General features: G+C 59.3%; 102 protein-coding genes and 4 tRNA genes (2 of these 106 running past the window's edge). 39 read left to right on the top strand and 67 right to left on the bottom strand.

Features of this window, described 5'->3' with window-relative positions; genetic code table 11:
- Nucleotides 1-389, bottom strand: partial view of a transcriptional regulator GcvA gene (locus ACUTQY_RS06340; protein WP_004931894.1) — the 5' portion only. 529 nt of this gene lie to the left of the window's left edge; the window shows 389 of its 918 coding nt (coding positions 1-389); it begins with the start codon at nt 387-389; the stop codon falls past the left edge of the window.
- 387 nt (nt 390-776) lie between these two features.
- The gene (locus ACUTQY_RS06335; protein ID WP_025304050.1) at nt 777-1,001 is read right to left on the bottom strand and encodes a YgdI/YgdR family lipoprotein; all 225 of its coding nucleotides are present in this window, start codon (nt 999-1,001) and stop codon (nt 777-779) included.
- A 196-nt stretch (nt 1,002-1,197) separates the two neighbouring features.
- Here ACUTQY_RS06335 and csdA point away from each other — a divergent pair, with 196 nt between their 5' ends.
- Nucleotides 1,198-2,403 carry a cysteine desulfurase CsdA gene (gene csdA / locus ACUTQY_RS06330; protein ID WP_042785270.1) on the top strand — a complete coding sequence of 402 codons (1,206 nt, stop codon included), beginning with the start codon at nt 1,198-1,200 and terminating at the stop codon, nt 2,401-2,403.
- 19 nt (nt 2,404-2,422) lie between these two features.
- A complete protein-coding gene (gene csdE, locus ACUTQY_RS06325; RefSeq protein WP_046687719.1) occupies nt 2,423-2,857 on the top strand; it encodes a cysteine desulfurase sulfur acceptor subunit CsdE in 435 nt (144 codons plus the stop codon).
- Here csdE and tcdA read toward each other — a convergent pair.
- Nucleotides 2,848-3,654 (bottom strand): tRNA cyclic N6-threonylcarbamoyladenosine(37) synthase TcdA, encoded by an 807-nt coding sequence (gene tcdA / locus ACUTQY_RS06320; protein WP_004931886.1) that lies wholly within the window; start codon nt 3,652-3,654, stop codon nt 2,848-2,850. The two genes, csdE and tcdA, sit on opposite strands and share 10 nt — an antisense overlap.
- Nucleotides 3,655-3,738: 84 nt before the next feature.
- Nucleotides 3,739-4,875 (bottom strand): murein transglycosylase A, encoded by a 1,137-nt coding sequence (gene mltA / locus ACUTQY_RS06315; protein ID WP_033644860.1) that lies wholly within the window; start codon nt 4,873-4,875, stop codon nt 3,739-3,741.
- 216 nt (nt 4,876-5,091) lie between these two features.
- Here mltA and ACUTQY_RS06310 point away from each other — a divergent pair.
- From ACUTQY_RS06310 to ACUTQY_RS06300, 3 genes are all read left to right on the top strand, one after another.
- Nucleotides 5,092-5,168 (top strand) — tRNA-Met (locus tag ACUTQY_RS06310).
- Nucleotides 5,169-5,226: 58 nt separating this feature from the next.
- Nucleotides 5,227-5,303 (top strand) — tRNA-Met (locus ACUTQY_RS06305).
- Nucleotides 5,304-5,368: 65 nt separating this feature from the next.
- Nucleotides 5,369-5,445: transfer RNA gene (locus ACUTQY_RS06300), tRNA-Met, on the top strand.
- 90 nt (nt 5,446-5,535) lie between these two features.
- Here the strand turns inward: ACUTQY_RS06300 and amiC are convergent.
- Nucleotides 5,536-6,789, bottom strand: coding sequence for an N-acetylmuramoyl-L-alanine amidase AmiC (amiC, locus tag ACUTQY_RS06295; RefSeq protein WP_033644859.1), 1,254 nt, complete (start codon nt 6,787-6,789; stop codon nt 5,536-5,538).
- Nucleotides 6,790-7,028: 239 nt separating this feature from the next.
- On the opposite strand from amiC, the gene argA reads away from it, so the two are divergent.
- Nucleotides 7,029-8,354, top strand: a complete 1,326-nt coding sequence (gene argA, locus ACUTQY_RS06290) for an amino-acid N-acetyltransferase (protein ID WP_015378910.1) — start codon at nt 7,029-7,031, stop codon at nt 8,352-8,354.
- 38 nt (nt 8,355-8,392) lie between these two features.
- Here the strand turns inward: argA and recD are convergent, their stop codons facing one another.
- The 12 genes from recD to rppH all read right to left on the bottom strand — a co-directional run bounded on the left by recD (nt 8,393) and on the right by rppH (nt 27,034).
- Nucleotides 8,393-10,243 (bottom strand): exodeoxyribonuclease V subunit alpha, encoded by a 1,851-nt coding sequence (gene recD, locus ACUTQY_RS06285; protein WP_046687720.1) that lies wholly within the window; start codon nt 10,241-10,243, stop codon nt 8,393-8,395.
- Nucleotides 10,240-13,791 (bottom strand): exodeoxyribonuclease V subunit beta, encoded by a 3,552-nt coding sequence (gene recB / locus ACUTQY_RS06280; RefSeq protein WP_046687721.1) that lies wholly within the window; start codon nt 13,789-13,791, stop codon nt 10,240-10,242. Before recB ends, recD begins: the two co-directional genes overlap by 4 nt.
- Nucleotides 13,788-16,676 carry a pitrilysin gene (ptrA, locus tag ACUTQY_RS06275; protein WP_033644854.1) on the bottom strand — a complete coding sequence of 963 codons (2,889 nt, stop codon included), beginning with the start codon at nt 16,674-16,676 and terminating at the stop codon, nt 13,788-13,790. Before ptrA ends, recB begins: the two co-directional genes overlap by 4 nt.
- A 232-nt stretch (nt 16,677-16,908) precedes the next feature.
- Nucleotides 16,909-20,280, bottom strand: coding sequence for an exodeoxyribonuclease V subunit gamma (gene recC, locus ACUTQY_RS06270; protein WP_046687722.1), 3,372 nt, complete (start codon nt 20,278-20,280; stop codon nt 16,909-16,911).
- 32 nt (nt 20,281-20,312) lie between these two features.
- Entirely contained in the window at nt 20,313-20,669 is a 357-nt protein-coding gene (locus ACUTQY_RS06265) for a prepilin-type N-terminal cleavage/methylation domain-containing protein (RefSeq protein WP_046687723.1), read from the bottom strand.
- Nucleotides 20,659-21,105 carry a YgdB family protein gene (locus ACUTQY_RS06260; protein ID WP_015378916.1) on the bottom strand — a complete coding sequence of 149 codons (447 nt, stop codon included), beginning with the start codon at nt 21,103-21,105 and terminating at the stop codon, nt 20,659-20,661. The genes ACUTQY_RS06265 and ACUTQY_RS06260 overlap by 11 nt, the downstream gene beginning before the upstream one ends.
- Nucleotides 21,102-21,680 carry a prepilin peptidase-dependent protein gene (locus ACUTQY_RS06255; protein WP_046687724.1) on the bottom strand — a complete coding sequence of 193 codons (579 nt, stop codon included), beginning with the start codon at nt 21,678-21,680 and terminating at the stop codon, nt 21,102-21,104. Before ACUTQY_RS06255 ends, ACUTQY_RS06260 begins: the two co-directional genes overlap by 4 nt.
- On the bottom strand, nt 21,674-22,177 hold the full coding sequence (locus ACUTQY_RS06250) for a prepilin peptidase-dependent protein (RefSeq protein ID WP_046687725.1): 504 nt from the start codon (nt 22,175-22,177) through the stop codon (nt 21,674-21,676). Before ACUTQY_RS06250 ends, ACUTQY_RS06255 begins: the two co-directional genes overlap by 7 nt.
- Before the next feature lie 173 nt (nt 22,178-22,350).
- Complete coding sequence (gene thyA, locus ACUTQY_RS06245; protein ID WP_015378919.1) at nt 22,351-23,145, bottom strand: thymidylate synthase; 795 nt, start codon at nt 23,143-23,145, stop codon at nt 22,351-22,353.
- Nucleotides 23,146-23,152: 7 nt separating this feature from the next.
- Complete coding sequence (gene lgt, locus ACUTQY_RS06240) at nt 23,153-24,025, bottom strand: prolipoprotein diacylglyceryl transferase (RefSeq protein WP_015378920.1); 873 nt, start codon at nt 24,023-24,025, stop codon at nt 23,153-23,155.
- Nucleotides 24,026-24,247: 222 nt separating this feature from the next.
- Nucleotides 24,248-26,494 (bottom strand): phosphoenolpyruvate--protein phosphotransferase, encoded by a 2,247-nt coding sequence (gene ptsP / locus ACUTQY_RS06235; protein ID WP_033644849.1) that lies wholly within the window; start codon nt 26,492-26,494, stop codon nt 24,248-24,250.
- Between the two features lie 12 nt (nt 26,495-26,506).
- The gene (gene rppH, locus ACUTQY_RS06230; protein WP_004931849.1) at nt 26,507-27,034 is read right to left on the bottom strand and encodes an RNA pyrophosphohydrolase; all 528 of its coding nucleotides are present in this window, start codon (nt 27,032-27,034) and stop codon (nt 26,507-26,509) included.
- A gap of 696 nt (nt 27,035-27,730) precedes the next feature.
- Here rppH and mutH point away from each other — a divergent pair.
- The 4 genes from mutH (at nt 27,731) to ACUTQY_RS06210 (ending at nt 30,854) form a co-directional block, all read left to right on the top strand.
- On the top strand, nt 27,731-28,417 hold the full coding sequence (gene mutH, locus ACUTQY_RS06225) for a DNA mismatch repair endonuclease MutH (protein ID WP_033644848.1): 687 nt from the start codon (nt 27,731-27,733) through the stop codon (nt 28,415-28,417).
- Nucleotides 28,418-28,517: 100 nt separating this feature from the next.
- Nucleotides 28,518-29,234 (top strand): TerC family protein, encoded by a 717-nt coding sequence (locus tag ACUTQY_RS06220; protein WP_042785275.1) that lies wholly within the window; start codon nt 28,518-28,520, stop codon nt 29,232-29,234.
- Nucleotides 29,235-29,389: 155 nt separating this feature from the next.
- Nucleotides 29,390-29,608, top strand: coding sequence for a YgdI/YgdR family lipoprotein (locus ACUTQY_RS06215; RefSeq protein ID WP_016929923.1), 219 nt, complete (start codon nt 29,390-29,392; stop codon nt 29,606-29,608).
- 205 nt (nt 29,609-29,813) lie between these two features.
- Complete coding sequence (locus ACUTQY_RS06210) at nt 29,814-30,854, top strand: NADP(H)-dependent aldo-keto reductase (protein ID WP_033644844.1); 1,041 nt, start codon at nt 29,814-29,816, stop codon at nt 30,852-30,854.
- A gap of 32 nt (nt 30,855-30,886) precedes the next feature.
- On the opposite strand, the gene lplT is transcribed toward ACUTQY_RS06210, so the two are convergent.
- Together lplT and aas are read right to left on the bottom strand one after the other, a co-directional pair.
- On the bottom strand, nt 30,887-32,071 hold the full coding sequence (gene lplT / locus ACUTQY_RS06205; RefSeq protein ID WP_033644843.1) for a lysophospholipid transporter LplT: 1,185 nt from the start codon (nt 32,069-32,071) through the stop codon (nt 30,887-30,889).
- Nucleotides 32,071-34,224, bottom strand: coding sequence for a bifunctional acyl-ACP--phospholipid O-acyltransferase/long-chain-fatty-acid--ACP ligase (gene aas / locus ACUTQY_RS06200; RefSeq protein ID WP_046687728.1), 2,154 nt, complete (start codon nt 34,222-34,224; stop codon nt 32,071-32,073). Before aas ends, lplT begins: the two co-directional genes overlap by 1 nt.
- A gap of 933 nt (nt 34,225-35,157) precedes the next feature.
- Here aas and ACUTQY_RS06195 point away from each other — a divergent pair.
- The 4 genes from ACUTQY_RS06195 to ACUTQY_RS06180 all read left to right on the top strand — a co-directional run bounded on the left by ACUTQY_RS06195 (nt 35,158) and on the right by ACUTQY_RS06180 (nt 39,670).
- Nucleotides 35,158-35,847, top strand: coding sequence for a hypothetical protein (locus tag ACUTQY_RS06195; RefSeq protein ID WP_342188223.1), 690 nt, complete (start codon nt 35,158-35,160; stop codon nt 35,845-35,847).
- 112 nt (nt 35,848-35,959) lie between these two features.
- Nucleotides 35,960-36,670, top strand: coding sequence for a fimbria/pilus periplasmic chaperone (locus tag ACUTQY_RS06190; protein WP_046687730.1), 711 nt, complete (start codon nt 35,960-35,962; stop codon nt 36,668-36,670).
- An 8-nt stretch (nt 36,671-36,678) separates the two neighbouring features.
- On the top strand, nt 36,679-39,090 hold the full coding sequence (locus ACUTQY_RS06185; protein ID WP_046687731.1) for a fimbria/pilus outer membrane usher protein: 2,412 nt from the start codon (nt 36,679-36,681) through the stop codon (nt 39,088-39,090).
- Nucleotides 39,091-39,115: 25 nt separating this feature from the next.
- Nucleotides 39,116-39,670 (top strand): hypothetical protein, encoded by a 555-nt coding sequence (locus ACUTQY_RS06180; protein ID WP_046687732.1) that lies wholly within the window; start codon nt 39,116-39,118, stop codon nt 39,668-39,670.
- Here the strand turns inward: ACUTQY_RS06180 and ACUTQY_RS06175 are convergent.
- Nucleotides 39,642-41,924, bottom strand: a complete 2,283-nt coding sequence (locus tag ACUTQY_RS06175; protein WP_046687733.1) for a molybdopterin guanine dinucleotide-containing S/N-oxide reductase — start codon at nt 41,922-41,924, stop codon at nt 39,642-39,644. The two genes, ACUTQY_RS06180 and ACUTQY_RS06175, sit on opposite strands and share 29 nt — an antisense overlap.
- Before the next feature lie 220 nt (nt 41,925-42,144).
- Between ACUTQY_RS06175 and galR the strand changes: the two genes are divergently transcribed.
- The 3 genes from galR to ACUTQY_RS06160 all read left to right on the top strand — a co-directional run bounded on the left by galR (nt 42,145) and on the right by ACUTQY_RS06160 (nt 43,975).
- Nucleotides 42,145-43,164, top strand: coding sequence for an HTH-type transcriptional regulator GalR (galR, locus tag ACUTQY_RS06170; protein ID WP_033644840.1), 1,020 nt, complete (start codon nt 42,145-42,147; stop codon nt 43,162-43,164).
- Between the two features lie 158 nt (nt 43,165-43,322).
- Complete coding sequence (locus ACUTQY_RS06165) at nt 43,323-43,667, top strand: type II toxin-antitoxin system RelE/ParE family toxin (protein WP_033644839.1); 345 nt, start codon at nt 43,323-43,325, stop codon at nt 43,665-43,667.
- Nucleotides 43,668-43,672: 5 nt separating this feature from the next.
- Nucleotides 43,673-43,975, top strand: a complete 303-nt coding sequence (locus tag ACUTQY_RS06160; RefSeq protein WP_025304078.1) for a helix-turn-helix domain-containing protein — start codon at nt 43,673-43,675, stop codon at nt 43,973-43,975.
- 27 nt (nt 43,976-44,002) lie between these two features.
- Here ACUTQY_RS06160 and lysA read toward each other — a convergent pair whose 3' ends face one another.
- Entirely contained in the window at nt 44,003-45,265 is a 1,263-nt protein-coding gene (lysA, locus tag ACUTQY_RS06155; RefSeq protein ID WP_033644838.1) for a diaminopimelate decarboxylase, read from the bottom strand.
- A 133-nt stretch (nt 45,266-45,398) separates the two neighbouring features.
- Here lysA and ACUTQY_RS06150 point away from each other — a divergent pair, with 133 nt between their 5' ends.
- Nucleotides 45,399-46,322 carry a LysR family transcriptional regulator gene (locus ACUTQY_RS06150; protein WP_046687734.1) on the top strand — a complete coding sequence of 308 codons (924 nt, stop codon included), beginning with the start codon at nt 45,399-45,401 and terminating at the stop codon, nt 46,320-46,322.
- 27 nt (nt 46,323-46,349) lie between these two features.
- Here ACUTQY_RS06150 and ACUTQY_RS06145 read toward each other — a convergent pair whose 3' ends face one another.
- Nucleotides 46,350-47,258, bottom strand: a complete 909-nt coding sequence (locus tag ACUTQY_RS06145) for a LysR family transcriptional regulator (RefSeq protein ID WP_033644836.1) — start codon at nt 47,256-47,258, stop codon at nt 46,350-46,352.
- A 108-nt stretch (nt 47,259-47,366) separates the two neighbouring features.
- On the opposite strand from ACUTQY_RS06145, the gene ACUTQY_RS06140 reads away from it, so the two are divergent.
- Nucleotides 47,367-48,251: an MBL fold metallo-hydrolase gene (locus tag ACUTQY_RS06140; protein WP_046687735.1), complete on the top strand. Its 885-nt coding sequence runs from the start codon at nt 47,367-47,369 to the stop codon at nt 48,249-48,251.
- 68 nt (nt 48,252-48,319) lie between these two features.
- Nucleotides 48,320-48,967 carry a DsbA family protein gene (locus tag ACUTQY_RS06135; RefSeq protein WP_033644834.1) on the top strand — a complete coding sequence of 216 codons (648 nt, stop codon included), beginning with the start codon at nt 48,320-48,322 and terminating at the stop codon, nt 48,965-48,967.
- Nucleotides 48,968-48,995: 28 nt separating this feature from the next.
- On the opposite strand, the gene ACUTQY_RS06130 is transcribed toward ACUTQY_RS06135, so the two are convergent.
- Nucleotides 48,996-49,703 carry a hypothetical protein gene (locus tag ACUTQY_RS06130; protein WP_033644832.1) on the bottom strand — a complete coding sequence of 236 codons (708 nt, stop codon included), beginning with the start codon at nt 49,701-49,703 and terminating at the stop codon, nt 48,996-48,998.
- Nucleotides 49,704-49,908: 205 nt separating this feature from the next.
- Here ACUTQY_RS06130 and ACUTQY_RS06125 point away from each other — a divergent pair, with 205 nt between their 5' ends.
- Nucleotides 49,909-51,636 (top strand): ABC transporter ATP-binding protein/permease, encoded by a 1,728-nt coding sequence (locus ACUTQY_RS06125; RefSeq protein ID WP_046687736.1) that lies wholly within the window; start codon nt 49,909-49,911, stop codon nt 51,634-51,636.
- Nucleotides 51,637-51,672: 36 nt separating this feature from the next.
- Here the strand turns inward: ACUTQY_RS06125 and agaF are convergent, their stop codons facing one another.
- From agaF to agaR, 6 genes are read right to left on the bottom strand one after another with little or no spacing between them, the layout of a single operon-like run.
- A complete protein-coding gene (agaF, locus tag ACUTQY_RS06120) occupies nt 51,673-52,107 on the bottom strand; it encodes a PTS galactosamine/N-acetylgalactosamine transporter subunit IIA (RefSeq protein WP_033644830.1) in 435 nt (144 codons plus the stop codon).
- Nucleotides 52,108-52,117: 10 nt separating this feature from the next.
- Nucleotides 52,118-53,011, bottom strand: coding sequence for a PTS system mannose/fructose/sorbose family transporter subunit IID (locus ACUTQY_RS06115; protein WP_033644827.1), 894 nt, complete (start codon nt 53,009-53,011; stop codon nt 52,118-52,120).
- On the bottom strand, nt 53,001-53,780 hold the full coding sequence (gene agaW / locus ACUTQY_RS06110) for a PTS N-acetylgalactosamine transporter subunit IIC (RefSeq protein WP_033644826.1): 780 nt from the start codon (nt 53,778-53,780) through the stop codon (nt 53,001-53,003). The genes ACUTQY_RS06115 and agaW overlap by 11 nt, the downstream gene beginning before the upstream one ends.
- Before the next feature lie 14 nt (nt 53,781-53,794).
- A complete protein-coding gene (gene agaV, locus ACUTQY_RS06105) occupies nt 53,795-54,271 on the bottom strand; it encodes a PTS N-acetylgalactosamine transporter subunit IIB (protein WP_004931808.1) in 477 nt (158 codons plus the stop codon).
- Nucleotide 54,272: 1 nt separating this feature from the next.
- Nucleotides 54,273-55,556 carry a D-tagatose-bisphosphate aldolase, class II, non-catalytic subunit gene (locus tag ACUTQY_RS06100; protein ID WP_046687737.1) on the bottom strand — a complete coding sequence of 428 codons (1,284 nt, stop codon included), beginning with the start codon at nt 55,554-55,556 and terminating at the stop codon, nt 54,273-54,275.
- Nucleotides 55,557-55,579: 23 nt separating this feature from the next.
- Nucleotides 55,580-56,353, bottom strand: a complete 774-nt coding sequence (gene agaR / locus ACUTQY_RS06095) for a transcriptional repressor AgaR (RefSeq protein WP_033644822.1) — start codon at nt 56,351-56,353, stop codon at nt 55,580-55,582.
- Nucleotides 56,354-56,857: 504 nt separating this feature from the next.
- Between agaR and ACUTQY_RS06090 the strand changes: the two genes are divergently transcribed.
- The gene (locus ACUTQY_RS06090; protein WP_046687738.1) at nt 56,858-58,081 is read left to right on the top strand and encodes a CynX/NimT family MFS transporter; all 1,224 of its coding nucleotides are present in this window, start codon (nt 56,858-56,860) and stop codon (nt 58,079-58,081) included.
- On the opposite strand, the gene ACUTQY_RS06085 is transcribed toward ACUTQY_RS06090, so the two are convergent.
- From ACUTQY_RS06085 to ACUTQY_RS06075, 3 genes are all read right to left on the bottom strand, one after another.
- On the bottom strand, nt 58,078-58,239 hold the full coding sequence (locus tag ACUTQY_RS06085; RefSeq protein ID WP_162997249.1) for a hypothetical protein: 162 nt from the start codon (nt 58,237-58,239) through the stop codon (nt 58,078-58,080). The genes ACUTQY_RS06090 and ACUTQY_RS06085 overlap by 4 nt on opposite strands.
- A gap of 23 nt (nt 58,240-58,262) precedes the next feature.
- Nucleotides 58,263-58,376, bottom strand: coding sequence for a YmiA family putative membrane protein (locus ACUTQY_RS06080; protein WP_071845171.1), 114 nt, complete (start codon nt 58,374-58,376; stop codon nt 58,263-58,265).
- A 389-nt stretch (nt 58,377-58,765) separates the two neighbouring features.
- Nucleotides 58,766-60,418: a multidrug ABC transporter permease/ATP-binding protein gene (locus tag ACUTQY_RS06075; protein WP_046687739.1), complete on the bottom strand. Its 1,653-nt coding sequence runs from the start codon at nt 60,416-60,418 to the stop codon at nt 58,766-58,768.
- 373 nt (nt 60,419-60,791) lie between these two features.
- Between ACUTQY_RS06075 and ACUTQY_RS06070 the strand changes: the two genes are divergently transcribed.
- Complete coding sequence (locus ACUTQY_RS06070; protein WP_033644817.1) at nt 60,792-61,343, top strand: tyrosine-type DNA invertase; 552 nt, start codon at nt 60,792-60,794, stop codon at nt 61,341-61,343.
- 220 nt (nt 61,344-61,563) lie between these two features.
- Here the strand turns inward: ACUTQY_RS06070 and ACUTQY_RS06065 are convergent, their stop codons facing one another.
- The 17 genes from ACUTQY_RS06065 to ACUTQY_RS05985 all read right to left on the bottom strand — a co-directional run bounded on the left by ACUTQY_RS06065 (nt 61,564) and on the right by ACUTQY_RS05985 (nt 80,348).
- On the bottom strand, nt 61,564-62,247 hold the full coding sequence (locus tag ACUTQY_RS06065; protein ID WP_033644816.1) for a response regulator transcription factor: 684 nt from the start codon (nt 62,245-62,247) through the stop codon (nt 61,564-61,566).
- Between the two features lie 45 nt (nt 62,248-62,292).
- Complete coding sequence (locus tag ACUTQY_RS06060; RefSeq protein ID WP_042785287.1) at nt 62,293-62,988, bottom strand: response regulator transcription factor; 696 nt, start codon at nt 62,986-62,988, stop codon at nt 62,293-62,295.
- Between the two features lie 59 nt (nt 62,989-63,047).
- On the bottom strand, nt 63,048-63,575 hold the full coding sequence (locus ACUTQY_RS06055) for a fimbrial protein (RefSeq protein WP_128868583.1): 528 nt from the start codon (nt 63,573-63,575) through the stop codon (nt 63,048-63,050).
- A gap of 60 nt (nt 63,576-63,635) precedes the next feature.
- Complete coding sequence (locus ACUTQY_RS06050) at nt 63,636-64,694, bottom strand: fimbrial protein (protein WP_046687740.1); 1,059 nt, start codon at nt 64,692-64,694, stop codon at nt 63,636-63,638.
- Nucleotides 64,695-64,704: 10 nt separating this feature from the next.
- Nucleotides 64,705-67,254 carry a fimbria/pilus outer membrane usher protein gene (locus ACUTQY_RS06045; protein ID WP_096242565.1) on the bottom strand — a complete coding sequence of 850 codons (2,550 nt, stop codon included), beginning with the start codon at nt 67,252-67,254 and terminating at the stop codon, nt 64,705-64,707.
- A 105-nt stretch (nt 67,255-67,359) separates the two neighbouring features.
- Nucleotides 67,360-68,037 (bottom strand): fimbrial biogenesis chaperone, encoded by a 678-nt coding sequence (locus ACUTQY_RS06040; protein ID WP_046687742.1) that lies wholly within the window; start codon nt 68,035-68,037, stop codon nt 67,360-67,362.
- An 87-nt stretch (nt 68,038-68,124) separates the two neighbouring features.
- Nucleotides 68,125-68,640 (bottom strand): fimbrial protein, encoded by a 516-nt coding sequence (locus ACUTQY_RS06035; protein ID WP_033652146.1) that lies wholly within the window; start codon nt 68,638-68,640, stop codon nt 68,125-68,127.
- 482 nt (nt 68,641-69,122) lie between these two features.
- Complete coding sequence (locus ACUTQY_RS06030; RefSeq protein ID WP_033644811.1) at nt 69,123-69,671, bottom strand: tyrosine-type DNA invertase; 549 nt, start codon at nt 69,669-69,671, stop codon at nt 69,123-69,125.
- 547 nt (nt 69,672-70,218) lie between these two features.
- Nucleotides 70,219-70,461: an acyl carrier protein gene (locus ACUTQY_RS06025; protein WP_033644937.1), complete on the bottom strand. Its 243-nt coding sequence runs from the start codon at nt 70,459-70,461 to the stop codon at nt 70,219-70,221.
- Nucleotides 70,462-70,472: 11 nt separating this feature from the next.
- Entirely contained in the window at nt 70,473-71,735 is a 1,263-nt protein-coding gene (locus tag ACUTQY_RS06020) for a beta-ketoacyl-[acyl-carrier-protein] synthase family protein (protein ID WP_033644809.1), read from the bottom strand.
- A 2-nt stretch (nt 71,736-71,737) separates the two neighbouring features.
- Nucleotides 71,738-73,087, bottom strand: coding sequence for an efflux transporter outer membrane subunit (locus ACUTQY_RS06015; protein WP_046688534.1), 1,350 nt, complete (start codon nt 73,085-73,087; stop codon nt 71,738-71,740).
- 26 nt (nt 73,088-73,113) lie between these two features.
- Nucleotides 73,114-75,072 (bottom strand): MacB family efflux pump subunit, encoded by a 1,959-nt coding sequence (locus tag ACUTQY_RS06010; RefSeq protein ID WP_033644807.1) that lies wholly within the window; start codon nt 75,070-75,072, stop codon nt 73,114-73,116.
- The gene (locus tag ACUTQY_RS06005) at nt 75,062-76,156 is read right to left on the bottom strand and encodes an efflux RND transporter periplasmic adaptor subunit (RefSeq protein ID WP_226773025.1); all 1,095 of its coding nucleotides are present in this window, start codon (nt 76,154-76,156) and stop codon (nt 75,062-75,064) included. The genes ACUTQY_RS06010 and ACUTQY_RS06005 overlap by 11 nt, the downstream gene beginning before the upstream one ends.
- A gap of 70 nt (nt 76,157-76,226) precedes the next feature.
- Nucleotides 76,227-78,344, bottom strand: a complete 2,118-nt coding sequence (locus ACUTQY_RS06000) for a peptidase domain-containing ABC transporter (protein ID WP_033644805.1) — start codon at nt 78,342-78,344, stop codon at nt 76,227-76,229.
- 19 nt (nt 78,345-78,363) lie between these two features.
- Nucleotides 78,364-79,308, bottom strand: a complete 945-nt coding sequence (locus ACUTQY_RS05995) for an ABC transporter (protein WP_033644804.1) — start codon at nt 79,306-79,308, stop codon at nt 78,364-78,366.
- Nucleotides 79,308-79,973, bottom strand: a complete 666-nt coding sequence (locus ACUTQY_RS05990) for a DsbA family protein (RefSeq protein ID WP_033644803.1) — start codon at nt 79,971-79,973, stop codon at nt 79,308-79,310. Before ACUTQY_RS05990 ends, ACUTQY_RS05995 begins: the two co-directional genes overlap by 1 nt.
- Nucleotides 79,974-80,144: 171 nt before the next feature.
- Complete coding sequence (locus ACUTQY_RS05985) at nt 80,145-80,348, bottom strand: DUF4762 family protein (RefSeq protein ID WP_033644802.1); 204 nt, start codon at nt 80,346-80,348, stop codon at nt 80,145-80,147.
- A 425-nt stretch (nt 80,349-80,773) separates the two neighbouring features.
- Between ACUTQY_RS05985 and ACUTQY_RS05980 the strand changes: the two genes are divergently transcribed.
- From ACUTQY_RS05980 to lldD, 3 genes are all read left to right on the top strand, one after another.
- Nucleotides 80,774-81,694 carry a LysR family transcriptional regulator gene (locus ACUTQY_RS05980; protein ID WP_033644801.1) on the top strand — a complete coding sequence of 307 codons (921 nt, stop codon included), beginning with the start codon at nt 80,774-80,776 and terminating at the stop codon, nt 81,692-81,694.
- 323 nt (nt 81,695-82,017) lie between these two features.
- Nucleotides 82,018-83,601, top strand: coding sequence for an L-lactate permease (locus ACUTQY_RS05975; RefSeq protein WP_033644800.1), 1,584 nt, complete (start codon nt 82,018-82,020; stop codon nt 83,599-83,601).
- 42 nt (nt 83,602-83,643) lie between these two features.
- On the top strand, nt 83,644-84,783 hold the full coding sequence (gene lldD, locus ACUTQY_RS05970) for an FMN-dependent L-lactate dehydrogenase LldD (protein ID WP_033632193.1): 1,140 nt from the start codon (nt 83,644-83,646) through the stop codon (nt 84,781-84,783).
- A 1-nt stretch (nt 84,784) separates the two neighbouring features.
- Here lldD and ACUTQY_RS05965 read toward each other — a convergent pair whose 3' ends face one another.
- Both ACUTQY_RS05965 and ACUTQY_RS05960 read right to left on the bottom strand, forming a co-directional pair.
- A complete protein-coding gene (locus ACUTQY_RS05965; RefSeq protein ID WP_033644799.1) occupies nt 84,785-85,594 on the bottom strand; it encodes a MoaF C-terminal domain-containing protein in 810 nt (269 codons plus the stop codon).
- 36 nt (nt 85,595-85,630) lie between these two features.
- A complete protein-coding gene (locus tag ACUTQY_RS05960; RefSeq protein WP_046687745.1) occupies nt 85,631-86,896 on the bottom strand; it encodes an MFS transporter in 1,266 nt (421 codons plus the stop codon).
- A 670-nt stretch (nt 86,897-87,566) separates the two neighbouring features.
- Between ACUTQY_RS05960 and ACUTQY_RS05955 the strand changes: the two genes are divergently transcribed.
- Both ACUTQY_RS05955 and ACUTQY_RS05950 read left to right on the top strand, forming a co-directional pair.
- Nucleotides 87,567-88,478 (top strand): TIGR03571 family LLM class oxidoreductase, encoded by a 912-nt coding sequence (locus tag ACUTQY_RS05955; RefSeq protein WP_445583303.1) that lies wholly within the window; start codon nt 87,567-87,569, stop codon nt 88,476-88,478.
- 158 nt (nt 88,479-88,636) lie between these two features.
- On the top strand, nt 88,637-89,068 hold the full coding sequence (locus ACUTQY_RS05950) for a VOC family protein (protein WP_046687747.1): 432 nt from the start codon (nt 88,637-88,639) through the stop codon (nt 89,066-89,068).
- Between the two features lie 6 nt (nt 89,069-89,074).
- Here the strand turns inward: ACUTQY_RS05950 and ACUTQY_RS05945 are convergent, their stop codons facing one another.
- On the bottom strand, nt 89,075-90,619 hold the full coding sequence (locus ACUTQY_RS05945) for a BCCT family transporter (protein ID WP_042785300.1): 1,545 nt from the start codon (nt 90,617-90,619) through the stop codon (nt 89,075-89,077).
- A gap of 158 nt (nt 90,620-90,777) precedes the next feature.
- On the opposite strand from ACUTQY_RS05945, the gene betI reads away from it, so the two are divergent.
- Entirely contained in the window at nt 90,778-91,374 is a 597-nt protein-coding gene (gene betI, locus ACUTQY_RS05940) for a transcriptional regulator BetI (RefSeq protein WP_033644794.1), read from the top strand.
- A gap of 9 nt (nt 91,375-91,383) precedes the next feature.
- Here betI and ACUTQY_RS05935 read toward each other — a convergent pair whose 3' ends face one another.
- Entirely contained in the window at nt 91,384-93,153 is a 1,770-nt protein-coding gene (locus ACUTQY_RS05935) for an ABCB family ABC transporter ATP-binding protein/permease (RefSeq protein ID WP_046688535.1), read from the bottom strand.
- Nucleotides 93,154-93,334: 181 nt separating this feature from the next.
- Here ACUTQY_RS05935 and ACUTQY_RS05930 point away from each other — a divergent pair, with 181 nt between their 5' ends.
- Complete coding sequence (locus tag ACUTQY_RS05930) at nt 93,335-94,192, top strand: AraC family transcriptional regulator (protein WP_046687748.1); 858 nt, start codon at nt 93,335-93,337, stop codon at nt 94,190-94,192.
- 34 nt (nt 94,193-94,226) lie between these two features.
- Here ACUTQY_RS05930 and actS read toward each other — a convergent pair whose 3' ends face one another.
- Complete coding sequence (actS, locus tag ACUTQY_RS05925) at nt 94,227-94,982, bottom strand: amidase activator ActS (RefSeq protein ID WP_046687749.1); 756 nt, start codon at nt 94,980-94,982, stop codon at nt 94,227-94,229.
- Nucleotides 94,983-95,131: 149 nt separating this feature from the next.
- Between actS and ACUTQY_RS05920 the strand changes: the two genes are divergently transcribed.
- From ACUTQY_RS05920 to ACUTQY_RS05895, 6 genes are all read left to right on the top strand, one after another.
- Complete coding sequence (locus ACUTQY_RS05920) at nt 95,132-95,701, top strand: HdeD family acid-resistance protein (RefSeq protein WP_004931723.1); 570 nt, start codon at nt 95,132-95,134, stop codon at nt 95,699-95,701.
- Between the two features lie 136 nt (nt 95,702-95,837).
- Complete coding sequence (locus ACUTQY_RS05915) at nt 95,838-96,176, top strand: hypothetical protein (protein WP_033644790.1); 339 nt, start codon at nt 95,838-95,840, stop codon at nt 96,174-96,176.
- A 259-nt stretch (nt 96,177-96,435) separates the two neighbouring features.
- A complete protein-coding gene (locus ACUTQY_RS05910) occupies nt 96,436-97,050 on the top strand; it encodes a 2OG-Fe dioxygenase family protein (protein WP_223524591.1) in 615 nt (204 codons plus the stop codon).
- The gene (locus ACUTQY_RS05905; RefSeq protein WP_101453762.1) at nt 97,047-98,279 is read left to right on the top strand and encodes a cysteine desulfurase-like protein; all 1,233 of its coding nucleotides are present in this window, start codon (nt 97,047-97,049) and stop codon (nt 98,277-98,279) included. The genes ACUTQY_RS05910 and ACUTQY_RS05905 overlap by 4 nt, the downstream gene beginning before the upstream one ends.
- A gap of 149 nt (nt 98,280-98,428) precedes the next feature.
- Nucleotides 98,429-98,776: a hypothetical protein gene (locus tag ACUTQY_RS05900; protein WP_052752701.1), complete on the top strand. Its 348-nt coding sequence runs from the start codon at nt 98,429-98,431 to the stop codon at nt 98,774-98,776.
- Nucleotides 98,777-98,940: 164 nt separating this feature from the next.
- Nucleotides 98,941-100,938: a BCCT family transporter gene (locus ACUTQY_RS05895; RefSeq protein WP_046687751.1), complete on the top strand. Its 1,998-nt coding sequence runs from the start codon at nt 98,941-98,943 to the stop codon at nt 100,936-100,938.
- Between the two features lie 166 nt (nt 100,939-101,104).
- Here the strand turns inward: ACUTQY_RS05895 and ACUTQY_RS05890 are convergent.
- The 6 genes from ACUTQY_RS05890 to xerD all read right to left on the bottom strand — a co-directional run bounded on the left by ACUTQY_RS05890 (nt 101,105) and on the right by xerD (nt 107,502).
- Nucleotides 101,105-101,178, bottom strand: a tRNA-Gly gene (locus ACUTQY_RS05890).
- A 147-nt stretch (nt 101,179-101,325) separates the two neighbouring features.
- The gene (gene lysS, locus ACUTQY_RS05885; protein WP_004931697.1) at nt 101,326-102,843 is read right to left on the bottom strand and encodes a lysine--tRNA ligase; all 1,518 of its coding nucleotides are present in this window, start codon (nt 102,841-102,843) and stop codon (nt 101,326-101,328) included.
- A gap of 9 nt (nt 102,844-102,852) precedes the next feature.
- Nucleotides 102,853-103,951 (bottom strand): peptide chain release factor 2 gene (gene prfB / locus ACUTQY_RS05880; RefSeq protein ID WP_099783420.1). Its coding sequence is split into 2 segments (ribosomal slippage): nt 102,853-103,875 and nt 103,877-103,951, totalling 1,098 coding nucleotides; the frame shifts between segments, so codons are not numbered across the junction.
- A gap of 168 nt (nt 103,952-104,119) precedes the next feature.
- The gene (recJ, locus tag ACUTQY_RS05875; protein WP_033639478.1) at nt 104,120-105,853 is read right to left on the bottom strand and encodes a single-stranded-DNA-specific exonuclease RecJ; all 1,734 of its coding nucleotides are present in this window, start codon (nt 105,851-105,853) and stop codon (nt 104,120-104,122) included.
- 6 nt (nt 105,854-105,859) lie between these two features.
- The gene (gene dsbC, locus ACUTQY_RS05870; protein WP_033644784.1) at nt 105,860-106,576 is read right to left on the bottom strand and encodes a bifunctional protein-disulfide isomerase/oxidoreductase DsbC; all 717 of its coding nucleotides are present in this window, start codon (nt 106,574-106,576) and stop codon (nt 105,860-105,862) included.
- A gap of 26 nt (nt 106,577-106,602) precedes the next feature.
- Entirely contained in the window at nt 106,603-107,502 is a 900-nt protein-coding gene (gene xerD / locus ACUTQY_RS05865; protein WP_033644935.1) for a site-specific tyrosine recombinase XerD, read from the bottom strand.
- A gap of 106 nt (nt 107,503-107,608) precedes the next feature.
- On the opposite strand from xerD, the gene fldB reads away from it, so the two are divergent.
- On the top strand, nt 107,609-108,127 hold the full coding sequence (gene fldB / locus ACUTQY_RS05860) for a flavodoxin FldB (RefSeq protein ID WP_033635825.1): 519 nt from the start codon (nt 107,609-107,611) through the stop codon (nt 108,125-108,127).
- A gap of 65 nt (nt 108,128-108,192) precedes the next feature.
- Here fldB and ACUTQY_RS05855 read toward each other — a convergent pair whose 3' ends face one another.
- The gene (locus tag ACUTQY_RS05855) at nt 108,193-108,615 is read right to left on the bottom strand and encodes a protein YgfX (protein ID WP_042785308.1); all 423 of its coding nucleotides are present in this window, start codon (nt 108,613-108,615) and stop codon (nt 108,193-108,195) included.
- Entirely contained in the window at nt 108,596-108,862 is a 267-nt protein-coding gene (gene sdhE / locus ACUTQY_RS05850; RefSeq protein ID WP_019455657.1) for an FAD assembly factor SdhE, read from the bottom strand. Before sdhE ends, ACUTQY_RS05855 begins: the two co-directional genes overlap by 20 nt.
- 320 nt (nt 108,863-109,182) lie before the next feature.
- On the opposite strand from sdhE, the gene ygfZ reads away from it, so the two are divergent.
- A complete protein-coding gene (gene ygfZ / locus ACUTQY_RS05845) occupies nt 109,183-110,175 on the top strand; it encodes a tRNA-modifying protein YgfZ (RefSeq protein ID WP_033644775.1) in 993 nt (330 codons plus the stop codon).
- A 38-nt stretch (nt 110,176-110,213) separates the two neighbouring features.
- On the opposite strand, the gene ACUTQY_RS05840 is transcribed toward ygfZ, so the two are convergent.
- Nucleotides 110,214-110,711 carry a DUF2165 family protein gene (locus ACUTQY_RS05840; RefSeq protein WP_033644774.1) on the bottom strand — a complete coding sequence of 166 codons (498 nt, stop codon included), beginning with the start codon at nt 110,709-110,711 and terminating at the stop codon, nt 110,214-110,216.
- Between the two features lie 150 nt (nt 110,712-110,861).
- Entirely contained in the window at nt 110,862-111,536 is a 675-nt protein-coding gene (gene trhA, locus ACUTQY_RS05835) for a PAQR family membrane homeostasis protein TrhA (protein WP_033644772.1), read from the bottom strand.
- Between the two features lie 183 nt (nt 111,537-111,719).
- Here trhA and ACUTQY_RS05830 point away from each other — a divergent pair, with 183 nt between their 5' ends.
- Nucleotides 111,720-112,328, top strand: a complete 609-nt coding sequence (locus tag ACUTQY_RS05830) for an HD domain-containing protein (RefSeq protein ID WP_046687752.1) — start codon at nt 111,720-111,722, stop codon at nt 112,326-112,328.
- Nucleotides 112,329-112,368: 40 nt separating this feature from the next.
- Here the strand turns inward: ACUTQY_RS05830 and rbsK are convergent, their stop codons facing one another.
- The 3 genes in view from rbsK to alsE are tightly spaced (at most 10 nt apart) and all read right to left on the bottom strand, a layout consistent with a single transcriptional unit that may run on beyond the window.
- On the bottom strand, nt 112,369-113,295 hold the full coding sequence (gene rbsK, locus ACUTQY_RS05825; RefSeq protein WP_046687753.1) for a ribokinase: 927 nt from the start codon (nt 113,293-113,295) through the stop codon (nt 112,369-112,371).
- Complete coding sequence (alsK, locus tag ACUTQY_RS05820) at nt 113,292-114,200, bottom strand: allose kinase (RefSeq protein ID WP_046687754.1); 909 nt, start codon at nt 114,198-114,200, stop codon at nt 113,292-113,294. Before alsK ends, rbsK begins: the two co-directional genes overlap by 4 nt.
- A 10-nt stretch (nt 114,201-114,210) precedes the next feature.
- Nucleotides 114,211-114,338: the 3' end of a D-allulose 6-phosphate 3-epimerase gene (gene alsE / locus ACUTQY_RS05815; RefSeq protein ID WP_033644765.1), read on the bottom strand. Its footprint extends 544 nt past the window's final position; the window shows 128 of its 672 coding nt (coding positions 545-672); its start codon lies beyond the right edge, outside the window — the gene reads right to left on this strand; its stop codon occupies nt 114,211-114,213.

Raw genomic sequence — 114,338 nt, 5'->3', positions numbered from 1 at the left:
ACCGCCTGGATGCGCACGTCGATGCCCGGATAAGCTGAGTTAAAGCCGGACAGACGCGGCACCAGCCACTGAATGGCGAAGCTCGGCGGCAAACTGACGGTCAATGCCCCCTTGGCGCTGCGCGCCTGCAGCTTGCGCGTCGCCTCGTTGATCGAAGAGAAGATCTCCTTGATATCAAGGTAGTAACTTTGCCCCTCTTCGGTCAGCAGCAGCGAGCGATTGCGCCGGCGAAACAGCTTCAGCCCGAGGAAGTCCTCCAGCGACTTGATCTGGTGGCTCACCGCGGCCTGAGTCACGAACAGCTCTTCCGCCGCCTTGGTGAAACTCAGGTGGCGAGCGGCCGCATCGAACACGCGCAGCGCATTGAGGGGAGGTAAGCGTTTAGACATTAAATTAGCTACTTTTGTGTAACATTAATCCGAATGATTCGGCGCCGAAAATCGGGCGGCTTTGTGTGGCAAGCCATGGACAAACGCTAACGGCGCATTGCCATTAGTTTTTTTAATCCGAGCCATTATAATTTGTCCGTTGAGGATGCGCCAGCAAATACCTATAGTGGCGGCACTTCCCGGGCCGGAACGAAAAGGGAGTGGGTGTCGAGGACGCCGATGAACTTTTGGCTTGTGGTTGTGATGTTGTGTTTGCAAATTGTCCGGCGATTCCGGACATGGTAGCTAGGCTACTGTTTTTTCACTTCCTGTACATTTACCCTGTCTGTCCATAGTGATTTTATGCAGCACCGCAAAACTTGCGGTGCTTTTTTTTTTGCCTGACGGTTACTGGTTGCTTTCAACCATCTCTTTCACATCGGCGCGGTTGATCTGCTGTTCGACGCCGTTGGCGTCTTTATAGCTGATCATGCCGGTATCGTTATCCACTTTAGGCTTGCCGTCAGCGACAATGGTGCGTCCGTCATTGGTATGCATCACGTAGTTGCTGGAACAGGCGGCCAGGGTGAACGTAAGCATCAGGGCAGAGAGAACTGCGGCTGTTTTCTTCATTGAGGACTCCTTTTTAGTTTTAAATGCTGATAAATACCTTTTATGCGTATAGATGCGATTAACAAGCGCACGTTTAATAGCATAACAAACTTTCCCAATTTTGCCAGGCGATAAGTCCTAATCGGCGCGAACGCTTGTCTCCGGCGGCAAAATAGGACAGGATCACCCATCGACTCAAGCCAGTGACAATCAGGGTATGACGCCTTTTAACCCCAGCCTTTTTCGCCAACAGTTTCCCGCGCTCGCGCAGGACGGCATCTATCTGGACAGCGCCGCCACCGCGTTGAAGCCGCAGGCGGTGATCGACGCCACGCAGCAGTTTTATCGCGACGACGCCGCCACCGTGCACCGCAGCCAGCATCGGGCGGCGCAGGATCTGACCGCCCGTTTCGAGCAGGCGCGCGGCCAGGTCGCGCAACTTATCCATGCGCCGTCGGCCGACGACATCGTCTGGACGCGCGGCACCACCGAGGCGATCAACCTGGTGGCGCAGAGTTATCTGCGTCCGCGTCTGCAGCCGGGGGATGAAATTCTGGTGAGCGAAGCGGAGCACCACGCCAACCTGATCCCCTGGCTGATGGTGGCGGATCAAACCGGCGCGCGGGTAGTGAAACTGCCGATCGGCGCCGACCGTCTGCCGGACCTGGCGCAGCTGCCCGCCCTGCTCAACGATAGAACCCGCCTGTTGGCGCTGGGGCAAATGTCCAACGTCACCGGCGGCTGCCCGGATCTGGCGCCGGCGATCGCGCTGGCCCATGCCGCCGGCGCGCGCGTGATGATCGACGGCGCACAGGGCGTGGTTCACGACCCGGCCGACGTACAGCGGCTCGATATCGATTTCTACGCCTTCTCCGGCCACAAACTGTATGGCCCGACCGGCATCGGCGCGCTGTACGGCAAATCCGAGCTGCTGGCGCAGATGGCGCCGTGGCAAGGAGGGGGAAAGATGTTGACCCAGGCTTCGTTCGACGGTTTTATCCCGCAAAAACCGCCGCACTGCTTCGAAGCCGGCACGCCAAACATCGCCGGCGTGCTGGGGTTGGCCGCCGCGCTCACCTGGCTTCGCGAACAGGACATGGCGGCGGCGGAGCGCTACAGTCGCGAGCTGGCGGATCGGGCAGAACAGCGGTTGGCGCAGCTGCCGGGCTTTCGCAGCTTCCGCAGTTCCGGTTCCAGCCTGCTGGCGTTCGATATCGCCGGCGTACACCACAGCGACATCGTCACGCTGCTGGCGGAGCAAGGCATTGCGCTGCGCGCCGGCCAGCACTGCGCGCAGCCGCTGATGGCGGCGTTAGGCGTCAGCGGTACGTTGCGCGCGTCGTTCGCCCCCTACAATACTCAACAGGACGTCGATACGCTGGTCAGCGCGTTGACCCACGCCCTCGACCTGCTGGCCGACTGACTTGATTCCCGGAGACGCTATGCTCGCCCCCCATCCTTTTGGCCGAGAGATCACCGCCGAAGCGTTAATCGCCACCTTCAGCGCGCTGAAACAGTGGGAAGACCGCTACCGACAACTGATTATGCTCGCAAAACGGCTGCCGTCGCTGCCGGAGGCCTTGCGCAGTGAAGAAATGGCGTTAAGCGGGTGTGAAAACCGCGTCTGGTTGGGGCACCAGTTGCTGGAAGACGGCACGCTGCACTTTTATGGCGACAGCGAAGGCCGCATCGTGCGTGGCCTGTTGGCGGTGCTGCTGACCGAAGTGGAAGGGAAAACGCCGCAGCAGATCGCCGAATTGGATCCGCTGGCGCTGTTCGACCGCCTGGCGCTGCGCGCTCAGCTGAGCGCCACTCGCGCCAGCGGGCTGGCGGCGTTAGCCGCCGCCGTGCAGGCGATCGCCGCCCGTTACGCCTGACGCGCCGCCTTCGCCACCATCTTTTTCAGCGCGTGCGACACGGCGACGAAGCCGAAGGTGGCGGTGACCATGGTCGCCGCGCCGAAACCTGCGCTGCAATCCATTCTTTTCGGCCCCTCCGCCGTACTGCGCGAAGCGCATACCGAACCGTCCGGCTGCGGATAAACCAGCGGCTCGCTGGAAAAGACGCAGTCGATGCCCAGCTTGCCCTTGCCGTTTTTCACCACGTTAAAATCGTGCTTCAGCCGCTCGCGCAGCTTGGCGGCCAGCGGATCCTGAATGGTTTTCGCCAGATCGGCCACTTCGATTTTGGTCGGATCTATCTGCCCGCCGGCGCCGCCGGTGGTCACCACCGGGATCTTGAAGCGGCGGCAGTATGACAGCAGCGCCGCTTTCGGCCGTACGCTGTCGATTGCGTCGATGACGTAGCTGAAGTTATGGTCCAGCAGCTCGGCGACGTTGTCCGGGGTAATGAAATCGTCAATGCAGGTCACCCGGCATTCCGGGTTGATCGCCAGGATACGCTCCGCCATTACCTCGGTTTTCGATTGCCCGACATGCTGACGCAGCGCGTGGATCTGACGGTTGGTATTGGTGACGCAAACATCATCCATGTCGATCAGAGTGATGGCGCCGATGCCGGTGCGCGCCAGCGCCTCAGCCGCCCAGGAACCCACGCCGCCGATGCCGATCACGCAGACGTGCGCCTGCGCGAACACCGCCAGCGCCTGCTGGCCGTATAACCGCGCCGTGCCGCCGAAACGCTGCAGATAGGCTTCCGAATAAGCTGTGCTCATAACGCTTTAATTACCTTCGTAATGCAAATGATAAGGGCCGGAAAATCCGGCCCTTGCGGGTCAATCTTTTCACGCCGTGCGCGTTTAGCGGGTGACCAGCAACGAACCGCCGCCGTTTGACTGATTGGCGCTGAACAGCTGGCCGCCGCCGTTGTTCTTCAGCACCCAGACGCGGCCATAGTGGTTGTAGTAGCCCGCCGAGTGGCCGGCTTCCGGCCCGATGCCCTGATACATGTCAAAATGCTGGCCCTTGATGGCGCCGCCCACGTCGAGCGCGACCATCAGACGCATCTCGTATTTTCCCGTGAATTTACCCTTGTTGTCCAGCAGCGGCACTTCGGCCAGCAGCGTGGTGCCTGCCGGGATCAGTGAACGGTCGGAGGCCACCGACGCTTTGGCGATCAGCGGCACCGCGCTGGCGCCTTTCACCGGCGCAAAAGCTTCCGGGCGGAAGAACACGAACGACGGGTTCTGCTCCAGCAGCTCGCGCACCTCTGCGGCGCTGTGGGTATCCGCCCACTGACGGATCGCCTGCATCGACATGTCCGCCTTGGCCACTTCACCGCGATCGATCAGCACTTTGCCGATGCTGCGGTAGGCGTGGCCGTTCTTGCCGCCGTAGCCGAAGAACACCAGCGGCTGACCGTTGCCGTAGTCGACGTAGCCGCTGCCCTGGACTTCCATCATGAAGTTGTCCATCAGCGAGTTGGTGTAAGCGATGATATAGCGATCGTCGAGCGCGCCAGAATAAATGCCCGCGCGATCCGGCAAGCGGCCCCTACCCTTCGGCGGCATGCGGTACAGCGGATAACGGAACTCGCCCTGTTGGGTATAGCGCGCCTGCACCACCGGCGTGTAGTAGCCGGTAAACTGCACGTTGCCGTAATTGTCGACGCCTTCCATCTGGTAAGCGCTGAGGCCGTACTGGCTCAGCATGCGCGTGTCGGCGCCGGACGCCATCCAGTTTTGCACCGCCTGATAGGTGCTGTTGTTGCGGTTAAACAGCGAAGGCGACGCGTACTTGATCTCCATCAGCTGATCCGAATAATCCTTGGCGTTGACCGGCGAACCTTTGGCGTTGGGCTGATTGACCAGCTCCAGCGATTGATCCAGACGGCCGTCCTTATATTGCTGACCCCGATCGGTCGGCTTGGACGAACAGCCCGCCAATACCGCCACCATCAACCCGCCCAGCAGGTATTTGCCCCAACGTCCTTTCATCGCGCACACTCTCAAACTGATATGATCTACCGGCTGAACGATAACAAACGCTCATTGATAAAGGAATCGCTGCAAATAAAAAAAGCCGCACGGAGGATGGTGATGAAAAAGAAGGCAAATTGCGGGCAAATTCAGCAGAAAAACGGGTTTAGGCCAATAAAATGCAAAAAGGGTTTGCAACAAAACGCATGGAGAGTATAGTGCGCATCCATCGGACGCGGGGTGGAGCAGCCTGGTAGCTCGTCGGGCTCATAACCCGAAGGTCGTCGGTTCAAATCCGGCCCCCGCAACCAACCGATGCCGCAGTGGCGGTATTTTGCGTTTGGGTTCGATAACAAAGTATTACACGGACGCGGGGTGGAGCAGCCTGGTAGCTCGTCGGGCTCATAACCCGAAGGTCGTCGGTTCAAATCCGGCCCCCGCAACCAACCGAATGCCGTACCAGCGGCATAACATGAACGGTGGTTTCGTCGTAATACCGCATCAAGACGGACGCGGGGTGGAGCAGCCTGGTAGCTCGTCGGGCTCATAACCCGAAGGTCGTCGGTTCAAATCCGGCCCCCGCAACCAACTCTTGATGACAACAGATAAGCACCCTGACGGGTGTTTTTTTGTATCTGCAATCCGCAAAAACAGCCGGACTTGCGCCCGGCCCTGCCGCTATCGGCTCGCTAACGCGCCGCCGTTGGCGAAATAAGCCTTGATGCCCGCCAGAATCGACTCCGCCACCTGCTGCTGGAAATGGCTGGTGCGCAGCTTGCGCTCCTCTTCGATATTGCTGATAAACGCCGTTTCCACCAGGATCGACGGGATATCCGGCGCCTTCAACACCGCAAAACCGGCCTGATCGACGCGATTCTTGTGCAACCGGTTGATTTTACCCATCCGGTTCAGCACTTCCTTGCCGAACTTCAGGCTATCGTTGATGGTTGCGGTCTGGATCAAATCGAACATGGTGTGGTCGAGATAGCGGTCGCCGCTCTTGCTGACGCCACCGATTTGGTCCGAGGCGTTCTGCGTCTGCGCCAGGAACTTGGCCGCCGAGCTGGTGGCGCCTTTGGTGGACAACGCGAACACCGATGACCCGCGCGCGGCGCGGCTGGTGAAGGCGTCGGCGTGAATCGAAACGAACAGATCGGCGCGCTGCTTGCGCGCCTTGGCGACGCGCACCTTGAGCGGGATAAACACGTCTTCATTGCGCGTCATGAACACCTTCATGTTCGGCTCGCGCTTGATCATGGCGCTCAGCTTGCGGGCAATCTGCAGCACGATGTCTTTCTCGCGCGTCTTATACTTGCCGATCGCACCGGGATCTTCGCCCCCGTGGCCAGGATCCAGCATGATGACGATCGGCCGATCGCGCCCCGCCTTGCCGGCCTGCGGCGCTTCGGGCGGCAGCGTGCGCTCCAGATCGCCTTTGTTGTAATCTTCCAGTAACGCCAGTAGCGGATCATACTCCTCGCCGCCGCTGCCGCCCTTGGTCGGGTAGAGATCCATCACCAGACGGTTGCGATACTCCGGCACCGGCGCCAGCGAGAACATGTGCGGGCTGACGCTTTGCTTGAGCTCCAGCACCAGCCGCACGGTATTCTGATCGAACTGGCCGACGCGCGCCTGCTTGAGATAAGGATCGTCGGCGCGCACCTGCCCGGCGATGCCCTTCAGCACGCTGTTGAGATGCACGCCTTCGATATCCACCACCACGCGATCGGGATTGGTCAGGGCGAACTGCTTGTATTTCAGTTCGACGTTGGATTCCAGCGTGACGCGGGTATAAGTGGAGGACGGCCAGACGCGCACGGCAATCACGTGCGATGACGCGGCGAAGCCCGTGCGACTCACACTCAGCAACCAGCTGGCGGCAACGCCCTGTAATAAACGACGGCGGCCCAGATTGTGATTAGCGTTTGGCATGCGGCTCCGGCAGTAATAACTGTTTACAACAGATGAAAAAAACACCAATGACTTGGGAATGCCGAAAACTTTAACCAATCATTCCAGCCCTGTCATCAGAAAATCTTTTTATGGTTTTTCAATTTATTAACGATTTAGCGCCCTTAGCTCGCTCTTCATGACGATTTCCCACTTGCCATTGGCGCAATAAAAGAATAAAAATACAAAAATATCGTATAAATATGCAAAGAGGTTTGCCCGTGAAGGAACGTAGTACAGAGCTGGTGCAAGGATTCCGTCACTCCGTCCCCTATATCAACGCCCACCGCGGCAAGACGTTTGTCATCATGCTCGGTGGGGAAGCCATCGAACACGAGAATTTTTCCAACATCGTCAATGATATCGGGCTGCTGCATAGCCTGGGCATTCGCCTGGTGGTGGTTTACGGCGCTCGGCCGCAGATCGACGCCAATCTGGCGCAGCACAACTATGAACCGATCTACCACAAGCATACGCGCGTGACCGACGCCCATACGCTTGAGTTGGTCAAGCAGGCGGCCGGTTTATTGCAGCTGGACATCACCGCCCGGCTGTCGATGAGCCTCAACAACACGCCGCTGCAGGGCGCGCACATTAACGTGGTCAGCGGCAACTTCATCATCGCGCAGCCGCTGGGCGTCGATGACGGCATCGACTACTGCCACAGCGGCCGCATTCGCCGCATCGATGAAGAAGCGATCCATCGTCAGCTCGACAGCAACGCCATCGTGCTGATCGGCCCGGTCGCCGTCTCGGTGACCGGCGAGAGCTTCAACCTGACTTCGGAGGAAGTCGCGACTCAGCTGGCGATCAAACTGAAAGCGGAAAAAATGATCGGTTTCTGCTCCTCGCAGGGCGTGACCGACGCGGAAGGCAACATCCTTTCCGAGCTGTTCCCCAACGACGCGCAAAAGCGTCTTGAAGAGCTGGAGGAAGGCGGTGATTACCATTCCGGCACCGTGCGCTTCCTGCGCGGCGCGGTGAAAGGCTGCCGCAGCGGCGTGCGCCGCAGCCACCTGATCAGCTATCAGGAGGACGGCGCGCTGGTGCAAGAACTGTTCTCACGCGACGGCATCGGCACCCAAATCGTGATGGAAAGCGCCGAACAGGTGCGCCGGGCGACGATCAACGACATCGGCGGTATTCTGGAGCTCATCCGGCCGCTCGAACAGCAGGGTATTCTGGTGCGCCGTTCGCGTGAACAGCTGGAGATGGAGATCGACAAGTTCACCATTATCGAACGCGATAACCTGACCATCGCCTGCGCGGCGCTGTACCCGTTCCCGGAGGAAAAAATCGGCGAGATGGCCTGCGTGGCGGTGCATCCCGATTACCGCAGCTCTTCGCGCGGCGAGATGCTGCTGCAGCGGGTGGAAAATCAGGCGCGGCAGATGGGATTGAAGAAGCTGTTCGTGCTGACCACACGCAGCATCCACTGGTTCCAGGAGCGTGGCTTCACCCCGGCGGAGGTCGACGTGCTGCCGATGCAGAAACAAGCGTTGTACAACTACCAACGCCGCTCCAAAATTCTGCTGGCGGATCTGTAATCCCTGTGGGCGCGGCCGCTACCGCGCCCCTTCATCGCTTATTCCATCGTCTGCAGCCGTTCAGCCAATCCGCTGCGACGCTGGGTCGGCGTGCGAATGGCCCGCAGCAGCACCGCGTCCGTGGCGTACAGCGAGAGCTGCTGACGCGCACGGGTGATCGCGGTATAGACCAGCTCACGCGTCAGCACCGGCAGGAAATGGTTCGGCAACACCAGAACCGTATGCTCAAACTCCGATCCCTGGGACTTGTGCACCGTCATGGCGTAAGCGGTTTCATGCGCCGGCAAACGGCTCGGCTGCACCGACTTGATGCTGCCGTCCGGCAGTTGGAAATGCACGCGCAGCTCGCCGCGCTCATCCGGCAGAGTAATGCCGATATCCCCATTGAATAACCCCAGCGCGCTGTCGTTGCGGCCGATCATCACCGGCCGCCCCCGATACCAGCGGCCGAGCACACCCGGTTTGCGGTCGATCAGGCCGGCGCGCTGCAGCCCGAGTTCAATACGTTCATTCAGGCCGGCGACGCCGAACGGCCCTTCACGCAGCGCGCACAGCACCTGGAAGCGGCTAAAGGCGGCCAGCACCGCCGCCGCATCCGCGCCTTCGGCAGTCAGCCGCAGATAGTCGCGATAGCCCGCCACGCACGCGTCCAGCAGCGCCTGATACTCTTCGCTCGTCGCCAGCGCATAGCCCGCGACATCGCCGAAACGGCCGTTTAATGCCGCCAGCGCGCGATCCCCCGCACCGGCGTTGACCGCCAACGCCAGTTGACCGATGCCGGAACGGGCGTCGAAGCGATAGCTCTTACGCAACAGGCACAGGCTGTCGCGCACCGCCGCTTGCGCGTCGGCCCGCTGCCCAGCGATCGAACAACCGGTCAGGCGGCTCAGCTCTGCGGCGCGCGCCTCGCTGTATCCCTGCTCGGCAAAACGGCAAATATCCCCCAGCACCGCGCCGGCCTCTACCGAAGCCAGCTGATCGCGGTCGCCGAGGAAAATCACCCGGGCCCGATCGGGCAACGCCGCAATCAGGCGCGCCATCATCGGCAGATCGACCATCGAGGCCTCATCCACCACTAACACATCCAAATGCAGCCGGTTACCGCGGTGATAGCGCATGCGCTGACTGTTGGGTTGCGCCCCCAACAAACGGTGCAACGTCGCCGCCTCCGTGGGGAACAACGCCTGCTGCGCCGGGGTCAACGCCAGCTGACGGCTGGCGCTGCCAAGCGACTCCGTCAGGCGTGCCGCCGCCTTGCCGGTTGGCGCCGCCAGCTGAATCCGCAAGCGCGCGCTTTCATCCAGCTGCACCAGCGCCGCCAGCAGTTTAGCGACGGTGGTGGTTTTACCGGTGCCCGGTCCGCCGGAAATCACCGCGATGCGCCGCGTGGCAGCCACCGCAGCAGCGATCTTCTGCCAGTCGGGTTCATCGCTCGCCGCGCCGAACAAGCGGTCGAGAATGGCGCGCAACGCCTCCTCCGGCACCGTCAGCGATTCACCTTCACCGCCGATAAACGCCGCCACTTCACCTTCGTTTTGCCACATGCGTTGCAGATATAAGCGCTGCCCACGCAGCACCAGCGGCGTAGCGCCGCTGCCGTCCCCAACCGCCGCGCTGCTCGCCAGGCGCTGCTGCCAACGTGCGCTATCCGGTCGCCCGGCCGCCTCCCACAGCGCCAGCGCCAGCGCCGGTTGGCGCCCTTCAAACAGCGTGTCCGCCTGCAGCTGCTCCAGCATCAGGCAAACATGCCCCGCCCCCGCCTCTGCGCTCAGACAGGCGGCGGCCAGTAAAATATCAGGCTCGTCTTCGCTCGCCACCACGCGGGCGAACTGCACGTCCAGCGGGCGCAGCGCGCCAAGCGCCACCGCCTGCTCCAGCAGTGCGATCATGATTTTTCCTCCGTCGCCGCAGCTTCGCCGCTGAACAAGCTATCCATTCCCGCCACCAGCTCAAACGCGGGGAGACAGGTGAAAATGCCGTTGCCCGGGTGCGCCGCATCCACGCCGCGCAGGAACAGATAAATCACCCCGCCGAAATGGCGCCGGTAATCATAATCCGGCAACCGATGGCGCAAATAACGATGCAACGCCAGCGTATACAGCTGGTATTGCAGATCATAACGATGCTCCGCCATCGCCTGCTCCATCGCCGGCCGGGTATAGGCGCTGCTGTCCTCCCCCAGCCAGTTGGACTTGTAGTCCAGCAGGTAGTATTTGCCTTGCCAGCAGAACACCAGGTCGATAAAGCCTTTCAGCATGCCCTGCACCTGATGGAAATCCAGCGCCGGGCAGCGGGCGGAAAGCGGATCGTAACGCTTCACCAGAGCATCGAGCTCCTTCGCCTGCAACAGCCGGTTAATCGGTAAATAGAACTGCAGCTCTGCCTGCTTATGCTGCGGCGTCAGCGCCGCCAACGTCACGCCGCTGTCATCGAGCGGCGTATTGAGCAGCACCTGCATCCACGCCAGCAGTATCGGTTGCCAGTGTTCGGCAAACCCTTGCTGCTGCAGCTGTTCCAGCAGCCACTGTTCGTCGAGCGGCTGGGTGAAGTCCAGCGTTTCAAACAGGCTGTGCAGGAAGGTGCCGGGCGTTGCGCCGCGCGGGAAGGTATGCGGTGTAAGCGCTGGCTCACTTTCTTCCCCGCGCTCACCGGCCGCGTCGACATCCAGACGCGGCAGCAGATCCTGCATCAGGCTCGCGCCGTGCTGTTGCAAACCGGTATAGCTGGTCACCCGCCAAAAATCCTGGATCCGCCGGGTAAAGCTTTTCGCCGCCAACGCTTCGGCCAGCGACGCCTGGGGTTGCCAGGGTTCTGCATCCGGCGGTTCAACCAGCGACAGCGCGATACCGCCACCCACCAATTGCTGCAGCCGCTCCTGCAGATACACGGCATCGCCGGGCTGCCCGCCCTGCACCAGATAGCCCAATGCGCTGCGGTGCAGGTCGGTATCGCCCTGTTTCTTGCGCGTGCCCTGGAACAGCGGCGCAATGCCGATACTGCAGTGGTACACCGAGCGGGTCAGCGCCACATACAGCAGACGCAGATCCTCCGCCAACCGCTCCTCCTCCGCCCAGGCCTGGCTCTCTTCATTGGCGTCGAGGTCCAGCAACGCCTGGAAACTGTGGCGATCGTGATACAGCGCCTGCTGCTGCTGGCGGAAGTTGCCGACGAACGGCAGCCACACCAGATCGAACTCCAGCCCCTTGGACTTGTGGATCGTGATCACCTGCACCAGATGCCGGTCGCTCTCCAGCCGCAGTTGCTGATTGTCGGACTGGCGATTAGGCTGAGCGATCTGCTGCGCCAGCCAGCGCACCAGCGCATGCTCGCTGTCGAGCTGCGCCGCCGCTTCTTGCAACAGCTCCCCCAGATGCAGCACGTCGGTCAAGCGACGCTCGCCGCCGGCGCTGGCCAGCAGGTTCTCCGCCAATTGGCGAGTTTTCATCACCTCGCTCAGCATCGGCAACACGCCGCGGCGCAGCCAGAGCGTGCGGTAATTGTCGAATTCATTAACCAGCGCGTCCCAGGCGCGCTCATCGCGGCTCAGGCCGTCCAGCGTCGGCGCGTCCAGCCCCATCAGCCCGGTGGCCATGGCGCTGCGCAGCGTGCGCTCCTGCTCCGGCGCCAACACCGCCTGCAGCAACCACAGCAGGTCTTTGGCCTCCGGGGTGTCAAACACGCTGTCGCGGTTGGACAGGTAGACCGACGGAATAGACAGCGCGCTGAGCGCATCGCGCACCAACGCCGCCTCGTTGCGGCTGCGCACCAGCACCGTGATATCAGAGGCTTGCACCGGCCGTGACGCCTTGCCGCTCTGCAGCCGCGCCAGGCCCTGCTGCCCGGCGCTGAGCCAGTCGCGAATTTGCGTGGCGCACAGGCGCGCCATTAGCTGTTGGTAATCACTTACACCCGCGCCTTCCCCCTGCTGCAGCCAGAATTGCATCGCCGGCTGCGGCTTGCCGTGCAATTCAAACGCCAGCCCTTGGTTCTTTTCCGCCGCGTTAACCTCAATAAAGGGGATTTGGCCGAACAGGAAAGGTTTTTCTACCTGAGAAAACAGGTGATTGACGCTGGCGACCATCGACGGCGACGAGCGCCAGTTGGTCTCCAGCGTATAGTGGGCGCTCACCTCTGAACGCGCGCGCATGTAGGTAAAGATGTCGGCGCCGCGAAAGGCGTAAATCGCCTGCTTGGGATCGCCGATCAGCAGCAGGCCGCAATCAGGCCGGCCGACGTAAAGTTTTTGGAAAATACGGTATTGCTGCGGATCGGTATCCTGGAATTCATCGATCATCGCCACCGGATAGCGCTGGCGGATCGCCTGCGCCAACTGTTCGCCGCCGCCGCTTTGCAGGGCGCTGTCCAAACGGCTGAGCAGGTCGTCAAACCCCAGCTCGGCGCGCTGGCGCTTTTCCTGCTGAATGGAGGTGCGGATCTCGCTGAGCGCGCGCGCCATGATCAGGTCGCGCAACGTCAAGGGTTCATCGAACAGTTCGTCTATCGCCGTGAACAGCGCATGACGCGGCGGCTCGCCCTTCTTGGTCTTCTCCAGCAGCACCGACTGGCGAAACTTGTCCAGCTCCTTCGGCAGTTGGTAATCCTGGGTCTCCTGCCCGCTCCATTCGCCGACCTTGTTCAACCAGTTCGGCAGGTGTTTGCTGCTGTAGCTGCGCTTATCGACGCCGGACTGGGCGATTAACGCCTCAAGATCGCCCGCCGCCGCCCGCCATTGCGCCTTGATGGCGTCGATGCGCGCGACGATCTGCTCGTGGCGCATCAGAACGGTTTCTTCGTCCTTCGGTGGTCGCCGCAGCGCCGGCGCTTCACCGTGCAGATAACCGGAAAGGTCGGCCAGCAACGCTTCCGGGCCGCTCCACTCCTGGCTGATCGCACGCGCCACGCCCAGCGGCAACGGATAGCAATGACGGCGCCAGAAATCGGCGCAGGCCTGCCGCCGCAGCGGCAGTTCGTCCTGCACCAGCGTTTGTTCAAACAGCATGCCGGACTCGAAGGCGTTGTGGGTCAACATCCGTTGGCAAAAACCGTGGATAGTGTAAATCGCCGCTTCGTCCATCTGCCGCTCCGCCGCCAGCAGCTGCGCAGCGGCGTCAGACAAATCGTCAATTTCTTCCATCAGCGCCGAAAACAGCGGGTTAGCGCTGATGCCGCGCACGCAGGCGATGCGCAGCCCGTGGATATTGTCACGGATACGCCCGCGCAGCTCCTCGGTGGCGGCCTCGGTAAAGGTCACCACCAGGATTTCTTCGACCGTCAACGGGCGGGGAAACGCCGCTTCCCCCCCCAATCCCAGCAGCAAGCGCAGATACAGCGCGCCGATGGTAAAAGTTTTACCGGTGCCCGCCGACGCCTCGATCAGGCGTTCGCCAAACAGCGGCAGCGTCAGCGGTTCTAGCCTCTGCGGGGCGACTTCCGTCATGGCGTAGCCACTTTACGCGGCAGGATCTGCTGCAATGCCGACGCGTTCGGATAGGTGACCCAATCCTTAGGCGCCGCGTAATCCGCTTTGTCCTGCCCGCTGCCGCTGACCTGCGACAACACCGCCAGCCCCTGCGGCTGGATCACTGCCTGGTGGAAATAATCCGCCAGTTTGGTCGGCGTCAGCTGTTGCACCTGCGCGATCAGCTTCTGGCGGGTATCAAAGGCGAAGTTGCCGCGATCGAAATCATTGGCGAACCGGCTGGCCTCCTCGCTGAGGGTTTGCGGCCGCTGTTTGAGTTCGTTGATCAGCGCCTGTTTGTACTGCTCAAAATCGGCCTCGCTCATTTCACGCAGGCGTTTCTCGGTTTTCGGATAGAAATCCTGATAGCGCTGGTACAGGTAGGCCGGCTGTTTGCTGTTGCTCTGCAACAGGAAGCCTACGCCCCACTGGCGGCCCACCGACATCGGGAAGGCAAAGACCGCATACCCCAATTGTTCCTGAGTGCGCAGCTGGCTGTAGAACCACGGCTGAATAATCTGCCCCAACAGCGAGCTGTAGGCCATGCCGGTCACTTCGTCGTAACCGGTCGGTACGTAGACCGCCGCCAGCGCCGAGTCGGTGCTGCTGCCTACCTGTTGCAGGTTGGCCAGCTGATTCTTGTCCACCACCACGTCTTCGCCGTGCCACCACTCAATACCGGTACAGCCCAGACGGTGCTTCAGCGTCGACGCCAGCGTATCGACCTGTTGCTTGCTCATGTTGCCCACCACCAGCAGCTCCGGCGTGGCCTCGGCCAGCAGGCTGTCGCGATACGCCAGCACGTCTTTCAGCGTCAGCGTTTTCAGCACTTCGCGGCGCTCGCTGCGTTCGGAATACGGCACGCGGGAAACCATCTGCACCGGCTGAATGGCCAGTTCAAACGCCTTGCCCTTCTCGGCGGCGTCCAACTGCTCCAGGTACCAGGACTTGGCCTGCGCCAGCTGATCTTCCGTCGGCGTGAAGCTGGAATAGCCCTCGATCAGCGCCGTCAACAACTGCGGCAGGCGCTGGGTAAAGCCGTTGGCGTTAAACATCAGGCCGTTGTTCGGCGACGTCGAGAAACTCAACCCGCCGACCGACGCCTGATAGCTCAGCTGATCCAGCGCCAGGCCGGCCAAATAATCCGTCAGCGAGAACAGCACCTGGTTGCGCGCGGAATCCATGGTCTTGGCGTTGCGGAAAGCGACGGTGACATCGGCCTTCGGCTCATCGGCGAAGTAACGGCTCGGCATATACAGCACGCGCAGGCCGGGCTTATCCACTACCATTTCCGGCTTTTTGAATTCATGCGACGGTTTGGTCAGGGTGAAATCATCCGGAATGTACGGGTTGAGCGCCGGCAATGACAGGGAAATGCCGCTGCCCAACTGCTGCCACTGCGTAAAGCGCTGTGGCGTGATTTTGTCGACCTGGTAAGGCGCATTGACGAAATAGGCCGTCTTGTTGTGCGGCTCATCGGGGCTGACGAACCAGATGCGCGCATTTTGCGGCGTCATGGCATCCAGACGTTCAGCGATCGCCTTAGGATCATAGCGATCGGCCAGGTAAGGCGCGTCCAGCGCATGCTCAACCGGCACGCGCAGCATAGTGTCCACCAGCCATTCGATGTAGTCCATGTCGCGCGTGATCGACGGATAGCGGAAGTCCAGGTTCAGAACATGCGAGATTTCGTCGAAGTAACTCTGCTTGATACCTTCGCTGCGCAGCATTTTCAGGTAGTTGAAAATGGCGGCGACGACTTGGTCGCGCTGGGCCAAGCCTTTGTCAGTCAGCGAGACGCTGATGGCGAAGACGCCGCCGTTGCGATCCACCATCGGATCGGCGCCGGCATTGATGGCGTCCGCCAATCCCTGCTTCTGCAACCAGTCGGACAGGGTATTTTTACTGCGGTTGCCGATCAGGTAACCGATGTAGGTATCGGTTTTGCTGCGAAACGCGGCGCTGTTGTTATCGATGCGGAACTCAACCTTCAGCTGCTTGCGCGGCTGCGCCGGCACATAGTGAATGATGATGCCCTGCTGCTCCGGCGTGACGGCCGGTACGGTGATCGGCGGCACGCTGGCGTCATGATTCGGCACGCGGCCAAAGGTTTTTGCGGCAATGTCAGCCAGCTGCGGCAGCGGTTGATTGCCGTACAGCACCCCCATCATCAGATTGGCGGAGTAGTAGCGCTTATAGAACCCCATCAGCTCATCGTGTAACTTGCTGCCCGGCTTGTCTTTCAGCGTGTCCAGATTACCGCCGGAGAAGCGCGCGCTCGGGTGCGCCGGGTTGAGGGTTTCCGCACCGACCTGCGCCATACGCATGCCGTCGCGCGAACGCGCCATCGTCAATTCTGCATTCACCGCGTTGCGCTCGCGATCGGCATTGCCCGGATCCAGCAACGGCTCCGCAATGGCGTCGGCCATGCGATCGACCGCCGGCTCCAGCGCGTCATTCTCCACTTCCAGATAGAAGGCGGTGCGATAAGAAGCCGTGCTGGCGTTGTGGCTGCCGCCGTGCTTTTTCAGGAATTCGGACAGGTTTTCCGGCTCGGGATAACGTTTGGAGCCCATCAGCACCATATGTTCCAGATAGTGCGCCAAGCCCAGTTGGCTGTTCGGATCTTCGAGCGACCCGACCGGCAATGCCAGCGCCGCCAGCGATTTCGGCGCCTGGACATCGGACACCAGCAGCACCGTCATGCCGTTAGCCAACTTGATCGCCTCGTACTGACGCGGATCGTGCTCGCTCTTGTTGATCTTCTCCGCCAGCGGTTGCCATCCTTGTGCGGCCCAGCTCAACGGCGCCCAACACATAGCCAATAATACCAGCCCGGTGATGCGGGCCAACTGTCTGCGCATATCCAAAATAAACCCCTATTCTGACATCGCCACGCCCACTCCCTGACGCTGGCGACGTACATCAAAACCACATAACCAAATCTGTACTCGCCGGGTTCTTCGCCAATGTGGCGCCCCAAAACGCGGCGGGTATATGCCTGTACGTTATGTAAGACCGGGAATTACCCCAATGGTTGAATATAACCTTCGTTATTTTTACCACCTCCCGCCGCACAGCACCACCGGGGGATTGTTACCCCAGGTTATGACGCGCCACCGGCAGCAGATAACGCTCTGTTTCGGCCAGTATTTGCGCCAGGTAGTCATTGTCCAATTGGCGGAACACTCGCTGAACATAGGGATCTTCCCCTTCTCCGGGAATGCGCTGATCGCCCTGCCAAGCCTGCAGCAATTTGGCGCGAGCCTTTGCTTGCGCTTCTTCCTCCCAGTCGATTTGCTGCGTTTCCGGCTGATAGCACTGACTCAGCCACGCCCAGCCGCTCTTGTTCAGCAACAACAGCGGCTGACACAGACCGCGCTGATAGCCCGCCAGCAGTTCCGCCAGCTGCGCTTGCGCCTCTTCAGGCGCAAGCGCGGCAAAGCGCCAGGCGGAGTTCTTGCGACCATACATGCGGCTCTCGCCGGTGCCGCCGGCGCAGCAGTACACCAGGTGCTCCAGCCACAGTAATATGCCGTCCACCGCCGACAACGTGGCGGGCCGCCAGCGCAACAGGCCGTCATCCTGCACCTGATGCAGCCAGCCGCTGAGGCGCACGCCAGCAATATCGATGTCCAATTCCAGGCTGTGGCTCTCTGCGCGTTCCGCACGCACCTGCTCGGCCAGTTCGCTCATCTCTTCCTGCTGCTTTTGCCAATAGATCTCGCCGAAGGCGCCATAGGGCAACCCCCCGGCGGCGCGCACCCGTTGGAACAACCGTTCGGGATCGTCGCCGTCAATCAGGGTATTCAGCAGTTGGCTGTTGAACTGGTAGCGGCTGAGGTTATCCAGCGTGAAGGGCTCTTCGTCCGGCAGCTCGGTCTCTTCCAGGATAAAGCTGACGCCCAACCGCAGCTGGAAGAAGGCGCGAATAGGATGGCGGTAAAACCGCAGCAGCTCATCCAACGCTATTTGCTGCAGCGCTTCGGCGGGCAGCGGCTGGTTGAAGGCCGGGTGCGCCGCCCCGCGCCCGTCGGCGGCGGGCAGCCACTCGGCGGCATAGCTTTGCGCTTCCGAGCCCGGCAAGAAATTCTCGGCGGCGAACGGCATGCGCGCATGCCACTTCAGCAAATGCTCGCCCACTCGCCGGGCGCTGTCGTCTGCGGTGCACGCCTCGTCTCCCGGCAGGCAATAGCTTTGCTCCAGATACTCCAGCAGCTCGGTAACCAGCACCGAAGGATAGCGCGGGCTGTTGTCCTGAATGGAACGGCCAATGAAGCTGATATACAGCCGTTGTTGAGCGGACAGAATCGCCTCCAGGAACAGATAGCGGTCGTCATCGCGCCGGCTGCGGTCGCCGCGCTTGACCTGCTGCGCCATCAGATCAAACCCCAATGGCGGCAACGTGCGCGGATACACGCCGTCGTTCATGCCCAACAGGCACACCACCTTGAACGGAATCGAGCGCATCGGCATCAGCGTACAGAAGTTGATTTGCCCGGCGAGGAAGCGCTGGCTGATGCGCTCCTGATCGAGGCGCGCCGCCAAATCGTCGCGCAGAATCGTCAAGGGCACGTCATCCGGATAGCGCGCCGCCAGGCCAAAATTGATGGCCTGCTGCCACTGCTGCTCGATCAATGCCAGCACCACTTCGGTATCGCTATCCGCTTCGAAGAAGGCATCCAGCAGCTGTCGGCACAGCGGTAGCCATGCCTCGAGCGAGCGCGCTTCGCTCAAGACTTGCCGCCAATGGCTCAATTGGGCCAGCAGATCCGCCAACTGCCCCGCCAGTTCGGCGACCAACCCGCTCGACTCGTCGTAAGGCAAAATGCCCTGCCAATCGCCGGCGTTGCTGTCCATCGCGTAACCGAGCAGCATGCGCGTAATGCCGAATCGCCAGGTGTGCTGGCCCGTGGCGGGCAGATCCAGTTCTCGCACGTTATCGTCGTCCAGCCCCCAGCGCACGCCGGATTCACCGACCCAGTGACGCAACAGGCGCAGCCCCTCTTCGCCAATGGCGAAACGGGCGGCCAGGGCCGGCACTTCCAACAGCGCCAGCACCTGTTCCGACGTAAAGCGGCTTTGCGGCAGATCGAGCAGGGAGATGAACGCCTGCAAAGCCGGATGCGCCTGTCGCGCTTTACGGTCAGAAATGGCGAACGGCAGGTAGCGCTCGGCGGGAGCATTGCCGAACACGGCCTGAATATAAGGCGTATAGCTGTCGATATCCGCCACCATCACGATGATGTCGCGCGGCGTCAACGCGGGATCCTGCGCGAGCATGGTCAGCAGTTGATCGTGCAGCACCTCCACTTCCCGCTGTGGGCTGTGGCAGGCGTGCAGGCTGAGGGAACGATCTTGCGGATCGAGCCTGCGCTTGCTGAAACTGCTTTCCAGCGTTTCCGCCGTGATGCCGATCACCGCGTGATCTTCCAGCTCCAGCATATCGCGTTGAACGGCGTGCAGCATGGTATCCGCCGGGATATCGACAAAGGCGTCGACCTCTTGCGCCCCTTCCATCTGCGACAGCAAATAGAGGTGATCGCGCCCGAGCTTGCCCCAGGAGGCCAGCAGCGGGTTACTGAGCTGCTGCTGCCCTTCAGCGTCAAACAGACGCGCCGCGTCAGCCGGTTCGCGAAACAGCCCTTGCTCGCGCGCCTGATGATAGTGACGGCGCTTGCGGCTCTGCAAGCGGGCCAGGAAAGCGTAATCCTGAATGTCGCCCCAGTAATAACGACAAGGGTTGGTGAACATCAGGTGGATATCGATATGCCGCCCCAGCGCCTGCAGCGCCTCCAGATAGACCGGCGGCAACGCCGAGATGCCGCAGATAAACACCCGCGGCGGCAAACCGGGCGGACACGTTGTTGCCTGCTCCAGCGCGTGGATAAAGCGGCTGTACAGATTGGCGCGGTGCCATTCCGGCTGCCCCAATTCGCGCGTGTACTCCACCAGCCGCGCCCAGAGCGGCGCCTGCCACTGCTGAGCCTCGGGCAGACCGTCGATGCGCTCGCCGCGCTGCCAGCTCTCCAGCCACTGCGGGCGATAAACCAAATACTGGTCGAAAAGGTCGGCAACCCGGCCGGCCAATTGGTGGATTTTTCGCTTGTCGCCGTCATCGGTGAGATAGTGCTGCAGTGGCGCGAACGCCGGCTGGGTCAGCATCTCCGGCAGCAGCCACATCAGCTTCCAGGTCATGGCGTCCTTGCTGAAGGCGCTCTCTTTCGGGATATCCGGCAACACGCGGGTGAACATGTCCCAAATGAAGGTCGCCGGCAGCGGAAACGCGACATTGGCGGCGATGCCGAACTGCTCCGCCAGCTGCATTTGCAGCCATTGCGCCATACCGGGGCTCTGAACCAGCACCACTTCCTGTTGAAAAGGATCGGCCAACGGATCTCTGGCTATCAGCGCGCTGGTCAGCGTTTTCAATAAATCCAGCTGATTGGAATGATAAACCGTGAACATGATGGCTCCTTTAAAACAAGATACGTACCGGCTCAAAAACGGGTGCAATACCAGCGGCTCAGCGTCGCCCACTGCCGTTGCGGAGTTTGTACTCTGACCGTCAATCGGCGGCAATCCGCATCCTCGCCGTCGAACGCCGTCTCGCGTCGCCAGCCTCCCGGCAGCGATTCGGCATCGAGCCGACCGGTGACGGCGAACGCCTCCAACTGCTGATGCGCCATCACCCAGGCTTGCCGGTAGTGCCACTGGCGCTGGAACGACTGCAACAGCACCTGATGATACTGTAACAAGCCCAGCAGCGACACCGAGAACAACGATGCCGCCACCAACACTTCCGGCAGGCTGAAGCCGTTGCGGGATAACCGCCCTGCGCGAGCGTTAACCCTCACAGTCGGCCGGCCTTTTCTCGGGGCAAAAATCCAGCCGGCCGCCCGGCTGCGCTTGCACCCTGCCGACCGATTCCGCACCGTCAAACGCGCCCCATTGATACAGCCAAAGCGGCTCACCGCCACGCATCTCCCCAAGGCCGCGTACCGTCACGACGCCCGCTCTGGCAGACAGCCGGGCGCAGGCCGTCAGTTCCGCGCGCTGCCTGCATAACCAGGCCGCCGCACTCAGCTCGGCGCGCGGCCAACGCTGGAGCATGCCCCAACTCAGCGCCGAAGCGGCCTGATTGTAAGCCTGGAGGTAGCGCTGCTGATCGGCGGCCAGTAACAGCGCGTTATCCAATTGCCGGTGCTGGGCATTGAGCAACATCAACCCCAACGCCAACAGCAACATTACCGCCGCCAAAGTGCTGCCGCCTCGCTGGCTCCGCCGGTTCATGGCAACGCCGCCATTTCGACGTTCCCGCTCAGGCTGCGCCTGATACGCGCATCGCCGACAGAGCGCCCCGCCAGAGTCAAACGGCCCAGCGCACCGCCATGCTCCCCGCGCTCTATCGCCACATGAAACCGCTCAATCTGCACTTCGTCACGATCGAGCAGCCGCTCCCAGCCGCCGCCGTCGCATTGGCTTACGCCGCGCTGCCCTTCCAAGCCGCCATTGCGCAGCCGATAACCGAAATAACCTGCATCCTCGCCCGAGGTGAGCCATTGCCCGCTGCGGGTGATGTCGTAAGCGACGATAACGCAGCTGCCCGCCGCTTCTCCCGCCGCCTGGCCGATCAGCAGCGGGCGGCCGGCGCACTGCCCGGCACAGAAACCGGCGCGGCGCAGGTCCTTCTCGATGCCGAACGCCAGTTGCCGCAGCGTTGACTCCAGCCGAAAATGCTGGCCGACGGCCACGTTTTGCTGGCGCAACAGCGGGTAGGTTTTCGCGGCGCCGAGCGCGATCACGCTGCCGAACACCAGCGCCAACATCACCTCCGGCAAGGTAAAACCGCGTTCGACAGTCAGCATGGCGCGATCCCCCTTATCCGGAGCCCTTCGCTGCACAAACGCAGCCGCCCTCGGGCGGACAGCACCAGCCGCAGGCCGCCTGCCTCGTTGCTGAGCAGGATGTGCCCCGCCTGCGCGGTATTGCGCAAGCCGTAAAACCCGATCTCTTTGTCGGTGTAGCCGCTCAAAACGACGTCGCGGTAAGACGGTGAGAAAACGGAACCCTCGGCGGAAGCGCAATCCGGCGGCGGCACACCGCCGCCCAGGCACCAGGGCGTGCCGTTCTTGAACCACAGCAGCGTCGTGCGGTTGCGCCAGTTGGCGTCCGCCTGCAGTCGCAGTAAAAATGCCAGCAGCTGCTGGGCAGTATGTTCCAGGCGCAACGTTTGCTGATGGTGGCGCCATTGACCGACGCCCCAGCCGGTGAGCATGCCGGCGATCAGGAGCGCCGCCAACAGCTCAATCAGCGTCATGCCACGCTGGCGGTCATCGATGTTCGAGAGCGTATTTTCTTTCATGCGGCCAGTTTAAGGGCCGTAACAAGGCGGTAAAGCCGCATGCGCAAGCCTTGCGGCAAGCTGCGCAATGTTTTCCCTATAGCGACAAATGGCGACAATAAAATGCGGCGCGGCGCGCAATGCGGATAAAAAAGGGGCGCAATCGCTGCGCCCCTGGTGTGATGCGGTTAAGGTCAGATCGCGACCGGCGCCTTGATGGCCGGGTGCGGATCGTAACCTTCGATCTCGAAGTCTTCGAAACGGTAATCGAACAGCGAAGCCGGCTTGCGTTTGATCACCAGCTTCGGCAACGGACGGGGTTCACGCGTCAACTGCAGCTTCGTCTGTTCCATATGATTACTGTACAGATGGGTATCGCCACCGGTCCAGACGAAGTCGCCGACGTCCAAATCGCACTGCTGCGCCATCATATGCACCAACAGCGCGTAGCTGGCGATGTTGAACGGCAGGCCGAGGAACACGTCGCAGGAACGCTGGTACAGCTGGCAAGAGAGTTTGCCGTCCGCCACGTAGAACTGGAAGAACGCGTGGCACGGCGCCAGCGCCATCTGGTCCAGCTCACCGACGTTCCAGGCGGAAACGATGATGCGGCGCGAATCCGGATCTTGTTTCAGTTGCTGGAGCACGTTGCTCAGCTGATCGATCTGACGACCGTCCGCCGCCCCCCAGGCTCGCCACTGCTTGCCGTACACCGGGCCGAGATCGCCGTTTTCATCGGCCCACTCGTCCCAAATGGTGACCTTGTTGTCACGCAGATAGGCGATGTTGGTATCGCCGTTCAGGAACCACAACAGCTCATGAATGATCGAACGCAGATGACATTTCTTGGTGGTCACCAACGGGAAGCCTTCCTGCAAATTGAAACGCATCTGGTGGCCGAAAATCGACAACGTGCCAGTGCCGGTACGGTCGGCTTTAGGAGTGCCCTCGGCGAGCACCTTGTTCATCAAATCCAGATACTGTTTCATTTGTCCCTCACGACAGTTGTTGCTGCGGGCGACGACGGTACGCCCAAATCATCATAATAACACCGGCCACCACCATCGGGATGGACAGGATCTGCCCCATGCTGATCACGCCGTCGAACAGGCCAAGCTGGGCATCCGGCTGGCGGAACGCTTCAACGATGATGCGGAATGCGCCATAACCGATCAGGAACAGGCCCGATACGGCACCCATCGGCCGCGGCTTGCGGATGAACAGGTTCAGAATGATAAACAGCACCACGCCTTCAAGCAGCAGTTCATACAGCTGGGACGGGTGACGCGGCAGCACGCCATACTGATTCAGCAGCGGCAGCAGAGAAGGATCGGCGGCGGCGAGCGCCACGTCTTCGCTGCGCGAGCTTGGGAACAGCATCGCCCAAGGGGTGTCGGTGGTCACGCGGCCCCACAGTTCACCGTTGATGAAGTTGCCGAGGCGGCCGGCGCCCAAACCGAACGGGATCAATGGCGCGATAAAATCGGAAACCTGGAAGAAGGTGCGTTTGGTGCGGCGAGCGAACCAGAACATCACCAGAATCACCCCCATCAATCCGCCGTGGAACGACATGCCGCCATCCCAGACTTTAAACAGATATAGCGGATTATCCAGGAACAACGGCAGGTTGTAGAACAGCACATAGCCCACGCGGCCGCCGACGAATACGCCCAGGAAACCGGCGTAGAGCAGGTTTTCCACTTCGTCTTTGGTCCAGCCGCTGCCCGGCTTGTTGGCGCGGCGCACCGCCAGCCACATGGCAAAAACGAAGCCGACCAGATACATCAGGCCGTACCAATGCAAAGAAACCGGGCCAATGGAGAAAATGACCGGATCAAATTTAGGAAACGCCAGATAGCTATTGCTCATCTATCACCACAACATGTCTGTTATTTTTCCCCATGCGGGGGCGGCAGGTGCCAAACGTCGGCGCAGGTTGTCACACGCCTTTCAAACGGCAGCGTTGGCCGCTGCGGTTTGCAAGACGACGAACATGCGTCGCGCTGAGGTTGCGCATCATAACATAGGCTTAGCGCGGTCCGGGCCGGCAGCGCGGGAAAAGTTCTGTAAAAAAATCACATCGCGCGGCGATTATCTGCCGCCGCGAATCAACCCGCCCATGCCGCGTCGCTCCATAAACGCCGCCACCAAATGGCGCACTTCCGTGGTCATTTGGGTGTTCAACACTCGGTGCGCCAACACTTCGGCGTCGGCAAGATCGATATGCCGCAGCAGGTATTTGATGCGCGCCACGCTGCGTCCGTTCATGCTCAGATTGCGATAGCCCATGCCTACCAGCAACAGCGCGCCCATCGGATCGCCGGCCAGTTCACCGCACAGGCTAAGCTGCAGCCCGGCCGCTTTCCCCTGTTCGGCGATCAGCTTCAGCACCTGCAGCATCGCGGGATGCAGGCTGTCGTACAGCGAGGCTACCCGCGTGTTGTTGCGATCCACCGCCAGCAGGTACTGGGTCAAATCGTTGGTGCCTACCGAGATGAAGTCGACGCGCCCGGCCAAATGCGGGATCAGGAAAATCATCGACGGCACTTCCAGCATCACGCCGATTTTCGGTTTCGGGATCGCGTAGCCAAGCACCTCTTCCACCTCGCGCCCGGCGCGGTCAATCAAGCGCTTGGCCTCATCGACCTCTTCCAGGCTGGTGACCATCGGCAGCAAAATGCCCAGGTTGCCGGTGCCGGCATTGGCGCGCAGCATGGCGCGCACCTGTATCAAAAAAATCTCCGGCTGGTCCAGAGTGATGCGAATGCCGCGCCAGCCCAGGCAGGGATTTTCTTCGCTGATCGGCATGTAGGGCAGTTGCTTATCGGCGCCGATGTCCAGCGTGCGCAGCGTGACCGGTTTGTTGGGGTAAAGCTGCAGCATGCCTTGATACTGCGCGACCTGTTCTTCTTCAGAAGGGAAACCGCTTTGCAACATGAACGGAATTTCAGTGCGGTACAACCCCACGCCGTCCACCCGGCCGCCCAACAGCTGTTCATGTTCCGGGCTGAGGCCGGCGTTCAACATCACCTGAACGCGTTCGCCGCTTTTCAACTGCGCCGGCTGTTCGACGTCGTCTTCCGCCAGCTTGCTCAGTTCCTGTTCTTCGCTGATCAGCCGTTGGTATTCCTGCACCAGCACCGGCTCAGGATCGACCAGCAGTTCGCCGCGATACCCATCAACGATCAGCAGCCGCTGGCTGAGCAGAGAAGGCTGGATGTCGGCGCCCATCACCGTCGGCACCCCCATCGCCCGCACCAAAATCGCCGCATGCGAATTGGCGGCGCCGTCGCGCACGACCACGCCAACCAGGCGATCCTGCGGCACTTCGGCCAGCAATGTCGCGGTCAGTTCATCCGCCACCAGCACAAAACGCGCCGGCCACTGGGTGGCGCCCTGAGTGGTGTCGTCGAGGTGGAACAGCAGGCGCTGACCCAGCGCGCGCAGGTCGCTGCCGCGCTCGCGCATATAGGTGTCCTGCAGTTTGGCGAACTGTTCGGCAAAGGCTTCTATCACCTGCTTCACCGCCCATTCCGCCACCGAGCCGTTGTCAATTTCGGCGAACAATTCGCGCTTGAGGCGGGCGTCGTTTAGCAGGTGAGAATAAAGATCGAAGATCGCCGCGCTCTCTTTTTGCGAGCTGGCGGCAAAACGCTTGCTGAAGCGGCGAAATTCCGCGCCGGCCTCTTCCAACGCCAACGTCAGGCGCTCGCGCTCGCTGGCGGTGTCCAGCGTCGACGCGCGGTAAACCTGATCGAGCGAAGGCTGGCTGCTGTCCTGCCACCCTTCCGCCACCGCTACGCCGGGCGAGGCCGCCAGCGCGCGCACGCGCGTTTGGCGATACTGGCCGAAAATGGCATTAAGCTGCGACTGTGAAAGGATCCCGGCCATCTGCGTGGCCAGGGTGACCATGAACGACTCTTCGCTTTCGTCGAACTGGCGCAGCTCGCGCTGCTGCACCACCAACACCCCCAACAGCTGGCGCCGGTGAATGATCGGTACCCCGAGGAAGGATCGGAAACGATCCTCTTTGACCTGCGGAACGTACTTGAAGCTGGGATGGCTTTGGGCATCGGCCAGGTTGATGGGTTCGGCCCGGCGGCCGACCAACCCGACGACACCTTCGTCAAACGCCAATGCGATAGTGCGCCCGCGCGGCTTTTTCAGCCCGCGCGTGGCCATCAAGTAGTAACAGCGGCGATCGTTGTCCGCCAGGTAAATGGAGCACACTTCGGTGTCCATCGCCAGACAGGTTTCATTGACCAGCAGATCCAGCGCATCCGTCAGACTGGCCGCCGCGGCCACCTTCTCTACAATTTCTCGCAAGCGCGTGAGCATAGTCGGCTTAACTTAACCTCTCTTTCGGCGATAAGCGGGGGCCTGCCGCGGCGCCGCCTGCTCTTGCATCGGCATCACGGTCACGGCGAATTCTTTCATCACCCGGCGGTAGACGTCGCGTTTAAACGACACCACCTGGCGCACCGGATACCAGAAGCTCACCCAGCGCCAACCGTCGAACTCCGGTGTGCTGCTGCGCTGCATGTTGATATCAGCGTCATTGCACAGTAGCTGCAACAAAAACCATTTTTGCTTTTGGCCGATACAAACCGGCTTTGTGTCCCAACGCACCAAACGTTTCGGCAATTTATAGCGCAACCAGTTGCGGGTCGAAGCCAGGATGCGCACATCCTTTTTACTCAGCCCCACTTCTTCGAACAGCTCACGGTACATCGCCTGCTCCGCAGTTTCGCCAGGGTTAATCCCACCTTGGGGAAACTGCCAGGAGTGCTGACCGTAACGGCGGGCCCATAAGACCTGCCCCTGACGATTACAGATTACGATACCAACATTCGGGCGGTAGCCATCATCATCGATCACCGGACTACCTCGATAAGCTTAAATTCGCATAGATGTCCTGATTGTTTCACACAAGCTACAGGCGGTAAACCACTGCTTTACGGCGCTGCGGGCCGGATAACATTGGGATAACTCACAGATATAGGCAAAGTTATAAACATGCATCGGCATTTCAGACCGGTTTTATTCACTTTTTCTGTGGATAGGTGTGTGTAGAACTCGAGGGATAAGCCGGTAAAACTCTCGTCCCCGAAAATCCCTCCTCACACCGAAAAAACAATATTACTCCTAAAAACATATAATTAACCAATATCCCACAGTTATGTACAGGGCAAAAATGTGATCTATGCACGGTAAGGATCTTACCCTGGCGAAAGATCCACCAACGCCGTTTTTATCCACAGATTATCCGGGCAAGTTACGCACAAAACGGACAAATTCGTAAAAAACCGCCCGAGTCAAGGCTGTAAATTGAACCAGTAATCGGTAAAAATTTGGGTTATCCCATAAATCTGTGGATAAATAGGTGTAAGATCCTGTTTATTGTCGGTGGCTTCAGGTGAACAAGCCTCGCGGGAGCATTGTCGCCCGCGCAAGGAAAGAAAAAAAGTCATGTAAAATCATGCTACTATTATTCTTTTCCCCAGGCGACTGGGGTTACCGTTTCCCGTGTATCTTTGCAGTACGTTTTTCAACCAAATTCGACAGGCTTGATTTATGGCGTTTTTATCCCCTCTGCCACCCCCGCCGGAAAATGAACGGCAGCTGTTCGAGCGCGCTCAGGCGCTGGCCGGCTTCAGTTTTGGCGAACTGGCCGCCCGCGCGCAGTTGCCGATCCCCAAGGATCTGAAACGCGATAAAGGCTGGGTGGGCATGCTGCTGGAGCTGTACCTCGGTGCCATGGCCGGCAGCAAACCGGAACAGGATTTTCCTGAGCTGGGCATTGAGCTGAAAACCATTCCTGTCGACGCCGCCGGCAAACCGCTGGAGACCACTTTCGTCTGCGTGGCCCCGCTCACCGGCAACAGCGGCGTCACCTGGGCCAGCAGCCACGTTCGCCACAAGCTGGCGCGCGTGTTGTGGATACCGGTAGAGGGCGAACGGCAAATCCCGCTGGCGCAGCGCCGCGTCGGTTCGCCGCTGCTGTGGAGCCCGAGCGCTGCAGAAGAAGAGATGCTGCGCCGCGATTGGGAAGAGCTGATGGATCTGATTGTGCTCGGTCACGTAGAACGCATCACCGCACGCCACGGCGAAGTGCTGCAACTGCGCCCCAAAGCGGCCAACAACAAGGCGCTCACCGAAGCCATCGGCGAACAGGGGCAACCTATCATGACGCTGCCGCGCGGTTTCTATCTGAAAAAGGGTTTTACCGGCGCGCTGCTGGCAAGACATTTCTCAATCTAAGCGATTTCGTTTAACTCTGGTTTAGCTAACCCTGTCAGCGCCACGATAAACGCGTATAATTCACGCTTTGCATTTATTAAGTATTAAGGTGTGTCGGGCAATGTTCGAATGGATTATGGATCCCAATGCCTGGTTAGCGTTAGGTACGCTAACCATTCTTGAGATCGTACTGGGTATTGATAACATCATTTTTCTGTCGCTGGTGGTGGCCAAGCTGCCCAAAGCGCAACAGAACAAAGCTCGCCGGCTCGGGCTGGCCGCCGCCATGATTATGCGTCTGGCGCTGCTGGCCTCCATCGCCTGGGTGATCCGCTTGACGCACCCGCTGTTCACCGTGCTGGATCACGCCATTTCCGCCCGCGATCTGATCCTGCTGCTCGGTGGATTGTTCCTGATCTGGAAAGCCAGCAAAGAGATCCACGAAACCATCGAAGGCACGGAAGAAGAGCACCACACCAAGGTGCACAGCTTCTTCGGCGCGATCGTACAGATCATGCTGTTGGATATCATCTTCAGTCTGGATTCGGTGATTACCGCCGTAGGCCTTTCCGATCACCTGTTCATCATGATGGCGGCGGTGGTGATTGCCGTCGGCGTGATGATGTTCGCCGCACGGCCGATCGGCGAGTTCGTCAATCGCCATCCGTCGGTGAAAATGCTGGCGCTGGCGTTCCTGATCCTGGTGGGCTTCACGCTGATGCTGGAAAGTTTCCAGGTGCACGTGCCGAAAGGCTACATCTACTTCGCCATGTTCTTCTCCATGTCGGTAGAAGCGCTCAATCTGATGCGCAGCAAGAAAAACCGTTCGCCGGAATAACCCTACGCGGAGGCCGCCATCGGCGGCTTCCGCCGTTTCGTTGCCCCCTCATTTCAGTTTTTCTTATCAGATAAAGACTTATCTGAGACGCTCTCTGCCAAGAGTTTGCTAATCTTGAAAGAACATTGTTTTCTGCATAATCGAGGATCCGCAGGATGAAAAAGTGGGTAATGGCAGTGTCTGCGCTGGTTATGGCCGCCGGTTTGGCGGGATGTTCCAGCGACTACGTCATGGCGACCAAAGACGGCAACATGATCCTGACGCAAGGCAAACCGGAGATCGACACAGACACCGGGCTCATCAGTTATAAAGATGAGAAAGGCAATCACCGCCAGATCAACGGCGATCAGGTTTCCCAGGTTATCGAACGCTAATCACCGCACGCCGGCTATCGCCCGCTCGAGCGCGGTAGCCCTCATTCGTGTCCGCACGGAATCCGCTTCCCCCATCTTCACCGCTTGGTTATAGTCAGGAAAGGCGACATCGCCGCCCGACGGACTTTGCGCCGTCTTCTGAATTGGGCTCCTGTTTCACCGGGCCGCACGGCCCGTCAGCGCTAACAAGAAAGGAAGGCCGTTAATGCAATACCACCGTATTCCCCACAGTTCTTTAGAAGTGAGCGTGCTGGGACTGGGCACCATGACCTTTGGCGAACAGAACAGCGAAGCCGACGCCCATGCGCAACTGGACTATGCATTGGCCGCAGGCGTGAACCTGATAGATACCGCCGAACTGTACCCGGTGCCGCCCCGCCCGGAAACCCAGGGCCTGACCGAAAGCTATATCGGCAGTTGGATCAAAGCGCGCGGCAATCGCGAAAAAATCGTCCTGGCCAGCAAAGTCTCGGGCCCGGTGCGCGGCACTGACAGCAGCATCCGCCCGCAGCAGGCGCTCGATCGCAAAAACATCCGCGCCGCTCTGGACGCCAGCCTCAAGCGGCTGAACACCGATTATCTCGATCTTTACCAATTGCACTGGCCGCAGCGCGCCACCAACTGCTTTGGCAAACTCAACTATCAATATACCGATGACAAAGCCACGGTCACGCTGCTGGAAACCCTGGAGGCGCTGACCGAGCAGGTGCGCGCCGGTAAAATTCGCTATATCGGGGTCTCCAACGAAACGCCCTGGGGCGTGATGCGCTATCTGCAACTGGCGGAGAAACACGAGCTGCCGCGCATCGTGTCGATTCAAAACCCGTACAGCCTGCTGAACCGCAGCTTTGAGATTGGCCTGGCCGAAATCAGCCAGCACGAAGGGGTAGAACTGCTGGCCTATTCCAGCCTGGCGTTCGGCACGCTGAGCGGTAAATACCTCAACGGCGCTAAACCGGCCGGTGCGCGCAATACGCTGTTCACCCGCTTCAACCGTTATTCAGGGCAGCAAACCCAACGGGCGATCGCCGAATACGTGGCGCTGGCCAAAAAACACGGGCTGGATCCTTCGCAGATGGCGTTGGCCTTCGTGCGTCAGCAGCCGTTCGTCGCCAGCACCCTGCTGGGCGCCACCTCGGTGGAGCAGTTGAAAATCAACCTCGACAGTCTCGACGTGATTCTGGATGAGGACGTGCTGCAGGCGCTCGAAGAAATCCACACCCGGTTTACCATTCCGGCGCCTTGAAGCCGGAGGGCGCAGCCTGGCTGCGCCCCGTTTCACCGCCGCTGCGACCACCACAACGCGCTAATCGCCAGCGCAAACACCACGCCAAACCCTACGCCGACGCCCACCACCGGCACGCCCAGCTTCACGACCAAAGAATACAGGCCCAGCATCAGTAACATCGCGGCGTTTTCACCCAGGTTTTGCACTGCGATCGCATTGCCGGCGCCGACCGAATGTTTGCCCCGCTCCTGCAGCAACGCATTGAGCGGCACGACGAAGAAGCCCCCCAGCATGCCGATGAGCGCCAGCAAGACGTAGGCATTGAGCATGGTCGTTTGCAGCGCAAACACCGCGACCGCGACGCCGATCAGGATCCCGGCCGGCATACAGCGTTTCACCGTTTTAAGCGTGACGAAGCGCGCGGCGGCACCTGCGCCCACCACGATGCCGACGGCCACCATGGCGTTCAGCAGCGTTGGCGTGGCGTTATCGGCGATGCCGAGCGCCACCGGTACCCACAGCACCAGCAGAAAACGCAGCGTCACGCCGGCCCCCCAAAACAGGCTAGTGCCAATCAATGAGAAACGCGTCTGTCCATCGCGCCACAGCGTAACGCAGGCAGCAAAGAAGCTGTGCGTCATGGCCTGCGGACGCCACGAAGCGCCAGGACGCGCCGCCGCCAAACGCGGAATATACAGGTTGGCGACCACCGCTCCCGCGTAAACCAACGCGCAGGCCGCCAGCGCCGCCGCCACGTGCCAGTCCGCCAGAATACCACCGGCCACCGAACCGGTCAGAATGGCCGCAATGGTCGAAGCCTCGATCAGGCCGTTAGCCTTGACCAGTTTCTCGCCGCTGGTGATCTCGCCCAGAATGCCGTATTTAGCCGGTGAATACGCGGCGGCTCCCACGCCGACCAGGCTGTAACCCAGAAACGGATTACCCCCAAAACAGATCACCAATGCCCCCGCCAATTTCAGGGCGTTGGCGAACATCATCACCCGCCCTTTGGCAAAGCTGTCGGCGATCTGGCCGACGAACGGAGCCAGAATGATATAGGTGGCGACAAAGGCCATCTGCAGGATCGGCTGGCTCCAGTCCGGATACAGCTGCTGCTTGATCAACGCCAGCGTGGCGAACAGCAACGCATTGTCGCCGAACGCCGAAAGGAACTGCGCGCTGATCACCGCGATCATGCCGCGTGACAACAAAGGGGATTCGGTCGAAGGATTCATCAGGCACTCTCCGGCTGTTCGGCCATATGACGCAGGGTGACGAAATCAGGTTTGCCGCTGCCGAGCACCGGCAGCGTTTTCAACAGGCGAATATCGCGCGGCACCGCCAGCTCCGGGCTGCCCAGTTCGCGCGCCACCCGCAGCAATGCCTCGCGGGTAATGGCGGGATCGGTGGTGAACAGCACCAACGCCTCGCCTTTGCTGCTGTCGCTTTTGACCGTGGCGGCATGCAGTTTATCCGGCGACAGCCGTTGCGCCAGCAGTTCGACGCTCTCCAGCGACACCATCTCGCCCGCGAGCTTGGCGAAGCGCTTCACGCGCCCGCGAATGGTGCAGTAACCCTGCTCATCCAGGCTGACGATATCGCCGGTGTCATACCAGCCCGGCTGCAGCACGCCGTTCGCATCTTCCGCCGCCGGCGGCTCCAGTTCGCCGGGGCGTTCAACCCGCAGATAGCCTTTCATGATATTCGGCCCCTTCAGCTGCAGACGGCCGCCGTTATCAATACCCGGCACCGCGATCAGACGCGCCTCCATCTGCGGCATGATGCGGCCGACGGTGCCCACCTTGGTCGCCAGCGGCACGTTGATCGAGACCACCGGCGCGCACTCGGTCACGCCATAGCCTTCCAAAATGCGGATGCCGTATTTGTCCTGGTAGATCTGTTTGGTGCTGTCCGCCAGTTTCTCCGCGCCGGCCACGACATAGCGCAGGCGGGCAAAATCATACGGATGCGCGAAACGCGCATAGTTGTTAAGGAAGGTCGCCGTGCCGAACAGCACCGTGCAGTTACGGTCATATACCAGCTCCGGCACCACGCGATAGTGCAGCGGGCTGGGGTAGAGGAAAATGCGGCTGCCGGTGATCAGCGGCGTAAGCAGCCCCACCGTCAGGCCGAACGAGTGGAACAGCGGCAGCGACGACATGAAGCGGTCGCGCGGCGTGAAATCGGCGATGGTGCGGATTTGTTCTACGTTGGCCAGCAGGCTGGCGTGCGAATGCACCACGCCCTTGGGATGGCCTTCGGATCCGGACGTGAACAGGATCAGCGCCGGATCCTCCGGACGTTGCGGCAACGCCGCGCGCTGCGGCTGCAGCAAGTGACGCAGGATCCACAGCTTATCCGCCAGCGTGACCGTCTCTTTCAGATCTTCCAGATACACCCAGTTAGCCTGCGGCACCTGTTCCGGCAGGTGGGTCAGCTTGCCTTTCTCCAGAAACTGGCGCGAGGTGACGATGGTCTTGATGCCGGCGGCCGTCATCGCGCTGTTCAGGCCGTTGGCGCCTGCGGTGTAGTTGAGCATCGCCGGGATGCGATTGCGCAGCGAAGCGCCGAAGATCGCCGCCGCGGTAATGGTGGCGTTGGGCAACAGCAGCCCAACGTGCTCCCCCTCGGCGGTAAAGCGCTGCAGAATGCGGCTGACGCCCAGCGATTTCTTGACTAGCGTCTGGTAACTGTCTTCTTTGAAAGCGATGTCTTCGATACACGGCTTGCGGCGCCCATAGCGGTGCTGCGCCGCCAGCAAGGCATGGAACAGCGTTTGCGGCTCGCGCGTCTCCATCCGCGCCCGCATCATGATCTGCATCAGCCGATCGCCCGCCAGCGCCCGGCGTTCACGCGCGCGCGGCGCTTCCGGCATCGGCAGCGTGGTCGGCGGCAAGATGCGGATGCTGATTTGCGGGAACCAGCGGATCTTGAACACCCCGGCCATGCGGCCAAACGGGCTGAACTCCGGGCCATCGATCCGCACCGGCACCACGGTCGCGCCCGATTTGGCGGCGATAAACGCCGCTCCGTCGTAAATTTTCATCAGCGCGCCGGTCACGGTGATGCGCCCTTCAGGGAACACCACGATCGGCCGTCCCTGCTCGACCATGCGCACCAGTTGCTTGACGGCCATCGGTTTGGTGGGATCTAGCGAGACAAAATCGATGTAAGGCCGCAGCCAGCGCATAAACCAGCTCTCGCCGATGCTGGCATAGACCGCAAACACCGGTTTTATCGGCAGGAACAGCGCCAGCAGTACGCCGTCGAGGAAAGAGACGTGGTTCGGCGTAATCAGTAATTTTTGCCGTTCGAAGTGCTGGACGTCCCCTTCGACCCGTACCCGAAACAACAGGCGAAACAGCGCGCGCAGCAGTGAAAAGATCATGCACTTCTCCCTTGGCCATGGAGGCGTAAATCGTTGTAGGGAAAAGAATACTATATGGCAGGCAAAAAAAAACCTACGCATCCGCGTAGGTTGGTGCAATTGAAAATGGCTTCAGCATGCAAGGCACGCTGATTTCTCACCAATCAATACCTCTGGGATCACCTACTCTAGAGAGATGGCGTGCAGGAAACTACCACCGAATCGCAAGAGTTCTGCTCCAAATGCAACCAGCTGTAAATTTCCCGCGATCTGCTGTAATAACTCAATGAAACTTAAATAATCGCCGCAGCGGAAAGATCAATAATGATGCGTCATCCGCAGGAAGCGAGTGGGGGGAGAAAAAAAGCCATGCGCATATGCTGGTAAGTGCAGCACATGAGGGTTCGGCCTAATCAAGACTGAAGCAGATCCTTTAATCCCTCTTGTCTCCTCAACGCTAAAGCAATCAATTAACGAAAACTATTCTCAAACGCAAGAGCCAAGTTAGACGTGATATCCAACGTGTCATTTTCATCAACTTATGCAATTCGTTTTCTTGCTTTTCAAGCACGGCAACAATAAAAAGACAAAGTCAAAAAGCGCCAACTAACAACAGAGCCGCCTCCAGACCTTGCTGTTATCGTGATCTCACGGCAAAAGTGCACGCCGAGGATAATTAATTATTAATAATTAAAAAAACCGCAAGCAATAAAACCTATGCATTAATAACCAAACAGAGTTAACAATTAAAAAAGAATAACAAAAACCAAAAAAACAGAATATAAATCTATTTTTACATAAATTTTTAGCACAATATTGCAAGAAATGAGATTGAAAAATAAAATAGCCATGCATTGAATCGCTAGTAAAACGTTGCGAAACCCTTGCTTTATATTTTCAAGCAATACGATTTTTATTTATTTAGTGGCATATTCTCAGAAGGAAATCTGAATAATGAAGAAATATTTATTTTTAGCCCTACTACCTCTGTCGTGCACGAGCGTACTGGCCGCAAAAACAGCCAGTACGTCTGTAGATTTCTCCGGAGAAATTTATAATAACACCAGCTGCAGTATTGCTGCCAACACCAATAGCATTGATCTTGGCCGCCATTCCAGCGAAGCTTTTGATAAAGTAAATCCTGTCCAGTTGGAAGGCAACGGCATGGGCAGCATCCCGTTCACCGTAAATTGCACGGCACCGACCAACATGGGTATTGAAGTTACCAGCGCCAGCGGCGATGCCGATTATCAATATATGGACAGAAACTTCACCTCATCGCTGGCAAAAGACGCCAGTAATAAAGATATCGCCGTGCTGGGCCTTGCACTGTCAGATATCGCTATGGATGGTGAAACCGTGCGTGCGGCGCTGATTCCTGAAGGCGATGATATTTTCGATTTAACCAATGTAACTAACGGTGCAGATCACGAACAGGCGATGTTCTCTGTTGCCTCAGGTAATCGCTTTGCGGTCACATCAGATGCTAATTACGACAATATGGCGATCGGCCAGAACCTGAGCGGCACATTCAACTACCGTTCATTCCTTACCCCGCTTAGCTACATTGATGATAAAAGCATCCAAATGCAAGACAGCATTGCATTGCAAGCTTCTGTGAATCTTTCGGTTCACTACCTGTAATCACCAGGTGGGGACACTTCGCTGTTCCCACTTATTTCAGCCTCTTTGTTTGGCAAAATATCTTAACGTCCTTTGACTAGAGTTCGTTATTCTCCGCTATTCAGGAAATAAAATGAAAGGTCTCATCCATTATCTTACCGCAATATTTATATTGCTTACTCCATTTCATGGCCAAGCAACCATTAAACTGGAAAAAATAAGCCTCTTGGTCAATCAAGAGAAAGGAGAGACAACGGTAAGAGTCGATAATATCGGTAATTATCCTGTGTTGCTATTCTCATCCGTTGTTAAAAATGCATTAAGCAAGCAAGGAGAAGATCCCTTATTCATTCTTTCTCCGCCAGCCGCGCGTATTGATCCGGGTAAATCTCAGCTGGTACGCGTCATGCTTGCCGATCCCTCGGGACTTGATAAAACCCGTCAGCAAATGCGCCATATCTATTTCCAGGAAATTCCCGATATGGGAGAAAAAAGCAACCAGCTTAAGGTGAATACTCGGCATCGGGTCGTCGCTATCGCCACGCCCTCCGCGCTAGTGGAAAACAAATCTCCCTGGCAAACCTTGCATTGGCAACAAAATGGGCATTCTATACAAGTCAAAAATCTCAGCCCTTACGTTGTCAGGTTAGCCCCTACCATCACCGTACAACCCAGTAACCAGCAGTTTGTTTTAGAACAACCTTATTTGCTGCCTGGGCAAACGATCGGTACACGTAAGAGCGATAGGCTTACCATCCCCCCCTCCCGTTTGCACTTCACGCCAATCAGTAACACGGGGCGCGCCATACCCGATATCACGGTCAACCTTGCCCCAATCCAGTGAGGCAGCCTTTGAAATTGCATATACCGCTACGTCTACTGGCGTTTTGTCTGCCTATTGGCTATGCCTCGACCAGTCTGGCCGATTACGATATTGAAATGATGCGGGCACTTGGACTACCCAGTGAGATTGCTGATTACTTTTCCTCTGGCGCGAAATTTCCCGCAGGAAAACAAGCGCTATTCATCAACGTCAACGGACAAAATCATGGACGGCATGAAGTCAACATAGACAAACAAGGCGAATGGCAATACGACGCTGAACTCGTAGAAAGCCTGGGATTACACCCCTGCAAGCTCAACACTCAGGCAGAAATGCTGATGAGCCAATGTTATCAAGGCAGCCGCATCGACAATGAAACCGGTAATAATCAATTGATTTTGCTGTTGCCCGAGCGCTATATCCGTCGACAACCGGCGGACTATGAATTTGGCGGCCATGCCCTGATGCTGAATTATACCGCGAGCCGATTCGACAGCCAAAATCACAGCAGTGATTACGCGGCGTTGGAAACCGGCTTCAACAGCAACAATTGGCTGTTTCGCCATAATGGCACCTATAACAAGTCAGAACGACATCAGGGGTACACGCCTTATAATAGTTATCTGCAGCGGACATTGACGGATCACGACGCCATGATGCGTTTGGGACGAGCGACGTTATCAGATTCGCTTTACAGCGGCATTACCTTAGATGGCCTGCAATGGCTGCCTGACTCGTCGCTGTCATTGAGTCAACGCAGTGATGTGCCGGTAGTCGAAGGTATCGCCGAGAGCCAAGCCAAGGTTGAGATTTTTCAGAATGGCAGATTAGTTTACGCCACGCAGGTGCAACCGGGCACTTTCCGCCTGACCGATATCCCTGCGCAGTTCGACGCAGTCGATTTGTCCGTCACCGTCACGGAAAGCAACGGTAGCCGCAAACAATTCATCGTCCCTTATCTGACGAGCTCAGGACACTCTACTCCCCGCCAGGGCAGTTACTCCCTTGCTCTCGGGCGCACTCACAGCCTGGCAAAAAGCACAGAAATGCCTTTCATCACTGGCTCATTCTCTTTGCCATGGCTCAACCAGCACCAGGTGAGAGGGGGAAGTTTCCTCAGCCGCGATTATCGCGGCATCGCCGCCGGTTATAGCGTTGCCAATAGCGATTATCGTTTTACAGCCTTGAGCCACGTGGCGCAGTCGTCAAGCGGAAAGGGCACCAAGCTACAGCTGAATAGCGCATTACCCCTGATAAAAAACCTTAAGCTGAACGCCGGTTACAGCATCCAGTCAGAGCGATACCGCTCGCCTACACAGCTCCGTTCTCCGCGTAAAGATGACGGCGAAGGAACTTATTGGCCTGTATCGCACGGTGCATCATCTTCACACCAACGTCAAAGCTACAGCCTGGGCCTAGGCTGGCACCATAAATACATCGGAAATCTTTCTTTAGGCGTTACACGCGCTGAAGGCGGAGATAAGCAACAAAATCAACGAGTCTACGCCTTCTGGAACCGTCAATTTGGCGCAGCCACCGTTGGCGTTAGCCTGGAAAAAGAGCGCAGCCGCGAGGTTCGCGATAACGATACCAGGGTGTTCGCCACCCTTTCATTACCGCTGGGAAAAAACCGACGTTATAGCGCCAATATGATAAGCAACGGAAGAAATCGTAGCATCAGCAATTCGCTTTCCGGCCAAGCGTTGAATGGCGATCTGGCTTATGGATTCAATGCAACACAGGGCACCCAATCCAACAACGGCACCTACTCAGGCAATGTGAACTATTTGAGTCCGTTCACAACGCTTTCCGGCAGCTATAGCCATCTGTCAGAAAATCAGCAGGCATTTTACTACAGTGCCTCTGGCTCCCTGGTGGCAGACAGCAGCGGGCTAACGCTCTCACCACAGAAAATCGGCGATACCTTCGGCGTCTTGTCGATACCGGGCCTCGCCGGAGTCAGCGTGTCTACGCCAGGCGGCAAGGTGAAAACCTATGGCAAGCAAGGTAAGGCGATCATCCCAAGGCTGCGTGAGTATCAACCAAGCCTGATTAACGTAGACACAAGCACCTTACCTCCCGGTGCCGATATCGATAACGGCGTGCGCAAGATCAATCTGGCACGTGGCAGCGTTAAACATATCAATATCGATGCCATTAATACATTGCGGGCCATTGTCCAGATTAGCTATGCAGACGGCACCAAACCCGCTATCGGCAGCATGATTTTGGATGAACAACAACAAGTGGTCGCTTTTACCAATGATCAGGGCGCAGCCTTCATTGAACATCAGAAAGCGCACCGCGCGACGAACGATGCGTCTTCACAACGCTTCAGCATGAAAAACTCTTCGGGACAGGCATGTTATTTCGCAATTGCTGCAGACACCTCTTCCCGCAATCGTGCCGGCATCAGCCACTCCGAAGCAGTGTGTCGCTAAACGTTCATCGATATCAGGAGAACACATGAAAGTGATTTATTATGGGTTGGCAGCCATAGCCATCAGTTTTGGGGCTAACGCTAACTGCACGCTAACGACCACACAAAACAGCATTTATCTGGGGGAGCACAATATTGGGACACTGTCTCAGCAATCCACTCTGCTGCACAGCGCCCCATTGCAGTATCGGTTGACTTGCGATGAACCAGTGCAGTTGCAGGGGTTCACTCTGCGGGAGAATAGAAACCTGGCAGAAGGAAGCGGCGCAACCGATGCTTCTAGCTATCTCAGCCTCACGGTTGATGAATTACGCAACGGTGATGGTGAGCCCCTTTCCTTTTCACTTGCCCCCGGGCAACCACGCCAAAGACATCTACCCAACTATCGTCTATCCGTCGATCGGGAAGCATTACACATCCTTGTACCGGATAACGAGGTTGGGCAACACTTCACACTGTCATTAACAGTCTCCAGTTTCGCCGCGTCCGCGACACAACTGCGTCAACAGCAACGCGATAACATCCCGCTGTCGACCCAATTGCTGGTCAGCGCTAACTATCTTGATCCCGACGTTCGGTGAATGCGCTGACCTCGACCAGGCAGCTCATGGCGTTCGGCCCCTGCGTCAGCGGCGAGGTGCCGATATCCAGCGTCAGCACGTTCGGGTTGCCCGCCTGCTCGACCGGCCGGCGCTGCGCGTCGAAACCCGGCTCGAACCAGGCACCGGTCGCCATCAGCACCACGCCGCGCGTCACGCCATCGGTGAGCGATACCCCCGCCAGACAGCTGCCGCGCGCGTTGCTGACCAGCACTTCGGCGCCGTCCGCCACACCGCGCGGCGCCGCATCGTCCGGATGCATGTACAAGGTTTCTCGCCCGGCGGTCTTGTTGCCCTGCGCCAGCGGCGCCGGATCCATCTGGCTATGCAGGCGATCGCTCGGCTGAATGGAGATCAGGTGCAGCGGCCAGTTTTTGGCCTGCGGCGCGCCCAGCCACTCCACCGGCGGCCGCCACTGCGGATGCGGAGCGAAATCTTCGTAGCGATAGCCGGCGATCCGCTCGCTGAACAGCTCTATCTTGCCGCTGGGCGTTTGCAGCGGGTTAGCCTGCGGATCGGCGCGGAATGCGTCAAAAAATACGAACTCTTTAGCCGGCGCGGGCAGCTCGACATAGCCCCGTTGCCAGAAGGCCTCAAACTCGGGCCAGGCGACGCCGGCGCGCTGCTGCGCTGCGCCGCATTGCCGGTAGATAGCTTCGATCCAGGCCCGCTCGTCGCGATTCTCGGTAAAGCGCTCACGATAGCCGAGACGCTCCGCCAGATCGGCGAAGATATCGAAATCGTTGCGCGCCTGATGCTGCGGCGCAATGGCCTGATGCATCGCCAACACGTAGCGATCGCGCGACGAGCCGCCGATATCGTTACGCTCCAGCGAACTGGTGACCGGCAGCACGATGTCTGCCATTTTGGCCGCCGCCGTCCACCAGATATCTTGAACGATCACCGTGTCCGGCTTCTGCCAGCCCTCCACCAGCCGATTCAACTGCTGATGATGATGGAACGGGTTGCCGCCAGCCCAGTGCACCAAATGGATATCCGGATAATGCCGCGTCTCGCCGCAAAATTGATAGGCCTCACCGGGGTGCAACAGCATGTCGCAGATGCGCGCCACCGGGATCGCCAGCCCGGCCGGATTTTCGCCTACCGGCATGGTCGGCGCAGGCGTGTCCACGCGTGGATTGCCGACGCCGTTCATCGAGCCGTGGCCGAACGAGAAACCGCCGCCCGGCAGCCCCACCTGGCCCAGCATCGCCGACAGCGCGATCATCATCCAATACGGTTGCTCCCCCCGATGCGCGCGTTGCACGGAGTAGGAACAGGTGATGAAACTGCGCACTCCGATCAGTTGCCGCGCCAGCAGCGCAATGCGCGCCGCCGGAATGCCGGTAATAGCGCTAGCCCAAACGGGGGTTTTCGCCACGCCGTCACCGGCGCCGTTCAGGTAATCCGCCAGCTGTTGATAGCCCACGCAGTGGCTGTGCAGGAAGGCTTCATCCTGCGCACCCAGCCGCTGGATTTCGTAAGCCAGCGCCAGCATCAGCGCCACGTCGGTATTCGGCCGGATCGGGATCCATTCCGCGTTGACGAACTCGGGACAATCATCGCGCATCGGGCTGATGTTGACAACCGGCGTGCCCTTGCGCGCCAGCTTTTGCAGCCAGGGCTTGAGCGCATGTTCCGCCGCGCCGCCGGAAGAGACCTGAGCGTTTTTCAGCGCCAACCCGCCAAACGCCACAAACAGCTCGCAATGCTCCACCACGCTCGGCCAACTGGTGACGCGCCCGGTCAAGGGCGAGAAAGTGCCGATCACATACGGCAGAAAGAACTGCGCCGCGCCCCAGCTGTAGTTGCCCTGCTGATCGACGCCGCCGCCGCCGCTGAAGTAGAACCGCCGCACCAGCGAGCGGGCATGGTGCAGCCGCCCGGCCGACGACCAGCCATAAGAGCCGGTAAACAGCCCGGAGGCGCCGTAACGCTCGCGCACCCGGCGATTCTCCTGCGCCACCAAATCGAGCGCTAACTCCCAATCCACCTCGACGAAATCTTCCCTGCCGCGCAGCGTCCGGTCGCTGCCCTCGCGCTTTTGCAGCCACGAGCGGCGCACCGCCGGCTTGCGGATGCGTTTGTCGGAGTAGACCATCGGGACGATGGAATCGAGCAGCGGCGAAGGATCAGGATCGTCGACGAAGGGTTCACAACGGATAAGCCGGCCGTCTTCAACCACGGCGGTATAAGCGCCCCAATGGGCGAGCTGCGGATAGCGTTTAATGGACATGGCGTTCTCGGCGCAAATCGGAATGCACAGACGTTACCTCAGCCCGCCGCCAGTGCCAACGTACAAATTGCGCTATCGTTCGGTAGCAGTCGGTTATGCGTACAGACGCGAAGAGATTCTGCAACCGCCACCACAAGTTGCGCACGAGACCGCTTGCAGCCCCGGTTTTTTTCCGCAAAACTGGGGGATGTAAGCGATTACCCAGGATGTGTTGACTGATATGGCTACGATAAAGGATGTTGCCAGGCTGGCGGGTGTTTCCGTGGCCACGGTATCCCGCGTGATAAACAATTCCCCCAAGGCCAGCGAAGGGTCGCGCACTGCGGTGCAGGCCGCCATGGAACAGCTGCAGTATCACCCTAACGCCAACGCACGAGCGCTGGCGCAGCAATCCACCGAGACGCTGGGGCTGATCGTCTCCGACGTTTCCGATCCCTTCTTCGGCGCGATGGTCAAGGCGGTCGAGCAGGTGGCCTACGCCACCCACAATTTTCTGCTGATTGGCAACGGTTACCACGACGCCGAAAAAGAGCGTCAGGCGATTGAACAGCTGGTGCGGCACCGCTGCGAAGCGCTGGTGGTGCACGCCAAAAGGCTAAGCGATCAGGAACTTTTCGGCTGGATGCAACAGATCCCGGGCATGGTGCTCATCAATCGCACGCTGCCGGGGTTTGAAACGCGCTGCGTGGCGCTCGACGATCGCTACGGCGCCTGGCTGGCGACCCGACATCTGATCCAGCAAGGGCACCAGCGCATCGCCATCATCTGCTCCACTCACCAGATTTCCGACGCCACCGATCGTCTGCAAGGCTATCTCGACGCGCTGCAGGAACACGGCATTGCGGTGGATGAAAAGCTGATCGCCTACGGCGAACCGGACGAGATCGGCGGCGAACAGGCGATGACCGAATTGCTCGGCCGCGGCCGTTCGTTCTCCGCCATTACCTGCTACAACGATCCGATGGCCGCCGGCGCGCTGTCGGTGCTGAGCGATAACAGCGTCGACGTACCGGGAGAAATTTCGCTGATCGGTTTCGACGACGTGTTGATTTCGCGCTACCTGCGCCCACGCCTGACCACCATTCGCTACCCTATCGTGGCGATGGCCACCCAGGCGGCGGAGCTGGCGCTGGCGCTGGCCAACCGGCAACCGCTGCCGGAAATCACCAACATGTTCAGCCCAACGCTGGTGCGCCGCCACTCGGTCGCCACCCTCAACAACGCGCACGAACAGCCATAATCATGCCGCCGCATGGGTGAGCCGTCACCCATGCGCTCAGATTGCGCAGCCCGCCGCATTTCTCGCTTTTGGATTTTTTCCGCTCCCTGCGTTCGTGCAGATTGTTGGCACAATAACCTTTACACTATATAGCATAAACGCTATATTCGAAGCGCATCATGTGGCAAGTGGTGACCGTCGAACGATTCGACGACTGGTTTTTGGCGCTGAACAACGCCCAGCAAACAAGCATCCTGGCGGCAATCTTCAAATTACAGACGTTCGGCCCGCAGTTGGCGCGGCCGCACGCCGATACGCTGCATTTTTCCGAAGCGGCCCGGCAGTTGAAGGAGTTGCGCGTTCAACATCGCGGGCGCCCTTTCAGGGTGTTTTTCGCCTTTGACCCACAGCGGCAAGCAGTATTGCTGTGCGGTGGCGATAAAACCGGCGACAAACGCTTTTACCAGCGCATGTTGCCCATCGCTGCCATGGAATTTTCACATTATCTGGCAACCCGGAGGTAGTGCAGATGGCCAAACCGTTATCCCAACTGATCGACAAGCTCGATCCCGCCGTCGTTGCCGCAGCCAGGCAAAAAGCGGACAAGGAAATTTTCGAACTGCGGCTGGCAATGCTGAGGGAAGAGCTGGCGGTCTCTCAGGTTGAATTGGCGAAGCGGCTCGGTATCAGCCAACCCTCCGTCGCCAATTTGGAAAAGCGCGGCAGCGAAATAAAGCTGTCGTCGCTCAAACGCTATATCGAGGCGATGGGCGGCACGCTGTCGCTGGATGTGCAATTGCCCAATGGCCAGCACCGCCGCATGACGCTGTGAGGCGGGCGCAAGGCGCCCGCCCGCTTATCAGATAAGTTCCAGCGCGATCAGTTCTTCGATGGTTTGGCGGCGGCGGATCAAACGCGGCTCGCCGTTTTCGAACAGCACTTCAGGCAACAGCGGACGGCTGTTGTAGTTGGAGGACATCGATGCGCCGTAGGCGCCGGTATCGTGAAACACCAGATAATCGCCGATCTGCACCGGCGGCAGCTCGCGGGTTTCCACGCCGCCGCCCGCCTGCTGGGTGAAGACGTCGCCGGATTCGCACAGCGGCCCGGCGATCACCGTGTCGCGCAGCGGTTGTTCCGAGGTGTCGCGCCCATCGGCCGGCAACAGCGAAATATGGTGATAGCTGCCGTACATCGCCGGGCGCATCAGATCGTTAAAACCGGCATCCACCAGCACAAAGTGGCGGCTCCCCATGTCTTTTACCGCCCGCACCTCGGCCACCAATACGCCCGCCTCCGCCATCAGGAAACGTCCGGGTTCAATCTCCAACTGCACCGGGTGCCCCAGATGCGCGGCGATGCGCTCACGCGCCCGGTTCCACAAACCGAAATAGTGTTCGGTATCGATCGCCTCTTCGCCGTACTGATACGGGATAGACAGGCCGCCGCCGGCGGAAATGGCGCTGATGTCATGACCGAGATCGATCACCTGCTGCACCATCGCATCGCAGACGCGCTCCAGATGCTGGTAATCGACGCCGGAGCCGATATGCATATGCACGCCGATCAGCTTCAGGCCGTAGCGGCGGATCTTCTCCACCGCCTGCGGCAGGTCGGCATACCAGATGCCGTGTTTGCTGTTCTCGCCGCCGGTGTTGGTTTTCTGGCTGTGGCCATGGCCAAACCCCGGATTAATGCGCAGCCACACCGGATGCCCCGCGGAAGCCTGGCCGAGCTGATCCAGCATATCGATGGAACCGGCGTTGACCGGGATCTTCAATGCGCTGACGCGCGCCAGCGTCGCGTGATCCAATACGTCCGCGGTAAACACGATATCGCTCGGCTCGCCGCCCGGCTGAAAACCGGCCTGCAGCGCCCGCTCGATTTCGCCGAGCGACACCGAATCCACCTTCACGCCCTGCTCGCGCATCAGGCGCAAAATATGAATGTTCGAACAGGCTTTCTGCGCGAAACGGATAGTGTCGAAGTGGCGCAGCTGAGCGATGCGCTGGCTGATGATGTCGGCATCATAAGCCCAGACCGGGCAACCGAAGCGCTGCGGCAAGGCCAGCAGGTTAGCGGCGTTCAACGCGGTGGAGGTGTCGTGCAACGGGCGTGGCATGGCGATATTCCCAATTCGAAAGTAACGGCAGATAAGGCCATAGTGCCGCACGCTGAATCGGGTGGAAAATATCTATTTAGCCGTAGTCTATTCATTTATGATATAGCTTTCTCTACAGTCGAGCAGCCTCGTCATGCACAGCATCTCTTTGCGGCAGATAGAAATTTTTCGGGCGGTGATGACCACCGGCAACCTGACCGAGGCGGCGGCCCTGCTGCAAACCTCGCAACCCACCGTCAGCCGTGAGCTGGCGCGCTTTGAGAAGCTGATTCGGCTGCAGCTGTTCGATCGGGTTCGCGGGCGCTTGTCCCCCACGGTGCAGGGCCTACGGCTGTTCGAAGAGGTGCAACGCTCCTATTATGGCCTCGATCGCATCGTCAACGCCGCCGCCGGCATTCGCCAGTTTCAGCAGGCGCAGCTGTCGATCGTGTGCCTGCCGGTATTTTCCCAATCGCTGCTGCCGGCGGTGTGCCGGCCCTTTATCGAACGTTACCCGGAAGTCAGCTTCAGCGTGATCCCGCAAGAATCGCCGCTGCTGGAAGAGTGGCTGTCGGCCCAGCGCCACGATCTGGGGCTGACGGAAACCACCCTGACGCCGGCGGGCACCGAGCGGGTGACGCTGATGACGTTGAATGAAGTCTGCGTGCTGCCGACGGGTCACCCCCTGCTGGCAAAAGACCTTCTGACGCCACAGGACTTCACCGGGCAGAACTTTATCAGCCTGTCGAACACCGACAGCTATCGCCACTTGCTCGATGCGCTGTTCGCCGAGCAGGGCGTCGAGCGCCGCATGGTGATGGAAACGCACAGCGCGGCGTCAGTGTGCGCCATGGTGAGAGCCGGCGTGGGGGTCTCGATCGTCAACCCGCTGACGGCGCTCGACTATGCCGGCAGCGGCGTGCACGTGCGGCCATTCAGCATCGACGTGCCGTTCACCGTCAGCCTGATACGGCCGCTGCACCGCCCTTCATCGGCGCTGGTGACGGCCTTTATCGACCATCTGCATCAACAGGCGGCACTGTTCTCCGCCCGCCTGGCCGCCGCCGTCAGGCGCTGAAAACGGCGTGGGAATGTTGCCGCGGCCTTAGCGCAGCGTCGCCTGCCACTGCGGATCGCTGGCGAACCATTCCACCAGAAAGTCCAGCATGGTGCGCAAGGTGGCGGGCATTTGTCGGCGTGAGGTGTAGATGCCGTAGATACCCATCGATTGCGGCCGGTAACCCGGCAGCAGCTCCACCAGTTCGCCGCTGGCCAACAGCGGCGCCGCCGAATAGTAGGGCTGCAGGGAAATGCCCGCGCCCTGCACCGTACCGGCCATCAGCACCACCGATTCGTTGGCGCTCAGGTTGCCGCTGACCGCCACCGCCGATTTCACCCCCTGAGCGTCGAAATGCCACAGGCTTTTGCCGAAATAGGAATAAGTCAGGCAGTTGTGCAACGCCAGATCCTGCGGCTGGCGCGGCGTGCCGTGCGCCGCCAGATAAGCGGGCGCGGCGCACACCACCGACGCGCAGGTGGACAGCGGCCGGGCGATCAGGTTGGGATCCAGCTCATTGGTGATGCGCAGCGCCAGATCGATGCGCTCTTCCACCAGGTTCACCGCCCGGTTGTTCATCTGCAGATCGACCGCCACCTGCGGATGACGCTTCAGATACTGGGCGACGGCCCCCACCAGCGCCGTTTGTCCGAGCGATTGCGAACAGGTGATGCGCAGCAGGCCGCGCAGTTCGTCGCTCTGCCCTTCCTCCACCAGATCGATTTCCCCCGCCAGCGCCAACATTTGTCGGCAGCGCTCCAAAGTACGCTCACCGGCGTCGGTCAGACTAAGCTTACGGGTAGTGCGGTGCAGTAAACGCGCCCCGGCCCATTGCTCCATCTGGGCCAGGTAGCGAGTGACCATCGCGCGCGACATCTCCAGCGTTTCCGCAGCGGCGATCATGCTGCCGCGATCGACGATGGTGACAAAAACCTCAGCGGCGGTAATGCGATCCATGATTAGTCCGATTTATGCAACGAATAATTGCTTATTATCCGGTTTTTCTATCGCTTTATGCAACCTAACATCATTACAACATTAACCGATACCTAAGGACCTCTGCCCATGTTTAAGAAATCACTGTTAACTCTGGCCTTCACCGGCGTCGCCACCCTGAGCACCTACGCCACCGCTGCCGATACCCTGACCATGGAAGTGTATAACCCGGGCGAGAAAAGCGTGTTCCCGGTGTCTTCCGAAATCATCAGCGGCAAACACGAAGTGGCGCTGATCGACGCACAGTTCCAGCGCAACGATGCCGAAGAGCTGGTGAAAAAGATCAAGGCGACCGGCAAGAAACTGACCACCGTCTACATCAGCCACTCAGATCCGGATTTCTATTTCGGTCTGGACGTGATTAAGGCCGCTTTCCCGGAGGCGAAAATCATCGCTTCGCCTGGCACCATCAAGGACATTAACGCCACCAAAGACGGCAAAATCGCCTACTGGGGCCCAATCCTGAAAGACAACGCGCCGAAAACCGTGATCGTGCCGCAGCCGCTGCAGGGCGACAGCTTCACCATCGACGGTCAAAAAGTGGAAGTGAAAGGCCTGAACGGCCCGACTCCCGATCGCACCTTCGTGTGGATCCCGGCGCTGAAAGCGGTCGTGGGCGGCGTGGCGGTCGCCGGTGACAATATCCATCCGTGGATCGCCGATAACCAGAGCGTAGAATCGCGCCAGCACTGGCAGCAGACGCTGAAAAACATCGAAGCGCTGAAGCCGCAGGTCGTCGTGCCGGGCCACTTCCTGCCGGGTGCCGCACAGACACTGGCATCGGTGCACTTTACCCAAAAATACCTGACCACGCTGGAAGCCGAACTGCCAAAAGCCAAGGATTCCGCCGCGCTGATTGAAGCGATGAAAAAGCACTACCCGACGCTGAAAGACGAATCGAGCCTGGAACTGAGCGCGAAAGTGCTGAAAGGCGAGATGAAGTGGCCGCAATAAGCGCCCGTGCGTGATTGAACCAGCCCTGGCGCCGCGGCGGCTTGCCGCGCGCCAAGCGAGGAGTAAAAATGACCGAAACCACTCTGCATTACATTTTCGATCCGCTGTGCGGTTGGTGCTACGGCGCCGCACCGCTGGTGAAAGCGGCTCAGAGCCTCCCCGGGCTGAAGGTCGTGCCGCACGCCGGCGGCATGATGACCGGCAACAACCGCCGTCAGATTACCGACGAATGGCGCAACTACGTCATTCCGCACGACAAGCGCATCGCCGAGATGACGGGCCAGCCTTTCGGCGAAGCCTATTTCAACGGCCTGCTGCGCGACACCACGGCGGTGATGGATTCCGAGCCGCCGATCACGGCTATCCTGGCGGCGGAAAAACTGGCGGGACGCGGGCTGGACATGCTGCACCGCATTCAGCAGGCGCACTATCAGGAAGGGCGACGCATCGCCGACACGCCGGTGCTGGAAGCGTTGGCGAAAGAGCTGGGGTTGCCTTCGGCGGCGTTTATCGCCGAAATGCGCTTCAACAGCGGTGCGCCGACCGCGCAACACATCGCGGAAAGCCGGGCGCTGCTGGCCAAAGTGCAGGGCCAGGGCTTCCCGACCTTTGCGCTGCAGGATAGCGAGGGCCAGCTGCACCTGCTGCCGGCCGGCAATTATCTGGGCAATGTGGAAGCCTGGAAGAATCTGTTGGGCGCCGCCGCGCTGGCGTAACCCTTCTCGCCCCGGCCACCGGGGCGGGTCATTCGACCCGCACGAACCGCCCTTCCGCCCGCACATTGTGGCCGAACCCGCAATCCCCCCGCGTATGCATCTCCAGCGCTTGCTCGCCAAACGCCATCGTCACGTCGCAGACCTGCGCGCTTTCCGAGTCATGTTGATGGTAGACGGCCTTGCCGTGCTCAATGGGCAGCTCGGCGGTGAAGTCGCCCATGTTCGGGCCGTAATACAGCCCCATCTGCGGCATGGCGTAGCCGGAAAAATCGATCAGCCAGCGCTCGCCCTGCGGCTTCACCACCACTTCGCTCCACACCCCGCGCCCGGCGTATTGCCAGTACACGCCGCCCGGCCCCTGCGGCTGCGGCCGCTGCGCCAGGCGTTGGCGCAACAGACTCATGTTGTGCTGCGATTTGTCATCGTGCGGCGCCAGCGCCAGATAGGCCTGCGCCTTGAGCAATTCACCGGCGTGCATCAGCGACAGCGCCACGTTGTTGTAAGCCGTGGCGACAGCCTGCTCGCTCAGACCGCAAAACTCGCTCCAGGCCGCCTGATCGCGAAAGATGTCGGCGGCTTTGGCGTAATCCTGGCGCTGATAGGCCTTTTTTCCCAGTTCGGCGTAGCTCGCCACCTTTTGGCAGTCGGCGGCGATGTCCGGCTCGTCAATGTGCGCCCAGGCCCGGGCGCTGGCGAAGACGCCGCAGGTCAGCAACAGGGGAAACCAAGCCTTCATCGTTTATCCTTTCTGCAAAAATTCGGCGCCAGTATAACCGCCCGGCGCCGGAGTGTATGCCGCAATTGCGCTCACCTGCGCGCCGACGGCGATTCAGCCGCCTTATTTCAAACGGTTAGCGGAGTCAAAACTGCTTACAGTCGCGGTTTGTTTGTTACCGGCCCGCAGCCCATGCTGAACAAAATACCGCAATTATCGAGCCGTTATGAACGCAACCCCCTTGCAGAAACACGCCATTTGGCAGTTGATCAAACCCTTTTGGGTGTCGGAGGAACGATGGCGCGCCTGGATGATGCTGATCGCCATCGTCGTCCTGTCGCTCGGCCTGGTCTATATCAGCGTGCAGATCAACCAGTGGAACCAGGTGTTCTACGACGCGCTGCAGAACAAAAACTACCCGGTATTCAAGGCGCAGCTGTGGCGCTTTACCTATCTGGCGCTGATCTTCATCGTGCTGGCGGTCTACAAGATCTACCTGACTCAGGGGCTGCAGATGCGCTGGCGGCGCTGGATGACGGAAAGGTTCATGGGAAAATGGCTGGCGCACCAGGCGTATTACCACACCGAGCAGCAGCAGATCGTCGATAACCCCGATCAGCGTATCGCTGAAGATCTCAACGTGCTGACCCAATATACCCTGTCGCTGTCGCTCGGGCTGCTCTCCAGCCTGGTGACGCTGTTTTCCTTTATCGACATTTTATGGCACGTCAGCGGGCCGATGACCTTCGCGCTCGGGCAACACGCCATCACCTTGCCCGGCTATATGGTGTGGTTCGCGCTGCTGTATGCGGTGTTGGGATCGCTGCTGATCTGGTGGGTCGGCAAACCGCTGGTCATGCTGGGCTTCAACCAGGAACGGTATGAGGCGAACTTCCGTTTCGGCCTGATCCGCATCCGCGAAAACAACGACGCCATTGCGCTGTACCACGGCGAACCGCGCGAGGCGCAGCAGTTGGGCGACCGTTTCGACACCATTCGCAGCAACTGGTGGGCGATCATGCGCATCACCCGGCGGCTCAACATCGCCACCAACTTCTACGGCCAGTTCGCCATCGTGTTTCCCCTGCTGGTGGCGGCGCCGCGCTACTTCTCCGGCGCCATCCAGATGGGCGGCCTGATGCAGATCGCCTCGGCCTTCGGCCAGGTGCAGGGCGCGCTGTCGTGGTTTATCGACGCATTTAACGATTTGGCGACCTGGAAAGCCTGCGTTAACCGTCTGGCCGGCTTCAACGCCGCCGTCGATCAGGTTCACCATCAGCCGCGCGGCATTCAACTGCGGGAGGAGACCGCCCATCCGTTAACGCTGGACAACCTCAGCCTGCACTTGCCCGACGGCCAGCCGCTGCTGACCGGCGCCGAGATGACGCTGCAACGCGGCGATCGCCTGCTGATCGTCGGGCCTTCCGGCTGCGGCAAGTCGACGCTGCTGCGCGCCATCGCCGGTATCTGGCCTTACGGCGCGGGCGCCATCGGGGTAGAGGGCAACGCCAACATGCTGTTCCTGCCGCAGCGCAGCTACATTCCGATCGGCACGCTGCGCGAAGCGCTGAGCTACCCGAGCCTGGCGTCGGAATACAGCGACGCGCAGCTGATGCGGGTGCTGGAAAACTGCCGCCTGAAGCACCTGCAGCGCTGGCTGGACACCTCCGCCAACTGGAGCCATCGCCTGTCGCCGGGCGAGCAACAGCGGCTAGCCTTCGCCCGCGCCCTGTTGATTCGCCCGAGCATCCTGTTCCTCGACGAGGCCACCAGCGCGCTGGACGACGAAACCGAGCAACTGATGTACTGCCTGCTGGTGGATGAACTGCCGGACGTGACGCTGGTCAGCGTGGCGCACCGCAACAGCGTGGCGAAATACCACCAGACCTGCTGGCGCTTCAGCCGCGGCGAAGACCAACCGGCGCGTCTGGCGCTGAGCCCGTTGCCGGCCTAACTCACGTAGCCGGGCGCGCCCGCGCCCGGTTTTCGTTCAGATGCCGTCGGCCTGCGCGTCTTCGCACTTCACTCGGCGGCGTTCATGCCACAGGCTGGTCAGGCCGCGTTTACCGCACGCCAGCGCCACCTCGCGAAATTCATCCAGGCTCAGTCCGTCACGTTCCAGCATCATTTCCGCCGCCAGCTGCATGTTGACGCCGGTCAGCACTTCGCAATCACCCCGCGCATCCGCCAGTTCACAGGCGCTGCGAAACGGCGAACCGCCGAGCATGTCGGTCAGGAACACCACGCCGTCCGGCTGCGCCACCGCGACCAGCGCCGAGCGTAAGGCGTCCCTGAGCTGCGCGGTGCTCATCTGTTCGGGGAAATCGACCGCCGCGCAATGTCGCTGCGGCCCCACCACCTGTTCCACCGCCTGCAGCAGCCCGGAGGCAAAGCCGCCGTGGCCGGTAATCACAATGCCTGGCATATCCCGCTCCTCATAAAATGCCGATAAATTTGCCCGCCACGCCGATCGCTACCGTGACGCCAATCAGCTTCACCGGCGAGAATCCGCGCTTCATCAGGAAGAAAATGAGCAGCGTGAAGCACAGCGGCAGCAAGTTGGGCATCAACTTGTCCAGCACGTCGGTCTGCAGCGCCACGCTGGCCTTGCCGGCATGCATCACCAGCGGCGTGGACAGGTGCACGTACGAGGCCACCAGCGCGCCGATCACCGTCATGCCGACAATGGAAGCGGCGTGAGAAATGCGCCGGGTATGGGTCTTCAGCAGCGCCAGCGCGCTGGTGCCGGCCTGATAGCCGTAGTGCGCCAGCCCAAAACGCAGGCCGAAGTGGAACAGGTTGAACAGCAGCAGGAAGACGATCGGCCCGAACAGGCTGCCCTCCAATGCCAGCGAAGCGCCTATGCCGGCGCAGATTGGCAACAGCGTCAGCCAAAACAGCGCGTCGCCGATACCGCCAAGCGGCCCCATCAGCGCCACTTTCACCGCGCGAATGGTGGAGATCTTTTCCTTGTTCTGCTCCATCGCCAGCACCAGGCCGGACAGGAAGGTGACGTCGAACGGATGCACGTTGATAAATTCCATGTGCATCTTCATCGAGTTGGCCAGATCCTGCGGGTTGCGGTGGATCTTGCGCAGCGCGGGGATCAGCTGATACAGCCAGCCGCCCGCCTGCATGCGCTCGTAGTTGAACGACGCCTGCAGCAGCAGCGAACGCCAGGCCATGCGATTGATGTCGCCGCGCGTCAGCGCTTCGGCGGGCCGGCTGTCCAGATAGTCGTCCTGCTCCACCTGGCTGGTGGCCAGCGCCTGCGCCATACGCTGCTCGGCCTTTTGCGCCAGCAGATCGTCGGAATCGTTAAATGCCATCTTCGGCGTCCTCCTGCGGAGCGGGCCGGGCCGTCGCCTCTGCCGCGCCGCGTTGCGTGTTGAAGAAATCAATCAAAGCGATCGCCAGGGCGCCCAGCGCCACCGCCAGGATCGGCAGCTTGAGAAACGTGACCGAGATGAAACCGAGGATAAAATAGGCCACGTAGGTTTTTTTCATCATCACCTTCATCAGCAGCGAGAAACCGATCGCCGGCATCATGCCCCCCGCCACCGCCAGCCCGTCCAGCAGCCAGCCCGGCGCTTTCTGCACCATGGCGCTGGCTGCATCGGCGCCGAAGTAAATCGGCAGGAATGCCACCACGAAATAGAAGATGAACAGAATGCCGATGCCGAGATAGTTCACCCGTTCAATGCCGCGCCAGTTCAGCGCTTTCACCATGCGATCGCAGCGGTGCATCATCGGTGAGAACAACGTAAACAGCAGCGTGATGCAGCCCTGCACCGCGATCGAGAACGGCACCGCCACGCCGATCGCCACTTTAGGATCGGCTTTGGTCAGAATGGCGAATGCGGTGCCGATCACCCCGCCGATCACCACGTTAGGCGGTTGGGCTCCCGCCAACGGCACCATCCCCATCCACACCAGCTCCAGCGTGCCACCCACCAGCAACCCGGTATAGACATCGCCCAAAATCAGCCCCACCAGCGGCCCCATCACTACCGGCCGGTGGAAGTGGGTCAGACCGTCGAACAGGTCAACCCCCGCCAGCCCGGCCAACAGCGCAATCAATAACGCATCCGTCAACATGCTTTCCCCCTGGCTCAAAAGAGCAGTTTGCCGATCGCCTCACCCGCTTCATCCGGCACCCGTCGCACTTCGCACTCCACGCCCAGTTCCGCCAGCGCGCGGAACGCGGCCACGTCGCCGTCGTCCAGCGACACCGTTTTGTGCACCTGCCGCTTCCCCTCGGCGAAGTGCATATTGCCGACGTTGACGAAACGGATCGGCACCCCGCCGCGCACCAGCGTCAACACGTCCTGCGGCGTTTTGCACACCAGAAAGATCTTCTGCCGATCCGCCGCCTTGTGGATCACGTCAATGGTTTTCTGCAGCGTGAAATAACGGGTCTGCACCCCTTCCGCCACCACCATGTCCATCAGGTTCTGCTGCACCGGATCGGCGGCGGCCTCGTCGTTGGCCACCACCACCAGGTTGGCGCCGAGGGTATTGGTCCAGGTCACGCCCACCTGGCCGTGCACCAGGCGATTGTCGATGCGGGTCATTAAAATGTTCGGCATGCTAGCGGCCCTCCGGGTAACAGGCGGCGTGGTAATCGTCGAGTACCTGCGTCACTTTATGCAGCACCCACTCCTGCGGATCGGTGCTCAACTCGCCGGCATTCAGCGCCCGCGCCTGATCCGGCAGGTACTGGCTGAGCAGCGCCAACGGCGCCGGGTTGCGGCGCAGGTTGTCCAGCAAGCCGTCGACCGCCTGCTGCACCTGCGGCTGCGGCCAGTAGTAACGCACCCGATCGCTCAGGCTGTAGTGGCGATCGAGATACTGTTGGTGCGGCGTGCCGTGGTAATAGCGGCTCCACTGCTGCGGCTGCTCGCGCATCACCTGCTCCAGCGTGGCGCGCAGCTGCGACGACTGGCGTTCCCCCAGCCATTCACGCTCGATGCGATCGAGAGCGAACAGCGCTTCTCGCAGCGCAAAGGTCAGCGCCGGCCCCACCTTCAGGATGGCGAAGTGATCGCGCACCAACTGGCGATAGGCCTGCGGCGGTTGGTAATCCGTAGAGTGCGCTTCATAGATCATGCCCGGCTGCCGTTCGATGAAATGGCTCAATGCGTCGGCGCGCTGCGGCTGATAACGTTCGACGCTGTGGTGATCGAACTCGACGCCCGGCTGCACCACCAGCGCAATGGTTCGCTGCCAGGCATCGTTCAGCTCGGCTTTTTGCCAGGCGATACGGTGCATTTCCAGCGTTTGCGCCACCGCCTGCGGCGTGGTGACCTGCAGGCCCGCCAACGCCTCCTGCGCGCCGCCCGGCACCGGCACCTCGGTGCCGATCACATAGACCGGCGCTTCGCCGCCGCTCTGCGCCCAGGCGCGTTCCGCCACCGCGCACAGGCGTGCCGCACGCTCGGCGACCGCCGCATCCCCCAGGGGCGAGGGATCGCCGGCGCACGACATGGAACAATCGAGATGAATTTTGCGAAATCCGGCGCGAACGTAATCGTCGATCAACGTTTCCGCCAGCGCCATCGCTTCCTGAGCCGGGCGATCCTGCCAGGCGTTCGGCCCCAGATGATCGCCGCCCAGCCACACGCGCTCGCGCGCCAGGCCAACCTCATCCGCCAGACGCCAAAGCGCATCGCGGAACTGGGCCGCCGTTTGGCCGGTATAGCCGCCGAACTGATTGACCTGGTTGGAGGTCGCTTCCACCAACACCGGCGTGCCGCGGCTTTTAGCCTGCCGCAGCGCGGCCTTCAGAACCCAGGGATGGGCGGAACAGACGGAAAAAATCCCGACCGGCATACCGGCCTTGTGCTGCTCGACAAGCTGTAACAACTGCTGCATGAAGCCCCCATGCAGGCGCCGTGCTACCGATCGGCGATGATGACCTCCACGCCCAGCTCGGTTAACGCCCGCTCGTAATCGTCCGGAAGACGGCTGTCAGTGATCAGCCGATGGATTTGTCCGGCTTCGCGAATCATGCAAAAGCTCTTGCGACCGAATTTGCTGGCATCCGCCACCGCGATAATCTCGCGCGCCACCTCGCACATCACGCGATTGAGGTGCGCTTCACCGGGGTGAGGCGTGGTGATGCCGGCGCTCAGATCGAACCCGTCGACGCCCAAAAACAGCTTGTCGAAGCGGTACTGACGCAATTGCTGCTCGGCAGCCGGGCCGTAGAGCGAGTAAGAGTTGCGGCGCACGCTGCCCCCCAGCACCATGACTTCCACCCCGTCGTTTCCCGAAAGCTCATAGGCAATGTTCAACGCGTTGGTCATCACCACCAGATCGCGCCGCCCCTTCAGGAACGGCACAATCTGCGCGGTGGTTGAACCGGAATCGAGGATCAGCGCCTCGCCGTCGCGCACATAGCCGGCCGCCGCGTTGGCGATCAGCGTTTTGACATCGCGATTCAACCGCCCTTTGTCCCGCAGCGGCCGATCGAAAGCGAATTGCTGATTGAGCATTGCGCCGCCGTAAGCGCGCAGCGCACACCCTTTTCGTTCCAGAAAGCGCAGATCGTTGCGGATCGTCACCGTGGATACTGCAAACTGTTTGCTGAGCTGTTCCACACGCACGCTGCCGTGCTCGCATAACAGATCGATGATGTGTTCACGTCGCTTTGCGGTATTCACTGGCATGAGCTGCGGTCCTCAGGTTTCCGGTATCGCCGGGGAGAAGATGGCTTTCGCTCTACTGCGCTGGCATTACAGCAAAGCGAAAGCAATGAAATTGTGATCGGGCTTACAGCCCCGTTTTAGCAAAAAAACCGCCAAAAAACCTTTCGAATCGAAACGAATCGAAAAGCAAAAAAAATGGAATGGGAGAAAAATGAAATGCCATGACGAGCATGAGCGCCGGAGAGCAGCCGCACCGGCGGCGGCAGAAGTGAAAGCGCCGCAGACCCCGTCCTGCCCCATGACTTTTAGTTCGCTAAGTGACCAGGATCACATAATGGTAATTATCCTGCAGCCGGCGGGGGTCAGCCCTCTCCATCCCGCCGGGCCATCCCCTTGTCAGCACGAGCCATCTTCCCTACACTTGCGATCAGATATCGGCTCCTTGTCGGTACGTAAGCGTTAACGTCAATCAACGCATCACGCCATGCAGCGCTGATTGTCTGCATGCCCTGGTGCGAGGAACTCATGCCGCAACCCGCTTCATCTTCATCATCATCCATCGCGACCTCGCGTCGCCGTTTGCATCGCCCTGCTCTGCTGATCGTTGGCATCATGCTGATCGCGGCTAACCTGCGCGCCGCCCTCACCAGCGTCGGCCCGCTGCTGGAACAGATTCAGCAACAGCTGGCGTTGTCCGCCACCGCCGCCGGCCTGATCAACTCGCTGCCGCTGATCCTGTTCGCCGTCCTCTCGCCACTCACCCCGGCGCTGGCGAAACGCTTCGGAATCGAACGCACCCTGGGCTTTGCCCTCGCACTGCTGGTTTGCGGCATCGCGCTGCGTTCCCTGCCGCAAGACGCCATGCTCTGGCTGGGAAGCGTTCTGATCGGCGCCGCCATCGCCTTCGCCAATGTGGTGCTGCCAACGCTGGTGAAAAGAGATTTTCCTCATCGCGCCGCCGCGATGATAGCGGCCTATGCGGCGGTGATGTCACTGGTCGCCGCCATCGCCTCCGGTCTGGCGGTACCGCTGGCTTCCCTGGCCGATCTCGGCTGGCGCTTCTCCTTGCTGTGCTGGGGATTACCTGCGCTGTTGGCGCTGTTGATCTGGTTGCCGCAGCTGCGGCGCACAGCCACACCCGCAGCCAAAGAGCCACAATCGGCAGAGCCGCAACGCTATCGCTCTCCCTGGGGCAGCGCGCTGGGCTGGCAAGTGGCGATGTTCATGGGGCTGCAATCGATCGCCTTCTACACCATTATCGGCTGGTTCAGCGCCTTTGCCGTCAGCCACGGCGCCTCAGCCCAGCAGGCGGGCTTCGAGCTGTTCGTTTATCAGGTGGTGGCGATCGTCGCCAACTTTGTCATGGTGGTGATTTTGCCGCGGGCGCGCGATCAGCGGGCGATAGCGCTGGGCAGTTCTCTGCTGATCTTTATCGGCGTCGGGGGATTATTGGTGCAACCCGCCAGTTCACTGGTGTGGCTGACGTTTGCCGGGTTGGGAGCGGGGAGTTCGCTGGTGCTGGCGTTGTCGTTCTTTGGATTGCGCAGTCAGCATCATCATCAGGCGACGCTGCTGTCGGGCATGGCGCAATCCGTCGGTTATCTGTTGGCCGCGCTGGGACCCACCTTATTCGGCCTGTTGCACGATCTGACGGAAGGCTGGCGCTGGCCGTTGATCGCTCTGCTATGCCTGACCGTCTTGCAAATGCTGTTCGGCGCGCTGGCCGGCCGCAGCCGCGTGATCGGCTAACGTCGCTGAACGATGGGCCGCGCCGCTTCGGGAGCGGTATCCTGCCATAAATCTTCAATAAAGGCGCGCTGCTCATCGCTCAGCCCCCATGAAGGCGGAATTTTTGACTGTGCGCGACGCTGAACGCCCTCACGGTTTTTAGCCTGCTTCTTGTTCACGAATCGTCTTCCTGCTTAACCTGCTAACTCAGTAACCAGTAAATCACGGCAGCGGTTAGCAGCCAGAACAGCCCGCTACCGATAAACACACACAGCCATGCTTTACGTTTGATATTTGATCCATCCTTGCTCACCACAGCGCCCCTAACCAATAGATTAAACCACTCAAAATAAAATTATTGATCTATTTTAACGATCAATAAAGTCGTTTTTTCCTATGGAAATTTAAAAAAATTCTGCTACCCATAGGTCTGCATTGCCGAATCAGCCACAACGGCACCGTGGATATCACTGTTATCGGCAGGCGAGAACGTGTTTTGATAGGCGAACGAATGCGCAGTGTGCCACACCTTTAAAGGTCAAAATTAAACCACCGGTAAATAATTCAAACATCAATTATTTGACTGGTCGTAAGCCAAATCGGCAGCAGACAGCATTGGAGGAGCGAGAGAAAATGAAGCGACGCACTGAAATAATGCGCGGGAGAAGCGCCGGCCCGTTTTGGTCTGGCACGGGCCGGCGTAAGTTAACCGATTCTGCTGACGGAATCCCGGCTGGCGTGTTCACGCTCGCTGCCGGTCAACTCGCGTAAATGGCCTGAGCGCATCTCCAGCAACCGATCGGCGTGTTCGAAATAGTGATCGTCATGGCTGATGGCGAACACCGTTTTGCCTAACGCGCGCAGCGCCGGCAACAGTTCGCGATAGAAAATGCGCCGGAACTGCGGATCCTGATCAGCGGCCCATTCATCCAACAGCAAAATATCGCGTTGTTCCGCCACCGCCAGCAACAGGGCCAGACGTTTGCGCTGCCCCTGCGACAGTTGCGGGTTGGTCACTCTGGCGCCGTCGAACTGCAATTTGCTTTTCATATTCAACCGTTCAAGCCAATGCGCGACCAGCGCCGTATCAGGTTCGCCGCCTTCCGGTCCTTGTAAACGATCGAACTGATGAAAATCGGTGAAAATCGCTGAAAACAGCCGGCGATAGTCCGGCATATCCGCCGCGGTCTGTGCGACACCATCCAGAACGATGTGCCCGCTTACCGGCCGATACAATCCGGTCAACAGCATCGCCAGCGTTGACTTGCCGCTGCCGTTGCCGCCGATAAGAAACACCAGCTCACCGCGCCGCAGCGTCAGATTAAGCGGCCCGACGGTAAAACCGGGCTGTTGTTCCGCATCTGCATAGTGAAAAACCACGTCGCGCAGCTCCAGCGTCTGCCAGGAACGGCCAACGGCGGCTGGAAACCCCGGCTGATACTCGGCCAGACGCAGCGCTTTCAGCTTGTTGAAGGCCACTTCGGCGCCGACCAGCGTCGGAAACGCCCCCACGGCCTGCAGTAAGGGCGTGCGCAAGAACAGCAGCGTCAGCGAGTAGGTCGCGGCCACCGTCGAGTCCGCCCATCCCAAACTGTTGGCCATAAAGAACACCAGCCCGATCGCCCCTAACATCATGATGTTAGACCAGTTGAGCGCACTCAAATGGAAGGTATCGGCGCGAATGATATGGTAGCGATAGGCTTGCGCGTCGGGCTGATAGGCCTGCTCGTATAACGCCTGCGCCCGTTTGCGGTTCAACGTCAGTTCCTTACGGCCGTCAATCACCGATTCATAACGATGATAGAGACGCTCTTCTGACTCGCGCAAACTGGCCATATGGCGATAAACCCGTGACACCAGGCAGCCGCTACCCACCACGGTCACCGCCACCCAAACCGCCGTGACCGCCAGCATTTTCGGCGATAACCACCCCAGATAGGCCGCTGCCCCCAGGGTCAAAATCACCCCTTGCACCAATTCGGGCAAGCGCACGAAGGCGATGGTGATATTGCGGATGTCACTGGACAGACTGGCCAGCAATGAGGCGCTGCCTAACTGTTCGAGGCGCTCGATCTCGGTATCCAGAATGCGCTTCACCAGTTGCCCACGCAGCCGATAGACGAAGTAATGGCCCAATGTGGTCAGCGCCAGCTGTGAACCCAACGTGACCGCTATCAACAATGCCAGCAGGGCGAGAAACATCGGCAACACGGCCAATGGGTTGCCGCTGACGTCCATCAGATATTGATTGATAAAAGCAATGATACCGATGCCTAAACCGGCGCTGGCCATGGTCAATGCCATAACCGCCAGAAATGGCCAACGATACTGGCGATAAACCACCCGTAGCAGTTCCATGAACAAACCTCTGAAGTCGCGATCTGGCAGGCATTGTAAGCGGCGTGAGAATGAGATCAAGACGAATTCTCATCATAGTTTATCAAGCACCGGTCGGGGTGAGGCGTTATCGCGGTTGCCGCCTGCCGGCGACCAATTCGCAGCATCGTTCGCTTTAGGCGCTAAATATTCGCCAATTAAATAAGCTGCTCAAGAACATAGATCTATAAAATCAAAATGCATTCACTAAAAAAATAGCAAAAAATAAAAAGATAAAATAAACCCATGAATTCACAAATAAAATTATTTATTTCCTTTGCTGCCTATTATGTTCCAATGCTTTAATAAAACTTCATGATGGAAATCGCCAGTACCAGATACGCAGGAAAGGAAAATGAAAAAAAGGAAATTCCTTAGCCAGATTGAAATTGAACAACTGATTGCCGCCGTGCATGAGGGTAAAAATAGCATTCGAGATCGTTGTTTACTATTAATGTGCTTCATTCACGGCTTGCGGGTGAGCGAACTGCGATCATTACGCCTGCAAGATATTGATCTTACCTCCCATCGGATCCATATATCTCGGCTAAAGAACGGTTTTTCCGTTCAGCACCCCATTCAGCCGCGAGAACGACAGGCGCTGTTAAACTGGCTGGCCCAGCGGGCGAACTATCCTGACGCCAATTCCCCATGGTTATTTCTGTCGCGCCACGGCGGGCAAATTTCACGTCAGCAACTGTATCGCCTAATGAGAATGTACGGTGAAATGGCCGGCATTAGCGTTCAGGTTCATCCTCACATGCTGCGACACTCCTGCGGTTACGCGCTTGCAGATAACGGGGTCGATACGCGCTTGATTCAGGATTATTTAGGGCACAAAAATATCCAGAATACGGTGATCTACACCGCAACCAATGTAGAGCGATTCCGCACGATCAGCATTTAATCTTACGATGGAAATAACGATGCAGGCGCTCATCTTCTTTTAACATGCGCATCGAGTAAGGTAAAAATATCGGATGGGAAAATGCAGCCCGGCACGCCAACAACGGTCTAATTCAGCACTATTCCAACGCCGAGCTGCTTTCATCCACCCGCCCAGGGGAACACTTGTTTGATTGTTTTTTCAACGCCTATGCTACCGGCTTATACCCTACCATTAACGATTAAGTCCCCTTTGACCACTTCCCGCCAAATTGTCGCGTAATATTGCCGTGCAATGAAAATAGTTCGCTGTCATTCTTCACCTGCAGTTTGCGCATGGCGCTGCATTTATGCGCGCTGATCGTCTTGATGCTGCGGCGTTGCAATTCGGCAATTTGCCGCAGGCTCATGCCGTTGAACAAAAAGGCCAACACATCAGTCTCGCAGCGAGTCAGCTTCCGAGTGGCCACCTCATCTGCGCTAACCGAGGGGGCCAGAAAAGTCCCTATCTGTGGGCTCAACACTCGCTCCCCAAGCAAGACCCGATTAAAAAACTCCGCCACCAGCGGTAAAGCGTCATCTCTGGCGACGATGCTGACATTGGGCTGAGGCAACAATCGCCCTAACTCTTCTGCATTACGGCAACGGGTATAGGCAATCACCCGTAATTCGGGCAGTTGCGTGCACAGGGCCAGCAACGCTTCCCTGCCCTTAGCGGGCGTCTCATCTTCACCGTCCAGTTCGGTAATCAGCACGTCGGCCTGCTGATAGACCACGCTATCCACCACCGCACGTACGCTGGTTTCCTTTACGACGACTTTTACCTGGGTTGGCAGCGTTTTTAAAAAACTGGCCAACCCTTCCAGCGTCAATGGACATCTGTCCATTAATGCTATGTTCAGCGGTTGCTGACGCCATAAATGCATAATCTGCTCCTATGCTTGCTTGCCCACGAGACCTCGTGCGCTTGCCTAGCGAACCAAGGATGAACCTTGCGCAGCCATCCATTTCCCCTGAAGATACAGTTCCCCATCGCTGTGAAACCCCAGCTTCAACATCGCATTGCGTTTATGGGTGCTGACGGTGCGGATATCACGGCACATGGTCAGCGCCACGCTGGTCACGCTCTTACCGGAAAACAGTTGGGTCAACACATCCAGTTCCTTCGCCGTCAGCGGTTTATCGGCGCCAGCCTCATGCAATTGACGTTGGCGTACCCGGTGGCTGAAGCTGCAACTGCCTGTCAGGACTTGCTGAACACAGTGGGTCAATGCAATAGCCGGTTCCTGCTTCAGCATCAGGCCGCGAATACCGGAAGCGATGAGCTGCCGCAACAGCCTCGGTTCATCCAATGCCGTACAGATGACAATCGCGGTGTCCGGCGAGTTTTCCCGCACCTCAGCGATCAGCTTGAATCCCTCCAATACCGACTCTGATTGACCACACAGCTCCATCACCAATAAACGATGCGGATGCTCAGTCAATAAGGCTCTCAGTTCCACCAGATTTGCCACCTGCCGAATGTTGCCAGGTTGGAGACCACAGGATTCAATCAACCGGTTTCTCATCCCCAGAGCCGTCATGGCGCAGGGTTCCATGACAGCCACGGCACCCGCCGCTTCATTGCCCGCCGCCAAGGCCATTCCATTGGGATAATTGATTTTCATATCATCACCTTAACTCTGTCGTTAACCTTCCGCCCACGCCGGTCCTTTTGTCCCATTGCCTACTGATAGACAAAAGTGACCTGCAGAGCGCCGTCTATTGAACCTGGCGTCGATCCGCCATGGGTGCTGTATGCCCGCGCACGTAAATCGAATCTGGCATTATTCGTCGCGCGATCCACCAGTTGCGTCATGCTCTTGCCATTGCCCAGGTTGGCCCCTTGGCTATTCTGCAACTCAATTTGCACCCGACGAGAGCCGCCGTTGCTCTTGTACAAGCTGGCGCTTTCCTCGGCGGGCGTCCCGCTGAAGGTCACGACGACAGAGGTGGTGGTGCTTGGGCAGTTTTTTAACGTCAGAGGAAACTCTATCCAGGGGCTGAAAGCCCCGGACGTCGCCAGGGTAGCAGCGGAAATATCGTCTCCCAAATTGACGGACACAGTGCCGTTCGCACCGTCGATTTCGCAGGGGGCGGCTTTAATGTTGCCGCTAATCACTATTTTCGATACCGCGAGCGCCGCCGGTACGGTCAAAAGCAACGCGCCGGTCAGCGCCAGGTTGCAGCCAAAACGATTACACATTTTCACCATAATCTGCTCCTTGTCGTTAAACGCAGGGGCCCGTCAGCCCGCTGCCGTTGAAATATCCGTTTATTGGATTTCGGCCTGAATGGTTGCCGTGGCATTAAACTGCCCCACTGAAGGGGCTTGCCCGGTGGTATTGATCGGATATACGCTGATCCGCGAACTGCCGCTTTGGTCGGGATAGTTGAAGTCATCGATGGGCAAGCGCCCGCTCTGCGGCCGAATCACATTGCCCTGCATATCCTTAATCATCACGCCGATGTCGCGGTTGCTGGTCTTCAGCGCCTCCGGCATGTTGCCGTCGGCCTCGCCGCGAAATGACAGACTGACTTTGACGCCCTCGGAAATATTGCGACAAGACAGCGTCAGCGTTCTCTCTTCCGGTGTGAAACGAGGTGGCATCGCGCCTTTCGTTTGGAAATGGGTGCTGACGATATCGCCAAAGTCGATCACCACCGTCTGGGGACTGATCTCGCAACTCTGCGGCACGGTGACGGTACCGCTCATAGAGATGGTGGAAACCGGCGTATCGCTTTTCACGCCACTCACTACCGATACATACGTTTCCACCAGTCGGGTATTCGGGATCGCCGTCACGCCAACGAAGGGCCGACGGAAATACAGGTGAATGCGCCCACGCGCGCCGCTGTTGTAGGGCGAACGGGCGCAGGATTCATCATCGCCATCCATGCTGGTCTTACGGTTAGTCTCATTGGTAAAGGGTGCAGCAAGGTATTCATTGCGCTGCCCCGCCACGAAGACCTCGCTGGCGACGCCCAGATATTCGTTCAACGCGTAATACGTCAATCCGCCCTCCTGAAATACCGGGTTGGTCAACAGCATTTTGGCGGTGATGTAAGAAGCCGTGCGAGCGGTACATTCGCATTTCACATAATACGAACCGGGCAAGTTCCATGCGTTCTTATCCGCGTTCTTGATAATCCGCCCCGTCACGTTTTGCGATGGGTCGCTTAAGCTTGGGGAAAAGGCAAATGAAAAGCCGTGCGTTCCTGATATCGGCGTACACTGCCCTGGCGCCGCCTGCGCCTGCTGTACAGCCAGTATTGCGCACGCCAGCAGCCCACCGGCGATCGCCCTGCGTTGAATCGATATTCCTGTCGCCATTGTCTGCACCTTATAAACACAGTCCGTTAACGAGACGTATTCCGCCGCTCTCTGGCTGATTAGCCAATTGATAGTTAGCCTGACACTGCTGAGCCGCGTCATTGCCCCACTTAACCTGCAGCCGGCCACTCTCCGCCATGCCGGCCAAATAAACCTGCCCGCCGTCACCGACAATGCCGGCATTATCAGAGGGGCTATTGAGATTGCTGACGGTGGCGCCGAACGGCACCGGATTGCCACTGCGCGTCAGTAATGTCAGCAACACGCGGGCACCGACATCCGGATTGAAGCTGGCACGCACCACGGCGCCACGGGTTGGGATCACCGTTTGGCTGCTCAAGGTCATATCGACATCCTCGGCGAAAGACTCGCCGTCCAGGCCGACGATATTGCGCCGATAAGGCGTCAGGTAAGGCACAACCGCATAGCCGCGCCAGTCGGTGCTGACCCCGGTCTGGTTCAAAACATCCACCCCTGAAGCGCCGGGCGCCTGCACTAATGCCACCGTATCGCCCAGCGGCTGCGACAGCGTGACGCCGTTTTGGTGCACCAGAACACCGCCCTGCACGCCGTAGCTCACCTGTTGGCGATGGCGATCGTAGCCATACCCCAGGTTCCACTCGGCGAGGGCGCCTTTGTAGTCCGCCTGAATATTACCGTTCGCCCCCACGCCCCTGCCGGTGTAGCCCTGGCTGATGCTGTAGTTCAGGTTGTTGCCCGGCAAAGCGGTGCCGCTCAACCCAAGATTGTTGCTGGTGGCGCCGTTGCGGCTGGCGTTCATGTTGTAGGTGGCGTAGCTGCCAGGCAGCCATTTGCTGAGCGGCACGCTGACGTTGAAGGCCACGATATGGTCGCGAATATTGCTGCGGTTGCCGTTGTTGTCATACCCGTTCTGGCTGAAGGTGTAATTCAGTCCGTAACTGACAGCTTCCCAACTGTTGTTGTAGCTGAGGCTGACCGACTGCGAACGACGATTGTCATTCCAGTAGTCTTCGTTAAACAGGCTGAGCGACAGCGTTCCTCCCAGATCCCACAGGCTCTGGCTCATCGTCAACTCGGCACGGCTCTTTTTGTGATCGTTATAGATCGCGCTGTTGCCGCCGTAACTCTCCAGCGCCTCTTGCAGGCTATAAAAACCACGCGTGGAATAGCGGTAGCTGGCCAAGCTGAAGTTAGTGCCGGTTTCAATGAAGTTTTTGCCGTAACGCAGGCGCCATGATTGCCCTTGCTCTTTCGGCCGAGTTTCCTGCTTGGTCCATGCCTGAGTGACATCAGCGGACAGCGCCCCCACCGCCCCCATGTTCTGCCCCCACCCCAGCGCCAGAGACTGGTACTTACTGGCGGCTTGCACGCCGCCGTACAACGTGGCCCCCCACGGCAAACCGTAGATGCCGGTGGCCTGGCTGAACGGACGTTCATCAACGCCGCCGCTGTATGAACGGTATTTCCCGCTGGTCAGGCTGTATTTGAAACGCCCTTCACGCTGCAATACCGGCACCACGGCATAAGGCACCACGAAATGTTGCTCCTGCCCGTCAGCCTCGCGCACGCTGACGTTCAGATCGCCGCTGCCGCCCGTGGGGTACAGATCGGTAATTTCAAACGCACCCGGCGGCACATAACTTTGATAAATCACGTAGCCGTTTTGCCGGATCACGATTTGCGCGTTAGTGCGCGCAATCCCGCGCACCACCGGCGAGTAGCCCTTCATACTGTCCGGCAGAATGTCATCTTCAGAAGCCAATTGCCCGCCGCGGAACTGTACGCTGTCGAACACCTCGCTGGACGTTGTGCTGTCGCCCAGAGTCAGGCGGCTTTGCAACGCAACAATATCGCGCTGCAGATAGGTATTGATTGAACGCCAGGATGAAGCGCCGCCGGTGTAGTGATTCCAGATGGAATAGTTACGCAAACGCCAGGCGCCCCAGTTGATGCCCGAGCGTAAATTGAGGTAATAGTTATTGTTGTTCTGCCGTTCGCTGCCGCGTGTTTGGCTATTGGCGCCGCTGAAGTTGTAATTGACCAACAACGCCGGTATGCCGGAGTCCCATTTATCCGGAGAAACATAATCGCGCGCATTTAAGTTCAATGCCGCTTGCGGAATGCTCAGATTCAATCTCAGCTGATTAAACTGGAACACCGTCGAAGCCTGAGGAATGGCCTGCGCCAGATTGACGCAGCGCTCCTCCGCCGCGATCGCCGGGAACATGGAGACTCTCACCCCCAATTCGGCCAATTTTTCCGCGCTGAAACAAGGCTGCAGCGCTTGCTTTCCGCCAGCCGTCGGCATCAGCCGGAACTCGACGTCGAGACTGTCAACCTGTTCGCCGTTAAGGTAAAGATCGACCCGATAAGTGCCGGGCGCCTGGCTGTTGTTTTCCTCAAATACGGAGAGATCGGCGCCACGCAGCGCCGGGTTGTCAATCTCCAACAGCGCCGGGTTGAAGTAATCACGTGCATGCGCTGCACCGATTGGATAAAGCAGCGCCACCTGGCAAGACATCAAACCGGCCAAAATCGATCGTGTCCCTGGTAAACCAATGCTATTCGGGTTATTCATCCTTTTAACTCCCTGTCCCGATTGGCTCAGCCGCCTAAAATTCAGGTAAGCCGAACGCTGGCCCCAGCGTTACTCCGGGGCCAAAAAACACGCATCGCGGCCCGGCTATAACGTGCCGGTATAGGTCTGGCCGGTTCCGCCATAGTCGTTGATGATTTGCCAGCTCAGGCTGCCTCCCCCACCCTTCGCCGTCGGTAACGGAAAACTGGCGGTAGCTTGCGGCGCAACCATGGTGTTGCCGGTAATGGCACTGCCGTTCAGCTTCAAATTAAAAAAGGTGAGGTAATAGGGTGAAGGGTTGGTCACCTGCAGCCGATCGCCGCTGCGCCGCCACGTTACTTTGCCGGCCGCTTCTTCCGGATTGCCGGCCAGTCCCTGGGGACGATAAATCAGCTTGATGCGGGTCTTGATCGCAATTTGCAGCGTGTTTTCTTTCTTTTCTACCGAAGGAATAGACTTCACATTCAGCCAATACAGCGATTCTCTGTCCGTCGGCAAATTGCCGCCCGCACGCACTACGCGCAGCAGGTTATTTTGGCCGCCGTCCAAGCGAAACAACGGTGGGGTGATGATAAACGGCGCTTTAGCGCTTTCCCCCTCTTGAGCATCGACCCAGGATTGGATCAAATAAGGCACCGCATCCGGATTATTGATATTCAGAGCGGACTCTTTTTTACCTCCGTCGTATATCAGCCGTGTCCCGCCCACGATCACGCCGGCCTGAGCCGGAGCCCAAAGCGCCATCAATAACGCTGCCGTCAGCGCAAAATATCCCGCTTTCATTTTGTTATCTTCCCCGATGAATAAAGAGCCAGAGACACAGCCTCTGGCTCATTTTTCTAACGCTCACGCCGATATAACGGCGTGAATTTACTGATAGGCGATAGTGAAGTTGGCGGTGGCGTTCGCGCTACCGACGGAAACGGTATCGTAAGCGTAATAACGCGCCACAAAGCCCAGAACGTTGTCTTTGTTCTCTGCCAGCGTATATACGCGGGAATCGTTGCCGATATTGAGCACATTGCTGGCATCATCCAGCAACTGTACGCCAACGCCACCAGCAACATCGGCGGCGTCAGTCAGCTTCAACAACCCGGACTGGCCCTGAACTTGAGTGCCGTCAAAACGCACGGTGGCGCCGGTGACAGTCGCCGGGCAGTTTTTTAACACCAGGTTGAATGCCTTGGCACCTGCAGTATTAGATTGAATAAACGCATCTTTGGCGATCTTACCCAGAGCGACCTGCTTGTTTTGGGAGTCCGGATCGACGGTGCACGACTGATCGGTGATGCTACCGGTGATATTCAGCTTGCCATCAGCGGCAAATACGGAGGTGGTAAATGCAGACGCGGTCAAAACAGCTACAGCCAGCAGATTCTTTTTCATCCTACTTTCCTTAAAATTATGCAAAATATGCATGGTTTTATTTCCGACATATCCTTAATGTCATTCCCTTTTATTTAGTTCCACGAAGAGCAAATACCCTTGACCAAACTTATTGATGGCCTAAGGCTTATTCACCCAAACGATTCATTTTGAACTAAAGTGACTCCTTTGGTTTTTAAAACCAAAAAACAAATAAAAGACAGAATTTAAAGCCAAATAGAAAACAAAATAACCTCAAATCAGACCAAAAAACCAAGGGATTGGCCGATTGATTTAAACTGACTTTTCTTTGATTAGGATTTTGCTTAGATGGCTGGAGTGCGGAAGAAATGAAAAATTAACTCAACTATATGTTTTTAAATAAAATTCTCCTTTGTCAGACAAAGTGAGCGTAGGAATATTGACATTGTTTTTACGCGTCCTTACAGTATGTTTCAGTTTAGTTCAAAGTGACTCCTTGCCGTTACTCTATTAAATCGCGCTTACCAAATTTCTTTAAAGCGCTGTGCATTGCTGGCGGTATAAATCACCGTATTCTGAATATTTCGGTGCCCGAGGTAATCCTGAATTAATCGGGTATCGATACCTCGGTCCGCCAACGCAAATCCGCAACCATGCCGCAGCATATGCGGATGGGCGTTAATCTCCAGTTTCGCCACCTTACTGTAATGACGAAGCAGGCCGTAAATACGTTGGCGCGACAAACGCCCGCCCCGATTGGAAAGAAATAACCATTCCTGATCGGCCCAACGGTGTTGCCGGCGTTTATCCAGCCAACGCCGCAAACATTGCCTTTCTCGCAGATAAAGCGGATGCACCGTGGAAAAACCATTCTTCAAGCGATGAACATAAATGTTGCCGCCTTCCAGATCGATGTCCGACAAACGCCATCCCCCAATTTCGCTGGCGCGGCAACCATGAATAAAACACATATAAATCAGACAATAATCGCGTTCTGGATTCTTTCCATGCAGCGTGACCTCAAGCAGTCTCTCCACTTCAGAAGGCGTCAGATGTTTACGATTAGACATACAACCTCTATTACTTTGATCGGAAAAATGTGGCTGTCATTTTCCTTTTACATCACCACAATGGACACTCAGGGTTTCCCCTGGCTATGGATAGGTTCCTGCATCCAGCGCGGAGTATAACGGATTTGCCAAACGCGAACAGTGTACAGGGATTAATCCCCCCTTCAGCGCCCCCCTTGAGGCCCCCTCATTAATGAAAACCGCAGCTCAACTGCCACCATCAGAAATAATAAGGACGGCATACTTCCCGATTCACTTTAGTTTGCGTTAATACTTCCATTTCACACATGCGCTAAAATTGGCAAACAAACCGACAAAACAAAGAAAAATCCTAATAAAATCGCGAGGCGCCATGGGTTTCAAAGCGTTATACGGCTCGTAAAAAAACGAAATAAATCCGCCGGCGCGAACGTATCTTAACCAAACCGATAAGTATTAATCTTTATGTGAATCGATAAGAGGAAAGGTCAGGGCAGGAGGAAATAAAAGTCACGATGGGGAATAACCCAGGTCTGACCGCCGCACACGGCCGCCTGGGGGGGGAGAATTATTGACTGGTCATAACGTGACACAGCTCGCCAAGGGTCAGATCAGGCCGTTCGATAAACATTTCCGCATTGAGCGTAATGCCGAACTCACGCCTAACCAGCAGCATCAACTCCATATAATCTAGGCTGTCCAACCCCAACTGTTGCAGCGGCATATCGGCCGATAGCAGCGTTCTGTCCAATCCTTTGGCTTCATACAACAGGCCGCAAATCGCCTCATACAATCGATGATACTTTTCCATATGCCCTACCATTATCCATTGTGATTGCCGAATACCAGCGCTGCATTGGCGCCGCCGAAACCGAAGTTGAGACTCATGACATTGCGCAAACGACCGCGACGATGCCCCTCGCGGATATAATCGAGATCGCATTCGGGATCGCTCTCGTGCAAATGGCAGGTTGCCGGCATCATTTGCTGCTGCAACGCCTGTAGGCAGACGATCGCCTCAAAGCTGCCGGATGCGGCGAGCAAGTGCCCGGTATAGGATTTCGTGCTGGAAATGGGTGTGCGGTAAGCATCGCGCCCCAAAGCCGCCTTGATCGCAGCGGTTTCGTTCACATCGCTTTGCGCCGTCGACGTGCCATGCGCATTGATATAGTCGATTTCATGATTGCCTAGCCCCGCCTGTTCCAGAGCCCATCGAATGGTTTTCACCTTGGCCTGCGGATCCTCCGCCGGTGCGGTGAGGTCAAAAGCGTCTGAAAAGTTGCCGTATCCCTTGACCTCCCCCAGTATTGTCGCGCCGCGCGCTAAAGCCGCCTCTCGCTCCTCAAGACACAACACGGCGGCCCCTTCCGCCAACACGAAGCCACTGCGCTCCCGGCTGAACGGGCAACTGGCCTTGGTGATATCCTTTTGCTCCCGACTCAGCAAACGCAACGCGTCGATGTTCCATATCGCGCCATTGCCGCTCAGTGATTCCGACGCGCCGGCCAACATCATTGAAGCGCGGCCGCTGCGGATCACCTCAAACGCATCGCCAATCGCGATGCCGCCGGTCGCACAGGCCGCCGCCGGCGAACTTTGATAACCCCGTAACTGCCAATGTTGGCCGCATATGGCGGTCGCAATATTGGGCATTGCGTGAAAACAGCCAAACAGCTGCCCCATGCCGGATTGCAGATAGTCCGCATTGTTTTGCATGATCTCATCCTGGCCGCCCCAGCCGCTGCCGATAATCACCCCGCAGTCCAACGACGAATAAAAATGCCCGGGCCTCACGTGGCCAGATGAAAACGCCATGTCGATCGCTTCCGTGGCGGCGGCCAGCGCCAGCCTGGCGAATCTGGGCAGACGGCGGCTTACCCGCGCGGCAACGCCTTCCAACGCCGGTTCGGCCTCCAGCAAAGCAAAAAAGCGCGCGTGGATCCCCGCCGCCGATTTATCGTGATAGCGATAGGCCAAACGGTTGGCCATGATCGCCTGCCAGTTTTGCGGCGCGTTGCCACCCAGCGCGGTGACGGCGCCGTAACCGGTGACCACCACGCGTCTTGTATTCCGTTCTTTGTCCATGCTTACTCCCCTTGCCCGGATGCGAAAGCCTCGTTGCCGCCCAGCGCCAGCCAGAGCTGCATCGTGGCGTTCAGGTAGCGATATTGCAGTGCCGACAGTGAATTCTCGCTGGCTAACACCGCCTCTTGCGCGTCCAGCAACGTTTGCAGCGCGACGGAACCGGCCTGATATTGATGGCGGGCCAATGCCACGGCTTGTCGCCCCATCGCCAGATGCCGCTGCTGATTGCCGATTTGCCGCTGCGCTTCCAGACGTTCCCGCATGGCGCTGTCTACCTCTGCCAGCGCGCGGTAAACCGCATCGCGAAATTGAATCTCCGCGCGCTGCACCTGCAACGTCGCTTTGTCGCTGGACAAGCGCATCTTGCGCCACTCGATGAACGGCAGCGTCAACGTCGCGCCCAGCGAGCGCGAAGGTTCACTGAACCATTGGCGGAAAAGCCCGCTGCCGGCATCCAGTGCGGCATCCAGACTCAGCGCCGGATAAAAACGCAATGTAGCGGCCTCCGCACCGGCCAGCGCCGCCCGCAGGCGCCGCTCCGCCGCCTGCACATCCGGCCGTCGCGCCATCACCGCCGCCGGCAGACGTGGCGCAATGGGCACCTCGTTGATCGGTAGCGCTCGCCTTTCGCTGTATCGCAGCAAGGGTGAACGGCCGAACAACAGCGCCAGCGAGTTGCGAGCGTCTTCCCGCTGCCGTACCAGTTCATCCCGTTGATTCTCACGCGCCAATAGGTTTTGCTCCGCCTGCAACAACTCGAATCGGCCGACGTCGCCGGCGGTGTGACGTGCCGCCACCAGCCGTACAGTCTCACGCGCGAACGCCACCGCCTGTTGCTGATGGGTGACTTGCTGATTCAAATCGGCGATCTGCCAATACCCGCGAGCGGTAGCGCCGATCAAAGTCAACGCGGTATTGCGCCGATCCAACTCCGAAGCGACGGCCAGCCACTGAGCCTGCTCGCGAATGCGCGCCAGCTTGCCCCATAAATCCAGTTCATAACTCAGTGACAGCCCTGCGCGGTAACTTTCTTGCGGCCGCGCCGCGCCGCGCAATGCCTTGGTATTGCGGCCACTCAGGCTGGCGGCCAGGTCGGGGGTCGCATTGCCGGCTACCAACCCGGCCTCCAACATCGCCTCACGCCACTGCAATCCAGCCAGCGCCAGATCCTGATTCGCGATGAGCACGCCATCGATCAGCGAGGAAAGCTGCGGATCATTGAAGTTTTCCCACCAGGCGACGCCTGCCCGCAATGAACCGGAACGTTCATCGACCACGCGCCACTGCTGCGGCAACGACGGTGGCGCCGTGGCGTCGATCGGCCGCCCTCCGCAAGCGCTCAAAGACAGCATGACCAGTCCATAAATCAAAAGTCGGTTCATTCTCGCGCCAACGCCTCCACCGGCTGCAGGCGCGCGGCGGCACGGGCTGGAAAGAAGCCGAACCCGACGCCGATCAACGCCGAAAACCCGCAGGCCAGCAGCAATGGCGGCCAGGTAAAGATCATCGTCACCTGCGGCGCCAAGCCGCTCAGAATCCCTTTAACCAGCGCGGCGCAGGCTATCCCCAACACGCCCCCCAGGCTGCAGATCACCACCGCCTCAATCAAAAATTGCCGCATAATGTCTTTCTCAGCGGCGCCCACCGCCAATCGAATGCCGATCTCATGGGTTCGTTCCGTCACCGAAACCAACATGATGTTCATCACCCCCACCCCACCGACCAGCAGCGAGATGGCGGCAATCGCGGTAATCAGCAATCGCATGGAGTCGGAGGCACGCTGAATGGATTGCGTCAGTTGATCGTCGGTCAGCGTGAAAAAATCCCGCCGGCCATGTTCTACGGTCAAACGCCGGGTCACATCCCGCCTTGCCGCTTCCAACGTCAATTTTTCATTCACTCGCATCACAATCGATTCCAGCGGCATATCGCCGGCGATGCGGCCAGTCAGGGAGGTATGGGGCAGCCAGGCAAGCGGTTGAGAACCGGCGTATTGGGCGCCGCGGCGCTGCGCGACGCCGATCACCCGATAAGGCACACCCGCGATCAGCAAAACCGCGCCCACCGGATCTTGCCGGGAAGAAAACAGAGCCTGTTGCAGCAAGGGATCGATCACCGCCACCGGTGCGCGGTCACTCAGATCCTGCGCAGTAAACAGACCACCGGAAAGCAGCCGAATGCCCTGCGTGCGGAAATACCCTTCGCCGACGCCCATCACGGCGAGCGGCACCTGCTTGCCTTCGCGCACGGCCGACAGTTGAGTGCTGATAACCGGCGAAACGCTGTCGACATAAGGCAAGGCCGCCAGCAGCGCTGCATCCCACGCACTCAGCGAACGCGCAAAATCGGGACGCGTTTTTTCCCATCCCAATCCGGGACGAATGTCCAACGTGCTGGAGCCGAGCTGGCTGATTTCCCTGAGGATGCTTTGGCGCGTGCCTTCACCGATGGCGATGGCGGAAACGACCGCCGCAATGCCGATGATGATGCCGAGCATCGATAATAATGCCCGGACCCGATGCCCTAATAATGCCCGCCAAGCCATGCCGAGCGCCTCTCGCAGCGCCGCCCAAGGGCTCATGCGTTTCAGCGGCGCAGCCAACGCCAGCGGCCTCTCGAACGCAAAACGCTGTCGGGCGACATCGTGGCGACGATCCGCCACGATCTCGCCGTCGCCGATCTCAATGATCCGCTGCGCCTGCTCGGCGATCCGCCGATCGTGCGTCACGATGACCACGGTGTGTCCGACAGCGTTCAGCTCATGCAAAATGGCCATCAGCGCCTGACCGCTGGTGCTATCCAACGCGCCGGTAGGTTCATCGGCCAAAATGATTTCCGCGCCGTTCATAAGAGCTCGGGCAATACTGACCCGCTGTTGCTGCCCACCGGAAAGCTGCGCCGGACGATGGCCACCGCGCTGCGCCAACCCGAGGCGAGCCAACAAATGCGCGGCCCGCAGGCGGCGCTCGGCGGCCGGCATGGCGGTATACAATGCAGGGATCGCCACGTTCTCACCGGCCGTCAGATAGGGCATCAGATGATAGCGCTGGAAAATAAAGCCGATATGCCGACTGCGGAGCCGCGCCAGGCGATTGCCGTCGGCTTGCCCAATCGCCACCCCGTTGATGTACACATCCCCCTGAGAAGGCTTGTCCAGACAACCGATAATATTCATCAACGTCGATTTTCCGGAGCCGGAGGCGCCGACGATAGCGACCATTTCTCCCCGCTGAATGCTCAGGGAAACGCGTTTGAGGACCGTGATTTTCTGATCTCCGGCTTGAAACTCGCGCGAAACGTTCTCCAAAACGATAATGGGATCCGTGCTAGCTGACATGCTCACCCTCCGTATCTGGCTGGTGTTCCAGCAGCACTTGCTCACCCACTCTCACGCCTTCCAACACTTCCGCATAGCGGCGATCGCGCTTCCCGATGCGCACGCTGCGCGCGACAACCCGCTGGCCTTCCAACACTCTGATCTGATAGCGCTCGCCATCCAGAGCCTCTCCCAATGCCGCCATCGGCAGCCGCACCACCCCCGTGGCGCGTTCGGTAATGATGAATACCTGCGCCGTCATCGCGGTGCGTAATCGACGTTCGCCGTTGGCGACGGCAAATACGCCGTTGTAATACACCGCCGCCGTTTGCTGGCTTGAATTTCTGCCCAGCGGATCGGCTTCCAGCGCTTCTGCCGGCGCTTGCTGTATCGCACCCATGACCCCTTCATATCGGCGGCGGGGATCGGCGGCGACATAAAACCACAGCGGCTGCCCCGCCCTCACCTGCAAGATGTCATTTTCCGATATGCGGGTATGCACCATCATCGTATCCACGTCTGCCATCACCAAAATGGTCGGTGCGCTTTGCGATGAGACGATGGTTTGCCCTTCCTGAGTGACGATACCCAGCACTTCGCCGTCGATAGGCGCGGTAATACGGGTAAAAGCCAGGTTGGCTCTCGCCGTTTCCTGCGCGACTTCGGCCTGAACGATCTGCGACTCGTTCACTTTCAACTGCGCCAGTTGCGCGTCGTGCTGCGCCTGCGCTTTTTCCAAATCGCTGGCCACGCCGGCACGATCTCGCGCCAACGCCCTTTGCCGCGTCAACTCCAGTTGGTACTGCTTGAGCTGCGCCTGACTCGCCAATTTCTGCGCCTGCGCGCTGCGTAATTCGGCCTGCGACTTGCGCAGTTCGTTAAGTTGCAACGTCGGATCTATCTCGGCCAACAGCTGGCCCTGAGCCACTCTGTCCCCCGGTTTGACATACAGTTTTTTCAGTTGGCCGTTGACCTGCGCGCCAACGTTCACCTGCCGGGCCGGTTTCAAAATGCCGGTAGCCAACACGCTTTTTTCGATGTCGCCGCGATCGACGCGCGCCGTCTGCGGCGGTGATGCGTCAGGCGCCCGATTCAACCCTAACAGCCCGCCGGCCAGCCCCCCCAACACGATCGCCACCAGTGCTACACGCCGCCAGCGTTTCTTTCCGGGCACGTCACTCCACCTCAGCACAGTCATTCATCCTGGTGTCGACGGCGGCCAACAACCGGCCCTGCGACAAATGCAGCACCCGATCAAACAACGGCAGCAGCCGCGGGTTATGCGTCACGGTCACCAGGGTTTTCCCCTTCTCGCGGCAATGCGCTACCAGAGCCGACATCACCGCCGCAGCGGTTTTTTCATCCAGATTCGCCGTCGGTTCATCCAGCACCAACACCGGACAACGGCTGTACATGGCACGCGCCAGCAACAGACGCTGCCGTTGCCCCAGCGACAGCCCGGCATGGCTCTCTCGCACCAGAGCGTTCACGCCTCCGGGCAGCTGCGCCACCGCATCCGCCAGCCCCAAACTGCATAGCGCCTGTTCCACTTGTCTCTGCTGGCCCGGCGCCGACGGGGCGAACAGCGTGACGTTTTGCAACACCGAGGCATTGAACAGAATGTCCTCCTGGCTTTGCAGGAAGAACAGCCGCTGCGCGGCGGCGTTAGCCAGCACGCGGCCATCCAGCGTCAGTTCCCCCCGCTGCGGCGTCAACAGACAGGCGAGCACCTTCAGCAAGGTGCTCTTGCCCGCGCCGGAACCGCCGCAGATGGCGATACACTCGCCCCGTTCCAGCGTCAGCGACAGGTCGCGCAAAACCGGTTGGCCGGCGTCGTACGCGAAGCTCACCCCCCGATACGCCAACTGCACATCAAAATGGTTCACGCTTTCGTCGCCAGACCCGGTACGCAGAGATACGGCAGGAAACAGATCCCGCGCGCGCTCATCGATCACGTGCAGTTGGTTTTTCTGCAGGACGGCAAAAAAGATCTTGCTGGTGTAAGAGGTAAAAATTTCGCGCAGAAAGCTGTAGGCGAAGAATGCCCCCAGACTGAGTTCGCCCCCCTTTAGCAGCGGCAGCGCCAGCAGCATGAACACCACCATTTCCAGGCTGCCAATCAGTTGATAAATGCTGCCCTTGACCTGCTCATAGACTTTTTGCCGCTGCAGGCAGTTGAACAGCGAACGGGCATGCTCGGCAAAGCCCTCTTGCCGCTGGCCGGCGAGCCCGGCGGACTTGATGGTCGAAAACCCCTGAATGGTTTCCAGAATAAAATCATTCTGCGCCGCCCCTCTCACCTGCAGCTGCTGGGTGAAGTGGCGATCGCGATAAATGGCCCAAACGCTGATCGCCCCCATCAGCAGTACGCCGGCAATCGGCACCAGCGCCAACATCGGGCTCAAATAGCCCATCACCGCCAGCGCGATAGCAGCGATGATCCAGTCGGTGCGCAGGCCGTTATCCAGCTCGATTTTCTGGCCGGCGGCCATCTGCCAGCTGGTGAAACGACTGAAAATCTCGCCGGGCGCGCGCTTGCTGAAGAAATTCAGCGAATTTTCCAGCAGGCGGGAAAACCCGGCGGCGCCGTGCAGCAACACGAAGTTTTTGATAAAACGCTCGGTGATGATGCGCGCCATCAGGGCCAGCGCCGTGGATGCCACAAACGCCAGCAGATAGTAGGCGTAAGGAAACGCGACCTCACCGGCCATGGCGAACACCTGATTGATCGCGCTGGCGACCATCATCGGCATGATGAACAGCGTCAGCGAGATAAGAAACGTCATCGCCGCCAGGCGATAAATGCCGGCGATGCCGGCGGTATCCTTCAGGCTTAAACTGGCGAAAGCACCGCGTCGGTGGCTCCGCACGGCGGGGGTGGTGGACGGTAAATCGTCGCGATCGAGCACCAATGCGTAGCCGCTGATTTCCGCTTTCAAAGCGGCGTACGGCAGCAGCTGTTGCCCCAACGCCGGATTCATTACGCACACGTAACCGCCCTGACGATATGCCAGCAATACATAGTGGCCCGCGCCGTAATGCAGAATCGCCGGTAAAGGCAGCGCCGCCAGATCCCGGTGCTCGAACGCCACCGGATAAGCCGGCAACGCCAGCTCCCCTAAAATGGCGCACAGCGTCGCCAGCGAAGTGCCGTGTTGCGAAGCGGGGTAACGCTCACGCAGTTCCGTCAATGGCGCGCGAACGCCCTGCGTTTCCGCCAGCATGGCGATGCAGGCCAGCCCGCACTCATTGATTTCGCTCTGCAAGACCGGCGTAGGGAGGGTGTTTTCCATGCGTAGTGATATCCCTGACTTATTCGTTGATAAAAAATAGAGAGTGCGAATGCCACAGCAGCCAATCATCCGCATGTCGCCGCAGGGTGCGCTCGACGATCGCCGGCACGGCGCGGCCGACCTGTTCTGTAGCAATTGGTTCTTCTATGTGAATGCGAACGCCGCGCTCGTAATAAAGCGAATAGCACACCACTCGAGCCCGCATCGCTCGAGATAACCGAACGATACCGCTATGCAAATGCGCTGGCCGGTTGAACAAACGGCAAGCCAGTTTGGCCGAGGCGTCCCGGGTGCTGTTCAAGGTGTAATCCGGCGTGATGTCCGGGAAGAGGATGATGTTGCGCCGATGCTCCGTCGCCTCCAGCAGCGCCTGCGACAAGGTGCCGGCAATATGCCGGGGATCGTCGTGAATCGAGCAATAGTCGAGCCGCTGCCGCCATTCCCCCTCAGGCGCTCGCCGCGCTAACGTCTGTGCGTCACCGGAAACGATCACCGTTGCCCGCCCGGGATAAACGCCCGCGCCGACCAGCGTCGCCAACACATCGGAAACCGTGTGCATCGGCGCCAACAACACCGGCACCCCGGCGCGATGCAGCGGCTCCACCACCTGATTGAGCTGTAAAGTGCACTGCGCCAAATGCTCCATCAACACGGCGTTGCGGGCCTGGATCGCCGCCAAATCCAGCCATTGCCGCCGCTGCATCAGCCAGGCGAAGTCCAGCCTGCCGTCGCCCAACAGGCTTTGGCGATTCGCCTCAGCGACCGCTTGCCGGTGGCGAAAACGGCGTTGCTGCAGACCCCACCTCAACCGCCTCTGCATCTTTAGCCACAGGCGATAATCCACGCGCCGCAGCAGAGCGCACGTCAGACTCCGGCTCACCCCGGTGCGGACAGCCGAGAGACGCGCCACGGCGTCCAGGCCGTTACGCCAGGCCAGATAACCCCGAACCGCGAGCAGGCGCATCAGGGGGCCAGCGGCTTATCGTGCTGCAACAGCGACAGCAGTTGCTGGCTGAAAGCGGAAAACTCGCGGTCTTGCAACGCCAGCCATTTGCGATTGACGATAAAGCTGGGGGTCGCGTTGACCTGGTAATAGCGGCTTACCGCCGTCATATACGCCAACAGTTCCTTGACCCGCTCTGAATCTCTGGTCCGCTGATAGGCGGCCTCGTCGATGCCGTTGACCACCAACCAGGCACTGAGTTGCTTTTCATCCGCCAGATTGAGGTTTTCTTTGATAATGGCGCGGTAAGCGGCGGGACGATGCTGCGCCTCGATCCCCATGACCGTCAGGGTGGCGAAGAGGGGCGCAAAGGCCGCCATGCCGGCGTGATCGTCGTCGCTGAGATGCAGGCGCACCAATTTGGCTCCCGCCGGTAAGCGTTTTTCCAGCTCGGCCACGCCGCTTTCGTTAACTTCACAATAGTGGCAGGCGTAAGAGAAGACTTCGACAATGGCGTTATCGTCTTGCAATGGGCTTTGCTCTATTTTTTCCGGAGAGATAAAACTCAGGCTTTCCGCCGCCGGCGAGGCCATAACGTAATGCTGGAAATAAAGTGCAGTCAAAAAAGAAGAGGCGAAAATAATGACGAGCGTGTAACTAAAAAACAGCAAAGGACGTTTATACATAGCAGACGCATCCTGCGCATAAATAAATGCTCACTTGAGCATGAGCGTTATAAATCAGAAAGGGAGATTGACGGTTCAACGATAAAAAAGGAATTCATCTCCGTTATCAGGCGGTGCGCGCAAGCGCCCCGCCTGTCCATCACTAACCTAACTGCAAGCGTTCAGCTCGCATCAGCTCGGGATTGTCGGCGTGGAAGGGCAGCTCGCCACCGGCGCCGGATGATAGGTTTTTTTCACGCCGCCAAACTTATCGGCACAGGTGGTCACCAGTTGGCAAGTGCGGTTATTGCCACCGCCCACCCAGGCAAATTCCTTGGTACACACAAAAGTACCGCCGACGATGTTTGCCGCTTCAGACAGATTGATTTTCTTCATTACAATATCCTTATATATATTAAAATATAAACACACTACCCATCACTCTGCCTGCAAGACAGAGTAATTCTTCAATACATTGAAAAACATTTAATTGATAACAATGAGAGCGCTGCGGGAAAAAGAATAGCCCTCTCACACAAGCAGATCAATACAATTATTTACACTACACCGCAGGCTTAGTGGAATAAGTAACGTTTGATATAAGGATTATTCTAATTTAATTGCTTATAAAAACATGGAAGTTAATTTCACCCCCGGAATAGCCACGATTTATTTGAAGGATAATTCTCAGTTTAAGAGGTAATTAACCAAGAAAATTTCAGATCCGACCAGTTAACCGGTGCTGGAAACAGGCTGAAAAGATTGCTTCCTGCCGCGCCGGACTTACACTGGGCAACAGGACTCTCACTCTTAGGATGCCCATGCTCGCGACTCACGAATACGCCAACGACTTGATTCTGTTTGCCCTGATTGTCGACTGCGGCTCGTTCAGCAAGGCGGCGGAGAGCGCCGGCATTACCAGTTCGGTGGTCAGCAAACGCATCGGGCGGTTGGAAAAATCGCTCGGCGCCCGGCTGATGTACCGCACCACCCGCAGCCTGACGCTGACCGAAAGCGGCCAGGCGCTCTACCAGCAGGCCAAGGAGATCGGCGCCAAAGTGCAGGAAGCGCTGTACGCCGTCAGCGAAAAGAGCGAAGAGCTGACCGGCACCATTCGTATGTCGGTGCCGACCATTTCGGGTGAGCTGCTGCTGAGTGAAAGCGTGGCGGAGTTTTGCGCCCAGCACCCCAGCCTGAAGGTCGAGATGCGGCTGGAAAACCGCTTCGTCGATCTGGTGGAAGAAGGCATCGATCTGGCGATCCGTACCGGCACCATGCCGGACTCCAGCCTGATTGCGCGGCCGATTTTCGATTCCCGCTGGGTGATCGTCTGCTCGCCGGGCTATTTGGAGAACCACCCGGAGCCGCGCAATCCCGACGATCTGCTTAGCCACAACTGCCTGACCTATACCTATCAAGAGAGCGGCACCGCCAACTGGCTGATGAAGCGGCCAGGGCGCAACGAAATCTACGAGCTGCAGGTTGACGGCAACCTGTCGGCCAACAATGCGCGGGCGATCCGCAAAGCGGTGATCGGCGGCCACGGCATCGCCATGGTGCCGCGCTGCATGGTGTACGAAGATTTGCAGGAAGGCAAACTGACGGAGATCCTGGCCGGCCACTGCGGCAAGGTATTGGGCATTTACGCCGTCTACCCTTATACCCGCAATCTGCCGTTAAAAACTCGCCTGCTGATCGAACATATCATCGGTTCCTATCAAAATATCAGCCACTACTTTTAAGTTTCCACTCCTGATTATTTCCACGCGTCGTAAAGTACCGCGTGGATTACCGCATTTTTGGACATGAACTCGTGAACATTAACGCCTAATTAATGTGATCCAGCGCATTCATTACACAACATAAAAACCCATCCAATTGATTTTAAATCAATTTAATTCAGCCTCAACAGCCGGCATTTTTCCCGCCGCCGGCGCCATTCGCCGATGTTAAAAAATTATCGCGTGGCATCATCGCCAACGTTGTGATTAGAATGAAAATGTTGCGGTAATTAACCTTTCAGTTACATATCTCTGCCCATAAAAATAATAACCCTGAGGATCTTATGCCCCTGCTTTTCAGTATTGCGCCCATCGTCCTGCTGATATGGATGATGACCAAAAGGAATGGCGTGCCCTCTTATCTGGCCCTGCCGTTGACGGCCGTCGTGGTATATGCCCTGCAGCTCTGGTGGTTCGATGCCTCACTGCGGCTGCTGCATGCCAATATCATCACCGCGCTGGTCTCGACGCTGACGCCGATCACCATCATTGCCGGCGCCATCCTGCTCAACAAACTGATGCAGGTAAGCGGTGCGGAAAACGTGGTGCGCCGCTGGTTGGAAGCCGTTAGCCCCAACCCGGTGGCCCAACTGATGATTATCGGCTGGGCGTTCGCCTTTATGATCGAGGGCGCCAGCGGCTTCGGCACTCCGGCCGCCATCGCCGCGCCGATTCTGGTCGGGCTGGGCTTCAACCCGCTGCGCGTCGCCCTGCTGACGCTGGTGATGAACTCGGTACCGGTCTCCTTCGGCGCCGTGGGCACCCCCACCTGGTTCGGCTTCGCCAACCTCGGCCTGTCGGACGCCAGCCTGCTGGAGATCGGCCGGCAAACCGCGCTGATCCACGTTGTCGCCGGCTTCGTCATTCCTCTGCTGGCGCTGCGCTTTATCGTTTCCTGGCAGGATATTCGCCGCAACCTGCCGTTTATCTTGCTCAGCGTGCTGAGCTGCACCGTCCCCTATCTGCTGCTGGCCCAGGTGAACTATGAATTCCCGGCGCTGGTCGGCGGCGCTCTCGGCCTGGCGCTGTCGGTGCTGCTGGCGCGCGGCGGCATTGGCCTCGCCCGCGCGGAAAAACCGCAGAGCGCCGCGCAGGCGGTGCCGTTCATGCAGGTGGTCAAGGCGATGACGCCGACCCTGCTGCTGATTGCTATCCTGATAGTGACGCGCATTCACCAGTTGGGCCTCAAGGCGCTGCTCAACACCACCACGCTGCTGTGGCAGGAAAACCTCGGCTGGCTCGGGGAGCTGCGCATCAGCCAAGCGCTGATCGTCGAACTGCGGCAGGTGCTGGGCACCTCCGCCGCGGCCGGCTACAAAACGCTGTATGTCCCGGCGCTGATCCCGTTTCTGCTGGTGGTGGTGTTGTGCATTCCGCTGTTCCGTCTGAATGGCGGCCAGGTGCGGCAAATGTTCAGCGAAACCGGCGGGCGCATCACGCGCCCCTTTATCGCCCTGTTCGGCGCGCTGGTCATGGTCAATCTGATGATGCTGGGCGGCGACAACGCGCCGGTGATCCTGATCGGGAAAGCGTTGGCGGCGCTGACCGGCGACAGCTGGCTGCTGTTCTCTTCGTTCCTCGGCGCGCTGGGCTCGTTCTTCTCCGGTTCCAACACCGTTTCGAACCTGACGTTCGGCGGCATTCAGCAATCGATCGCCCAGAGCAGCGGCCTCGACGTCAATCTGACGCTGGCCTTGCAGTCCGTCGGCGGCGCCATGGGCAACATGGTATGCCTGAACAACATTATCGCGGTCTGTTCGATCCTGGGGATCGGCAACGCCGAAGGCAAAATCATCAGAAAGACCGCGCTGCCGATGCTGGCGTACGGTGGGATCGCGGCCGCTATGGCGGCGATCCTCTCGCTCTGACTGACAACCCGTTATTTGCAAGAAGACAAGAAGGTAAACACTATGATCATCTCCGCGTCAACCGACTACCGGGCCGCCGCCCAGGCCAAACTGCCGCCGTTTCTGTTTCACTACATCGACGGCGGGGCCTACGCGGAGCATACGCTGAAGCGCAATACCGCAGATCTGGCCGATATTGCCTTGCGCCAGCGCGTGCTGCGCAATATGTCCGAACTCAGCCTGGAGACCACGCTGTTCGGCGAGCAGCTGGCGATGCCGGTGGCGCTGGGGCCGGTGGGGCTGACCGGCATGTACGCCCGCCGCGGCGAAGTGCAGGCCGCGCGCGCCGCGGCCAAAAAAGGCATTCCGTTCACGCTGTCCACCGTGTCGGTCTGCCCCATCGAAGAGGTGGCCCCGGCGATCGATCGGCCGATGTGGTTCCAGCTCTACGTGTTGAAAGACCGCGGCTTTATGCGCAACGCGCTGGAGCGCGCCAAAGCCGCCGGCGTGAAAACGCTGGTGTTCACCGTCGACATGCCGGTGCCCGGCGCCCGTTACCGCGACGCCCACTCGGGGATGAGCGGCCCCAACGCCGCCCTGCGCCGCGTGCTGCAGGCGTTTACCCATCCGCAGTGGGCCTGGGATGTCGGCCTGTTCGGCAAGCCGCACGATCTGGGCAACGTCTCGGCCTACCGCGGCAAACCGACCAGCCTGGAAGACTACATCGGCTGGCTGGGCGCCAACTTCGATCCGTCGATTTCCTGGAAAGACCTGGAGTGGATCCGCGAATTCTGGGACGGCCCGATGATCATCAAAGGCATTCTGGATCCGGAAGACGCCAAAGACGCAGTGCGCTTCGGCGCCGACGGCATCATCGTCTCCAACCACGGCGGCCGCCAGCTGGACGGCGTGCTGTCGACCGCGCGCGCCATGCCGGCGATCGCCGACGCGGTGAAAGGCGACATTACCTTACTGGCCGATTCCGGCATCCGCAGCGGCCTGGACGTGGTGCGCATGATCGCGCTGGGCGCCGACAGCGTGCTGCTGGGGCGCGCCTTCGTCTATGCGCTGGCGGCGGCCGGCGAAGCCGGGGTGGCTAACTTGCTGGATCTGATCGACAAGGAAATGCGCGTCGCCATGACGCTCACCGGCGCGAAAACCATTGCGGAGATCAACGCCGGATCGCTGGTCAGAAACGCCTGACTCACAGCGGCTGCACGCCCTCCGGATAAGCGTTGTAGCTCATCTTGCTGATGAAGGCCCCGGCCGGTGACACCAGAACCCGGCCGGCGGCGTCCAACCCGAGGAAGGTGCCGGTGCAGCGCCCGGAGATAAAGTCGAAGAAGAACACCGAGCACACCGGGATAATCTTTTCCCGGAAGGTGAACAGGAACATCTCGTCCTCAAACTTGTAGTAAGTGGCGTAATCCATGTCGCCGTGCCCGAACTGCTCGCCGCGCAGGTTTTGCCAGGCATAACGCTCGGTGTTGACGTAGAAGTGCTCATAGTAATGGTTGGGGCTGTAAACGTTCAGCGTGCGATAACCGATCAGCTCGCGGGTCAGATGCGGCGCGATGCCGCCCGGCGTGACGCCGGCAATCAGCCCAACGTGGAAGCTTTGCTTGAGGCGGGATCCCTTTTCCACCGTTTGTTCGGGCAACAGCGTGCTGCGCACCAGCAGCGCCCGGCCGCTGTCGCGGTTGAGCACCAGCGTCAGGCATTCGTTGCCCGGCGACTGCAGCGGAATATTGAAGAAATAGCGCGCGGCGGAGGTTTGCACCTCTTCGTAAGCGTCCTCACCGCTCTCCCCTTCCCAGGCCCACAACACCCGTTGCCGGTCGGCGCTGAAACGCAGCGTGATGTCCCCGCCGTCTTCAAAGGCGATCTGCAGCGTTTTGCCGCGCCAGTCCTGAGAGCCCGGCAACCGGTTGGTATCGATGCCGCGCGCGAAATCATCGTAATTCTTCCAGTCCGGCTCGGCATTTTGATTCAGTACGGATGATTCTGCTGACATCTTCGCTCTCCTTGATTGAATGGGATAAAAATCGTCTCAAACGTCGGCGACGCCCGCCGGCTTCACCGCTCGGCGGTTCACCACGGCAGGGGCGGTTTCATCGAGAAAACAACTCAGTACCCCGGCGCACACGGCACCGGCGGCCGCCAGCCACATTACGCTGACCAGGCCGTAGCGATCGGCGATCAGCCCGGCGATAAACGGCGCCAGGCAGCCGCCAATCACCTCGCCGATCCCCATCACCAGCCCCAACGCGGTGGCGATGCGCGCCGGCGACACCGTTTCCGACGGGATGGTGGCCATAAACAGCGTGAAACAGCCAAGGCCGGTATAAGACAGGAACACCAGCACGCCCAGCAGCCACGGATTGGCGACGTAGCTCAGGAACAGCGGGCAGCACACCGCCAGCAGCGAAAAGAAAATCAGCGTCGGTTTGCGCCCGAGGCGATCGGAGATCGCCGGTACCGCCACGCCCCAGAACACCCAGGCGGCGCCGATGGCGCTCATGATGCCGCCCATCGTGCCTTCACCGAAGCCACGGTCGGTCACCAAAAAGTTAGGGGTGAAGGTTATGATGATCATGAACCAGGTGACGAACACGCAGGAGATCAGAATGCACAGCGCCACGTTCTTGATTTTGAACAGCTCGCCGTAAGCGGCCTTGCCCGCCGGCTTACCGGCCGCCGGCGCGGCGCTGAAAGCGGGATCCTTTTTGCCGTTCACATAGCGATAGATCAGCCACGCCAGAATGATGCCCGGCACGGCGGTCAGGTGAAACGCCATGCTCCATCCCCACTTCTGCGCCAGATAGATGATCAGCGGCGGCGCGATGATGCCGCCCAACAGCCCTGGCGCCGCGCCCTGGATCAATCCCATGTTGAAACCGCGGCGCTGCGGCTGCGATCTTTCCACCATCAACGATTGCGCGATCGGCAATACCGGCCCCTCAGCAATCCCCATCAGCGCCCGGAAGATCAAGAGCATGGCAAACCCGCTGACCAGCCCCGACAGCGCGGAGAACAGCGAAAACACCAGGATCGACAGGATCAGCATCGGTTTACGGATATTAAAACGATCGGCTATCGCCCCCAACCCGGCGCCGGACAGCGCCCAGGTTAGCGCCAACACCGCCGACAGCGTGCCGAGATGCACGTTGCTGAGCTTGAGGTCGGCGGCAATCATCGGAAACAGAAACGAGATGGTCAGACGATCGACGAACACGCAGCCGAACACGAAAAACAAAATAATCAGCAACCGGTTCTCTTCACTTAATGCTCTGCGTGCCGCTGGCGATGTATTCATAGCGTCATTTGTCCATAAGTTAACTTATGAATGGCGACCCGCCATGGCATAAGTGTGTTAAGCGCTCGGCCAAGAGAGAAATTGGCCCTCCGTCACGACAACAACTCATTAACATGTTAATGACATAAAATTATCGCAAGCCGGCGGTCTGTCAACCGGCGCTCTTCGAGAGACAAATGAAATTCTGAACGGGTACTATTTCAATATCGCATTATCACCTTCAGGTTATTTATCCTTCTGTTCTTGATACATATAAAATAATGTCCGGTACTTTCTTGCGATTAAAAAAAGCCTGTTTGCGCGTTATTTGCGAATAATCCCATCGATGACGCTTCAGGCTTATTAATTTTTTATCGGCATTGAATGATCCCCGCTCGCGCTTCAGAGCCATTTTTATCTATTGAATCATCTCGTTTTATTTTAAGGCCGCAGAAAAAACTAACTCTTACGAGGGAAAGGCCAACGGCGGGGTTATATAACCCCGTCTGGACAATAACAAAAGCGCAGAGCGTGACGTAAATCACGACAAATATGCCGTATCCTGCAAAGCAATTATGCTCGCAACAGCAATTATCTATTGCGATTAGGGCTGTTTATCTCAATTAAGCGCCATGCAACACTTCGTGCCATCGTTCGACACCGCGCCGCAAGGCCTGAGACGGAGTGACACATGAGCATCGAAAAATTAACCCGGGAGCCGCTTTCCATCGGCATCGAGTTGCCGCTGGACAACGATTGGTCCACCAGCGGGCAGCTGAAACGCCAGCAGGACGGGCGGCCGTTCGGCGTGCCGGACATGAGCGAACACGCTGCGCGCATCAAGCTGGCCGATGAGCTCGGCTTTCGCGCCGCCTGGGTTCGCGACGTGCCGCTGTACGATCCGGACTTCGGCGACGCCGCGCAGGTGTTTGAGACCTTTACCTACCTCGGCTACCTGTCCAGCCTGACGCGCAATATTCTGCTCGGTACCGCGGCCGTGGTGCTGCCGCTGCGGCAGCCGTGGCTGGTGCGCAAAGCGGCTTCCACGCTGCAAACGCTGAGCGGCGATCGTCTGTTGCTCGGCGTCGCCAGCGGCGATCGCCCCGTGGAGTACCCGCTGTTCGGCGCCGATTACGCCGCGCGCGGTGAAAGCTTCCGCGCCAGCGTCGGCATTCTCAAAGGGGAAGCCGACAGCGCACTGCAACCGGGACTGCGCCTGCTGCCGGCCACGCCGCCGCTGCTGGTCGCCGGGCTGGCGCAACAAACGCCCGAGTGGGTGGGGAAAAATATGGATGGCTGGCTGTCGTATCCCGGCACGCCTGCGGACCACGTTTCGCGGGTCAAACTCTGGCGCAACGTAGCCGGTGACAAGCCCTACGTCAGCTTTATTCATCTCGACCTCACCGATAACGCCGACGCGCCGATTCAGCGCCATCGCTTCGGCATCAAGAGCGGCCGCAATGGATTGATTCAGGAACTGAGCGCCATGCGTGACGCCGGGGTCAATCACATCGGCCTGCATTTTCGCCGCAACCAGCGGCCGCTGGAAGAGACGATGCAGGAGATCGGCCAACTGGTGTTACCGGAATTCCATCGCGCCTGACGCCCGCTTTAGCCCGCTATTCCGACCTGAGCGGGTCTTTGCCCCGTTACCGGGGCTTTTTTATTTCCGCCGCTGCTGGTTCATAACAACTCGGTCTAATCCCTGCCGTCAAACGGCGGCATGATGACAAGGAAACGAGCCACCATGAGGAATGAGCAATGACGGCAAAACTGACAGAAGCAGGCTTTTGGCGCAAAACCGCCGACTCTTCATCGCTGCGCGAGCCGCGCGTGCTGATCCGGGTCTATGTCGACGAAGGCGAGATTGACCGCGCCATCGCGTTTTACGAGCAGCTGCACGGCGTGGAAGCGGATATGCGTTTCGACTTCCCCGAGCATCGGCTGGTGCTGGCGGCGGTGGGGCCATTTCTGATCCTGGAAGGCTCGGAAGAAAACCTGCGTCCTTTTCGCAGCACCGTCGGCACGTTGCTGGTCGATGACATTTATCCCTACCACCAGCGGCTACAGGCCGCCGGCGCCGATATCTTCTTTGGCCCGGTGGAAGTGCCCACCGGCGCCTGTTTCAATGCGCGCCTGCCGGATGGCACGATTATCGAATACGTGCATCATCGGCCGCGCGCGGACGAATAAGCCGCCTCAGGGAAGCGCCGGCTTCATGGCGTAACCGCGCAGATCCTTGCGCAGGCTGAGCATGTACAGCACGATCACCGCCGAGAAAGGCAAGCCGCACAGCACCACGGCAGTCTGCATCGCGCTGAAACTGCCGGCGTACAGCAGCCCGGCGCACACCAGCGTGGTGACCGCCGCCCAGAACACCCGGAGCCAGGCCGGCGCGTCATCGTGGGCGGAACCCCCCTGGCAGGACAGATTCGCTATCATCAGCGTGCCGGAGTCCACCGGCGTCAGGAACAGCACGAAGCTTATCACCACCACAAAACCGGCGGTCAGCTGGGTATAGGGCAGGTATTCGAACAGCTTGAACACCGCCATCGGCGGGTCGCTTTGCGCCACCTGCCCCAGAATCGCTTGCCCGCCCTCCAGCACCAGACTGATGGCAGTATTGCCGAAGATCGACAGCCACGCCAGCGTGAACCCCAGCGGGATCAACAACACGCCGAAGATCAGTTCGCGGATGGTACGGCCTTTGGAAATACGCGCGATAAACAGCCCGACAAACGGCGCCCACGCCACCCACCAGGCCCAATAGAACAGCGTCCAGGCGCCCTGCCACTGGCGCGCCTTGCCGTACAGATACATATCGAAGCTGCGGCTGACGAGCGAGGTCAGATAATCCCCAATGTTCTGCAACATGCCGTTGAGCAGGTTCAGCGTCGGGCCGGCCAGAAACACGAACAGCAACAGCAGGCACAGGAAGCCGACGTTGATGTTCGACAGCATGGCAATGCCCTTCTCGACGCCGGTGACCGCCGCCAGCGTGGCCACCACCATCATCACCACGATCAGCGCCAGCAGCACGCCGGTGCTTTGCGGGATGTCGAACAGGTAGAACAGCCCCGAGTTCACCAACAGCGCGCCGATCCCCAGGTTGGTCACCATCGAGATAACCGTCACCAGAATGCCGAAGCTGTCCACCAGATGGCCGACGCCGCCGTGGATGCGTTCGCCGAAGATCGGGTACAGCGCGGAACGCAGCGCCAGCGGCAAACCGCGACAATAGGCGAAATAGGCGAGCGCGGTGGCGATCAACGCATACAGCGCCCAACCGTGCAGCCCCCAGTGTAAAAAGGTCAGCGCCATCGCCTGCCGCGCCGCCTGTACGCTGCCGCCGTCGCCTTCCGGTGGCGACAGGAAGTGATCCAACGGCTCATAGGCGCCGTAATACACCAGCGCAATGCCGATGCCCGACGAGAACAGCATCGCCACCCAGGAGGGATAGCTAAACTGCGGCGGCTCATCATCCTGGCTGAGGCGAATATGGCCAAAGCGCGACAGCGCCAGCCAGAACACGAACACCATACAGGCGACCATCAACAGCATGTAATACCAGCCGAACACGTCGGCCACCCAACTTTGCGCGACATTCAGCCACTGTTTGCTGGCGGCGGGAAACAGCACAATCAGCGCCCCCAGCAGCAAGATCACCGCGGCTGAGCCGAAAAATACCGGGACATTCAATCTGACAGGTTCTTCGTCAAGCGATGGAGGAGTTTTTATTGTCATTGGCAGGCTTCCATGATGCGAAAGACAGACGATTTAAATGCAACTTTTGATTAACATTTTATCGTCATTTATTTGACATTTTCGCAGCATATAGAGTATTGATTGACCGTTCAATCAATCAAATTCAAAGTGTGATTTGCCTATCAGTTGGGGAAAATATGTACCGCAGAGACATTCCTGAGCAGCGCAAGGAGCAGTTGATTAACGCCGCCTTCGAAACCATCAGCGTGGTGGGGTTGGCCGGCGTCACCCTGTCGCAGGTGGCGAAAGAAGCCGGGCTGTCGACCGGCATCGTCAGCCACTATTTTGGCGATAAGGAGGGATTGTTGAGCGCGACCATGCGCAAGATCCTGCGCGATCTGCGCGACGCGGTGGCCGAGTGCCGCGCTCAGGCGGCGAGCGACAGCCAGTCTCAGCTGTGCGCCATCATTCAGGGCAACTTCCACCCCAGTCAAACCAACGCCATTTCCATGCGCGCCTGGCTCGACTTCTGGGCCGCCAGCATGCACCAGCCGGTGCTGCGCCGCCTGCAGCGCGCCAACGATCGGCGGCTCTATTCCAATATATGCAGCCAGTTCCGCCGCGAGCTGCCGCTGCAGCAGGCGCGCGACGCGGCGCGCGGGCTAGCGGCGATGATCGATGGGCTCTGGCTGCGCGGCAGCCTAGCCGGGGATGACACCGATCTGCAGCAGGATTACCGCATCGCCTGCGACTACGTGATACAACGGCTCAAGGCCGCGCCATCGATGGTGTGAACGGCAGCGTCAGCGCGGTTCCTGCTCTTCGCTGTACTGGGTTTGCCACATGGCGGCGTAGCGGCCGTTCGCCGCCAACAGCGCCTCATGCCCCCCGCGCTCGACGATCTCCCCCGCCTCCAGCACGATGATCTCATCGGCGTCCACCACGGTGGAGAGCCGATGGGCTATCACCAGCGTGGTGTGGTTGCGGCTCACCTCGCGCAGGTGCCCCTGGATTTCGCGCTCGGTCTGGGTATCCAGCGCGCTGGTCGCCTCGTCGAACACCAGGATGGCCGGATTTTTCAGGATGGTGCGCGCGATCGCCACCCGCTGCTTTTCACCGCCCGACAGCTTCAGCCCACGCTCGCCCACCCGGGTGTCGTAACCGTCGGGCAGACCGACGATAAAATCATGGATATGCGCCAGCCGCGCCGCACGCTCGATTTCTTCATCGCTGGAGCCGGTTTTGCCATAGCCGATGTTGTAGCGCAGCGTATCGTTGAACAGCACCGTATCCTGCGGCACGATGCCGATCGCCTGCCGCAGACTGGCCTGGGTCAGTTGGCGAATGTCCTGGCCGTCGAGGGTAATGGCGCCGCCCTGCACGTCGTAAAAGCGAAACAGCAGGCGCGACAGCGTGGACTTGCCCGCGCCGGAGGCGCCGACCACCGCCACCGTGTGGCCCGCCGGAATGGTAAAGCTCACCTGCTTGAGGATCGGCCGACGCGTGTCGTAACCGAAGCTGACCGCGTCGAACCGCACTTCGCCGCGCTCGAGGCGCAGCGGCTGCGCATCCGGGCTATCGACGATCTCACGCTTTTCCTGCAGCAGATCGAACATGTTCTCCATGTCGATCAGCGCCTGGCGCACCTCCGAGTAGATAAAGCCGAAGAAGTTCAGCGGCTGGTACAGCTGCAGCAGGTAGGCGTTGACCAGCACGAAGTCGCCGACCGTCATCGTCCCCTGCGTAATGCCCTGCGCCGCCATGGCCATCATGACGATCAGCCCGATCGAGATAATGGCGGTTTGCCCCAGGTTGATCGCCGTAAAACTGAATTGGTTCTTGATGGCGGCGTATTCGTACAGCCGGCGCGACAGGTCGAAACGCTCGGCCTCGAACTCTTCATTGCCGAAGTACTTCACGGTCTCATAGTTCAGCAGGCTGTCGATGGATTTGCTGTTGGCGTCGGCGTTGGCCTTGTTGAGCTCGCGGCGAAAGCGGGTGCGCCAGCTCACCGCCAGCACGGTAAACAGGATGTAGCAGCCGACCGTCGTCAGGATCGCCAGCGCGAACCAACCGTTCAGCATATGCCACATGATCGCCGTGACCAGCGAGAGCTCGAACAGGATCGGCACGATGGAGAACAGCAGCCGCGACAGCACCGTGGACACCGCCTGGGTGCCGCGCTCGATGGACAACGACAGCCCGCCGGTCTGGCGCTCCAGATGAAAGCGCAGGCTCAGCGCATGCAGCTGGCGAAACACCCGCACGCCCAGCAGGCGCGTGGCGTTCTGGCTGACGTGGATAAACATCACGTTGCGCAGCTCCTCAAACAGCGCGCCGCCCACCCGCGCCACGCCGTAGGCGACGATCAGCCCCAGCGGCACCGCCAGCATTTTCGCCGTCTCGCCGCTCAGCGCATCGACCATCGCTTTGTAGGCCAGCGGCACCAGCGTGGTGCTGACCTTAGCCGCCACCATAAACACGAAGGCCACCACCAGATACCCCCGCAGGCGCGGGTTGTCTTTCGGCCACAGGTAGGGCAGCAGGAATTTCAGCAAACGGGAACGATCCATCATGTAATATTCATCTTCTCGGTCGTGCTCGCGGCGCACGGCCGCGTGGGGGTTATGAGTTTGGCCTGGCCGACGGCGAATGCCGCAGCCATCCCGTTTTCCTGCGGTGGCAACTCAGCATCATCCGTCAGGAGAAGCGGCGGCGACTCGGGCAAAGTTCAGGCATGGAGGAGACAATCACATGACCCAGACGTATGCAAAGCGCTTTGCGCAGGTCTTTGACTATATCGACCGCCACTTGGACGAGGCGCTCACCGTCGAAAAACTGAGCGAAGTGGCCCATTTTTCGCGCTTTCATTTTCAACGCCAGTTTAGCGCGTATTGCGGCATCTCGGTGTGGCGTTATATCCAGTGGATGAGGCTTAAACGCGCCTCTTACCGCCTGGCGTATAACCCGCTGGAGCCGGTGATTGACATCGCGCTGGACGCCGGTTTTCAAAACCCGGAGTCCTTCAGCCGCGCCTTCAAACAGGCGTTCAGCCAAACGCCAAGCCAGTTTCGCAAACAGCCGGCCTGGATCGATTGGCAGCAGCGCTTTCCCGAACCAAAACACAAAAGGAAACAACCCATGAAGGTAGACATTGTCGATTTCCCTGCCACGCCGGTGGCGATGATCGAACATAGCGGCCCGCCCGCGCTGGTCAACGAAACCGCCGCACGCTTTATCGAGTGGCGCAAAACCAGCGGCCTGTCGCCGGTCAGAAGCAGCCGCACTTACGGCATCGCACCGCACGATCCGGCCATCACCGAAGCGCAGGACTTCCACTTCTTCATTTGCGGCGAGGTCACTGCGCCGATCCCGGAGGACAACGCCTTCGGCGTGGTGAACAGCATGCTGCCGGCCGGACGCTGCGCGGTGCTGCGCCATCTCGGATCGCTGGATGGGCTCTCGGAAAGCGCCCGCTATCTCTACAGCGAGTGGTTGCCGGCCAGCGGCGAGGAGCTGCGCGACTTTCCGCTCTATTTCCACTACCACAACTTCGTGCACGAGGTAGCGGAATATGAACTGGTGACCGATCTTTATCTGCCGCTGAAATAGCTGACATCCGGCCCCGCAAGGAGCCAGATTGACGTTAACAGGACGGCGACGAACCTTGCGGCGGCAGATAACGCTGCGGATCGAGTGCGGTAGCGCGATAGCGGATCTGGAAGTGCAGGAACACCGAATCGGTGCCGGTGCTGCCCATGGTGCCGATCTTCTGCCCCGCTTTCACATCCTGACCGTTGCGCACCAGCGTAGTGTCGTTGTGCGCATAGGCGGTAATAAAATCTTCGCCGTGCTTAATCATGATCAGGTTGCCGTAGCCGCGCAGCTGGTTGCCGACGTACACCACTTTGCCCTTGGCGGAAGCGTAAATCGGCTGGCCGCGTTTGCCGGCGATGTCGATGCCCTTGTTGCCGCCATCTGAATTGGAGTAGGCCTGCACGATCCGGCCGCTGGTCGGCCAGCGCCAACAGCGGGCGGCGCCCGGCGGCGGCGTCTGCTTGGCGATCGCAGCGGAAGACGAAGAGGTTTTACGACGCGTGGCGGCGGTTTTGGTCGGCGCGCTGCCGCTCAGCCGCAGTTTCTGCCCCACTTCCAGGCTATAGGGCGGGCGTATCTTGTTGATTCTGGCCAGATCGCTGACTTCGCTGTCGGTGATCCAGGCGATGTAGTACAGCGTATCGCCCCGTTTGACGGTGTAGGACTTGCCGGTGTAGCTGCCCTTCGGCAGTTTGTCGTAGTCGCGGTTGTAGGTGTTTTTACCCGAACACCCGGCCAACAGCAGCCCCAATGTCAGACACACCGCGATGCGGCGCCACCTTGCCAGCTTGCTTCCTGTGCTCAAATCCTGTCCCCAATCGTCTTTTCGGTTCTGATACGCGTCAGCCGCACAGTGTAACATTTGCGCCGGGTCAGTCAAAAACCCCCAGACGGTCTATGCTAAACAGGTAAGGATGACTGATTAATTACCCAACGACGAAATGGAGTACTGTCATGTTGAACCTCGACCGCAATAATCTGCCCCTCCTGAGCGAAGAGCTGCTCAAAAAGCAACGCACCACCCTGCTGATCATCGCCTTCCTGCTGCTGGCGGGCGGCATACTGTGCCTGGTGAATCCTTTCGCCTCCGGCGCAGCGCTGAGCATCGTGGTGGGCGTCCTGCTGCTGTTGAGCGGCGCCGGGCTGATTATCGCCATGATAGCCAACCGGGCGCAGAATACCTGGCCGATGATCGGCGGCATTCTGCTGGGCGTGGCCTACCTGATTATCGGCTATGTGTTCATCACCAGCCCGCTGGCGGGCATTCTGGCGCTGGCGGTCTACCTCGCCGTGCTGTTTGCGCTCGGCGGCATCGCGCGCCTGGCGGCAGGCTATATGCGCCGAGGCCTGCCGGGCAACTGGCTGCAGTTCGTCATCGGCGTGCTCGATTTGATCATCGCCTGGATGCTGATCGGCTCAGGCCCGGCGGCGTCGGTGACGCTGGTGACGGCGATCGTCGGCATCGAGATGCTGGTCAGTTCCTTTGCCCTGTTCCAGGCTGCGAATCTGTTTAAACGCGCCTGATCGTAACGGCCCGCCGACGGCGGGCCGCCATCCCCTCCCCATTTGCAAACAAAACAAGGCGATACCCCCTCAGCTTGTCCGTGGTTATCTTCATCGGTAAGTGCCAATATAGGCGAAGACAAGGGAGCTGAAACCGATGACAACCCATTCCAAACCGTTGAACTCGCGGGAAGTCTGCCTGCAATTACGCCACTTCAACCAGGTAATCGGGCAACAATGCCGCAATATGGCGCGCCAAAAAACCGCTTGCCCGTGCTGCCTGACGGACATCGCCACCGGCTGCGACGCCGGTATCAAACTGTGTGGACAGCAGTTGGCCAAACCCAACCCGCAAACCCCGTTATTCCGGCAGATTCGCAACCTGCTGCTCGACCTGCGCGCAGAAGCGATAGGGGTTCACAGAATAGACGTCCTGAACCGCACCAATAACGAAATCTCCTGGCTGTTGCGCGAGCTTTATTTCGAGACATTCTGAACACGAGCGCCACGCGCCCATCGCTTGATACCTGCCGGTGCGGGCAAGATGCCGCACCGTTTCACCGCCGCACCAGCCGACTTTTCGCCACGTTATCTTTTTGCGTTCTCCCCACTTTACGACCGCCATCACACCTCGCCAACCCCACATTGCGTTGGTTATAGAGTCGTCTACAATTCAATCGAATTACCCCCTACAACATCAGAAATTATTATTATTAGAGGTGATTATGTTACAGAAACACGAAAACGTAATAAGTATGACTGTACTAAGCCCGCAAGCCACCCAAGAGCTGATGCCCTCATTTTCTTCCTTGCCCCACACGCAACATGCCGACGGCAAATATCGCCTGCGTCGTTATTCCGTCGTGAAATACCTCAACCCCAACATCGCCGAAGTGGGGCCGCGTACCTTCATGCAGTCGGATCAGATCAACCATTTCCAGGGCAACGTGGTGCGCCGCTTCGAGCCTATCGACAGCGCCGTGCTGCAGAGCGCCGGCATGGCGGAGATGTGCAACCTGTTTGCCGAAAATAACGAACTGCCGGAAGGCGCCGAGATAGAGATCCACCAGATGCGCGTGGTCGCCATCCAAAAAGATACGCTGGTGGCGCCGGAAGGCATTCACCAGGACGGTTTCGACCATATCGCGATGATCGCCATTCACCGCCACAATATTGTCGGCGGCGAAATCATGCTGTACGACGACAGCCGCCACGATCCTTTCTTCAAAAAAGCGCTGGCCGACGGTGAAGCCGTGCTGTTGGCGGACAGTAAACTGTGGCACAACGCCACGCCGATCAATACCGTAAGCCCGAATGAAGAAGGCTATCTGGATCTCTTCGTCCTCACCGCTCGGGGAGAGAAAGCATGACCTTTACCCCCGAGCTCGCCCGACGCCAGTTCAGCGCCCTGTCCCGGCAGATCGACGGCAAACCGGCGATCTTTTTCGACGGCCCCGGCGGTGCGCAAGTTTCCCGGGGCGTGCTGGAAAAAATGACCGACTACCTGGGGAAGTACAACGCCAACCTGGGCGGGCACTACTTCTCCAGCCGGGTTACCGGCGAGGTGATGAGTCAGGCGCGCGAATCGGTGCGCGCCTTGTTAAATGCGCCGTCGCCCGACAACATCGTCTTCGGCATGAACATGACCACGCTGACCTTTCATCTCAGCCGCATCATCAGTCGCGATTGGCGGGACGGCGATGAGGTCATCGTCACCGCGCTGGATCACTACGCCAACGTCTCCAGCTGGCAGCAGGCCGCCGCCGACAAAGGCGCCGTGGTGCATCAGATAGCGCTGGAGAGCGCCGATTGTTCTCTCGACGCGGCAAAAGTGTGCGCGCGCATCAACGCCAACACGCGTCTGGTGGCGGTCAGCTACGCGTCCAACGTCACCGGCAGCATCGTCGATATCAAAACCATCGTTGAAGCCGCGCATCGGGTGGGCGCGCAGGTGTATGTCGACGCCGTTCATTACGCGCCGCATAACCTGATCGACGTGCAGGCGTTGGGATGTGACTTCCTGGTGTGCTCCGCCTACAAATTCTTTGGCCCGCACGTCGGCATGGCCTACATCGCACCGCAGTGGCTGCAGCGCCTGCGGCCGTACAAAGTCGAGCCGGCCACTGACGTCGGCCCCGGCCGTTTCGAGACCGGCACGCAGAGCTTCGAAGCGCTGGCCGGCGTCGCGGCCGCTATCGAGTATTTGGCGCAGTGGGGCACGCCCGACGCGCCGTTAAGGCAGCGCTTGCAGGAGAGCTTCGCCGCCTACCACCGGCATGAAGAGGCGCTGTGCCGCCACTTTTTGCAACGGCTGCAGCAACTCGACGGCGTGCGGCTCTACGGCAATCCGCAGGCGGACAGCGCACGCCGCACGCCGACCTTCGCCCTGACCTTCAGCGGCCAGGCGCCCGACGCGATCGCCCGACGGCTGGGGCACCACAACATCTGCGCCGGTAGCGGACATTTCTATGCGCTGGGCCTGATTCAGCAACTGGGGCTGCAGGACGGCGGCGTGCTGCGCATCGGCATGATGCACTACAACACCCTTGATGAGATCGATACGCTGTTTGAAATACTCGCCAAGGAGATCCTCGGTTAATGCGCCATAACGGCCCGACCGGTTTTCCGGCGGGCCACACCGCATAAATAGCCGTGCGTGTCGCCGGAGGCGTTAAACGTGAATAACGCTCCCCCTGTTTGAGGGGTTGGGTAGAATAGGCGGGATTTTTTTGAAAAGGGATTTTAACGTTGAGAAAATATGCCGTTATCACCGCCGCGTTGATGATGTCTTCCTGCGCCACGCCGGAAAAGTGGGAAGCGCAAACGGCGGCTCCGACCCCCCTTGAAGCCGCCAGAGCAAGCTGCCGACAAGAAGCCGAACAACGCTATCCCGTGAGCCTGTCTTTAGACACCCGCTCGCCTGTATTCTCCTCCATGAATATCAACGGCGCGGATATCCCCAATACTCACGGCGTCGTTTTTCCTTCGGACCGCAATGAAATGCGCAGAAAAGAACACGTTAATGCCTGCATGAAATTGGAGGGATGGGAAAATAAGAATAAGGTGACGGGGTTATTGGCCTTTTTATTTAACTAACGGCAACGTGAATTACTCGGAATTACCGCACAGAGACAGCGGTAATTCCGCTCTATAGAGCGGCGTCGGCCTCCTGCGCCAGCCCGACTATTTTGCTACGATATTACAGTCACCACCTTTCCTCCATTCAGGGCGATAATCAAACAAATGGAATAAATCAATTTATGAGTGAGAAAGACACCTCCCTAAAAAAGCCGCAAAGCCATATCAACAAAGCGGTATTCTTCACCTCTGCAGTCCTCATTTTTCTTCTGGTCGCCTTCGCCGCCTTTTTCCCCGACGTCGCTGACAAAAACTTCAAGCTTCTGCAGCAACAAATCTTCACCAACGCCAGTTGGTTTTATATTTTGGCCGTGGCGCTCATATTGCTCAGCGTGACGTTTCTGGGGCTTTCTCGTTACGGCGACATCAAACTTGGCCCCGATCATGCGCAACCCGATTTTCGCTACCACTCCTGGTTTGCCATGCTGTTTTCGGCGGGGATGGGCATTGGTCTGATGTTCTTCGGCGTGGCGGAACCGGTTATGCACTATCTCTCGCCGCCGGTCGGCACGCCCGAGAGCATCGAGGCGGCCAAACAAGCCATGCGCCTGACCTTTTTCCACTGGGGGCTGCATGCCTGGGCAATCTACGCCATCGTGGCGTTGATTCTGGCCTTCTTCAGCTATCGGCATGGCCTGCCGTTGACCCTGCGCTCCGCGCTTTATCCGATCATCGGCGATCGCATTTATGGCCCTATCGGCCACGCCGTCGATATCTTCGCCGTCATCGGCACCGTATTCGGGGTCGCGACCTCGCTGGGTTATGGCGTATTGCAGGTCAACGCCGGGCTTAACCACCTGTTTGGCGTGCCAATCAACGAAACCGTTCAGGTGATATTAATCGTGGTGATTACCGGGCTGGCCACCATTTCCGTGGTTTCCGGGCTGGAGAAGGGCATACGCTTTCTGTCGGAGCTGAACCTCAGCCTGGCGCTGTTGCTCCTGGCCTTGGTCTTGCTGTTGGGGCCAACCGTTTTGCTGTTGAAATCCTTTGTGGAAAATACCGGCGGCTATCTGTCCGAGCTGGTCAGCAAAACCTTCAACCTGTATGCCTATGAACCCAAATCCAGCAACTGGCTAGGCGGATGGACGCTGCTCTACTGGGGGTGGTGGCTCTCCTGGTCGCCTTTCGTCGGGATGTTCATCGCACGGGTTTCCCGCGGCCGAACCATCCGCGAATTTGTCACGGGCGTGCTGTTCGTCCCGGCCGGCTTCACCCTCATGTGGATGACCGTGTTCGGCAACAGCGCCATTTACCTCATCATGGAAAAGGGCGCGACAGATCTCGCCGCTACGGTACAACAAGACGTGGCCTTGGCGTTGTTTAACTTCCTGGAGCATTTCCCATTCTCCAGCGTGCTTTCGTTTATCGCCATGGCGATGGTTATCGTCTTTTTTGTCACGTCCGCCGACTCCGGCGCCATGGTCGTGGATACGCTGGCTTCGGGCGGCTCCAGCAACACGCCGGTATGGCAACGCATTTTCTGGGCGTCGCTGATGGGCATCGTCGCCATCGCCTTGCTGATCGCCGGGGGGCTCAGCGCGCTGCAAACCGTCACCATCGCCAGCGCGCTGCCTTTCTCGGCCATCTTGCTGATATCCATTTACGGTTTGCTTAAGGCGCTGCGTCGCGATCTGACCAAGCGCGACAGCCAGAATATGGCCACCATCGCCCCTACCGCCGCCCGCAATCCTATCCCCTGGCAGCGCAGGCTGCGTAATATCGCTTATCTGCCAAAGCGCTCGCTGGTTAAGCGCTTTATGGACGAAGTCATCCAGTCGGCCATGACGCTGGTGCAGGAGGAGCTGAGTAAGCAAGGCACGCTCAGCAGTATCAACACCGGCGCGGAAGATCGCATTCGTTTCGAGGTTGATTTAGGCGATGAGCTTAACTTTATCTATGAAGTCAGACTGCGCGGCTACAGCTCGCCGACCTTCGCCCTGGCCGGGCTGGATAATGATGAACAGCAAGCCGAGCAGCACAAATATTATCGCGCGGAGATCTACCTGAAAGAAGGCGGCCAGAACTACGATGTCATGGGCTGGAATCAGGAGCAGTTGATCAACGATATTCTCGACCAGTACGAAAAGCATCTGCATTTCTTGCATCTGGTGCGCTGAATGCCGACATGCCGTCCCCAGGGCGGCATTTTTTTGCCCTGCCTTCCTCCCTGCGGCGCTGATGATGCGGGTGGGATGGCGGGCGACCAGAAATAATGCTTACATGTGCAAAGGATTGGGTTGGGGTAACGTTTTGGAGAATCAGGATGCTTTTATGAGGGGGTACTGGAGCGGGTGAAGGGAATCGAACCCTCGTATGCAGCTTGGGAAGCTGCCGTTCTACCATTGAACTACACCCGCATCGGTGTGCGACAGGCATTATAACCGGTTATCGGCGGCGGGCAAGCGGAGATGGCGCGTAACTGTCGATGTTTTAAGCGGTTAAGTCCTGCAGACGAAAAAAAACCGGCGCAGTTGCCCGCACCGGTTGTTGCACGCTAAACGCGATTATTTCTGCGGGCGCATCGCCGGGAACAGAATCACGTCGCGGATGGTGTGGCTGTTGGTGAACAGCATCACCATGCGGTCGATGCCGATGCCCAGACCGGCGGTCGGCGGCAGGCCGTGCTCCAGCGCGGTGACGTAGTCTTCGTCGTAGAACATCGCTTCATCGTCGCCGGCGTCTTTGGCGTTCACCTGATCGGCGAAGCGCTGCGCCTGGTCTTCGGCGTCGTTCAGCTCGGAGAAGCCGTTGCCGATTTCACGGCCGCCGATGAAGAACTCGAAGCGGTCGGTGATTTCCGGGTTCACGTCGTTGCGGCGCGCCAGCGGCGACACTTCAGCCGGGTACTCGGTGATGAAGGTCGGCTGAATCAGATGGCTTTCCGCCACTTCTTCGAAGATCTCGGTCACGACGCGGCCCAGGCCCCAGCTCTTCTCAACCTTGATGCCGATGGATTCCGCGATGGCCACCGCTTTGCCCATGTCGGCCAGGTCAGCCAGATCGGTTTCCGGACGGTATTTCTTGATCGCCTCGGTCATGGTCAGCTTCTCGAACGGCTTGCCGAAGTCGAACACTTCGTCGCCGTACTGCACCTGAGAGGTGCCCAGCACTTTCTCGGTCAGGGTGCGGAACAGCGTCTCGGTCAGCTCGATCAGGTCTTTGTAATCCGCGTAAGCCATGTAGAGTTCCATCATGGTGAACTCTGGGTTGTGACGCGGAGAAACGCCTTCGTTACGGAAGTTGCGGTTGATTTCGAACACGCGCTCAAAGCCGCCGACCACCAGACGCTTCAGATACAGTTCCGGCGCGATGCGCAGGTACATGTCGATATCCAGCGCATTGTGGTGGGTGATGAACGGACGCGCCGACGCGCCACCCGGGATCACCTGCATCATCGGGGTTTCGACTTCCATGAAGCCGCGTTCCACCATGAAGTTACGGATAGCCGACATCACCTGAGAACGCACCTTGAAGGTGTTGCGCGACTCTTCGTTGGCGATCAGATCCAGGTAACGCTGGCGGTAACGGGTTTCCTGATCCGCCAGGCCGTGGAATTTGTCCGGCAGCGGACGCAGCGCTTTGGTCAGCAGACGCAGTTCGGTGCAGTGGATCGACAGTTCGCCGGTCTTGGTTTTGAACAGCTTGCCGCGCGCGCCGAGGATATCGCCCAGGTCCCACTTCTTGAACTGCTCGTTGTACACGCCTTCAGCCAGATCGTCGCGCGCGACGTACAGTTGAATGCGGCCGCCCACGTCCTGCAGCGTAACGAAAGATGCCTTGCCCATAATGCGGCGGGTCATCATGCGGCCGGCGACGGTCACTTCTACGCCCAGCGCTTCCAGCTCTTCGTTGTCTTTATCGCCGTACGCGGCGTGCAGTTTGTCGGAGGTGGAGTCGCGACGGAAGTCGTTCGGGAACGCAATGCCGTTCTCACGCAGGCCGGCCAGTTTCTCGCGGCGGGACTGCAGCTCGTTATTGAGATCCAGCGCCTGATCGGCGCCCTGTACTTGTTGTTCAGACATTTCTATTCCTCATAACCCGGCTTTCAAACTTGCCTCAATGAATTTATCCAGGTCGCCATCCAGTACGGCCTGCGTGTTACGCGTTTCGACGTTGGTGCGCAAATCCTTGATGCGGGAGTCATCCAGCACGTAAGAACGGATTTGGCTGCCCCAGCCGATGTCGGACTTGTTGTCTTCCATCGCCTGTTTATCAGCATTTTTCTTTTGCATCTCAAACTCGTACAGCTTGGCTCGCAGCTGTTTAAACGCTTGATCCTTGTTCTTATGCTGAGAACGATCGTTCTGGCACTGCACCACGATGTTGGTTGGCAGGTGAGTAATACGTACGGCGGATTCGGTTTTGTTGACGTGCTGACCGCCCGCACCGGAGGCGCGGTACACGTCGATGCGCAGATCCGCCGGGTTGATATCGATGTCGATATCGTCGTCCACTTCCGGGTAGATGAACACCGAGCTGAACGAGGTGTGGCGACGGCCGCCGGAGTCGAACGGGCTCTTGCGCACCAGGCGGTGAACGCCGGTTTCAGTGCGCAACCAGCCGAACGCGTAGTCGCCGATGATCTTGATGGTGGCCGATTTCAGGCCCGCAACGTCGCCGTCGGACTCTTCGATCACTTCGGTCTTGAAGCCCTTGGCTTCGGCCCAGCGCAGGTACATGCGCAGCAGCATGCTGGCCCAGTCTTGCGCTTCGGTGCCGCCGGAGCCGGCCTGAATGTCCAGATAGCAGTCGGCGCTGTCGTATTCGCCAGAGAACATGCGGCGGAATTCCAGCTGCTCGAGCTTGGCGATCAGTTGATCGAGTTCGGCGACCGCTTCGTTGAAGGTCTCTTCATCGTCGGCTTCCACCGCCAGTTCCAGCAGACCGCTGACGTCTTCGCTGCCCTGCTGCAGGTGATCGATGGTTTCAACGATGGCTTCCAGCGCGGCGCGCTCTTTGCCGAGCGCCTGTGCGCGCTCCGGTTCGTTCCAAACGTCCGGCTGCTCCAGCTCGGCGTTGACTTCTTCTAGGCGTTCCTTCTTGGCATCATAGTCAAAGATACCCCCTAAGAACCGCAGTCCGCTCGGACAGGTCCTGAATTCGGTTTTTTACCGGGTTAATTTCAAACATGGTTTTGCGTTCTTTTACGTTGATGTCGTCGATGGCGGAATGCCATTGGAACCGCTAATTCTAACGGATCCGGGCGGCAGTTTATAGCGAGTTGGTCAGTTTTTGTGGCGATCGGGAAGGATGCCGGGGATTGGAGAGCCCAATCCCCGAGTTGTGTTCAATTTCGCCTCAGCGCGGCCAAAGGTGCTGGATCAGCAGTTGCACGTTGCGGTTGCCGCGAAACTCGTTGACGTCGAGTTTGTAGGCCAGTTCCACTTCGCGCACGCTGCTGTCCGGCCACAGCGTGGTGTCCACGTTGAACGCGATGCCGTCGAGCAACGGGCCGCCGCCAAGCGGTTCCACCATCAGCTTCAGGTGTTTCTCACCCACCAACCGCTGCTGCAGGATGCGGAACTTGCCGTCGAAGGTCGGTTCCGGGAACGCCTGGCCCCACGGGCCGCCCTCGCGCAGCAGCTCCGCCGTCGTCAACGACAGCTCCTGCATCGCCAGTTCGCCATCGGACCAGATCACCCCTTCCAACATCGCCGGATCGAGCCATTCGCCCACCAGCTCGCCGAAACGCTGGCGGAACTCGTCGAATTTAGCCTCTTCCAGCGACAGCCCGGCCGCCATCGCGTGGCCGCCGAACTTCATCATCAGCCCGGGGTTCAGCATATCCAGCCGCTCCAGCGCGTCGCGCATGTGCAAGCCGGGCACCGAACGGCCGGAGCCTTTCAGGATGCCGTCGCCCGCCGGCGCGAAAGCGATCACCGGACGGTGGAAACGCTCTTTGATGCGCGAAGCGAGGATGCCCACCACGCCCTGATGCCATTCCGGATGATACATCGCCAGCCCGTAAGGCAGCTCGGTGCTGGTGCGCTCCAGCTGATCGCACAGCTGCAGGGCTTCCACCTGCATGCCCTGCTCTATCTCGCGTCGCGTCTGGTTCAGCGCATCGAGATCGTTGGCCAGCATGCGCGCCTGCGCGATGTCGTCGCTCAGCAGCAGCGCCACACCGATCGACATGTCGTCCAGCCTGCCGGCGGCGTTGAGCCGCGGGCCGAGGGCGAAACCGAGATCGTTGGCCGCCAGTTGGCGGGCGTCGCGGTTGGCCACCTCAAGCAGCGCGCGGATGCCCGGTCGGCATTTGCCGGCGCGAATACGGTTTAACCCCTGATACACCAGAATGCGGTTGTTGGCGTCCAGCGGCACCACGTCGGCCACGGTGCCGAGCGCCACCAGATCCAGCAGTTCCGCCAGATTCGGCATCGCCAGCGCGCGCTGCTCGAACCAGCCGCTGTCCCGCAGCCGGGCGCGCAGCGCCAGCATCAGGTAGAACGCCACGCCTACCCCCGCCAGCGATTTGGACGGGAAGGCGCAGCCGCGCAGGTTGGGGTTAACGATCGCTTCAGCCGCCGGCAGGGTCTCGCCCGGCAGGTGGTGATCGGTCACCAGCACCTGCATGCCTTTGGCGTGCGCCACGTCGACGCCGGCGTGGGAGGAGATGCCGTTATCGACGGTAACAATGAGTTCTGCGCCGCGCGCCGCCGCCTGCTCCACCACTTCGGGGCTCAGGCCGTAACCGTCTTCGAAACGGTTAGGCACCAGATAATCGACGGCTGCGCCGCCCATGCTGCGCAGCGCCAGCACCGTCAGCGCGGTGCTGGTGGCGCCATCGGCGTCGAAATCGCCCACCACCATGATGCGGCGACCGTCGGCCAGCGCTTGCTGCAACAGGCTGACGGCGTCGTCGATGCCGTCCAGCTGTTGCCAGGGCAGCATGCCCTTAACGCCGCGCTCCAGCTCTTGCTCAGCCTGCACGCCGCGCAGGGCGTAAAGCCGACGCAGAAGCGGCGGCAAACTGGCAGGCAGATGCGTGTCGTCCGCCGCCGGGCGGCGGCGTAGTTGCGTTTTGATACTCACCGGCGATTAACCACCGGCTTTGGTGGCGGCCTGATGCGCGTCCAGCATGGCGGCCATCTCTTTCGGCCCCTGATAGCCCGGGATCATCATGCCGTTTTCCAGGATGATGGCCGGCGTGCCCTGAATGCCGAACTGCACGCCCAGCTCGTAATGCTTGCTGATGTCGGTTTTGCAGGTCGCCGGAGAAACGGCGTCGCCCTTCATGGCGGCGTCGAACGCCTTGGCCTTGTCGGCGGTGCACCAGATCGACTGCATGTCTTTTTCAGCCTGGGAAGCCAGCCCCTGGCGCGGGAACGCCAGGTAACGCACGGTAATGCCCAGATCGTTGTACTCTTTCATCTGCTGATGCAGTTTGTGACAGTAACCGCAGGTGATATCGGTGAACACGGTGATCACGTGTTTCTCTTTCGGCGCTTTGTAAACGATCATCTGATCTTTCAGCGCGTCCATCTTGGTGCTCAGCAGTTGGTTGGTCACGTTGACCGGCTCTTTGCCGCTGACGTCGAACAGCGGGCCCTGCAGGATGTGCTTGCCGTCTTCGGAGGCGTACAGCACGCCGCTGTCGGTCAGCACGGTTTTCAGGCCGTTGACCGGCGAAGGCTGCACGTCCGCCTGCTGAATGCCCAGGCTGGCGAGCGCTTTTTTGATCGCCGCGTCATCGGCATGGGCGGCGCCGGCCACCGAAGCCACCAGCAGAGAGAGCAGCATTAAACCTTTTTTCATTGTTCCAATCCTTTCGAACCCGCCGCTCAGGCGCGCGGGTGATGCTGTTGATGTAGCTGTTTCAGTCGTTCGGTCGCTACATGAGTATAAATTTGCGTGGTCGAGAGATCGCTGTGGCCTAACAACATCTGTACGACACGGAGATCGGCCCCATGGTTCAGCAAATGGGTGGCGAACGCGTGCCGCAACACGTGCGGCGACAGACGCTCGCTGTCGATGCCCGCAAGGATGGCATAGTGTTTGATGCGATGCCAGAACGTCTGTCGGGTCATTTGCTGACACCGGTTGCTAGGGAACAGCACATCCAGCGTCTGGCCGTTGACCAGCCACGGGCGACCGTGCTCCAGATAATTTTCGATCCAGTAGACCGCTTCTTCGCCCAGCGGCACCAGCCGCTCCTTGTTGCCCTTGCCGATCACCCGCACCACGCCCTGACGCAGGCTGACATCGCTGATGTTCAACCCCACCAGCTCAGAGACCCGCAGCCCGGTCGCGTACAACACCTCGAGCATCGCCTTGTCGCGCAGCTCCAGCGGCTGATCGACGCAGGGCGCCTGCAGCAGCGCATCGACCTGCGCCTCGCTCAGATCCTTCGGCAAACGCTGCGGCAACTTCGGGGAAGCCAGCTGCGCGGTGGGATCGTCGGCGCGCAGCTTTTCGCGGTACAGATACTGAAACAGGCGACGCATGGCGCTCAGCAAGCGCGCGGAGCTGGTGGCCTTGTAGCCGCCGTCCACCCGCTCGGCGAGAAACGCCTGCAGATCCAAGGCCTGAGCCTGCAGCAAATCGGTGTTTTGCTGGCCAAGCCAGGCGCCCAGGGCCTGCAAATCCAGCCGGTAGGAGGCCAGCGTATTTTCCGCCAGATTGCGCTCAAGCCACAGCGCATCCAGGAATTGTTCAATCAGCGCATTGTCTTGCTGTTGCACGCGGTCCTCTCTTCGTTGCATTTCCACCCGCGCCATTATGCCTTAAGCCGACGCAAATCAGGTATACTCGCTGCAATTCTCTAAACAGCAACGTAACGGTTTACACATGAAGATTGGTCTGTTTTACGGCTCCAGCACCTGCTACACCGAGATGGCGGCAGAAAAAATCCGTGAGATTCTGGGTGAAGACCTGGTCGACCTGCACAACCTGAAAGACGTCTCGCCCAAGCTGATGGAGGACTATTCCATTCTCATCCTCGGCATCCCGACCTGGGATTTCGGCGAACTGCAGGAAGACTGGGAAGCGATCTGGCCGCAGCTGCCGGCGCTGGATCTGAAAGGCAAGATCGTCGCCATGTACGGCATGGGCGATCAGCTCGGTTACGGCGAGTGGTTCCTCGACGCGCTGGGCATGCTGCACGATCACATCGCGCCGCTGGGCGTGCAGTTCATCGGCTTCTGGCCAACTGAGGGCTTCGAGTTCACCAGCCCCAAACCGCTGAGCGCCGACGGCAAACACTTCGTCGGCCTGGCGCTCGATGAGGTCAACCAATACGATCTGAGCGAAGAGCGCCTGCAGCAATGGTGCGAACAGATCCTGTTGGAAATGGAGCCGCTGCTGTAGCCGCTATCGGGCGATCTTCCCCAAACGCCGAGCGCCGGCGACATGATTCGCGCCGGCGCCCCCTATCAGTCTTGTTCGCCGTCACCCGCCGGCGGATACAGCAACAGCTGCCGCAGGTGGCGCCACTCCTCTTTGCTCATGCAGTCGGAAGCCAGCCACAGCCGACGGCGCTTTTTGCCCTCCATAGGCTGTAGCGTCAGCAGCAGGCCGTAGCCCGGCATCCAGGGCTTTTTCGCCAGCCGCCACTCGCGGCCGTGCCAGCTGAAACGCCTGTCCGCCAGCAGCCGCAGTTCACCCTGCACCGCAGCGATGCGCTTCTGGCTGCGAATGCACTGAAACACCACCAGCGTCAGCAACACCAGCCAGAGCGGACCAAAGCCTTCCGGCCAGGGCGAAATCAGGATCAGCAGGATCAGGACGCCGTGGGTCAACAGAGAGAACAGCTGGGTGCGCCAGGAAATGCGGATATCACATCGCCACTGGGCCACGATCTTTATTTCGCGTTTGGATCAGGGTCACCATTCTTTGCAGCTCGCTGTCCTGCGGCGCGCCATGATTCATCAGCCAGTTGAACAAATCGGGATCGTCGCACTCGAGTAGACGGATGAACAGCGCCTTGTCCGCGTCATTCAGGCTGTCGTATTCGTATTCGAAGAACGGCATGATGGAGATGTCCAGCTCGCGCATGCCACGACGGCAAGCCCAGTGAATACGTGCTTTGTTGTTAATATCCATGTTGTTATGACTCACCTCTTTTCAGCGCGGCAGCGCCAGCGCAGGGTTCAAATGACACACTGTATGGCAACGCCGTCGCAATATAATTCCATCAACCGGGGATCTGTCTGCAAGGGTGCCCTGGCCGCAAGCCTATAGAGTAACAATTTGACATACACGCCGGGAAGGCGCTTTGTGGCGGAAAACGCAATAAAGCGCAAAATGCCAAAAAAAGCGCTCCCCGGCGCCGCGGCGCGAATAACAGTTTGCAAAGCCCGCCGCCTCTTTTACCATGGGTTCAATACCCTTCAGGTAAGCTAAACGTTGAGCAGGAACTTACTATGGCGCATAACATTCCATTCCCACCCCGTCAGCCCTCCGCTTCCACCCATCTGCCCCTGACGCTGATCTCGCTGGAAGATTGGGCGCTGGTGACGCTGAACGGGCCGGACGCGGTGAAATATCTCCAGGGCCAGGTGACGGCGGACATCGACGCGCTGGCGGCCGATCAACACGTGCTGTGCGCCCACTGCGACGCCAAGGGCAAAATGTGGAGCAACCTGCGTCTGTTCCACCGTGGCGAAGGCTTCGCCTATCTGGAGCGCCGCAGCGTGCTGGACAGCCAACTGGCTGAAATCAAAAAATATGCGGTGTTTTCCAAAGTCACCATCGCCGCCGATAATGACGCGGTATTGCTGGGGGTCGCCGGTTTCCAGGCGCGCGCCGCGCTGGCGGGCCTGTTCGCCACGCTGCCGAGCGTCGAGCACCCGGTGGTGCAGGAAGGCGAAACCACGCTGCTGCACTTCGCTGCGCCGGCGGAACGTTTTCTGCTGGTGACCCGCCCCGCCGTGGCCGAACAGCTGATCGGCAAACTGCATGATCAGGCGGAACTGAATGACAGCAGCCAGTGGCTGGCGCTGGAGATCGAAGCCGGTTATCCGATTATCGACGCCGCCAACAGCGCGCAGCTGATCCCGCAGGCCACCAACCTGCAGGCGCTGGAAGGCATCAGCTTCAGCAAGGGCTGCTATACCGGCCAGGAGATGGTGGCGCGCGCCAAATTCCGCGGCGCCAACAAACGCGCGCTCTACTGGCTGGAAGGTAAAGCCGCTCGCGCCCCGCAGGCGGCGGAAGATCTGGAGCTGCAGCTGGGTGAAAACTGGCGCCGCACCGGCACCGTACTGGCGTCGAGCCAATTGGCCGACGGCACGCTGTGGGTGCAGGTGGTGATGAACAACGATTTGGACGCCGACAGCAAGCTGCGGGTACGCGACGATGCCGCCAGCCAGTTGGCGATCAAACCGTTGCCCTACTCGCTGGCCGAAGAGAAATAATCCGTCGGCCGCAGGCGCCCTGCCTGCGGCCATCTTCGTTACTCGTCCAACTCCCCGTCGCGCTGCACCAGATAAATCAGCACCAAAATGATGGTGATGAAGAAACGAAAGGCATCGGGAACGCCGTTCCACTGCTTCGACATCCACATGCCGAACCACTCGCCGCCTATCGACATGAAACCGACCTGCCAGGTGAGGAAGCCCAGCGTCAGGCCGACCACCGCCAGCTTTTTGCGACCGTTGAAGGCCCTGGCGGGCAGTTTCAGGCCGCCCAACAGTCGCAGGCCGCCGATCCAGCACAGCAGCGCGGTCAGGCTTTCCAGCGCGATGATGAAAATATAACCGGCGTGATGCAGCCACGGCGTCTGTATCGAGCGATAGCCGATGGTGGCGTCGGGGAAAATCGTGTCCATCATAAAGACATGGCGCACAAAGGCGAAGTTGGAGCCGTAGTCGGTGATGTTGCCGAAGGCGACCAGCGAAGCGAACAAGGCGATAGCGCAGACCAGCAGCGCTTTGGATAAGCGAACGATCATCTTGGTGAGTCCTGAACAGAGGTTAAAGAAACGGTATGCGGGCTCAGAAATGAAGGAACGGGCTTGCTGGATACCCGAAAGAAGCAAGCGCCTCTTTTTTAAAACAAAAGAGGCGCCAGTTCAATACGCATTCAGACGTAGCGGCAACGCTTAGACGTACAGGTAGATCGCCATGAAATGGCAGGCGCTGCCACCGAGCACGAAGCCGTGCCAGATGGCGTGGCCAAAGCGAATGCGCTTGGAAGCGTAGAAAATCACGCCCAGGGTATAGACCACCCCGCCGATCGCCAGCAGGGTGACGCCGCCGGCCTCCAGCCGCGTGACCAACTGATAAATCACGATCAGCGACAGCCAGCCCATCGTCAGGTAGGTCACCAACGACAGGGCTTCAAAACGGTGGGCGAAGGCCAGTTTGAACAGCACGCCGAGCAGCGCCAACCCCCAGATTACCGCCATCAATCCCTTCGCCAGCGGCGAATCCAGCCCCACCAGCAAAAACGGTGTGTAAGTGCCGGCAATCAGGAGATAAATGGCGCAGTGATCGAACTTTTTCAGCCAATGCTTGGCCTTCTGGTGCGGAATCGCATGGTACAGCGTGGAAGCGAGAAACAGCAGAATCATACTGCCGCCGTACAGGCTGTAACTGGTGATGGCCGTCGCATCGGCGCCGGTATTCACCGCCTGCACCAACAGCAACACCAGGCCGACGATGCCGAACACCAGCCCGATGCCGTGGCTGATGCTGTTGGCGATCTCTTCCGCCCACGGATAAGCCGCGGCGACAATCTTATTGGTCCCGGCTTTCACTACGTCCGTTTTCCCCATAACGCGCAACCCCTCAAAATGCCCTGCTTTGTTCGAAATTAACGCAAAGCAGCTTAACTGAGAATAATTCCAGTGTACACGTGTACGCTAAAATAAAAATGTGAACGCGTGTAACCATCGAAATCCCCTGCCCGGTGGTCTACAATCGTCAGGCTTCAACCCACCCACCTTGAGGTTTACACCATGTCATCCGCTGTACCCGCGTTAGATTTCGGTTCAATGACCCAGGCCATCCAGTTCCTGATGGAAATCGATAAGTTGAAAGGCGTGCAACGCCGCACCAAAGTGCTGGGCATCCAGCGCCAGGAAAACTCCGCCGAACACAGTTGGCACTTCGCCATCGCCGCCATGAGCCTGGCCCCGTACGCCGGTGATGACGTAGACATTCAGCGCGTGATCCAGATGGCGCTGCTGCATGACATCGTGGAAATCGACGCCGGTGACGTACTGGTCTACGATCTGGCCGCCCGCGCGGCGATCCACGATCAGGAAGTGGCGGCGGCGCGCCGTCTGTTCGGCATGCTGCCGCAGACACAGCGCGAGTATTTCACCGCTTTATGGCAGGAGTATGAAGATGGCGAAAGCGCCGATGCCCGCTTCGCCTTGCTGCTGGATCGCACCATGCCGATGCTGATGAACCTGCACAACGAAGGCCAGAGCTGGGTGGAAAACGGCATCAGCCTGGAGCAGGTACTGTCGCGCAATGCGGCGATCGCCGACGTGCATCCCGAGCTGTGGCGCCACCTGGAGCAACATCTGCGGGACGCGCAGCGCAAAGGCTGGTTGAAATAGGGGAACCGGGCTGCCGCCTCCGCGCCGCAGCCCGTTATCGTCACGCGAACGTCCGTTGGCGTTCCAACGCCTCCTCATAGCTCGGCATCGATCCCGCCGCACCGGCGCGCTCCACGCAGACCGCCGCATAGGCGGCGGCAAAGCGCACCGCCTCGGCTAACGGCACCTGATTCGCCAGTTGCGCCGCCAAGGCGCCGTTAAACGCATCGCCCGCGCCGGTGGTGTCTTTCGGCTGTGCCGGAAACGCCGGGATCAGTTCGCTGTTTTCCCCGTCCGAGAACAACGCCCCTTGCGTGCCCAACGTCACGATCAGCAAACGAATGCCCTTGGCGTGCAACACCTGCGCCGCCTGGCGCGCCGAAGCCACATCGCGCACCGGCACGCCGGTCAGCAACGTGCACTCGGTGGCGTTGGGCGTCAGCAGATCGACCTGCGCCAACAGGCTGTCCGGCACCAGCTGAAACGGCGCCGGGTTGAGTATGATGAACGTTTGCGCTTCGCGGGCAATGGCGATCACCTGCTCGATCGCCGGCAGGTTGTTCTCCAATTGAGTCAGTAGAATATCCGCCGCGGCGATCGCCGGCCGGCACTGACGCACCTCGTCTTCGCTGACCGTCAGGTTGGCGCCGGGATCGACGGCGATCATGTTTTCCGCATCCTCGCCGGCAACGTAGATAAGCGCATTGCCGGTGGGGCAATCGCCGGTAGAGAACAGCGTCACCGCATCGAAACCGGCGGCGGCGAGGTGGCGCCGGGCGAACGTGCCGAAGTCGTCGCGTCCCACCTTGCCGATATAATGCACCCGCGCTCCGGCGCGCAGCGCGGCGGTCGCCTGGTTGGCACCCTTGCCGCCCGCCCCCATCATGCTGTTGCGGGCGATCAGCGATTCGCCGGGCTGCGGAAAGCGCGCCATGCCGGCGACGATATCCAGGTTGAACGAACCGAACACGCAGACTTTGCCTTTCATTGCTGGTACTCCCTGCTCAATTGGAGGTGGCGCCGGGCGGCCAGACAGGCGCCTTTGCTGCCGGTTTCATCGCTGAGGCGGCTGACGGAGATCGTCAGCCCCTGCGCCGGCTGCGGCGCGCGCAGATGACGGCGGATCTCTTGCTCCAGCCGCGCCAGCGGAAAACCGCGCATGGCGATCACGCCGCCGCCCAGGATCAGGCGCTGGGGGTCGATCACGTTCATTTCGACGGCGATGGTCTGCGCCAATCGCTCGACGAAGCGCTGCAGATCAGGATGATCGCCGTGGCGTTCGAACAACCGGTCGAACGGCGTTTGCGCCGCGTTGGCGCGCGCCCAGCCGGTTAGCCAGTGACCGGACGTCAGACTCTCGACGCAGCCCCGTTTACCGCACGGGCATTCGCCCTGATGGCCCGGCCAGGGAATGTGCCCCAGCTCGCCGGCGGCGCCGTGCGCGCCGTGGTAAAAATCGCCGTTCAGCCACAGGCTGTTGCCCATGCCGGTGCCCAGATACAGCCCGACCGCCACCTGCGGCAACGCAGGCAGCTGCTGCAGATCCCACCACAGCAGATGATTGACGTCCTTGTCCATTCGCACCGGCAGCGCCAGCAAATCGGCCAACAGCGCCGCCACCGGCTGAGTGTCCAGCGCCGGGATAAACGGCAGCGACAGCACCCGTGAGCGATCGCGGCTGAGGATCCCCGGCAGCCCCAGCATCACCTGCGCCACCTGACGATCTTGGCAATGCCCGGCGATCAGCCGGCCCAACGCCGCCAGCGGATCGGCCTGCCGCGCCCAGTCGGCGGTCGCTATCTTGCGGTAACCGCTGAATTCACCTTCATCATCCATCAACAGCAGGCGGGTATTGGTGCCGCCGACGTCAACGCCAAGAAAATACCGCATCATGTCCCCCGCCTCAGGCCGCCTGCCGCATCTGATCCAGCATTTTTTCCCATGCCGTCTCCAGATCCGGATCGAGATTGAACAGCCCGGAGCTGCCGACGATCAACACTTCTGCACCGGCACCCATCAGATCGCGGTAAG

It is taken from the genome of Serratia sp. TSA_130.1 (assembly GCF_052691795.1).
This window is presented reverse-complemented; position numbering and strand designations above follow the sequence as displayed.

What these genes read in the sequence shown, in the direction of transcription:
- ACUTQY_RS06335 (WP_025304050.1), bottom strand. Translation starts at nt 1,001, where the DNA reads ATGAAGAAAACAGCCGCAGTTCTCTCTGCCCTGATGCTTACGTTCACC.
- csdA (WP_042785270.1), top strand. Translation starts at nt 1,198, where the DNA reads ATGACGCCTTTTAACCCCAGCCTTTTTCGCCAACAGTTTCCCGCGCTC.
- csdE (WP_046687719.1), top strand. Translation starts at nt 2,423, where the DNA reads ATGCTCGCCCCCCATCCTTTTGGCCGAGAGATCACCGCCGAAGCGTTA.
- tcdA (WP_004931886.1), bottom strand. Translation starts at nt 3,654, where the DNA reads ATGAGCACAGCTTATTCGGAAGCCTATCTGCAGCGTTTCGGCGGCACG.
- mltA (WP_033644860.1), bottom strand. Translation starts at nt 4,875, where the DNA reads ATGAAAGGACGTTGGGGCAAATACCTGCTGGGCGGGTTGATGGTGGCG.
- amiC (WP_033644859.1), bottom strand. Translation starts at nt 6,789, where the DNA reads ATGCCAAACGCTAATCACAATCTGGGCCGCCGTCGTTTATTACAGGGC.
- recD (WP_046687720.1), bottom strand. Translation starts at nt 10,243, where the DNA reads ATGATCGCACTGCTGGAGCAGGCGGTGGCGCTTGGCGCGCTGCGCCCG.
- recB (WP_046687721.1), bottom strand. Translation starts at nt 13,791, where the DNA reads ATGACGGAAGTCGCCCCGCAGAGGCTAGAACCGCTGACGCTGCCGCTG.
- ptrA (WP_033644854.1), bottom strand. Translation starts at nt 16,676, where the DNA reads ATGCGCAGACAGTTGGCCCGCATCACCGGGCTGGTATTATTGGCTATG.
- recC (WP_046687722.1), bottom strand. Translation starts at nt 20,280, where the DNA reads ATGTTCACGGTTTATCATTCCAATCAGCTGGATTTATTGAAAACGCTG.
- ACUTQY_RS06260 (WP_015378916.1), bottom strand. Translation starts at nt 21,105, where the DNA reads ATGAACCGGCGGAGCCAGCGAGGCGGCAGCACTTTGGCGGCGGTAATG.
- ACUTQY_RS06255 (WP_046687724.1), bottom strand. Translation starts at nt 21,680, where the DNA reads ATGCTGACTGTCGAACGCGGTTTTACCTTGCCGGAGGTGATGTTGGCG.
- ACUTQY_RS06250 (WP_046687725.1), bottom strand. Translation starts at nt 22,177, where the DNA reads ATGAAAGAAAATACGCTCTCGAACATCGATGACCGCCAGCGTGGCATG.
- thyA (WP_015378919.1), bottom strand. Translation starts at nt 23,145, where the DNA reads ATGAAACAGTATCTGGATTTGATGAACAAGGTGCTCGCCGAGGGCACT.
- lgt (WP_015378920.1), bottom strand. Translation starts at nt 24,025, where the DNA reads ATGAGCAATAGCTATCTGGCGTTTCCTAAATTTGATCCGGTCATTTTC.
- ptsP (WP_033644849.1), bottom strand. Translation starts at nt 26,494, where the DNA reads ATGCTCACGCGCTTGCGAGAAATTGTAGAGAAGGTGGCCGCGGCGGCC.
- mutH (WP_033644848.1), top strand. Translation starts at nt 27,731, where the DNA reads ATGGCGTTTTTATCCCCTCTGCCACCCCCGCCGGAAAATGAACGGCAG.
- ACUTQY_RS06220 (WP_042785275.1), top strand. Translation starts at nt 28,518, where the DNA reads ATGTTCGAATGGATTATGGATCCCAATGCCTGGTTAGCGTTAGGTACG.
- ACUTQY_RS06215 (WP_016929923.1), top strand. Translation starts at nt 29,390, where the DNA reads ATGAAAAAGTGGGTAATGGCAGTGTCTGCGCTGGTTATGGCCGCCGGT.
- ACUTQY_RS06210 (WP_033644844.1), top strand. Translation starts at nt 29,814, where the DNA reads ATGCAATACCACCGTATTCCCCACAGTTCTTTAGAAGTGAGCGTGCTG.
- lplT (WP_033644843.1), bottom strand. Translation starts at nt 32,071, where the DNA reads ATGAATCCTTCGACCGAATCCCCTTTGTTGTCACGCGGCATGATCGCG.
- aas (WP_046687728.1), bottom strand. Translation starts at nt 34,224, where the DNA reads ATGATCTTTTCACTGCTGCGCGCGCTGTTTCGCCTGTTGTTTCGGGTA.
- ACUTQY_RS06195 (WP_342188223.1), top strand. Translation starts at nt 35,158, where the DNA reads ATGAAGAAATATTTATTTTTAGCCCTACTACCTCTGTCGTGCACGAGC.
- ACUTQY_RS06190 (WP_046687730.1), top strand. Translation starts at nt 35,960, where the DNA reads ATGAAAGGTCTCATCCATTATCTTACCGCAATATTTATATTGCTTACT.
- ACUTQY_RS06180 (WP_046687732.1), top strand. Translation starts at nt 39,116, where the DNA reads ATGAAAGTGATTTATTATGGGTTGGCAGCCATAGCCATCAGTTTTGGG.
- ACUTQY_RS06175 (WP_046687733.1), bottom strand. Translation starts at nt 41,924, where the DNA reads ATGTCCATTAAACGCTATCCGCAGCTCGCCCATTGGGGCGCTTATACC.
- galR (WP_033644840.1), top strand. Translation starts at nt 42,145, where the DNA reads ATGGCTACGATAAAGGATGTTGCCAGGCTGGCGGGTGTTTCCGTGGCC.
- ACUTQY_RS06165 (WP_033644839.1), top strand. Translation starts at nt 43,323, where the DNA reads ATGTGGCAAGTGGTGACCGTCGAACGATTCGACGACTGGTTTTTGGCG.
- ACUTQY_RS06160 (WP_025304078.1), top strand. Translation starts at nt 43,673, where the DNA reads ATGGCCAAACCGTTATCCCAACTGATCGACAAGCTCGATCCCGCCGTC.
- lysA (WP_033644838.1), bottom strand. Translation starts at nt 45,265, where the DNA reads ATGCCACGCCCGTTGCACGACACCTCCACCGCGTTGAACGCCGCTAAC.
- ACUTQY_RS06150 (WP_046687734.1), top strand. Translation starts at nt 45,399, where the DNA reads ATGCACAGCATCTCTTTGCGGCAGATAGAAATTTTTCGGGCGGTGATG.
- ACUTQY_RS06145 (WP_033644836.1), bottom strand. Translation starts at nt 47,258, where the DNA reads ATGGATCGCATTACCGCCGCTGAGGTTTTTGTCACCATCGTCGATCGC.
- ACUTQY_RS06140 (WP_046687735.1), top strand. Translation starts at nt 47,367, where the DNA reads ATGTTTAAGAAATCACTGTTAACTCTGGCCTTCACCGGCGTCGCCACC.
- ACUTQY_RS06135 (WP_033644834.1), top strand. Translation starts at nt 48,320, where the DNA reads ATGACCGAAACCACTCTGCATTACATTTTCGATCCGCTGTGCGGTTGG.
- ACUTQY_RS06130 (WP_033644832.1), bottom strand. Translation starts at nt 49,703, where the DNA reads ATGAAGGCTTGGTTTCCCCTGTTGCTGACCTGCGGCGTCTTCGCCAGC.
- ACUTQY_RS06125 (WP_046687736.1), top strand. Translation starts at nt 49,909, where the DNA reads ATGAACGCAACCCCCTTGCAGAAACACGCCATTTGGCAGTTGATCAAA.
- agaF (WP_033644830.1), bottom strand. Translation starts at nt 52,107, where the DNA reads ATGCCAGGCATTGTGATTACCGGCCACGGCGGCTTTGCCTCCGGGCTG.
- ACUTQY_RS06115 (WP_033644827.1), bottom strand. Translation starts at nt 53,011, where the DNA reads ATGGCATTTAACGATTCCGACGATCTGCTGGCGCAAAAGGCCGAGCAG.
- agaW (WP_033644826.1), bottom strand. Translation starts at nt 53,780, where the DNA reads ATGTTGACGGATGCGTTATTGATTGCGCTGTTGGCCGGGCTGGCGGGG.
- agaV (WP_004931808.1), bottom strand. Translation starts at nt 54,271, where the DNA reads ATGCCGAACATTTTAATGACCCGCATCGACAATCGCCTGGTGCACGGC.
- ACUTQY_RS06100 (WP_046687737.1), bottom strand. Translation starts at nt 55,556, where the DNA reads ATGCAGCAGTTGTTACAGCTTGTCGAGCAGCACAAGGCCGGTATGCCG.
- agaR (WP_033644822.1), bottom strand. Translation starts at nt 56,353, where the DNA reads ATGCCAGTGAATACCGCAAAGCGACGTGAACACATCATCGATCTGTTA.
- ACUTQY_RS06090 (WP_046687738.1), top strand. Translation starts at nt 56,858, where the DNA reads ATGCCGCAACCCGCTTCATCTTCATCATCATCCATCGCGACCTCGCGT.
- ACUTQY_RS06075 (WP_046687739.1), bottom strand. Translation starts at nt 60,418, where the DNA reads ATGGAACTGCTACGGGTGGTTTATCGCCAGTATCGTTGGCCATTTCTG.
- ACUTQY_RS06070 (WP_033644817.1), top strand. Translation starts at nt 60,792, where the DNA reads ATGAAAAAAAGGAAATTCCTTAGCCAGATTGAAATTGAACAACTGATT.
- ACUTQY_RS06065 (WP_033644816.1), bottom strand. Translation starts at nt 62,247, where the DNA reads ATGCATTTATGGCGTCAGCAACCGCTGAACATAGCATTAATGGACAGA.
- ACUTQY_RS06060 (WP_042785287.1), bottom strand. Translation starts at nt 62,988, where the DNA reads ATGAAAATCAATTATCCCAATGGAATGGCCTTGGCGGCGGGCAATGAA.
- ACUTQY_RS06055 (WP_128868583.1), bottom strand. Translation starts at nt 63,575, where the DNA reads ATGGTGAAAATGTGTAATCGTTTTGGCTGCAACCTGGCGCTGACCGGC.
- ACUTQY_RS06050 (WP_046687740.1), bottom strand. Translation starts at nt 64,694, where the DNA reads ATGGCGACAGGAATATCGATTCAACGCAGGGCGATCGCCGGTGGGCTG.
- ACUTQY_RS06045 (WP_096242565.1), bottom strand. Translation starts at nt 67,254, where the DNA reads ATGAATAACCCGAATAGCATTGGTTTACCAGGGACACGATCGATTTTG.
- ACUTQY_RS06040 (WP_046687742.1), bottom strand. Translation starts at nt 68,037, where the DNA reads ATGAAAGCGGGATATTTTGCGCTGACGGCAGCGTTATTGATGGCGCTT.
- ACUTQY_RS06035 (WP_033652146.1), bottom strand. Translation starts at nt 68,640, where the DNA reads ATGAAAAAGAATCTGCTGGCTGTAGCTGTTTTGACCGCGTCTGCATTT.
- ACUTQY_RS06030 (WP_033644811.1), bottom strand. Translation starts at nt 69,671, where the DNA reads ATGTCTAATCGTAAACATCTGACGCCTTCTGAAGTGGAGAGACTGCTT.
- ACUTQY_RS06025 (WP_033644937.1), bottom strand. Translation starts at nt 70,461, where the DNA reads ATGGAAAAGTATCATCGATTGTATGAGGCGATTTGCGGCCTGTTGTAT.
- ACUTQY_RS06020 (WP_033644809.1), bottom strand. Translation starts at nt 71,735, where the DNA reads ATGGACAAAGAACGGAATACAAGACGCGTGGTGGTCACCGGTTACGGC.
- ACUTQY_RS06015 (WP_046688534.1), bottom strand. Translation starts at nt 73,087, where the DNA reads ATGCTGTCTTTGAGCGCTTGCGGAGGGCGGCCGATCGACGCCACGGCG.
- ACUTQY_RS06010 (WP_033644807.1), bottom strand. Translation starts at nt 75,072, where the DNA reads ATGTCAGCTAGCACGGATCCCATTATCGTTTTGGAGAACGTTTCGCGC.
- ACUTQY_RS06000 (WP_033644805.1), bottom strand. Translation starts at nt 78,344, where the DNA reads ATGGAAAACACCCTCCCTACGCCGGTCTTGCAGAGCGAAATCAATGAG.
- ACUTQY_RS05995 (WP_033644804.1), bottom strand. Translation starts at nt 79,308, where the DNA reads ATGCGCCTGCTCGCGGTTCGGGGTTATCTGGCCTGGCGTAACGGCCTG.
- ACUTQY_RS05990 (WP_033644803.1), bottom strand. Translation starts at nt 79,973, where the DNA reads ATGTATAAACGTCCTTTGCTGTTTTTTAGTTACACGCTCGTCATTATT.
- ACUTQY_RS05985 (WP_033644802.1), bottom strand. Translation starts at nt 80,348, where the DNA reads ATGAAGAAAATCAATCTGTCTGAAGCGGCAAACATCGTCGGCGGTACT.
- ACUTQY_RS05980 (WP_033644801.1), top strand. Translation starts at nt 80,774, where the DNA reads ATGCTCGCGACTCACGAATACGCCAACGACTTGATTCTGTTTGCCCTG.
- ACUTQY_RS05975 (WP_033644800.1), top strand. Translation starts at nt 82,018, where the DNA reads ATGCCCCTGCTTTTCAGTATTGCGCCCATCGTCCTGCTGATATGGATG.
- lldD (WP_033632193.1), top strand. Translation starts at nt 83,644, where the DNA reads ATGATCATCTCCGCGTCAACCGACTACCGGGCCGCCGCCCAGGCCAAA.
- ACUTQY_RS05965 (WP_033644799.1), bottom strand. Translation starts at nt 85,594, where the DNA reads ATGTCAGCAGAATCATCCGTACTGAATCAAAATGCCGAGCCGGACTGG.
- ACUTQY_RS05960 (WP_046687745.1), bottom strand. Translation starts at nt 86,896, where the DNA reads ATGAATACATCGCCAGCGGCACGCAGAGCATTAAGTGAAGAGAACCGG.
- ACUTQY_RS05955 (WP_445583303.1), top strand. Translation starts at nt 87,567, where the DNA reads ATGAGCATCGAAAAATTAACCCGGGAGCCGCTTTCCATCGGCATCGAG.
- ACUTQY_RS05950 (WP_046687747.1), top strand. Translation starts at nt 88,637, where the DNA reads ATGACGGCAAAACTGACAGAAGCAGGCTTTTGGCGCAAAACCGCCGAC.
- ACUTQY_RS05945 (WP_042785300.1), bottom strand. Translation starts at nt 90,619, where the DNA reads ATGACAATAAAAACTCCTCCATCGCTTGACGAAGAACCTGTCAGATTG.
- betI (WP_033644794.1), top strand. Translation starts at nt 90,778, where the DNA reads ATGTACCGCAGAGACATTCCTGAGCAGCGCAAGGAGCAGTTGATTAAC.
- ACUTQY_RS05935 (WP_046688535.1), bottom strand. Translation starts at nt 93,153, where the DNA reads ATGGATCGTTCCCGTTTGCTGAAATTCCTGCTGCCCTACCTGTGGCCG.
- ACUTQY_RS05930 (WP_046687748.1), top strand. Translation starts at nt 93,335, where the DNA reads ATGACCCAGACGTATGCAAAGCGCTTTGCGCAGGTCTTTGACTATATC.
- ACUTQY_RS05920 (WP_004931723.1), top strand. Translation starts at nt 95,132, where the DNA reads ATGTTGAACCTCGACCGCAATAATCTGCCCCTCCTGAGCGAAGAGCTG.
- ACUTQY_RS05915 (WP_033644790.1), top strand. Translation starts at nt 95,838, where the DNA reads ATGACAACCCATTCCAAACCGTTGAACTCGCGGGAAGTCTGCCTGCAA.
- ACUTQY_RS05910 (WP_223524591.1), top strand. Translation starts at nt 96,436, where the DNA reads ATGACTGTACTAAGCCCGCAAGCCACCCAAGAGCTGATGCCCTCATTT.
- ACUTQY_RS05905 (WP_101453762.1), top strand. Translation starts at nt 97,047, where the DNA reads ATGACCTTTACCCCCGAGCTCGCCCGACGCCAGTTCAGCGCCCTGTCC.
- ACUTQY_RS05895 (WP_046687751.1), top strand. Translation starts at nt 98,941, where the DNA reads ATGAGTGAGAAAGACACCTCCCTAAAAAAGCCGCAAAGCCATATCAAC.
- lysS (WP_004931697.1), bottom strand. Translation starts at nt 102,843, where the DNA reads ATGTCTGAACAACAAGTACAGGGCGCCGATCAGGCGCTGGATCTCAAT.
- dsbC (WP_033644784.1), bottom strand. Translation starts at nt 106,576, where the DNA reads ATGAAAAAAGGTTTAATGCTGCTCTCTCTGCTGGTGGCTTCGGTGGCC.
- fldB (WP_033635825.1), top strand. Translation starts at nt 107,609, where the DNA reads ATGAAGATTGGTCTGTTTTACGGCTCCAGCACCTGCTACACCGAGATG.
- sdhE (WP_019455657.1), bottom strand. Translation starts at nt 108,862, where the DNA reads ATGGATATTAACAACAAAGCACGTATTCACTGGGCTTGCCGTCGTGGC.
- ygfZ (WP_033644775.1), top strand. Translation starts at nt 109,183, where the DNA reads ATGGCGCATAACATTCCATTCCCACCCCGTCAGCCCTCCGCTTCCACC.
- ACUTQY_RS05840 (WP_033644774.1), bottom strand. Translation starts at nt 110,711, where the DNA reads ATGATCGTTCGCTTATCCAAAGCGCTGCTGGTCTGCGCTATCGCCTTG.
- trhA (WP_033644772.1), bottom strand. Translation starts at nt 111,536, where the DNA reads ATGGGGAAAACGGACGTAGTGAAAGCCGGGACCAATAAGATTGTCGCC.
- ACUTQY_RS05830 (WP_046687752.1), top strand. Translation starts at nt 111,720, where the DNA reads ATGTCATCCGCTGTACCCGCGTTAGATTTCGGTTCAATGACCCAGGCC.
- rbsK (WP_046687753.1), bottom strand. Translation starts at nt 113,295, where the DNA reads ATGAAAGGCAAAGTCTGCGTGTTCGGTTCGTTCAACCTGGATATCGTC.
- alsK (WP_046687754.1), bottom strand. Translation starts at nt 114,200, where the DNA reads ATGATGCGGTATTTTCTTGGCGTTGACGTCGGCGGCACCAATACCCGC.